Here is a 113,911-nt window from a genome sequence, read left to right as displayed (position 1 = left end):
AGCGCGACGTGCTGAGCGCGGGGCTGGCTGCAGCAGGGTTCGCCGTGACCAGGCCGCAGGCGGGCTACTTCGTGATCGCGGATGCCGCGCCCCTGGGCATCACGGACGCCGCCGCCTTCTGCCGCGCCCTCCCCGCCCTCGCCGGCGTCGTGGCGGTGCCGGTCACCGCGTTCGTGCACCCGGAGCGCGAGGGATACGACACCATGGTGCGGTTCGCGTTCTGCAAGCGCGTGGATGTACTCGAGCGCGCGGCAGCGCAGTTGGCGCAGTTGCGCCTCAACTGACCGCCGCGGCGACCGGAGCGGTCACGAGCGGCAGGCGCATGCTGAAACGGGTGCCGACGCCCTCCTCGCTCTCGACGGCCATCTCGCCCTCGTGAGCGGTGACGATCGCCTTGGTGATCGTCAGCCCGAGGCCCACGCCGGGCACGGCGTTGCGGGTGGCCGTGGTCGCACGGAAGAACCTCGAGAACAGCTGGTCCATGTCGGAGGCGGGGATGCCCATCCCGGTGTCGCTGACGCTGATCACCGCCTGAGCTGATGCCGCCTCAAGCGCCACCGTGACGATGCCACCCCGCGGCGTGAACTTGATCGCGTTGGAGATCAGATTGTCGATCGCCTGGCCGAGTCGCACCGGGTCGCCGTGCACGAGCAGCTCCCCGGCGGGCACGTGGCTGACGAGTTCGACACCGGCGGCATCCGCCATCGGACGACCGCTCTCGATCGAGGCCAGCACGATCGCGGCGAGCGCGGTGTCGCGACTGTCGAGCGGGAACCGACCCGACTCCACCTGGGCGGTGAACAACAGGTCGCCGACCAGCCGCAGCAGACGGTTCGCATTGCGCTCGGCAACGGACAGGTACTGCAGGTGCTCGGCCGACAGTGGATGCTGCTCGTCGTCGCGCATGAGCTCGAGGTATCCGAGAATCGAGCTCAGCGGCGTGCGCAACTCGTGCGAGATCAGCCCGACGAACTCGTCTTTCAGCCGCGCGACCTCGCGCTGCTTCGTCACGTCGGAGGCGACGAACAGGTAGCCCACCGTGCGACCGCCCTCGTCCACGCGCTTGGTCACCGAGACCTCGACCGGCACGGGCGTGCCGTCGACGCGTAGCCACGTCCACTCCCGCACATCGGCCTTGCCGAGCCTGGCGAGCTCGACGAGGGCGGAGAAGCCCGGGTTGAGCACCGTCTCCCCGGGCGGGTAGTTGAGCTCACGCGCCCGATCCTCGAGCTCCTCGGTCAGATGGAAGTCGAAGATGTGCATCTTGTCTTCGGCCTCGTCCTGGCTCGGACCCAGGATCTTCGTCGCACCCGGATTCCAGGCATCGATCAACCCCGTCGAGTCGGTGCCGATCACCGCCTGTTCGGTGACCGCCGCCCACAGCCCGCGGAACAGCCGATCGGCCGAGCGGTACTTCGCCTCGCTCTCCTGCAGCTGCGCCGCGTATTCGACGGTGCGCTGCAGCATCGACTCCTTGTCCTCGGCAAGGCGATTGAGCTTGCCGAGAGCGACCCGGCTCTGCAGCGCCACCTGATTGACGATGGCGGCTGCAACGGTGAACAGCACGGTCGAGAACAGTCCCCGCACGTAGTCGAGGGGGGCGGTCGGCAAGGACAGCGACAACAGGTTGGGGATCGTGAGGGCGATCGCCGCGCCGGCCCCGGCAAGCGCGATGTACCGCCGACCGTTGGCGACGGCGATCCACACCACCGGCAACAGGATGAGCGCGGAGAACGCGGAGGCTCCCCCACCCGTGCCGGCCCGGAACGCGCCGATGCCGATCAGGTCGATCACGGGCACCAGCAGCACGTACCCGGCGAGTCGATCGACCCGCGAGATGATGCCGGCGAGCACGGTCGCGATCGCGACGATGCTGAGGCCCGCGATGGCGAACGTCGCGTTCGTGGGCGCGATCCCGGGCACGACGATCGTGAGCGCGGCCGCCACCACCACGGCGACCGCCGTCGCGGACTGCTTCAGCGCCGGACTGGGATCCTCGATGCCGTGCATGATGGTTGCCCACATCGTGGGTCGCTGGTGGCTCATCGCGGCTCCTTGCCGACGGCGAGCCACGCGACCAGTTGCCTGGGGCTGAACGGCTTGGCGAGGAAGTGATCGGCACCGGCGTCGAAGCCGACCTGCTTCGAGGCGTCGTCGACCGAGGCGGAGAGCAGCAGGATGCGCAGATCCTCGTTCGCGCCATCGGACCGCACCTGCCGGCAGACCTCCAGTCCCGTCAGCTCCGGCATGGTGACGTCGAGGATCGCGAGGTCGGGCCGCTCGCGCCGGATCGCGGCGAGCGCGCTGGCGCCGTCGCCGACGCTGGCGACCACACGCAGTCCCGCGCGCTCGGTGGCGATGCCGACGAGCGCCCGGATGTCCTGATCGTCGTCCGCGACGACCACCGTGAACGTCACGACGCCATCCGTTCGGGCAGCACCGCGGCGAGAGTGCTGCGCACTTGCTCCCCGGTGAAGGGCTTCGGCAGGGTCGCGTGCGCACGCGGGAACTCGCGCACGTCGAGCACCGAGGTGATCACGATGGCGACCTCGGGCCTCTCGATCCGCATGCGACCGGAGAGCTCCCACCCGTCCATGCCCGGCAGCTGCAGGTCGATGACGGCGACATCCGGCGGGCATCGTCGATAGGCCGTCACCGCCTCCTCGCCGGTGCCCACGACCTCGACCGTGCAGCCGGCGCGTTCGAAGTAGCGCGTCAGCAGCCCTGCCTGGTCCTCACTGTCCTCGACCACGAGCACGCGGATGTCGCTGGTCGGTCGCCCCCCGGCCTCCAGCATCAGACGACGACCGCGTCGCGCACGATCTCGAGCGGTTCGTTGTAGGTTCCGGCGCCGAAGCGCGACCAGGCCCGCGCGGTCGCGAGCGTGAAATCCGGTTGCAGGTAGGTGGGCCGCTCCTCGTGATCCCCACCGAAGCAGGCGAGCATCTCGAGCTTGGTGTCGGTGTGACCGTCGATCGAGATGAACCGGGTCGGCCGGAAGTCCACGGTCGCGCCGCTGCCCTGATAGCAGGCGACGGTGCGCACCTTGGATGCCGCGACCAGCGTCGCCTCGTGCACCACCCGGTGGTCGCGGTTGTCGTCGTTCTTGGAGTGCACGTAGACCACGGTGGGCTGCACCTGGTCGATGACCTTGCGGATCGTCTCCGCCGGAGCGTCGAGCGCCTCCTCGAGCACGAGGGTGGCGCCGATCATGTCGGCGGCGGCCGAGCCCTCGTTCCACGCCGTGTGGATGCCGCCGTCGCGCATGCCCTTCGACAGCGTCAGGATCGTCACCGAGTCGCCCGCCGCGCGATGCGCCGAGAGGATGCCGCCGACCCCCACCTCGACATCGTCCGGGTGCGCCCCGATCGCGAGCACCACCTGCGGTTTCGGCGCGGATGCCGCGGCCTCCCGCCCCGCCTCGGCGAGCCGCTTCACGTGCCCGAGCAGCGCCGCCGCCGTCACCGGCTTGGTCAGGAACTCGTCCGCCTGGTTGCGCAAGGCGGACACCGCGTAGTCGACGGAGGCGTGCGCGGTGATGACGATGATGGGCATCGTCGGCCGCACACCGCGCACCTGCGCGATGAGGTCGAGGCCGGACATCCCCGGCAGTTCGATGTCGGTGACGACGACATCGGGCTCGAACTCGGCGACCGAGGTCGCGGCCTCCCGGCCGTCCGCGAGCGTGAGCACGACGCATCCGCCGCGCTCGAGCACGGTCTTCGAGTAGAGCGCGACGTCAGCATCGTCTTCGACGACGATGACGCGATACGGCTCGGCCATGCCAATCCCCCGTTCCCCCAGAACAGGCCCAACTGTACGCAGGCGGCGGTCGGTGCCGCGTTCCCCAGTTAGAGGGGACCCGGTTCGAGGGGGACGACCCCGAAGCGCCGCAGCGCCAGCGCGGGGTTGCGGCCGCGCACCTCGGCGAGCCGTTCACGGCTGAGCTGGGCGACCGCCACCACACCGGCCTCCTCGCCGATGGTCGCGAGTTCGACACCCATCGGGTCGACGATCATGCTGTTGCCCACGCCGATCGGCGGTGCGTGGTCGGCGGCGGCGACGTAGATCGTGTTCTCGATCGCGCGAGCGGTGACGAGCGTGCGCCAGTGGTGCTCCTTCAGCGGTCCGCGCACCCACTCGGCGGGCACGAGCACGAGGTCGGCGCCCGCATCCACGAGTCTGCGGGTGACCTCGGGGAAGCGGATGTCGTAGCAGGTCTGCAACCCGACCGTGAAGCCCTCCCACTCGAAGGTCTGCGGCGTCTCGAGTTCACCGGCTCGCACCCGGTCGGACTCGCGCTGCCCGAACGCGTCGTAGAGGTGCAGCTTGCGGTACGTCGCCACGAGTCGGCCGGCGGGTGAGAGCGCGACGAGCGTGTTGCGCACGTGGGTGGCATCCGCCGTCTCCAGCACGCCGGCGATGAGGTGCGTGCCGAGCTCGGCGGCGAGCTCGCCGAGTGCGGTGACGAACGGCCCGTCGAGCGGTTCGGCCCCGGCGAGGGATGCTTCCCCCAACTCGGCCTCGAAGAACGACGAGTACTCCGGAAACACCACGAGGCTCGCCCCGCGCGCGACCGCGATGGCCGCCAGCCGCCGGATCTCCGCGAGATTCGCCGCGGTGTCGTCACCCGGTGCGAACTGGGCGACGGCGAGGGAACTCACCCACGCCACCAGTCGTCGAACGGGGTCACGGGCACGGTGCGCTTGTGGCGGGTCGCCAGGAACCGCGCCTCGATCGCCTCGGCGACCGCCTCGTCGATCTCGAGACCCTCCAGGTAGTCGTCGATCTGGGTGTAACTGAGTCCCAGGTTCGCCTCATCGGTCTGCCCGGGGGTGTCGTCGAGCAGGTCCGCGGTGGGCGCCTTAAGGTAGAGCCGCTCGGGGGCGCCGAGGTGCTCGAGCAGCGCGCGACCCTGCCGCTTCGTCAGGCCGCTGAGCGGCAGGATGTCGGCCCCGCCATCCCCGTACTTCGTGAAGAAACCGGTGACCGCCTCGGCCGCGTGGTCGGTGCCCACCACCAGCAGCGCGGACTGGCCGGCGATCGCGTACTGCGCCACCATGCGCATGCGCGCCTTCACATTGCCCTTCGTGAAGTCGCTCATCTCGTGCCCGAGGGCGTCGGCGTACTCCGCCTCGACGCCGTCGACGCCGCGCTGGATGTTGAAGGTGATCGAGCGGTCCGGCTGGATGAAGCTCAGCGCGAGCTGGGCATCGTCTTCGTCGCGCTGCACCGCGTAGGGCAGCCGCACGGCGGTGAACTCCACGCCGTCACCGAGCTCCTCGCTCGCCAGCTGGCAGAGGCGACCGGCGAGCGATGAGTCCTGGCCGCCGCTGATGCCGAGCACGAGCCCCTTCGCCCCGGTGGCGGTGACGTAGTCCTTGAGGAAGTCGATGCGTGCGCGCACCTCGGCGGCCGGATCCACCTCCGGGCGTGCACCGAGTTCAGCGATGATCTGAGCCTGGAGAGGTCGCATGCAACGAGGGTACCCGCGATCAGACCAACGCCGGAATGACCTCGCGTTCGAACAGCTCGACACCGCTGAGATCGTACGCGGCCTCCGGAAAATACCCGATCGTGTAGCTGAGGCCGGCGGCGCGGTGCTGCTGCAGGCGCTGCACGATCTGCTCGGGCGTGCCGGTGAGCGCGGTGCCGTCCCGGTAGGTGGCGATGAAGCCCGCGGTGTGTCGGCCGAGGAACGGGGCCACCCGGGCCTCGATCGCGTCGACTCGGGCCGCGACATCCGCCTCGGTCTCACCGATCACCACGTTGAAGTTCTCGCTGCGGGTGATGCGCCCGAAGTCGGTGCCGACCTCGGCGCAGTGCGCCTCGAGCAGCGCGCTCTTGGCGATGAACTCGTCGAGGTCGCCGCCGGCGAAGTTGGTGGCATCCGCGTACTCGGCCGCGATGCGCAGGGTCACCTTCTCACCACCGCCGGCGATCCACATCGGGATGCTCGGCTGCAGCGGCAGGGGACGCACGATGGCGCCGTCCACCTGGTAGTACTCGCCGTCCAGGGTCGCGCTGCCCGTCGACCACGCCTGACGCATGATCTCCACGCCCTCGCGCAGGCGCCCGAGCCGCTCCCCCGCGCGCGGGAAGCCGTAGCCGTAGGCGCGCCACTCGTGTTCGTACCAACCGGCGCCGATGCCCATCTGTGCGCGGCCGCCCGAGATGAGGTCGACGGTGGATGCCAGCTTCGCCAGATACGCGGGGTTGCGATACGAGATGCACGTGCACATCTGCCCGAGCTTCACCCGGCTCGTGGTCGCGGCGAACGCGGCCATCAGGCTCCAGGCCTCGTGCGTGGCCTCCTCGCTCGGGATGGGCACGGTGTGGAAGTGGTCGTACACCCAGATCGAATCCCACGGCCCGGCATCCGCGTGGGCGGCGATCGCGTTCATGGTGGCCCACTGCTGGGCGGGGTCGATGGTCACCAGGTCGTGACGCCATCCTTGGGGTACGAAGAGTCCGAAGCGCATGTTTCGAGCCTAGACGGGCCGTCGTGCCCGGTATGGTGCTTGACGATGAACGAGTCGACGACGTACTGGTGCGGCAGCTACACCCCACCGCAGGGCACCGGTACCGGCCTCGGACTCATCGAGCGCCGCGGCGACGAGCTCTCCTGGCTCGGCACGGCAGCCGCGCTCGACTCGCCGTCGTTCGTCGCCACCCACCCGACCCTCGAGGTGATCTACGCCGTCGAGGAGCACCGCGGCGACCTCGTCGCACTGCGCCGCGACGGGGATGCCTGGGTGCATCACGGCGAGCCTCGCGTTGCCGGGGTGGCCGCCTGCCACGTGCGAGTGGATGACGCGGGCCGCTTCGCAGTGGTCACCTGCTGGGGCGACGGCCGGGTGCTGGTGTACCCGCTCGATGCCGACGGGCGGCCGTTGCAGCCGATCCTCGGCGAGGCGTCGCACGACCCCGATGGGCGCCAAAGCCGCGCGCATGCCTCCGCGCAGCTCGGGCCCGGCACCTTCCTGACCACCGACCTCGGCCACGACCTCGTGCGCGCGTGGCGGTTCGACGGCGAGCGCGTCACCCTCCTCGGCGCCCTCGACGTCGGTCTCGGCAGTGGACCGCGGCACCTGGCCGCCGCCGGCGACGGGCGCTACTTCGTGGTCACCGAGTACAGCAACGAGGTGCTCACGCTGCGCGCCGACGAGCACGGTCTCGCACTGCTCGGCCGCACCCCGGTGCTGAGGGACGGCATGCGCGAGGGAGACACGTGCTCGGAGATCGCGCTCCACGAATCCGGGCGGTGGCTCGTGGTGGGGGTGCGCGGATCCGACCGGATCGCGCTGCTCGCGGTGGGCGAGGATGGCACGGTGACGCCCGTCGACGACGTGGACTGCGGCGGCGGCATCCCACGCCACCTGCTGCTGGACGGCGACCGGATCATCGTCGCCAATCAGCGATCCGGTGGCCTTGCCGTGCTGCACCTCGACCCCGTGGCCGGTGCGCTCTCGCCGGCGGTCTCGACCCTCGCGGTGGGCAGCCCCACCTGTCTGGCGGTCGCGGGCTAGAAGCCGCTCGGCTCCGTCTTCAGCTAACGGCCCGGACTAGTACCCGTTGGCGGCAACGCCGAACTCGGCTTGCTCAGGGCTGAAGCCCTCATAGATCAGCTGCTCGATGAGGCCTTGTCGCGAGAATGACGTGAATTCGAGGTACGACTTTGCGCTCGCAGCGGCCTGCGCGTTCCAGTCGGGGGCAAGGAAGTCCACGGCAAATGTTGCATCTTCTGTCGAGAAGCCCTCGTACTCGAGTTGCTCGATCAGCCCCTCACGCGAAAACGACGTGTAAGCCAGATACGACGTGGCAGAACCGATGGCCTGTTGCTGGCCCATCGTCAACTTGGGCTTCTCCTCAACCACAAAGGTCACCGTGTCACCGAGCTTGAGTTCGGTACCAGCGGCGGGCGACATGGAAAGCACCAAAGCGTCCGGCTCACCCGAGTAGGCAGGCTTCAAGCCCGCACTCGCCAGCGTGCTGGCCGCCTCCGAGGCGGACTGTCCAACGACGTCGGGCACCACGACGGGAGCCTCGGCCGATTCCGCATCTGCCGCATTTGGCGTCGCGTCCGCAACCGGCAGCTTGTCGCTTCGGGGATCACGATTGAGGGCACCGATGATGATCAATAGCAGGACCGCACCGACAACCCCGAGCGTGATCCACAAGCCGCGGCGAGACTGCTTGGAACGCGGTTCTGACGCCAGTGGAAGCCAAACCAACGACCCGTCGACATTCTCGGTGAGGCGATGCCCGTTGACTACGTCTCCGGGCTTATACGTCGAGTCAGCCATGCGAATCTCCTTCGGTTCCCCAGTCACCGAGTCTTGCTCGTCACCGACAGCTGCGGTTCCCCCCAGTACAGGGGCGGACATATCTGCGGCGGCGGCATCCCACGCCACCTGCTGCTGGACGGCGACCGGATCATCGTCGCCAATCAGCGATCCGGTGGCCTTGCCGTGCTGCACCTCGACCCCGTGGCCGGTGCGCTCTCGCCGGCGGTCTCAACCCTCGCGGCGGCCAGCCCCACCTGCCTGGCGGTCGCGGGCTAGAAGCCGCTCGGCTCCGTCTCGAGTTCGGGTTCTCGGGCGCGGGCCTCGGGATGCAGCATCCGCACCGCACGGGTGTGCTCGAACCACAGCAGGGCGTCGTACCGGGCGCCCATCACGGTTGGCACGTAGTTGCCGTGCTCACGCCGCGGATCGTAGACGACGCCGATGGCGCGATGGCCGCGTCGGCACGACAGCCACGGCCCGGCGCGGCTCGGACCGAACAGCAGCACGGCGTTCTCGCCGATCTCGTCGTGCAGCAACGCCTCGTGACTCGGGGATGCCGCGGGCGGCACCTCGAACACGCGCGCCGTCTCGCCCCACCCGGAGGCCGCCACCACCGCCCCGCGGTGGCACGCGAAACCGACCAGCGCGACCCCGTCGGCGCTGTGACGATCGCGCAGCAACTCGCCGACGTTGATCATGCCCGCCGCCGACATGTCGGTAGCGCGCGCATCCCCGATGTGGGTGTTGTGCTCCCACAGGATGCCCTTCGAGCCGGCCCCGTGGTGGCGGGCGATGCGGTCGGCGGTGTCGGCCATGTGCCGGTCGCGCAGGTTCCAGGACTCGCGGTCCCCGCGCACCATCGCGCGGTAGTAGGCCTCGGCGCCCGCCGCGACCTCGGCGTTCTGCAGCGCGTCGAACGCGGCGTCATCTTCCGCCGCGAGTGCGCGCCGACGGACCGCGCTCAGGAGCGCGACGACCTGCGTCTCGCAGGAGGCGGGGACCAGCCGGGTGCTCCAGGCGTACTCGTGCGGGTCCTCCTTGTAGGGCACGAAGCAGCGCCACGCGCTCATCGCCGACGGCAGGTCCTCGGGCGCATTCGCTTGCAACCAGTCGATGATCTCCCGCAGCGAATCCCACAGGGAGTAGACATCGAGTCCGTAGAAGCCCACCCTGTCCCCGACCGGCCGCGTGCGATTGAACGAGCGAAGCCAGTCGAGGAAGTCGGCGACCTCCTCGTTCGCCCACATCCAGGTCGGCCAGCGCTCGAACGAGGCGAGCATGGCGCGTGCATCCAGTTCGGGATGCGCGTCGGCGCGGACCCAGCGATCGATGCGCCAGCAGTCCGGCCAGTCTCCCTCCACGCCGATCCAGCGGAAGTCGTGTTCGGCGATCAGGCGGCTGCTGATGGCCGCCCGCCAGGCGTAGAACTCATGGGTGCCGTGCGAGGCCTCGCCGAGGCCGACGAACCTCCGGTGGGCGAGCATCGTGATCAACGCGTCGAGATCATCCATCGATCGCAGCGGATGCGCGAGCGCACGCACCTCGCCCGCGGTCGGATTGTGCACCGCGTCGTCCATGGCATCTCCTTCGATGCGACCATCCTCCGCTCGGGCGAAGCACGCGCCCAGGGCCGAAAGTCCTGGCTGGGAGGACCTTCGGCCCTGGGCGGGTGCACCGGCGCTTCTTAGCGTGAATGACGAGAGCGGATGCACCTGCTCCGCTCCGAAGAGAACGAGAGGAAGGTGCATGATGGCACGCAACCTGGTGCGGTTCGACCCCTTCGCGGAGTTCGACACCCTGCAGAAGAAGTTCTTCGAAGACGGGTTCTTCGCGCCGCTGCGCGGTCGGCAGTTCCCGACCATGGACGTCTACACCGTCGACGACAAGATGATGACCGTGGAGGCGCACCTGCCGAACTTCGAGGAGAAGGACATCTCCATCGACGTCGACGGCGACGCGCTCGTCATCCAGGCCGAGCGACACGAGAAGGAGGAGGACGCGAAGAAGAAGTACGTCGTGCGCGAGTCGAGCGCGAGCTTCTACCGCCGCATCGCCCTGCCCGACCAGGCCGACCAGCAGAACATCGCGGCCACCTTCGCGCACGGCGTGCTCAAGGTCACGGTGCCGTTCAAGGAACTGCCCCAGCCGAAGAAGATCGCGATCGCGAAGGGGTGAGCAGGGCAGGATTTGACTCCCCACCGCCTCCCCCAGCCGTCGCTGCGCGACGCCCGGAGCCCCTCGGCGGTGTGGGCCCACGAGCAGATTCGCGTCCGAACCCGAGCAACCAATACGAAAAGGCCCGGTCAGAAGACCGGGCCTTTTCGTATTGGTTGCGGGGGCAGGATTTGAACCTACGACCTCTGGGTTATGAGCCCAGCGAGCTACCGAACTGCTCCACCCCGCGCCGTGAACCCCTCAGGGAGTTCCAGGGAACCTCGACGCCGTCAAGGCTCCGTGATTCGCTCGGTATAGCTTAGCGCATGTGCGGGGACATCTCGACCCGATGCCCCCGCACACGGCGCAGTCAACGATCAGCGCACGTCCGCGTTCCGTCGGCGACGGCCCAGAACCACGAGCGCGGTGCCTGCGGCGAGGGCGGCCACGACAGCCACGATCAGCGCCGTCGACAGCTCCGCGCCGGTGAATCCGAGCACGCGCGGCGTGCGCGGCACCGTGGTGGGCGCGCAGGCGGCGAGCGGATCGTCGTCGCACGCGGTGTCGACGACCGGCGGGGAGTACCCGGGCGGGTTCTCGAGGCTCGCACGGTTGATCACGCGATCACGGTCTTGCGTCGCATCCACCGTCGCGATCAGCGTGTAGACCACCTCGGTGTCTCGAGCGAGTTCGGGCACCGCCCATGTGACGGTGCGGTCGCCGGGATCGTAGCTGCCGCCGTGATCCGCGGAGACGAAGGTGACCCCCTCCGGCAGGGTGTCGGTCACGGTCGTCGCCAGGCTCGTGCCGGTGCCGACGTTGGTGACCGTCACCCGGTACGTCAGGGTGTCGCCGGGCTTCGCCGACGCCACGTCGACGGTCTTCGCCAGGCTCAGACGCTCATCCGAGCCGGTGATCCCGACGCGAGGCGACTCGGTGGGCAGCAACGCGATCCCTCCGGTGGTCTGCGCGTACGCCGCCACGGTGTTCCATGCGACGAGGTCCTTGTCGATGCTCGGGATGGTCATCGGGAACGTGAGCTCGAAGCCCTGCCCCGTCTCATAGCTGCCGGTCGCGACCAGACGCACCGCGTTGACCTCGGCGAACCCGCCGAGCGCCAGCGGATCCGTCGTCCAATCGTCAGTACAGGCGCCCTGTCCGACGAAGACCTCGGGACGGCAGGGATCGACGGATGCCGAGTAGGAGACCGTGACCCCGGGTGGGACCACCACCGGCCCGGCGAGCACGGGGCGGAACTGGCTGCCGCGCGACTCATCCGCCTGATCGCCGGATACACCGGTGTCGCCGACGTGCGGGAACACGTCGTACAGCACGACACCGTTCAGGGCCGGGGCGCCGACGTTCTGCCAGCTCACCCCGAAGACCGCCGCGCCATCCTGCAGCTTCACGTGACCCAGGTGCGGGAACACCTGCGGGGCGGTGTCGTAGTCCCCCTGCACGCTCTTGCTGAGCTGGAACTGACCGCTCGTGGAGGTGATGGTGCGGTACTGGGCGGTCGCCTCACACCCAGCGGGCACCGTCGAGTCGTCGCCGCGGAGCCCATCGGGGTCATCGGCGATGTAGCTGCCCGCGAAACACTGCCCGGCGAGGGTGGCGCTGTCGTAGAACACTCTCGCGGCGTTGACGTAGATGCCCGGGGTCTCCGGCTTGTCGACCACGAAGTCGTCGACCACGAGGTCGACCCGGCCCGACTGCGCTGGGATGGCCTCGACCGGCAACGTGAATCGGATGAGCTGCTGCTCGCCCACCGCATCGTCGACGACTTCCACCTCGAGCTCACTGGCCGGGACGTCGATCGGGCTGCCGCCGGCCGAGCGCAACTCGGCACCGATCCCGTCCGGATCGTCGGCGAGAGCGGAGCCGGCCGGAAGCAGGTCGGTGACGATCAGGTCGGCCGCGGGCAGGCCCGGTGTGAAGAGGGTGGCGGTCAGGTCGACACGCGCCTCGGTGCCGGTGGCGCCGCCGACATCCGTCATGCGCTTGGCGATGCCGATCTGCGGAGTGTTGACGACGAAGACGTCGGCGTTCGGCGACTCGTCCTGGGCGACGGGGGTCGTGCCATCCCTGAGGAACCACTCCACGCTCGCCTGGTTCTGCAGCACCGCGCCGTCCGTCAGGGAGCCGTCGGCGTATCCGTCGATGCGGATGTTGTCCGCGGTCCGCCGCTCCTGGCTCGCGTCGCGCGGGATGATCACGGCGGCGACATCCCCGATGAACGCATCCGGAACGGTCCACGCCGCCCAGTTCGCCGTACCGGTCTCGAGCACCATGTCATGTTCGGTGCCAGCGGTGTCGAGGAAGCGCGGCGCGTAGCCCGCGGCGGGCGCCACCCCCGAGTAGTCGATTCGGACGCCCAGCACGTGGAAGGCCGGGTCGGTGCACACACCGGAGTCGACGGGTCGGTACAGCACCCCCGAGACGTTGGTCAGGCAGGGCATGGCGTCGACGATCTCGTACTGGTGCTCCTCGTATTGCACGCGCGGCTGCAAGCGGTAGCCTGCGGGGTTGCCCTCGGCCATCGACGCCGGTCGAGCGCTGTTGTCTCCGTTGGGGAGCCAACGGCCGGGGTAGGTCGCACGGAAGTCGGGGGTGGCATCCGCCGAACGGTTCAACGGCGCAGCGGAGGTCTTGCCCAGTGCGTGCGTGCCGGGGATCGGGTCGCCGCCGTCGGCGAGCGCCACGATCGTGCGGCTCGCCGTCGCGCTACTGGAGTCACCGCCACCGGAGGGGGTCGCGGTGGCGGTGACGGTGTTGGTGACCTGGCCGTACGCGGGGATCGGGTCGCCATCGACCGGCCCCATCGTGGCGAGCACTGTCTGGGTCGCCGACGCGGCGGCGGGCGGGGTCCCGCCGCAGGCCTCGGGCACCGACTCGGGGGTCGGGTAGGTCCAGGTGATCGTACGGTCAACCGGGTTCCACACGCCGCCTCCGGAGGCGGAGTCGAACGTCAGCCCCGCGGGCAGCACATCGACGACCGCGAGGGTGTCGGCGTACACCGAGCCGATCGGCTTGGTCGCGGGGCAGGTGGCGGTGATGGTGTACGCGATCTGCTCCCCCTCGGCGTAGAAGGTGCGGTCGCTGGTCTTCGCGGTCGTCAGCGGCACGGCGGCCGTCGCGGTGCCGACCGCGGCCGTCGGCGCGACACCGCCGGTCGTGTCCGGGTCGTCGGTGACGGCGCTCGGCAGCAGTGACCAGGTGGTGCCGTTGGGGGTCTGCAGGTTCGGCGGGGTCACGCCGAGCAGAATGCTCTGCGACGACCCGGTCGGGATGCTGCCGTTGAGCTCGATGACAAGGTCGTCACCCTGCACGCTCCAGCCCTGCACGAAACCCGCCGGACCGCCGGAGACCTCGAATCCCCAGTCCGTCATGCTCCACGGCCCGCCATCGGCGGTGGCGTCCAGGGGAATCACGATGCTCGTGCCGTTGCAGGAGGGATCGTTCGCTCCCCCGCACGCGATGTTGATCTGGTAGCTGAACTGTGCACCCGAGGGCTGCGTCGTCGCGTTCGTCGCCTGGATGCTCACGGTCATCGACGCGACCGCGTGCGCGGCTCCGGCCGCACCAAGGCTCATGCCCAAGCCGAGGATCACGGCGATGGCGGCACCGGCGATGCGAGTGCGACGTGGGTGCGTGCCAGAGGATCTGACGATGGGCTGCGGCATGGTTGTGCTCTTCCTGTTCCGACGTGGGTGCGACGGCGCGCGTGCGCATGGCTGTGCATCCACGAACTGACACTCGGTTTGACAGCCGCCTATGACGCAAGCTCAGAATGTTCTCGGCCCGAGTGGCCCACTCCGGCAATTTCGGGCATGCCGCGTCATAGTCGTCGGTTGAACCCGGTGTTAATCAAGAGCACGGAAACGGGGAGACCCACCGCGGCGAAATCGGGGGATTGCATGCAAGGGCGGGCCGACGAGGCGGGAGACGCCGAACTCGCCGAGCGCACCCGACGCGGCGATCAGTCCGCGTACGCGGAACTGTGGCAACGGCACGCTCACGCGGGTCTCACCGCGGCCAGGCAGTTCGACTCGATCGCGGACGCCGACGACATTGTGTCCGAGGCGTACCTGCGGATCCTGCGCGCGCTGCAGCGCGGAGGCGGTCCGCACGAGGCATTCCGTCCCTATCTGTACCGCACCATCCGCAACGTCGCGCTGGACTGGAATCTGAAGGCAGCGCCCAGCGCTGGCGAACTCACCGAGGAGATCGAGAGCACGGAGCTCGACCCGGAGAGCACGGTGCTGGAGAACACCGTCACCGTGCATGCGTTCCGCACCCTGCCCGAACGCTGGCAGGCGATCCTGTGGTACACCGAGGTGGAAGGCATGGAGCCCGCCGAGACGGCTCCCCTGCTGGGATTGACCCCGAATGCCGCAGCGGCCCTGAGCTACCGCGCGAGAGAAGGCCTGAAGAAGGCGTGGCTGCAGGCGCACGTCAACGACCGCCGTGTGCCCGCCGAGTGCCGATGGACGACGGAGCGCATGGGCGACTACGTTCGCGACGCGCTCTCGGCAACCGGTCGGCGGCGCTTCGAGGCGCACCTGCGCACCTGCGCACGATGTTCGATCCTCGTCGAAGAGGTCGACGACCTGGGCGGTCGACTCGCCTCGCTGCTGCTTCCGCTCACCATCGGCGGCACCGCGGGAGCGGGTCTGCTCGCCGCGCTCCATGCCGATCCGCCGCCGTCGACCGCCAGCTCCGTCGCCGGTGGTGCTCGGACGGCGCTCCCCCGACCCGTGCTGGCGGTGGCCCTGGGCGCGGTCGCCGCCGTGGTGATCGTCGGTGCCGCGGTCGCGGTGCCTGGTCTGGTCGCATCCGGCCCCGAGATCACGGATGCCGGGGATGAGCAGACGCAACCGTCGCGCCAACCGACGGGGATACCCGAGCCCACGCCCACCCCGTCCGCGACGCCGGAAACACCGCACGAGCCGGATACCCGAACCCGCGAGCCGGACGTCCCGGCACCCGAAGCGCAGGTGCCGGGGCCGCCCTCGCCTCCCCGCGACACCATCGCGCCGACCGCGCCAACGGTGCTCACACCCGCCGACGCCCTGCTCAGCAACGACCCGATGCCTCGGTTCACCGGCCGCGGCGAGCCCGGCGCGCGAGTCGACGTCGCCTTCCCGGGGTCGGCGCCCGTGTCGGCGACCGTGGACCGCGACGGCGCTTGGAGTCTGCAGCCGAACGCGCCGATCCCGGACGGCGCCCACACGCTCGCCTTCACCCAGGTCGACGGCGCGGGAAACCGCTCGGCGGCAGGGCTGCGCACCCTCACGATCGACACCGTTGCTCTCGCACCGGTCGTCGACCCGCTCCCGACGGAAGCGCTCTACCTGCCGACCGTCTCCGGCACTGCGGAACCCGGCGCGGTCGTCGAGCTGCAGGTCGATGGTGCCGCCGTCGCCTCCGCGGTGACGGCCGCGGACGGCTCGTGGTCGTCTCCCCTGCCGGATCCCGCGCGGGACGGCGTCACGCTGACGGCATCGCAGGTCGACCCCGCCGGGAACACCTCGCCGACGTCGACGCCCTCGGGTCCGCTGAGCTTCTCACGCCCGACCTTCGTGATCCCGCACGACGGCGCCGTGATCGAGTCCACGGGCGGTGCCACGGTCGTCACCCTGGAACTCGACGGCATCGAGGGGATGCAGGTGGAGGTGCTGATCGACGGAGTACCGACCGGCAACATCCACACGCTCGCCGCCGCCCCGATCTCGCGGGTGACGCCGCCGCTGGCGGACGGTGCGCACATCGTCGGGGTGCGCTACGTGGACCAGGTCGATGGCCGGGTCGGTTCGCTGCATCAGATCGCCTTCACCATCGCACCGTGACCGCCGGCCCCCAGACGCGATCCGACGCCGCGCCGATAGACTCCGCTGCATGGAGCGCGGCATGAGCATTCACGACGCGCTCGGCCTGCTGGCGGAACTGTTCACCTGGATCGGCCTCGCGGTGGGCGGCGTCTTCGGCATCCTCTGGCTCGTGGCACTGTCGATGCGCACGCTGTGGGTGGAGACCGACGCGGTGGTCGTCGGTGAGGCATCCGAGGCCCGACTGCGCTGGATCGGCGAGGACGGCGCCCTGCGCGAGCGCGCGCTCGAGCCCTGGGAGCTCGACGAGCTCGCCGGCGACGACCACTGCCGGGTGCTGCACCGTGGCGAGCACGCCCGGCTGAAGGGTGCACCGCATCCCGGTCGCGCGCTCGGCGTGCTCGCGATCGTGTTCCTCGGCCTGGGCCTCGCCGCGGTGGTGCTCTCGTTCGTGCTGCTCGCGACGGACGCCTGAACGGCGGGCGCCCGTCGCGAGAGCGCTAGGAGGTCGCGGCGATCGCGCGCTCGATGGCCTGCTGCATGCGCGCATCCGCCTCGGCCGCGGCGACGAGGTCGTTCGCCGCGTAGGCGGCCTGACGGTCGGCGAGTGCGGCCTGGTAGTCCGACAGCGCCTGCTGCAGGGCAGCGTTGTCGGTCGTGCCGGGCTCCGTCGGAGTGCCGGGATCGGTCGGCTCGGTCGGCTCCGTCGGCACGTCGGTGTCGCCGGCGTTCGCACCGGAGTCGCCGCCGAAGAGCTTGTCCAGCGCCTCGTCGAGGGTGTCTTCGAACGCGATCTGGTCGCCGAAGGAGACGAGCACCTTGCGCAGCAGCGGGTACTGGGTCTCACCGGTGGAGGTGACGTACACGGGCTGCACATAGAGCAGTCCGCCACCCACCGGCAGGGTGAGCAGGTTGCCGCTGATGACCTCGGTCTGGCCCTGACGCAGCAGGTTGAGCTGCTGGCCGACCGCGGCATCCGAGTCGAACTGGGCCTGCACCTGGCCAGGGCCGGGCACCGTGGTCTGGCTCGGCAGCGTCAGCAGCGTGAGCTTGCCGTAGTCCTCGCCCGGGTCGGAGTTCGCCGTCAGGTAGCCGGTGAGCACGTTGCGGGCGCTCGCGCCGGTCGCCTTCGGGATGAACGTGGAGTAGAGCGTGAAGGCCGACGCATCCGTGCCGGGCACCTTCATCGTGAGGTAGTACGGCGGCTGATCCGTGGGGTTGGCCGGCGGCGAGATCGGGTCGTTCGGGGTGATCCACGCGTCGTTGCCGGAGTAGAACGTGCCGGGATCGGTGATGTGGTACGTGCCCAGGATCGAGCGCTGCACCTTGAACAGGTCGGCCGGGTAGCGCACGTGAGCCAGCAGGTCTTCGCTCATGTCGGACATCGGCACGACCGTCGACGGGTAGACCTTCTGCCAGGTGGCGAGGATCGGGTCGTTCTCGTCCCACGCGTACAGGGTCACCTCGCCGCTGTAGGCGTCGACGGTGGCCTTGACCGAGTTGCGGATGTAGTTGATGTCGTCGAAGGCGACCTGCGGCTGCGGCTGGTACGTGTCCGCGATCGCGGTGGAGAGCGACTGCACGGTCGAGTACGGGTAGTTCGCCGTGGTGGTGTAGCCGTCGACGATCCACAGGATGCGGCCGTCGACGATCGCCGGATACGGATCGTTGTCGAGGGTCAGGTACGGCGCGACCTTCGCGATGCGATCCTTCGGGCTGCGGTCGTAGAGGATCTGCGACTCGTCGTTGACGTACTCGGAGAGGAAGATCTGCTCCGACTGGAACTTGATCGCGTAGATGAGGCGCTTGAACGCGTTGTCGAGTTTCGGCCCGCCGTCACCGTCGAAGGTGGTCGTCGGGTTCGCGCTCGAGTCCTCGTCGGCACCCGCCGGGTAGTCGAGCTCGACCGGCTCCTTGCCCTCGGGTGCGCCGACGATCGAGTACTCGGGCGAGGTCTCGCCGAAGTAGACGCGCGGTTCGAAGTCGCCGACCGCATCGCCGAGCGCACCGGTGCCGGGGATGCCCGACTCGAGGAACACGGGGCTGCCGTCGGTCGCGCGCTGGTTGCCGTACGCCGCGACGACCCCAAATCCGTGCGTGTAGATCACGGTGTCGTTGTCCCACCCGCGGGAGCTCTGCCCGTCCTGGTTGAGTTCGCGCAGCGCGATCACGGTGTCCTGCGTGGTGCCCTCGATCTGGTACCGGTCCACGTCGAGGTACTCGGGGAACTGGTAGAACTGCCGCACCTGCTCGAACTGCCGGAAGGTGCGCGTCACGAGCGCGGGGTCGATGATGCGGATGCTGGCCGTGGTCTCGGCGTCCTCGCGCAGGGCGCCGGGTTCGGCATCCGTCGTCGCGTTGTAGGGGATCTCCTCGACACCGGAGACGCCGTAGGCGTCGCGGGTCGCCTGGATATTGCGCTCGATGTAGGTGGCCTCGAACGCGCGGGCGTTGGGCTCGACCTGGAAGCGCTGCACGATCCACGGGTAGATGCCGCCGACGACGAGTCCGCTGACCAGCAGCAGCGCAGTGCCGATGATCGGCAGGCGCCAGCGACCGATGATGGCGGTGACGATGAAGAGCACGGCGACGATCGCCGCGATGCCCGCGAGGATCGCGCGCCCCGGGATAGTGGCGTTGACCTCGGTGTAGCCGGCGCCGGTCTCGAGGAAGCCCTGGCTCGTCGAGTAGAGGGCGGTGTACTGGTCGAGCCAGAGGCTCACCGCCTGCAGCGCGAGGTAGATGGCCGCGGTGACGGAGATCTGGATGCGCGCCGACCGCGAGATGCGAACCTCGCGCCCGCTGATGCGGATCGCCCCGTAGAGGTAGCTGGTGGCCAGCACCGCGAGGCCCGCGATGAGCACCACGGCCGAGGCGAAGCCCACGATGCCGTGGTACAGCGGCAGGTCGTAGACGAAGAAGGAGATGTCGAGACCGAACTGGGGGTCGACCTGACCGAACTCGGTCTTGTTGAGCCACTGCAGCACGACCGGCCAGTTCGCGGAGGCCGAGACGCCGGCGAAGATGCCGAGCACCGCCGGGATGCCGAACATCGCGAGCCTGCGCAGCGGCTCGATCACCTGCTGGTAGCGATCCAGTTGCGAGTTGAGCTTCGCGTAGACGGGACGGGAGCGGAACGCGATCTCGATGCTCACCCACACCGGCAGGGCCATCGCCACGAAGCCGATGAGGAACATCACGCCGCCGGCGACCCACTGCGTGGTGAGCACGTTCAGGAATCCGAGCTGATCGAACCACAGCACGTCGGTGTAGAGGTTCGCGACCACGAAGAAGGCGATCACGATCACCGCGATGATCACGGCCGCGATCGTGAGGGTGACCCGCGTGCGGTTCGAGGTGGGCGGTGTGGCTGATGAAGTCGACACTGGCTGTGCTCCTGCGTTCGGGGGGCTCCGCCCATCTTAAGGGGGTGAAGCTGCGAGAGTCCCGGCCTCAGCCCGCCGAGCAGGTCGGCAGCGAGGCGGTGTCGGAGCCGTCGGCGATCGCGGAAAGGGCGGTGAGCGCGTCATCCAGCGTCGCGACGGCGAACACCGTCAGGCCCGATGGAATGTGCCCCACGACCTCGGCGCAGTTCGCCGCGGGCGCCAGGAACCAGTCGGCGCCGGAGCGCGAGGCGCCCCACATCTTCTGCCGGATGCCCCCGATCGCGCCCACCTCCCCGCTGCCGGAGATGGTGCCGGTGCCGGCGACGTTCTCGCCGCCATTGAGTTCGCCGGGCGTGAGCTTGTCGATGATGCCGAGTGCGAACATCATGCCGGCGCTCGGGCCGCCGACGTTCTCGAGCTGGATCTTCACGTCGAAGGGGAACTCGTAGTCGCCGCCCACGTAGACGCCGATGATGGGGGTCTCGCCGTCCTCCGCGAACTGCGGCAGCACGTCGACGGTGAGCTGCTCGCCGTCGCGCTCGATGCCGAAGCTCGCGGGCGCGTCGACGCCGTTGGCGGCGATCTCCGCGCGGAGACCCGTGACATCCTGCACCTCGACGCCGTCGACGGTGTGCACGATGTCACCGGGCAGCAGCACGCCGTCCGCGGGCAGGTCGGGCTGCACCTCGACGACGGTGACGGTGCTCGGGAAGGTGTAGCCGAGCTCGCCGAGCGCGGCCGCCACCGCCTCCTTCTGCGAGTTCGCCATGTCGATGCGACCCTGCTCGTTGGACTGCTCCTGGCTCACGCCCTCCGGATACACCTCGTCGACCGGCACGACCGCCTTGCTCTGGTCGAGGTTCGCGCCGACGATCTCCAGCCAGCTCGGCGGGTTCTCCCGGTTGCCGCTCACCGTCACCGTGAGCATGCTGAGCGCGCCCGAGGTCGGATAGGTGGTCTCGTCGGGGATCTCGATCAACGGCACGTCCTCGTCACCGAAACGCACCTCGCCCAGGGTGTTGTACACCGGGCCGGGCTGCTCGATCACGTAGGGCGCCGGCAGGTTGGCGACGACGACGACCCCTGCGACGCCGAGGGCGATGACGCTCCAGCCGATGACGGCCCCGATCCGTCGCCGGGGCGGGCGCACGTCGTGGTCAGTGAAGAGGGCCAACGGGCTCCTTGGTGTCGGGGGCGTGTTCGCCACGGGCGCACTGCCCGGAGGTCCCAGCGTAGGTCAATTCCCGGTCACCTCGCCGGGGCAGCGGCTAGCGTAGTGAGCATGGCTGAGGATTCCCGGGAGAACCCCGAGGACGAGTTCCGCGACATGCTGCGCGACTTTCTGGCAGGCAACACCGAGATCGACCCGGCGCGGCTCGCGGGCGCGGCGGGGCTGCCCAACGACCCCGAGCTGGTCGCACAGCTCATCGCCCAGCTGCAGAGCGCGCTGGAGTCCAGCGGCGACGGCATCAACTGGTCGCTCGCGCTCGAGCAGGCCAAGGGCATCGCGACCCGCAGCACGGTCGTGAGCCTGCCCGCCGAGCGGTCGGCGCTCGAGCAGGCGCTGCACGTGGCATCCCTGTGGCTCGACGAGGTGACCTCGATCGCGGGGCTCACGACCGAGCCGAAGCTCATGAGCCGGCAGGAGTGGGTCACGGCGACCATGCCGGTGTGGACGCAGCTCGCCGAGCCCGTCGCGACCTCGATCGCGGACTCCCTCACGACGGTGCTGCGCGAGAACGCGCCGGATGACGCCGAGCTCGACGACATGATCCAGGGCGCGTCGAAGATGATGCGCAACGTCGGCGGCACGCTGTTCGCGATGCAGCTCGGGCAGGTCGTCGGCCAACTCTCGAGCGAGGTGGTCTCGGGCGGCGACATCGGCATCCCGCTGCTCGACGCGGAGCAGGCCGCGGTCGTGCCGCAGAACATCGTGGCCTTCGGGGCCGGGCTCGACATCCCCGCCGACCAGGTGCAGCTCTACCTCGCGGTGCGCGAGCTCGCGCACGCCCGGCTGTTCCGGCACGCGAAGTGGCTGCGGCTGCAGCTGCTGTCGGCGATCACCGAGTCGTCGCGCGGCACCGGGGTCGACCTCGAGCGACTCGGCGATCTCGCGACCGATCTCGACCCGTCGAATCCGGAGGCCCTGCGCGAAGCGTTGAAGAACGGCGAGCTCATCGCACCCAAGACCGAGGAGCAGCTCACCGCGCTCGCCCGGCTCGAGACCACGCTCGCCCTGATCGAGGGCTGGGTGGATGTCGTGACCGCGGAGGCGACGAAGCGGCTGCCCTCGAGCGGCGCGATCGCCGAGACCGTGCGGCGACGCCGCGCCTCGGGCGGCCCCGCGGAATCCGCGTTCGCGACGCTCGTGGGCCTCGAGCTGCGACCGCGCCGGCTGCGTGAGGCGGCCGCGATGTGGCAGGCGGTGACGGATGCCGTGGGTGACGCCGCGCGGGACGCGCTGTGGTCGCATCCCGACCTCGTGCCCACCGGGGAGGACATCGACGACCCGGCCGCCCTCGTCGCCCGCCTGCAGGCCGGTGCGCCCGAGCCGGATGACATCGACCAGGCCCTCGAAGACCTGCTCAACGACGACACCTCCGAGCGCCCGACCGAGGAGTAGGCGGCGGCCCCGCCGCCGCTCCGCGCCAAGGCCCGCTCCCGCCGCAGAGCCTGCTTCTCGCCAAAACGGAGGACGCCGCGCCGTGGACCTCGTCGTTGGGGCCCCTGCCGCGGCGTGTCATCCTCCCGAATGGTGTGGGCGGGGATCGCGCGGCCGGGCGGTTGTGGACGGCGTGCGCGGCCGGCGGCGCACCGGCGGCACACTGTGCGGATGGTGCTCCGGCTCGATCCCCGCTTCCCCGTCGTGTGGCGCACACCCTCGAGCGTGCAGTTGGGGGTCGACCCGCCCGTGGCGATCGTCGAGGCGCTCACCGAGACGCAGGAGCGCATGCTCGCCGCGCTCGCCGTCGGCGTGAGCGAGAGCGGACTCGCGATGCTCGCGCGCGGCCACGACGACGAACGCGCCTCGCTCATCGCCGCGATCGCGCCCGCGCTCGAGGCCCCGACCGACGAGCCGCGCGTGCCGACCGTCGCGATCACCGGTCCGCTCGCGGAGGCGATCGTGCCCGTGCTGGCCGCGAGCGGGGTGCAGGTGCTCGTCGGCGCCGATGCCGGCGCCCTGCGCGACGCGCGGCCCGACCTCGCGATCGCGACCGCCCACTACGTGCTGGAACCGGAGCTGCACGCATTCTGGTTGCGGCGCGATGTGCCGCACCTGCCCATCGTGCTCGGCGACACGGGCGCGACGGTCGGTCCCATGATCGAGCCCGGCACCGGGCCGTGTCTGCTGTGCCTCGAACTGCACCGGCGGGACGCCGATCCGGCCTGGCCCGCGATCGCCTCGCAGCTGCTCGGCCGCCGCAGCGGCGCCGAGTCCGCGGTGCTGCTGGCCGAGCTCTCGGGGATGGCGGCGCGTGCGGTGCTCGCCCGGCTCGCCGACGGCCCGGGCCCGGCGCACTCCGTGCGCCTGGATGCCGCCACCGGTGCACGCCGTGCGCGGCGGTGGGCGGTGCATCCCGAATGCGGTTGCCGCGGCCTGGACGCCCTCAGCCCAGGTCGGCCAGAAAGCGGCTCGGCTGGCGACCGCCGCCTCGAGCCTGCGCTGCAGCCCAGCTGAGCGAGAGCCGTTCGCGGGCTCGCGTGACCCCGACATAGAGCAGCCGGCGCTCCTCCTCGATGGCGGTCGCATCCTTGGCGTAGCTGATCGGCACGAGCCCCTCAGAGAGCCCGATGATGTAGACCGAATCCCACTCGAGCCCCTTCGCCGAGTGCAGCGTCGCGAGCGTCACGGCGCTCATCGTGGGCTCGTGCTGCCCGGCCTGCCGCTCGAACAGCTCGTCGACGAACTCGCGCAGCGTGGTGCCTGCCGGCGCCTCTTCCGCGATGCGCATGAGGGCGTTGAGCGACTCCCAGCGGTCGCGCACCGCGCCGCGCGCCTCCGGCGCCTCCTGCGACCAGCCGATCGAGCGCAGCACGTCGCTGACCACCTGGAACAGCGGTTGCGGCGCTGTGTTCACCGCGGCCCCGCGCAGCAGCATGAGCGCCTCCTTCACCTCGCGCTGGTCGAAAAAGCGCGTCGCCCCGCGGATCACGGTCGGCACACCAGCATCCGCGAGCGCGGTCTCGAGCACCTGCGACTGCACGTTCACGCGGTACAGCACCGCGATGTCCTCGGGCGCGCGTCCGCCGGCGATCTCATTGGCGATCGCGGATGCCACGGCCCGAGCCTCCGCGACATCCCCCTCGAATGCGGCCACCCGCGGCGCCGGGCCGACCTTGCCCGAGGCGGACTCGAGCGTGAGCGCACCGGGACGCCCGCGCATGAGCTTGTTCGCTGCTGCGACGATCGTCGGGGTGGAGCGGTAGTTCTCCTCCAGGCGCAGCACGACGGCATCCTCGTGCTCGCTCGCGAAGCCGAGCAGGAAGTCGGGGCTCGCGCCCGCGAAGGTGTAGATGGTCTGGCTGACGTCGCCGACGACGCACACGTCGTCGCGGTCGCCGAGCCAGAGGGCGAGCAGGTCGTGCTGCAGCGGCGACACGTCCTGGTATTCGTCGACGACGAAGAAGCGGTACTGCTCGCGCACCTGTTGCGCCACCCGCGGCTCGGCCTCGATCATGCCGGCCGCGGCCAGCAGCACGTCTTCGAAGTCGAGCTGGCGGCGCTCGTCCTTGATCCGTTCGTAGGCGGCCTGCAGCTCGGCCAGCTGCTCCGGGTCGAGGCTCGCCGGCACCGGGCGGCCTCGGGTGACGTACTCGTCGATGCGCAGGCGCGAGATCTTGCGCCACTCGATCTCGGCCGCGACATCCCGCAGCGTCGCGGTGTCGAGTTTGAGTCGCAGCCCGTCGGCGGCGTGCGCGATGAGGCGGGCCTTGTTGTCGATGAGCCGCGGCATCGACCCGCCGATCACCTGCGGCCAGAAGAAGTTCAACTGCGAGAGCGCCGCGGCGTGGAAGGTGCGCGCCGCCACGCCGCCCGCGCCGAGCGCGCGCAGCCGGCCCCGCAGCTCCCCCGCGGCGCGAGCCGTGAAGGTGAGTGCCATCACCCGGTTGGGCGGGTAGACGCCGGTGGCGACGCCGTAGGCGATGCGGTAGGTGATCGCCCGCGTCTTGCCCGTGCCGGCTCCGGCGAGCAGGCACACCGGCCCCAGCAGTGCCTGCGCCGCGGTGCGCTGCTGCTCGTCGAGGGCCTCCAGCAGCCGCTCGGCCTCGCTCACGCTTGTCCGTCGTCGATCTCGGCGCCGTACCACTCCTCGACGATCGCCCGAGCGATGGAGGCGCGACCCGGCAGCCGGATCTCATCGAGCGAGGCCGCGAGCTCCTCGCGGCTGAACCATCGCAGGTCCATGATCTCGGTGCCGTCCGGAACGGCGTCGCCGGTGAAGGCCGGATCGACGCGGGCCGTGAAACCGACCATGATCGACGCCGGGAACGGCCACGGCTGGCTGCCCAGATACACCGGGTCGACGACCGGGATGCCGGACTCCTCGAGTATCTCCCGCACGATCGCCGCCTCGAACGACTCCCCCGGCTCGACGAACCCGGCGAGCAGGGAGTAGCGGTTGGACTCCCACAGCGCGTTCGAGCCGAGCAGCAGCCGGTCGTCGGCATCGAGGACGCCGACGATGACGGCCGGATCGGTGCGCGGGAAGATCTCGGTGTTCGCCACCGGATCCCGTCGCACCCAGCCGCCCTTCTCGACGATGGTCGGCTCGCCCGTGCGCGGTGAGAAGCGGTGCGAGGCGTGCCAGTTGAAGATCGCGAGCGCCTCCGTGAGCATGCCGGCGTCCCGGTCGTCGAGCGCGGCGCCGATGGTGCGCAGGGAGCCCCACTCCGCCTCGGCGAGCTGCGTGGCATCCTCGATCTCGACGGCGACGATCGGGGTGCCGACCGGCTCGGGACTCGTCGGCGAGATCGAGCGCCCCAGGTAGACGCGCAGGTCCCCGTCCGGGGCAGCCGAGACCGGCAGCAGGGCGAGGGAGGTCGGCGAGGCCAGCAAGGCGGCGCCCTGATAGATCGGCAGGATGCGGGTGGCCGGGTCGGCCCACAGCTCCTCGAACAGCTGCGGACGCTCACGGGCCGCGGCGTCGCGATCGAGCTGGAAGCGCGACAACGGCAGCCTGGCGGCGAATGACGGCTGCATGGGCGACCCCGAAGAAGTGCGTGGCGTACGGCTGAAGCGCTGGATGGGCGACCTACCCTGACGGTATGGCCAGATCCCATCTCACTCTAGCCGCGCTCGCGACCTCGGCCGTGCCCGGTCTCGACGTCGCCGCTGCCGCGAGGTTCGGGGGCACCGGGGGCGACTTCGATGCGAGCCTCGTCACCGGCCGCGACGGTCGCCACTGGATCATCCGCGTGCCGCGCACGCCCCAGGCCGAAGCGGTGCAATCGGCCGATCTCGTCGCCCTGCGCGCCCTCAGCGCCGGCGTGCGCACCCGCCTGCCGTTCGCCGTCTCCGCGTTCGCGGGTCAGGCGCCGATCGACGGCACGCGCGCCATCGTCTACGAGTTCGTCTACGGCACGCGCCTGTCGCAGGCCTCGTACGGAATGGATGCCGCGACATCCATCGGCACCGCAATCGCCGCGATCCACGCCCTGCCCACGAGTTTCATCGCCGACTCCGGCCTGCCCGTGCTCACCGCCGGCGAGTGCCAGCGCGCCTGCGCGACGATCGCCGACCGCGCCGCGGCCACCGGACTGCTGCCCGCCGCACTGATCGGCCGCTGGGAGCAGGCGCTCGAGGACGCGAAGCTGTGGCAGTTCCAGCCGGTCGTGATCAACGGCGCCCTGCACGCCGACTCCTTCCTGTTCGCCGACGATGCCGTGACGGGCGTGCTGGGTTGGCAGGATCTGCGCGTCGGCGATCCCGCACGCGACCTGCACTGGGTGCTCGGCAGCCCGGCGGACGCGGTGATCGAGGGCGTGTTCGATGCCTACACTGCCGTGCGCGGTCAGGGCGACCGTCAGCTGCGCCAGCGCGCGACGTTGTACGCCGAGCTCGAGGTGGCGAAGTGGCTGCTGCACGGCACCGAGGTGCGCAGCACGGAGATCGTCGATGACGCCGTCGCCATGCTCACCGCACTCGTCGACCGCATGCGCGCCGACGTGATGAACCCGCTCGGTGCGCAGACCATGCCCACCGCGACGGTCGACGAGGTCGAGGCGCTGCTGGCGCGTTCGGAACGCGCCGTCTGATCCGCGGCTAGCTGCCGACCTTCGGCACGATCGCGACCCAGGAGCCACGACGCCGGGGGCGCACCTGCAGGCTCAGCCTGCCGCCACGCGCCAGCACCACCGCGATCACGATCGCCGCGGCCGCCGGAACGGCACCCGAGAACACGAGGGCGAGGCGCGGCCCCCAGACCTCGGCGAGCCATCCCATCAACGGGCCGCCGATCGCCTGGCCGCCGACGAGCACCATCACCCAGAACGACATGATCCGCCCCCGGATGGCCATGTTCGACGACAACTGGATCAGCGTCTCCACCGCCGTGCCGAACAGCAGCCGGGTCAGTCCGATCGGAATCAGCAGCGCGAGGAACAGCGGGACGAACGGTGACAGCCCGGCGAGCATCTGCACCACCCCGAAGACCACCGCACCGAGCACGACGGTGCGCACGCGCAGGCTCGATCGGCGGGTCGAGGCCAGGGCCCCGAGCAGCGCACCGACGGCGACCAGGGAGTTGTAGAGCCCATATCCGCTCGCACCGGTGTGGTAGACGTCGGCGGCCATGCCGGCCAGGATCACCGGCGTCGACATGCCGAACGTCGAGACGATCGCGAGCATGACCATCGGCCAGAAGATGGTCGGCTTGCGCAGGATGTAGCGCAGCGCCTCGCGGATCTGCCCGTTGCCCCGCGCCGCGCGCGGTGAGGGCAGCAGGTCGCCCATGCGCAGCCCGAGCAGCAGCGCCACGGCCACCAGACCGCCGAGTGCGTTCGCGGCGATCGCCCAGCCGGAGCCGATCACGACGATGAGCCCTCCGGCGATCGCCGGTCCCAGCAGCGCCCCGAGGTGGAAGATCGACGCATTCACACTGATCGCGTTGCGCAGGTGCCGCGGGCCGACCATCTCCCCGACGAATGCGGAACGAGCGGGACCGTCGAAGGTGCCGAGCACTCCGACACCGAGCACGATCGCGTAGACCGCCCAGAGCTGGGCGGTACCGGTGATCGCGAGCACGGCCAGCACCGCGTTCAGCACCGCGATCGCGGATTGCGCGGTGATCAGCACGGCCCGCTTGGGCAGACGATCGGCGACCACGCCCGCCCATGCCCCGAGCAGCAGGGTCGGAAGGAACTGCAGGGCGATCGTCAGCCCCACGAGCGCCACGCTGCCGGTGATCTCGAGCACGAGCCAGTCGACGGCGATGCGCTGCATCCACCCCGAGGTGTTCACGATGAACTGGCCGATGGCATACAGCCGGTAGTTGTGCAGCCGAAGTGCCTGAAAGGTGTCGCGCCAGCGCGGGCGCTGCATCGCCACCGCGAGCGGAACCGTCGCCGGGGAGCTCTCCTGCGCAGCCCCGGTAGTCATCGCATCCACGCTACGCCCGCGGCACCGATAGCGCCCCGGAATCGCAGCTATAACTCTGATAAGCAAACGCAATAGGCTGGCCGGGATGTTCGATCCACTGCTGCTGCGCACCTTTCTGGCCGTGGCGGAGACCCTGAGCTTCACGCAGGCCGCAGCGCGGCTGTCGTTGAGCCAGCCGGCGGTCAGCCAGCACGTGCGCAGACTCGAGCAGGCGGCCGGCAAGCTGCTGCTGCTGCGTGACACCAGAACCGTCTCCCTCACCGATCACGGCGAGGCCATGCTCGGCTTCGCGCGCTCGATCCTCGCCGCACACGACCAGGCCTCCAACTACTTCACCGGCTCGGCGATGCGGGGTCGGCTGCGGTTTGGCGCGGCGGACGATCTCGCACTCACACAGCTGCCCGGCATGCTGCGCGAGTTCCGCCAGTCGCACCCGCAGATCAACCTCGAGCTCACGGTGAGCCAGAGCCCGCTGCTGCACAAGCGGCTCGAGTCCGGGCAACTCGACCTCGTCTACATCAAGACGAACCCGGGCAGCGGGCAGGGGCGCCTCGTGCGAAGCGATCGCATGACCTGGGTCGGGCATCCGAGCGTGGCACTCGAGGCGCAGTCGCCGATCCCGCTGATCGTCTATCAGACGCCCTCGCTCAGTCGCAGCTACGCGGTCTCCGCTCTCGACGGCGCCGGGCGGGCGTGGCGGGTCACCTGCACCGTGAGAGAGGTCAACGGTCTGCTCGCGGCCGTGCGCGCCGGCATCGGCATCGCGGTGTTCCCGCAGTCGCTCATCCCCGCCGATCTGGCCATGGTCTCCGCGGCGTTCGGGCTGCCCGCGCTCGGTGACGTGGACTTCGCGCTGCTGGACAACCCTCGCGCCACGCGAGAGCCGGTGGAGGCCCTCGCCGCGGCGATCCTCAGCCGGCCGGGTGCCTAGCCGCCCAGCAGCTGCGCGAGGTTCTCGAACGCCTCGGGTGTGATGCTGACGATGCCGGCATAGGGGTGGTCCATGCTCGCGGTGGTGTAGATCACGAGCGAGACGAACACGGCGATGATGCCCGACATGATGAGGTGGATGCGCAGGCTCTTCGCCTCCACGAGCGAGATCATGAGCGCGTTCAACAGCGCGCCGATGGCGAGCACCGCCCAGAGCAGCGGCGGCAGGGCGAGCTTGGTCTCGTCGAGCCGGGCACGGCGGGCGATGAGGAAGTCGTTGAAGGTGTCCACGGTCTGGGTGTGCAGCACCTGCTGCCCGATCGAGCCCGGCTCGAACTCGAACAGCAGCCGACCCATCGACTCGACGTGGTCGTTGCCCTCCGCCGGGATGATGTTCTCCCGCATCAGTGGCCAGTCCGTGGTGATGACGCCCTGCACGTATCGACGCAGCTCCTCGTGCAGCTGCTCGGCGACGTCGGCGGGATAGCCGCCGAAGTCGCGGAACATCGCGCCGATCACGGACGCCTCGTCGAGCACGACGCCGTTGACGCGCTCGAAGTTCTCATAGACCGAGACCGCAATCAGCGCGAGCACCACGCCGAACAGCAGTCCGTAGGACTGCATCGCATAGCCGAGCACCCGATCCCAGTCCGGGTTCTTCTCGGCGGCACGGGTCACCCACGGACGCACGGCGAGCAGGATGCCCAGGGACAGCACGACCGCGAGCAGCACGAACGTGGGCAGTGAGAACCACATCGGCGCGTCGTAGAAGAACCAGTCCACGGCGATCACGATAGCGCGAAGGCCGCCTCCCAGCGCTGGAGCAGTTTCCGCTCGTCGAACAGTCGCTCGGGGCGGATGATCGCGTCATCGGCGACGAAGTAGAACACCGCGTCGATGCGCTCGGGGTCGATGCCCTTGAAGCGCGCGTAGGCGAGCCGGTAGAGCGCGAGCTGCAGCTGGCGCTGCTCGAGATCCTCGGCACCGCTCGGTGCCTTGCCGGTCTTCCAGTCGACGATCTCGAACCGGTCCCCGTCGCGATACACCGCGTCGATCTTGCAGATCACGATGCGGCCGGCGAAGGGGAGGTGGATCTCGCACTCGACGTCCACGGGGCGCCGCGCGGCCCACGGCGAGTGTTCGAAGGTCGCCTTCAGGCTCGCGAGCGCCGCCTCGTCGACGAGGTCGTCGGCATCCGTCTCGGTCGGCAGCGCATCGATCTCGTCGCCGCCCGCGTAGCGCTGCTCCACCCAGGAGTGGAAGAGCGTGCCGAGCTGGGTGGCGCGATACGGGCGCTCGGGCATGGGGCGGCGCAGCGCCGACGCGACCGCCGCGGGATCGGTGACGTAGTCCTTGAACCGGGATGCGGGCACGCGCGCCGGCATCGGCACGAGTCCGCTGGCACCCAGGCGGCGGCGCCGCTCCTCGAGCAGCAGTTCGAGCTCGCGAGCCCACGGGCCGACGATCGCCGGCGCCGCGTCGCGCACCGACTGCGCCGCGGCCTCGACCGCCTCCCGGCGGTTGCCCAGCGGGTCGAAGGGCCACAACACGCGCTCGAGCTGCTCGCCCATCGGGTTCTGCTCGGCCGCGGTCGCGGCCGGTAGCGCCGAAACCACGCCCGCCGACTCCAGCTCGCGCAGGAACCGGCTGGGCTCGCGTGGGCTCACCTGGGTGGCCCAGAACGACCCGGTCAACAGCAGGGCGTGACGGGCGCGGGTGACCGCGACGTAGGCGAGCCGCCGCTCCTCCTCGAGCAGGTGGTCTCGCACCGCGCCGCGGAAGCGCTTCTGCTCGTCGACGAGCTCCTTGCGGCTGGTCGCCGACTCCCAGCCGAACACGGGCAGTTCGGCGGCGTCGCCGCGGAACGCCCAGGGCAACTGTCCGAAGCCGAGCCAGCCCTGGTATCCACCCTCCGCGGGCTTGCCGGGCAGCTCGTCCTCGACCAGGCGCGGCACCACCACGAGGTCCCACTCCAGGCCCTTGGAACCGTGGATGGTGAGCACCTGCACCGTGCCCGGCTCCGGGTCCTCGGGGCGCGGCGAGAGATCCTCGCGCAGTTCCGCCTCCTTGAGCCAGGAGAGGAAGCCGCCGAGTGTGGCGACCTCGGCGAGGGCGAGGTAGCCGCCGACCGCGTCGAAGAAGGCGTCGATGGTCGCGGCGCCGAGCGGCCGGTACTCGTTCGCGGCGACCTCGATGTCCAGGCGCAGCTCCTGCAGCACGAACGCGACGAAGTCGGGCAGGTCGAGCCCGCCGCGCTGCCGCAGTCGCGCGAAGGTGCGCCCGGCATCCCGCAGCCGCTCCAGCCCCGCCTCGGTGAACTCCGCGAGCTGGCTGTGGTCGGGCTTCGCGGTCGCGACGAAGTCGAGGGCGTCGACGATCGAGCCGCCCTCGCCCTCGGCGACCGACGCGCGCAGGCTCTCGCGCACCTCGTCGTCATAGGCGCGCTGCGCGTAGTCGCGGTCGCGCAGCCACGAGGCCACCCGGTTCAGCGTGTGCAGGTCGCGCACGCCCAGCCGCCAGCGCGAGCCCGCCAGCAGGCGCAGCAGCTCGAGTCCCGCGGAGGGATCGTGCACCACCTGCAGCGCGCACACCAGGTCCGCGATCTCCGGCTCCGCGAGCAGCCCACCGATGCCCAGCACGTGGAACGGGATGCCGCGCCTGCGCAACGCGTCCAGGAAGATCCCCTGGGTCTTGCGGGTGCGGAACAGCATCGCCGCGGACGGGGTGCCGCGCGACAGGCGAGCCTGCAGCCACTCGGCCGCGGCATCCGCCTCCTCGCGCACCGTCTCGGGGAAGGCCGCGTCCACGGCCAGTTCGCTCGCGGTCGGTGCCGGTCGCAGCCGATCGACCGCCACCCGGCCGTGCAGCGGTTCGACGAGCGCGTTCGCGGCATCCAGGATGCGACGCCCGTTGCGCCAACTCGTCGACAGCGAGTACCGCGCGCTCGCGCCGAACGCCCGCCCGAACTCGTCGAGGTTGGAGGCGCTGGCCCCCCGCCACCCGTAGATGGACTGGTTGGGGTCGCCGACCGCCATCACCGCGTGCCCGCCGAACAGCGCCGCGAGCAGCCAGGTCTGCACCACCGAGGTGTCCTGGTACTCGTCCAGCAGCACCACGCGGAACCGCTCGCGCTCCCCCGCGGCGACCTCCGGTCGCTTGCGCACGATGCGCAGCGCGAGGGCGACCTGGTCGGAGTACTCGACGAGCCCCCGGGTCGCTTTCGCCCGCTCGTACTCGGCGGCGAGGTCGATGAGCACGTCGAGGCCCCCGACGGTCTCCGCCCAGCGGGCGACCTCCGGGTACTCGCCGCGGCCGCCGGCGGGCAGTGAGGGCAGCGCCGCGAAGCGGGCCGCGTAGGCGCGCACCGCCTCGGGGTCGTCGACCGCGTTCTCCGCGAGGCCGCGTGAGACCCCGAGCACGGCGCGGGTGACGGGATCGAGGGCCTTGCCGAGGTCGGGCAGGCGGGCATCCGTGCTGCGTCGCACCGTCTCGCGAGCCAGCTGCCACGCCGCGGCCTCGCCGAGCACCGCGCCATCGCCCTCACGACCGAGCACGACGGCGTTGTCACGGTAGAGCGCGTTGGCATAGGAGTTGTAGGTCGCCACCGTCGGCGCCTCGAAGGGGTCGTAGGCCTCACCGAGCATGCCCGCCTTCGCGAGCTCGCCGATGCGCTCTCGGATGCGCGCCTGCAGCTCCCCCGCCGCCTTGCGCGTGAAGGTCAGACCCAGCACCTCGCTCGGATTCACCAGTCGGTTCGCGAGCAGCCAGAGCACCCGGGCCGCCATCGTCTCGGTCTTGCCGCTGCCGGCGCCGGCGACGACGAGTGCGGGTTCGAGCGGCGCCTCGATGACGGCGCGCTGCTCCTCGGTGGGTCGCGGACGACCCAGCGCATCGGCGATGTCGAAGGCGCTAATCACTGGACACCGCCCGCACCCGATGCAGTCTCAGCCTGGAGGGGTCGCCGCGACCGAACATCGACAGCTCGAGTTCGCCCTCGAACTCGGCCGCGGCGATGAGCATCGCTGCGGCACGCACCCGCTCGCGGAACGCCTCGAGGCCCTCCTCGTCGAGGGCCGCCTGCACGCCCTCGCGGTACTTGCGCTCGCGCAGCCCCTCCTTGACGAACAGCAGCTTCGCCCCGCCGCCGATGTGCTCGCCGTGCTCGGCGAGCGCTTCGTCGAGGATGCCCTCCGCGTAGGCGAGCTGATACGCCCCGAGCTGCGGGTGCGCGTCGATGTCGGACTGCCGGGTCGTGGGGGTGCCGGTCTTGAGGTCGACGATCACCACCGAGCCGTCCGGAGCCCGTTCGACGCGATCGATCGAACCGCTCAGCACGGCCCGATCGACCTCGAGCTTGAAGCGGCTCTCCGCCCCGACGAGCGACTTGCCGGCCCGCGCGAAGTCGTCGAGGTACTCGGCGAGCGCGTCGGTGAAGCCGCGCGCGATGCGCCGCTGTCGCTCGGCCAACCACGGCGCCTCGAAGAGCAGCTCGCTCCAGCGTTGCTCGACGGCCGCCCACAGGCCCTCGGCACTCTGGTCTGCTGCGGTCTCCATCGCCCAGTGCACGATCGTGCCGACGTTCGCGATCACCCCGGACTCGGAGCCGGCGGTGCGCTCCAGGAACCAGTCGAGCGGGCTGTCGAGCAGCTTCTCGATCGCGGACGGCGAGACGGGCACCGGCTCGTCCTCGTAGAGGGGGGCCGTGGAGGAGATCGGCAGCAGGCCGTGCCAGTCCGCGGGGTCGGCGCCGGGCAGGCCCTCGGCGGCGAGGGCGGCGAGGGATGCCGCGGCCTCCGCACGGCGCGGGCCGCGGGCATCCACGAGCCGCCGCCGCAGCTCCCCCGTCCAGCCGCGCAGGGTCATCGGCACCAGACGCACCGACTCGACGACCGGCGTCCCGGCCGGCAGCAGCTGCAGGAAGACGCTTGCCGGCTCGTCGTCGTTCGCCACGGCGGCGAGCACGACGCGGCTGCGCGCCCGCGAGATCGCGAGGGCGAGCATGCGCAGCTCGTCGCCGAGCACCTGACGCCGCTCGTCGACGACGGATGACTCCACCCCCGTCACCGCGCGCACGAGCTGCTGCGGATGCAGCAGCGAGCCGCGCAGCCGCAGGTTGGGCCACGCGCCGTCCTGCAGCCCGGCCACCACCACGGTGTCGAACTCGAGCCCGACCGCGCCCGACGGCGTGGTGACCAGCACCGCCTCGTCGGCCGCTTGGGGCGAGAGCGTGTCCTCGGCGACCTCGGCGTCGAGCACGTTCGCCAGGAACGCGGTCGGCGGGGTGCCTGGCCAGCGCTCGACGTAGCGCTTGGCGGCGGTGAACAGCGCGAGCACACCGTCGAGGTTGCGGTTGGCGTCGGTCGCGGTCAGGCCACCGCCGATCGCCTGGTCGTACCAGGTGCGGGCGAGTCCGCTGCGATCCCAGGCGAGCCAGAGCAGCTCCTCGATGGAGCCGCCGTTCGCGCCGACGAGGGCCAGCGTCTCGGCCAGGCGCTCTGCGGCCCGGCCGATGCGCGCGTCGATCGTCGCGAACCGTCCCGGCGCGCTCAGCGCCTCGACGATCAGCTCGTCGGCGGGCCGGTTGCCGCCGCCGGCCACCTCCTCGGCGCGCAGCGCGATGCGCAGCCGCCGCAGGCCGAGCCGATCGAGTCCGCCGAACGGCCCGAGCAACAGCTCGGTCGCGATCGCGGGCGTCACGGCGGTGCGACCGATGCCCACGTCGACCACGGTGAGCAGGGCGCGCGCCGCCGGATCCTCGCGCAGGGGTGTTCCTGCGGCACTCGTGCGGGTCGGCACCTCCGCCATCGCCAGCGCGCGCACGATCGCCGGCACCTGCGCGTTGCTGCGCACGACGACGGCGAGGTCGCGCCAGGCCACCCCGTGCTCCAGGTGCCGTTCGCGCAGCAGACGGGCCGCCGCGGCGAGCGCGCGCGCCTGGCTCGGGGCCTCGACGCGGGCCAGCGGCAGGTCCGCGGAGACGCCGCCGGCGACCGCCGCCCGCTGCGTGCCCGCGGCCGCCGCCCCCACCCGCGACGTGACCGATGCGGTGAAGGCTCGCAGTTCGGCGCCCTGCCGGTGCGCGGTGGTGAGCACGTGCGTCGACAGCCCGGGCACGCCGAGCACCGAGGCGAGGCGGCCGAGCGCGTCGGGCTCGCCGCCGCGGAAGGAGTTGGCCGCGACATCCGGATCGCCGAAGACGACCACGGCGATGCCGCGATCGGCGAGGGCGCGCAGCACCGCGATGGTCGACTCGGTCGCCTCCTGCAGGTCGTCGACGACGACCAGTCGCAATCGGGTGATGCGCTCGGGCGCCTCGGCGGATTCGATGGCCGCGACCGCGAACCGGGAGAGCTCCGCCCCGTCGAGCTGGGCGGAACCGGCCAGCGCGCGCACCGCGAGGTACTCGTCGATGAACGCGGCGGCGGCTACCCACTCCCCGTGACCCAGGTCACGACCGAGGCGCGCGAGCTCGTCCGTGCTCACGTCGTACTCGACGGCGCGCATCATCAGCTCGCGGAGTTCGCTGCGGAACCGACCGAGGGCCCGCACCTCCGGTCCGAGCTCGGCCGGCCAGTGCGGGCCGGTGCCGTCGACGAGGTGGCCCTCCAGCAGGTCCGCGATGTCGGCGTCCTGCTCGCCACCGGTGATCAGTCGCGGCGGCGGCGCCCCCGCGACGCGGGCGGCATCGCGCGCGAGCTCGAAGGCGAGCGAGTTCACCGACCGGGCCATCGGACCACTCGTCGGCAGCTGCAGCCGCAGCGCGATCGCATCGCGCAGCCTCGAGGCGGTGGAGCGCGAGGTCGTGAGCGCGAGCACCTGGTCCGTGCCCCAACCGCGGGTGAGCACGCGGTCGGCGATGAGTTCGACAAGGGTCGTGGTCTTGCCGGTGCCGGGCGCGCCGAGCACGGCGGCGGATGCAGCATCCGGCAGCTCGATCACCGCGCGCTGCGAGGGGTCGAGCACGACGCCGCGCGCGATCGGATCCGCGGGCCCGCTCGCCTCGAATCCGGTGATCGCCACGCGCTCAACCGTAGCGGCGTGCGCTGACAGAGAACGGGCGGATTGCCCCGGCCCGCCGTGTCGTACTCTTGCTGCGTGGACATTCGTATCGGTATCACCAACAGCCCCCGCGAACTCAACTTCGAGTCGGAGCAGAGCGCGGCCGCCGTGGAGAAGCTCGTCGCAGACGCCCTCGGCTCCGACGCGAAGTACCTCACGCTCAGCGACGACAAGGGCAAGCTCTACATCGTGCCGATCGCGGCGCTGGCCTACGTCGAGCTCGGTTCCGAGGAGTCGCGCCGCATCGGGTTCGTGGCGTAGGCATCCCATGGAACTGTTGTTCGTGATCGTCATCGCCGCGGCGATCGGGCTGATCATCCGCTACCTCGTGCCGCAGCGCGGCACCTACGGTGTGCTGCTGCTGCCCGCGATCGCCGCCGCGGCCGCGTCGATCGTGTGGGTCGCGCTGCTCTGGGTCGGTATGACCTTCGACGGCACCTGGATCTGGGTCGCGAGCCTGGCCGCGTCGGGGATCGCCGCGCTCGTCGTGGCGCTCGTGCTCCCGCGGCGACGGATCGAATCGGACGCGCGACTGCTGACGCAGCTATCAGGCGGTAAGGCCTAGGACATCCATTCGGCGGGTGTGCGCCGCGATCAGCTCGCTGAAGACGGGCTCGATGCGCGCCTCGTCGGAGAGGTGGTCCGCGCTGTAGACGAGTGCCGAACGGGCCAGCAGCATGGTGTCGCCGACGAGTCGCCGACCCCACATCGCCAGCCGGGAGGCGAGCCGCGGGTGGGCCTCGATCGCGGTCTCGAGTTCCGTCGCGAGCGTGGTCTCGGCGGTCTCCCCGCCGAAGATCGCCGCGATGCGGGCGGCGTCGTGCGGAAGCCCAGCGGCCAGCTTGCCGAGGAAGTCGTCGAGAAAGCCCGTGGTCAGGTAGCAGGTCAGCACGGTCTCGTACCAGTCGCCGCCGTGGGTCTCGCGCTCGAACTCGTCCGCGGGCTTGGTGTAGGGGTTCATCGCCTCGGCGGGGTCGGCACCGGCGGCGGCGAGCTCATCGAGCAGGGTGCGATGCCGGGCCAGCGTCAACTCGGCGCCGCGGCCAAGCGCGGCCTTCGCCGAGACGGTGGGGGCCGTGGAGATGGCCCGCGAGAGGTTCTCGAAGAGGGTGAGTTCGATGTACGCGGCACGCCCGAGGAACTCGATCAGGGGCGGCGTGAACTCGATGAGCTCGACTTTCGTGGTCGCCAGTTCCTCCGACCGGGGACGCACCCTGGGCGAATCGATACGCCTTGGCTTGCGCCGGAACCACGTTGCCACGCCCCCAAGCTTATAGACTGAAGGCAACCCTCCCGTTCTGGCGGAGGTCCTGCGCCCCAGGAGACAAAACGGGCGCATCTCGTAGACCTGACAGGCGTACTCACTCTTTTGACTAATTCAGCAACATTCGCAGATCTCAATATCGATCAGGACATGGTCGACGCTCTCGCCACCAAGGGCATCGTCGCACCGTTCCCCATCCAGCAGCAGACCATTCCCATGGGCCTCGCGGGCCAGGACATCATCGGCCAGGCCAAGACCGGCACGGGCAAGACGCTCGGCTTCGGGCTGCCCCTGCTGCAGTCGCTGGGCACCGATCCCGAGCCCGGCGTGAAGGCGCTCGTCGTGGTGCCCACCCGCGAGCTGTGCGTCCAGGTCGCCGAAGACCTCGTGCTCGCCGCCTCCAACCGCAAGACCAAGATCGCCGCGATCTACGGCGGCAAGGCCTACGAGGGCCAGGTCGAGGAGCTCAAGGCCGGCGCGCAGGTGGTCGTCGGCACTCCGGGCCGTCTGCTCGACCTCGCCTCGCAGCGGCTGCTGTCGCTGAAAGACGTCAAGGTCATGGTGCTCGACGAGGCCGACAAGATGCTCGACCTCGGCTTCCTCGCCGACATCGAGAAGCTGTTCGCGCAGACCAGCCCCACCCGCCACACCATGTTGTTCTCCGCGACCATGCCCGGCCCGATCGTGGCCCTCGCACGGCGCTTCATGAACAAGCCGATCCACATCCGTGCGACCGACCCCGACGAGGGGCTCACGCAGGCGAACATCAAGCACATCGTCTACCGGGCGCACAACCTGGACAAGGACGAGGTGATCGCCCGCATCCTGCAGGCCGAGGGTCGCGGCAAGACCGTCGTGTTCACGCGCACCAAGCGGGCCGCTGCCAAACTCGTCGAGGAGCTCAACGACCGCGGCTTCAACGCCGCCGCCGTGCACGGCGACCTCAACCAGGAGCAGCGCGAGCGCGCCATGGCCGCGTTCAAGGCCGGCAAGAAGGACATCCTGATCGCCACGGATGTCGCGGCCCGCGGCATCGACGTCAACGACGTCACCCACGTGATCAACCACACCATCCCCGACGATCACGACACCTACCTGCACCGTGCCGGCCGCACCGGACGCGCGGGCAAGACCGGCATCGCCGTGACCTTCGTGGACTGGGACGACCTGCACAAGTGGTCGCTCATCAACCGGGCGCTCGACATGGGCATTCCGGAGCCGACCGAGACCTACTCGTCGAGCCCGCACCTGTACACCGACCTCGACATCCCCGAGGGCACGAAGGGCCGCCTGCCCGGCGCACCGCCAGCACGGGCCCGCGAGGCCTCGGCGTCCTCCAGCCGTGACAGCGGTCGCCCGGCGCGATCGGGCTCCGGCTCCTCGCGCGGCGCGTCCGCTTCGCGCCCGCCGCGCGAGCGCACCCACACGACCGACGTGGTGCGCGAGAGCGCCGACGGCGGCGGCACGCATGACGGCGCCGGTCCCGCGCGACGCAAGCGCGTGCGGCGGCGGCGCCCCAGCGGTGGCGCCGGCACCACGCCGCCCGCCGCCTAGCCGGAGCCTCGACAACGGGTCCGCCGGGGAGCACCATAGAGCCATGCGAGCTCTCGTCCCCGCGGCCATCGCCGTTGTGCTGCTCACCGGGTGCTCCGCACCCGGGCCGGATCCCGACGCCACAGACCCGCGACCGCCCGGCCAGACGCGGGACGACGACTGCCTCATCGGCACCTGGACCCTCGACGTTCCCGACTACTCGAGCCAGTCCGAGGCATACCTCACCGGCCTCGGCATTCCCATTGAGGGGTTCGCGATGGAGGGAGCCGGCACGCTCGCCTTCACCCCCGACGGGCTCGTGAGCGTGGACATCGGCCTGCAGACCTCGGGCACGCTCGTGGCCGGGGATCAGAGCATCCCGATCTCCGTGCCCTCGGCCTATTCGGCGACCGGCGACTGGAGTCGCACGGGAGAGCACACGGTGCAGTTCGACAACTGGGCGAAGGTCACCGAGTCCGAGGGCACCACGCCCGAGGTCGAGATCCCCGTGCCCGACTACACGCAGCTCAGCGACGTCGATGCGACCTGCACCGCTGACGAGCTCACGCTCGTCGGTGCGGGCGCCCCGCTCGGCGCGACCTGGCGCCGCTGACTCAGCCGCGGAACGGTGCGGACCCGGTGCCCCGGGCGATGAGCTTGGCGAGCACCTGCGGGCTGGTGGTGTTCTCGGCGAGCCTGTTCGGCTTGCCCGCCCCGTGATAGTCGCTGGATCCCGTCACCTCGAGCCCGTACTTTCCGGCGAGTTCGAGCAGGCGGGCCTTGCCCTCCTCGGAGTTGTCGCGGTGCCCCACCTCGAGGCCGAAAAGGCCCTCGTCGGCGAGTTGCTTGATGACCGTGTCATCCATCGCCCGGTACTTGCCGTGGCTGGCCGGATGGGCGAGCACCGGAACGCCGCCCGCCGCGACGATCATCCGCACGCCCTCGAGCGGCGACGGCGCGTAGTACTTCTCGTAGTAGCCGCCCTGCCAGTGCAGGATCGACTCGAAGGCGGCGCTGCGGTTGGGCACGTGCCCCTTGCGCACGAGCGCGTCCGCGATGTGCGGACGCCCGAGGGTCGTGCCGTCGGATGACTCGGCGAGCACGTCGTCCCAGCTGAGCTCGTAGTCCCGCGCGATGCGCTCGACGATGCGCTCGGCACGGTGCAGGCGACCGTCGCGGATGCGCGCCGTCTCTGCGACGATCTCCGCGTCGAGCGGGTCGAAGAGATAGGCGAGCATGTGCACGCTCGCCGGGCCGTAGTTGGTGCTGAGCTCCATGCCCGGGATGACCGTCAGCCCGGTGCCGTCGGCCGCGGCGAAGGCCTCCGCCCACCCCGCGGTGGAGTCGTGGTCGGTGATCGCGATGGTGCCGAGCCCCGCCTCGACCGCGGAACGGATGAGCTGCGTCGGCGTCTCGGTGCCATCGGACACCGCGCTGTGCGTGTGGAGATCGATCGGGCCGGACACCCTGCAATGCTAGGTGCATGGGACGGATCATCGCGGCACTGCTGCTCGTCGCCGCTGCGGCTGCCCTGCTCGTGGTCGCGTGGCCGCAGGTCTTCGGGCTGGCGACCGCGCCCGTGATCGCCCAACTCGTCTCGTTGCGGGGACTCGCCGTCGCGGTCGGACTGGTGCTCGTGATCGCCCTCACCCTCGTGGCCCTGCTCTCCTCCGGAGTGCGCCGGTTCGCGGCCTCGCTCGCCCTCGTGATGCTCGTGTTCTGCGCCGTGAACGCCGTGGTGCTCGCCACCCGAGGATTCGGCGACGAGGCCTTCGAGACCCGCACCGACAGCGACATCACGGTGCTCGCCTGGAACACCCTCGGGGATGCCCCATCCCCCGAGCTCATCGCCCAGCTCGCGCTCGAATCCGGCGCCGACGTCATCGCGCTGCCCGAGACGACGCGCGAGATCGCGCTCGAGGTGGCTCGGCTGATGACGAGCGCGGGCGAACCCATGGCGCACTTCACCGCAGCCTATGACGAGGTCTCGAAGGCGCGATCCACGTCGCTGTTGATCAGCGTCGAGCTCGGCGAGTACGCCGCGGACGAGACCCTCCGCACAACGGCGACGCTGCCTTCCCTCGTGGCCTCCCCGGTCGACGGCACCGGTCCGGTGATCGTGGCGGTGCACGCCGTCGCACCGATCCCGGGCGAGATGGCGAACTGGCGCGGCGATCTGGAATGGCTCGCCGGCCGGTGCACGGGTGGCAACGTCATCCTCGCCGGCGACTTCAACTCCACCCTCGACCACTACGCCGGGCTCGGCACCGACGGGGGCACCCTCGGCACGTGCGTGGATGCCGCATCCGCAACGGACAACGCCGCCCTCGGTACCTGGCCGAGCCAGCTGCCCGCGATCCTCGGCGCCCCGATCGACCACGTGATGGCCAGTCCCAACTGGCGTGTGAGCGGGATGCGCGTCGTGCAGTCCCACGACGGCTACGGCAGCGACCACCGCCCCGTGATCGCGCAACTGACACCCGCGGGCTGAGCGCCCGCGGCACGCACCGCGCCACGATCCTGCGCGACAATGGAGCATGGCCGAATCAGAAGCCGAAGCGCCCAAGGCGACCACGAATCGCTCCACCCTGCCGCAGTCCGACCGGTTCGCCGACTACATCGGCTCGAACTGGGCCGAGCTCGACGAGCCGCTGCCGCCGATGCGCGAGCACGCCCGCTACGCAGCCGAACGCCGCGCGCGCATCTCGGCGAAGTACCCGGGCAAGCGGCTCATCCTGCCCGCCGGCGACCTCAAGACCCGCTCCAACGACACCGAGTACCCCTACCGCGCGCACTCCGCATTCGCGCACCTCACCGGGTGGGGCAGCGACACCGTGGCGGGCAGCGTGCTCGTCCTGGAGCCCACCGCCACCGGCCACGACGCGGTGCTGTACTTTCGCGAGACCGCGCCGCGCGGCACCTCCGAGTTCTACGCCAACCCCACGATCGGCGAGTTCTGGCAGGGGCGTCGCCCCTCGCTCGACCACGTCGCCGCCGACCTCGGCATCGCGACCCGCAGCCTCGCCGATCTGCCCGAACTGCTCGAGGCCGTGGATGCCACCACCCTGCTGGTGCGCGACGCCGACCGAGACCTCACCGACCAGATCGACGGACGCCGCCTGCTCGTCGCCGACTCCGAGGCGCTCGAGGTGGAGGGCGACGACGAGCTCGCCCGCGACCTCAGCGAGCTGCGCCTGACCAAGGACGCCTTCGAGATCGCCGAGATGCGCGCCGCGATCGCCGCGACGCAGCACGGCTTCGACGATGTGATCGCCGACCTACCGAACGTCATCGCCCACCGCCGCGGCGAGCGCATCGTCGAGGGCACGTTCAACCGCCGCGCCCGTGCGGACGGCAACACGGTCGGCTACGACACGATCGCGGCCTCGGGACCGCACGCGTGCATCCTGCACTGGACCCGCAACGACGGCCCCGTCGTACCCGGCGACCTCATCCTCATCGACGCCGGCGTGGAGGTCGACAGCTACTACACCGCCGACATCACCCGCACCCTGCCCGTGAGCGGCACCTTCAGCGAGGTGCAGCGTCGCGTCTACGAGGCGGTGCGCGAGGCCGCGGATGCCGCGTTCGCCATCGTCAAGCCCGGCATCGTGTTCCGCGAGGTGCACGCCGCCGCCATGAAAGTCATCGCGGCGAAGACCGCGGAGTGGGGCCTGCTGCCGGTGAGCGCCGAGGAGTCGCTCGAGCCCGACGGGCAGTACCACCGCCGGTACATGGTGCACGGCACATCCCACCACCTCGGCATCGACGTGCACGACTGCGGGCAGGCCCGACGCGAGTTCTACGCGGACGGCATCGTGCAGCCCGGCATGGTGTTCACGATCGAGCCGGGACTGTACTTCCAACTCGACGATCTCACCGTTCCCGAGGAGTACCGGGGCATCGGCGTGCGGATCGAAGACGACATCCTCGTCACCGAGACGGGCGCGGAGAACCTGTCGGCAGGCATCCCGCGCACCGCCGACGAGGTCGAGGAGTGGATGGCGCGCGCACGCTAGGTGCGCCGACACGACCTTCTGCGGACGTCGGCGTGCGTCGCTGCACGGATTTCGCCGCCGGCACGCGTGTCGCAGCCGAGTTCGCGGCGTGTCATGCGAAATCCGTGCAGTTGCGTTCTCCCTGCGCGGGCGCGCACCTCATGCACGGGCGTCCTGCCCAAACCCGAGCGGCGCACACAGCGGTCGGCGCGCGCCCCCCGCGCACTCCCGTTGTGAAGGAGATCCTTCACAACGGGAGTCGGCGCGGCCGATGATCGGCGCCGCCGGAGTGGCGCCCGCTACGAGGCTGGCGTCGAGAGCACCGCCTGCGCCTTGGCCGTGAGCTCCGGGTCGATGATGACCTGGTAGTTCGAGGCGATCACCTGGTGCGTCGAGGTGAAGTCGCGGCTGCGGCGGGTGATCGCGTAGCCGACGATGCCGAAGATCGCGCCGAAGCCGGCGCCGATCAGCAGCGCGGAGCCCACGAACCCGAACAGCTGTGGCGACAGCGGCGAGAACAGCGTGAAGACGAGCCCGAAGAACAGGCCGAGCCACGCACCGCTCGCGGCGCCCGCGAGCGCGGCGCGCGGGTAGGTGAGGCGGCCGGTCACGCGCTCGACGGTCTTGAGGTCGTTGCCGACGATCGAGAGGTGGGCCACGTCGAACTCGGCCTTGGAGAGGCGGTCGACGACCGCGGCTGCCTCGAGGTACGTGTCGTAGGTGCCGAGCACGTCCCCCTTGGGAATGGACGGGGTGACTGGGCCTCTGCGGCCGAACGCGGACTGGTTGCTCACCCGGTCATTCTGGCACGCGGGGGTAGGGTTCTACACGTGAGCGTGACGCGGATCTTCGTCGCCCGGCTGGTCGGGTGCTCCGTTTTCGACCCCAACGGCGACCGGGTCGGCAAGGTGCGCGACGTGCTCGTCGTCGGCCGTTCGAAGGGCGGCCCGAAGGTGGTCGGCATGGTCATCGAGGTGCCCGGTAAGCGCAGGGTGTTCCTGTCGATCGGGCGGGTCTCCAGCATCGCCTCCGGTCAGGTCATCGTCACCGGCTTGATCAACCTGCGCCGCTTCGAGCAGCGCGGTGGTGAGACCCGCGTGCTCGCCGAACTGCTCGGCCGCAAGGTGCGGTTGCGCGACGGCTCGGGCGAAGCGCACATCGAGGACGTCGCGATCGAGGAAACCGGTCCCGCCGAGTGGGCGATCACGCAGGTGTTCCTGCGCCGCCCACGCGGCATCGCATCCCCCTTCGCGCGCGGCGCGACCACCTTCGCCACCTGGGACGAGATCGACGACGAGACGCCGAAGGGCGAATCGCAGTCCGCATCCCAGCTCGTGGAGGCCTACGCCGACCTGCAGGCGGCCGACCTCGCCAACGCGATGCTCGACCTGCCCGAGCAGCGCATGCTCGAGGTCGCCGAGGAGCTCAGCGACGACCGTCTCGCCGACGTGCTCGAGGAGATGCCGGAGAGCGAACAGGTCGACATCCTGGGCCACCTCGACGACGACCGTGCCGCCGACGTGCTCGACCAGATGCAGCCGGATGACGCGGCCGACCTGATCGCGCACCTGTCCAACGAGCGCGGCGAGGCCCTCCTCGACCTCATGGAGCCCGAAGAGGCCGAGGACGTGCGCTTCCTGCTCTCCTACGCCCCGGACACCGCCGGCGGCCTCATGACCACCGAGCCGATCATCGTCTCGGCCGACGCCACCGTCGCGGAGGGGCTCGCCCTCATCCGTCGGCACGAACTGGCCCCCGCCCTGGGCGCGGCGATCTGCGTGACCCTGCCACCGTACGAGCCGCCGACCGGTCGGTTCCTCGGCATGGTGCACTTCCAGCGGATGCTGCGCTATCCGCCCAATGAGCGGCTCGGCACGCTCATCGACCCGAGCCTCGAACCGGTGCAGGGGCACACGAGCGCGGCCGAGGTCTCCCGCATCCTCGCGAGCTACAACCTGGTCTCGGTGCCGGTCGTGGACGAGAACCATCGCCTCGTCGGGGTGGTGACCATTGACGATGTCCTCGACTACCTGCTGCCGGACGACTGGCGAAGTACGAGCGACGAGACCCCGAGTCCCGTGAGCACCTCGACCGCAGCAGTAGCCGTCCGCAAGGGAAGGAGGACATCCCATGGCCAGAGCTGATCACCGCTCCACCCGGCAGGGTGCCCGCCTCGACACCCCGCGCGGCATGCGCTCGGCCGGCAGTTTCTCGCTCTTCCAGAGCCGGGATCGCATGGGCCGCTTCTCCGAGGCCTTCGCGCGCGCGATGGGCACGCCCTGGTTCCTCGTCGGCATGACCGTCGTGGTCGTCGTGTGGCTCGTCTACAACTCGACGGCTCCGGAGGAGGCGCAGTTCGACCCGCGCCTGACGAACTTCACGCTGCTGACCCTCATCCTGTCGTTGCAGGCCTCCTACGCGGCGCCGATGATCCTGCTCGCGCAGAACCGACAGGACGACCGCGACCGCGTGCAGATCGAGCAGGACCGGCAACGCGCCGAGCGCAACCTCAACGACACCGAGTACCTCGCCCGCGAGGTGGTCGCGCTGCGCCTGGCGATGCAGGACATGGCGAGCAAGGAGTTCATCCGCGCCGAACTGCGCGCCCTGCTGGAGGAGCTGGAGAAGGGCGACGAGCCAGCGGTCGAACGCGGCCGAGACCAGCGTGGGTAAGGACGTGGATCCCGGCGGACCCGATCGGGACGAGGGGCTCGATCAGCGGGTGCGCGACGCGCTCGAGCGCGTCATCGATCCCGAACTGCGGCGCCCGATCACCGAGCTCGGCATGGTCGGGGCGGTCTCCGTGGATGCGGCGGGCGCGGCATCCGTCGACCTCAAGCTGACGATCGTGGGATGCCCCGCCGCCGACACCATCGAGCGCGACGTGCGGGCCGCCACCGCCGGAACCCCGGGCGTGACCGCGGTGACCGTGAACGTCTCGGTGATGAGCGCCGAGGAGCGCACGGCCCTCACCGAACGACTGCGCGGCGGCCGCCCGAAGGCGCTGCAGTTCGGGCCGGACACCCTCACCCGCGTCGTCGCGGTCACCAGCGGCAAGGGCGGGGTCGGCAAGTCCACCCTCACCGCGAACCTCGCCGTGGCGCTCGCCGCTCGCGGGCTCGCGGTCGGCGTGGTCGACGCCGACGTGTTCGGATTCTCCATCCCGGGGCTCCTGGGGGTGGCAGACGCGAAGCCGACGAAGGTCGGCGAGATGATCCTGCCGCCGATCGCCTTCGACGTGAAGGTCATCTCGATCGGCATGTTCGTCGACCCCGGCACCCCGGTCTCCTGGCGCGGGCCGATGCTGCACCGCACGCTCACGCAGTTCCTCACCGACGTGTACTTCGGCGACCTCGATGTGCTGCTCGTCGACCTGCCGCCGGGCACGGGCGACATCGCGATCTCGCTGGGACAGTTGCTGCCGCACGCCGAGGTGCTCGTGGTCACGACCCCGCAGCCGGCCGCCGCCGAGGTCGCCGAGCGCAGCGGCCTCGTCGCCCGCCAGACCGGGCAGCGCGTGATCGGTGTGGTCGAGAACATGGCCGGCGGCATCTTCGGCGCCGGCGGCGGTGCGGATGCCGCGGCCCGCCTGGGTGCTCCCCTGCTGGCCTCGATCCCCCTCAGCCAGGCCCTGCGCGAGGGCGGGGACGCGGGGCACCCCGTGGTGCTCGCGCAGCCGTCGGATGCCGCGGCCGGCGTCATCCTCGAGCTCGCCGAACGACTCGCCACCCGACCGCGCGGGCTCGCCGGCAAGCCCCTGCCGTTCGGCGTGGGCGGCGCCTAGAACCCGTCGGCGGCCGTCAACGCAAGAACGCCCCGGCGGAGCCGAGGCGTTGCGTGGACCGCGCGAGGCGGCGGCGTCGTCAGACGCGGCGGGTGGAGTTCGAAGGTCATGCCTCTAGTGAACCGGACAGCACCGTTCGGATCGAGTACACGTTGCTAAAGCTATTGTGTAGCCTAACTACATGGATGTTCGGCGCCTGGAGCTGCTTCGCGAGCTCTCCGATCGCGGCAGCGTGACGGCGGTCGCCCGCGCCACGGGTCGCACCGCATCGGCGGTGTCGCAGCAGCTGAAGATCCTCGAACGGGAGGCGGGCATCCCGCTCACGGAGCGCTCGGGGCGCGGCATCCAGCTGACCGCGGCCGGCCGCGCGCTCGTGCGCACCGCGACCGACATCGCCACCGCGATCGAGCGTGCGGAGGCCCTGTGGGCGGACTTTCGCTCGTCGCCGCGCGGCGAGGTCACCATGAACCTCTTCCCGACCGCCGGCGAGATGCTGCTGCCCGGCGTGCTCGCCGCGGTCGACCGGATGCCCGGCCTCACGCTCACGGTGCACGACCTCGACGGCCAGGTGCAGCAGGTGATGGACCTCACCGCGGACTTCGACATCGTGCTCGCGGACTCCCCCAACGTGCTGCCCGCCTGGACCGAGCGCGGCCTGACCGTGGTGCCCCTCATGCGCGAGCCGCTGGATGTGGCGATGCCCGAGGGGCATCCGCTCGGGGCCAAGCGCGAGCTGACGCCCGCCGACCTCATCGACGAGACCTGGATCGGGGTGCCCTCGGGGCTGCCGTTCGACCGCATCCTGCGCGGCGTCGAGGCCGCCAACGGCAGCCCGGCCCGCGTGGCGCAGCGCATCACCGACAACGGCATCGTCGAGTCGCTCGTCGCCGCCGGCCGCGGCATCGCGATCCTCCCGCGCTACACCACTCGCGACCGGGAGAACGGGCTCATCACGAGGCCCCTCAAGGGCGTTCGAGCGAGCCGGCTCATCTCGGCGCTGCTGCGCCCGGATCGCGCCGAGCGACCGTCAGTGCGCGCGGTCGTCGATGCGCTGCGGGAGGTCGCCGAACGGTTCGAGGCGCAGCACGCCTAACGCGGCTCGAACGTGCGCGCGATCAGCTCGGTCAACAGCCGCTCGGTCAACGGCGCAGGGAGCGCTGCGATGAGCGCGAGGAACGGCGCCATGCGCTCCGGCAGTCCCCCATCGCCCGGGGCGAGACCGATGCCGCCGAGGATCGCGAGCGCGGACTCCGAGTCCAGCGGCGGTGCTCCGGGCGTGGTCAGCCCTGCGACGAGTTCCGGCGGCAGCGCACCGAGCACGTCGGCGGGCGAGACCGGCGCCACCCCGCGCACCTCGTCCGCCGCTGTCACGAGCGCTGCCGAGAGCTCCTCGAGCACGGCCTCCGTCACGGGCGTGATCGTCAGGTGGGTGGTCGGTGGCAGCGCGGTGCCGTCCGGTTGCACGAGACCGGGCTGCAGCTGCAGCAGGAATCCGTGGGCGCGCACCTGGTCGGCCCAGTGGTGCGGGTCGATGCGGCGCTCGACGGGGGCCGCGTCATCCGTCGCCACCGCCAGCAGCGGCCCGACCGGCTCGCCGACGACCCGAAGCCCCTCGATCGAGCCGATCAGCTCGACGAGCGCATGCGTGGCGCGCAGGGTGGATGCCGCGAGCTCCGCGAACCCGTCGCGCCCGAGCGCGTGCAGGATCGCCCAGGACGCCGCGAGCGCCCCCGCCGACTTGGACCCGAGCATCGTCGGGTTCACCACGGGATACCCCGGCCAACGCGTCGTGGCGAAGTACTGCAGGCGCTGGCGGTCGCGACCGCGGGTCAGCAGCACCGAGACGCCCTTGGGCGCATAGCCGAACTTGTGCAGGTCGGCGCTGACGCTCGTCACTCCGGGCACTCGGAGGTCCCACGGCGCCAGGCCCGGCCAGAACGGCAGCACCCAACCGCCGATGCACGCGTCCACGTGGCAGGAGATGCCCCGCTCCGAGGCCGCCGCCGCGACCTCGGCGATCGGGTCGAGGGCGGCGTGTGGGTAGCTCGGCGCGGAGACGACGACGAGCGCGACATCCGGCCCCATGCGCGCGATCAGGTCGGCGGCGGCGACCCTACCGTCGGGCTGCACGGGCACCAGATCGAGTTCCAGCCCGAAGTAGTGCGCGGCCTTCTGGAACGCCGCGTGCACCGTCACCGGGGCGAGCAGCCGCGGCACCAGAGCCGGGTCGGCGGATGCCCGCCAGACGTCACGCGCGGTCTTCACCGCCAGCAGGCAACTCTCGGTGCCGCCCGTGGTCACGCTGCCGACCACCGCGTCGTCGCCGTGCAACAGCTCGCGTGCGAAGCCGACCACCTCGCGCTCCATGACGGCGACCGAGGTGAACGTCGTCGGGTCGAGCCCGTTGACGGGCTGCACGAGCCGAATCGCGGATGCCGCCAACTCGTCGAGCTCCGCGACGCCCGAGTCGTAGACGTAGGAGAGCACGTGCCCGCCGTGGGTCGGGGCATCCGCGGCGCGCAGCTCACCCAGCCGCGCGAGGATCCGGGCCGGGTCTTCAGCGAACCGCATCGACATCCGCCTTCCGGAGGGGGTACCGCGCGAAGGCGACAAGCGAGGCCGCGATGATCAGGGCGGGCACCACACTGAATGCCAGCACGATGCCGAGGATCGCCGAGTCGGGCTGCACCACCTGCTGCGCCCCCGTGGACTCCAGGTAGCCGGTGATGGCCAGCACGATGGTCAGCACGGTCGCCCCGAAGGCCATGCCGGTGGTCTCCCCGGCGGTCCAGACGCCGCCGAAGGTGCCCGCATTGCCCGGGCCGCTGGCACGGGCGTCGTGGGAGATCACATCGGGCAGCATCGCCATCGGCAGCGACTGCATGCCCGCATACCCGGCGCCGGCGAGCGCGACCGGCGCGTACACCCACTCCCCCGGCAACCACACGAGCAGCACCATCGAGGCCGCCGCGATGCCGAACAGCAGCGAGGCGAGACCGAAGGCGCGCTCCTTGCCGATGCGCCGCGAGATGATCGCCCAGACCGGCGCGAACAGCACGGCGGGGGCGATCAGGGAGACGAAGAGGATCGTGACCCCGGTGCCGAGCACCCACTGCGCCACGTATTGTGCCCCGGCCAGCATGAGCCCGGTGGCGAGCCCCTGCAGCAGGAAGGTCAGCAGCAGCGCCCGGAATGGCTGGCTGCGGCGCAGCGCCGCGAAGCCGGCGCGGTAGTCCTCCACGACCGAGCGGCGCGGGAGGCTCTGGGTCGGCAGGCCGGTGGGGGCGACGAAGGATGAGACGAGCATCCCGATGCCGATCACCAGCCCCGCGACGATCGCCATCACGAGGTAGCCGAGGTGCTCGTCGGCGCCGAACGCGTCGCGAATCTCGGGCCCGCCCGCGCCGAACAGCAGGATCGCAATGGTGAGCACGACCACGCGCGCCGAGATGAGCTTGGTGCGCTCGTCGTAGCCCTCGGAGAGCTCGGCGGGCAGCGCGATGTAGGGCACCTGGAACAGGCTGAATGCCGTCGCCGTCAGCAGGAACGCGACCATCACCCAGACCCCGGCCACGAGCGGGGAGATCCCCGCCGGCACCGCGAAGGTCAGCACGAAGAACACCGGCAGCGCGATCGCACCGAGCAGCATGAGCGGGCGGCGCGAACCGCGGCGCGCGAGGCTGTGGTCGCTGCCGGCACCGATGACGGGATCGATGATGACGTCCCAGACCTTCGCGAGCGTCACGAGCAGCCCGGCGGCGAGCGCGGCCACCCCGAGGGTGTCCGTCAGGTAGAACACGAGCACGAGGCCCGGCAGTGTGGCGAAGCCGCCGGTGCCGAGCGAGCCGATGGCGTAGGTCGCGATGCTGCGACGACTGAGGGTGGGCAGCGCTGCACTCATGTCGCGAGCATAGTGGCAGGAATTAGGCTGCTCACATGCCAGCAACAGTGTCGTCGCGCGCCGCCGAACTCACCACCGATCTCACCGCGACGAGCGGCGAGACCGCTGCCGTCATCGCCCCATTCACGGGCGAGGTGCTGCACGAGCTGCCGATCAGCAGCGCCCAGGACGTCGCGGATGCCGCAGCCGCCGCCCGCGTCGCCCAGGCCGCCTGGCGCGCCACCAGCCCCGCCCACCGCCGCGCGGTGCTGCTCAAGGCCCACGACCTGCTGCTGGAGCGCCGCGGAGAGCTGCTCGACCTGCTGCAGACCGAGTCGGGCAAGACCCGAGGCCAGGCCTTCGAGGAGGTGTTCCAGGCGGCATCCGTCACCCGGTACAGCGCGCTCTCGGCCGCCCGGGTGCTGCGCACCCACGGGCGGCGCTCCGCCATCCCGCTGGTGCTGCGCGCCAAGGTCAGCTATCGCCCCAAGGGCCTCATCGCGATCGTCACCCCGTGGAACTACCCGATCTCGCTCGCCGCGATGGACGTCGTGCCCGCGCTCGCCACCGGCAACGCCGTGCTGCAGAAGGCCGACAACCAGGGGGCGCTCAGCATCCTCGCCACCCGCCGCGCGTTCATCGACGCCGGGGTTCCCGCCGCGCTCTGGGCGGTCGTCGCCGGTCCCGGGGCGGTCGTGGGCAACGCGGTCGTCGACGCCGGGGACTACGTCGCGTTCACCGGCTCGACCCCGACGGGGCTCGGGGTGGGCGCACGGGCGATCGGCAAGCTGCACGGGGCATCCCTGGAGCTCGGCGGCAAGAACCCGATGATCGTGCTCGACGATGTCGACCCGGTGAAGACCGCCGCGGATGCCGCGTACGCGGCCTTCTCCTCGATGGGGCAGTTGTGCGTCTCGATCGAGCGCATCTACGTCGAGCGCGGTGTCGCGGAGGCGTTCACGACCGCGTTCGCCGAGCGCGTCGCCGGCCTCAAGCAGGGCTCGGCGTTGGACTACAGCACCGATGTCGGCTCCCTGACCTCCGCCGCCCAGCTCGAGCGCGTGCAGGCCCACGTCGACGACGCGGTCGCCAAGGGCGCGACGGTGCTCGCCGGCGGTGTCGCCCGGCCGGAGCTCGGCCCCTTCTTCTACGCCCCCACCGTGCTCTCGGGAGTGACCGAGCAGATGGAGTGCTTCGCCGGGGAGACCTTCGGTCCCGTCGTCTCGATCTACGTCGTCGACAACGAAGACGAGGCGATCGCGGCCGCCAACGACTCCGAGTTCGGGCTCAACGCCTCGGTATTCTCCGGATCGCGTGCCCGCGCCCGCCGGGTCGCCGCGCGACTGGAGGCGGGCAGCGTGAACATCAACGAGGGGTACCGGGCCAGCTTCGGCACCGTCGCCGCCCCGATGGGCGGGCTCAAGATGTCCGGACTCGGCCGCCGCAACGGCCCCGAGGGCATGCTGCGCTACGTCGACTCGACGACGATCGCCGAGGCCACCGGACTCATCGGCCTGCCGCGGGTCGGCCCCGAGTTCGAGCGCCTCTCGGGCGTGCTCGTGACGCTGCTGAAGGCCCTCAAGGCGATCCGCCGCCGCTGAGTTCCCCGCTCAGGTGGCCTCGGCGTCGAACGGCGCCGGGCGCCCCTCCTTGAGCAGCCGCTGCCGCTGCGCGTAGGCGGATTCGATGGGCGGGCGGATCGCGACGGGCGCCTCCTCGTCCTCGAGCAGGGCCTCGCGGATGATGCGGCGCGGGTCGTACTGGCGCGGGTCGAGCTTCTTCCAGTCGATGTCGTCGAAGTCCGGGCCCATCTCCTCGCGCATGCGCTCCTTCGCCCCGTTCGCCATGCCGCGCAGGCGCTTGACGAGCCGGGCGAGCTGGGAGGCGTAGTACGGCAGCCGGTCCGGACCCAGCAGGAACACCGCGATGATCGCGATGATCAGTAGCTTGTCGAAGGTCAGGCCGAAGGACACTCGTTCAGGATAGCTCCCGAGTCCGCGAGGCGACCGTAGAGTGAACTCCGTGAGTGACATGCTGCTGAGCTGGAAGTACGCCGAGGAGTTCGTCGTCGAACGCGACGACATCGCGGCCGTGCGCCAGCACTCCATCGAACTCGGGGTCGAACCCGTCTCGCCCTCGGTCGGCGCCCACCTCGCGATGCTCGCCGCGGCGAGCGCCCCCAGCCAGATCATCGAGATCGGCACGGGCCTCGGCGTCAGCGGTCTGTGGCTCATGACGGGGGCCGGGGATGCCACGCTCACCACGATCGACGCCGAGCTCGACTACCAGCAGCTCGCCCGCAAGGCCTTCCTCGACGCCGAGATCCCCGCGAACCGCGTGCGCCTCATCGGCGGACGCGCGGCCGACGTGCTCCCGCGCATGAACGAGACCAGCTATGACCTCGTGTTCATCGACGCCGACCCGGGTTCGGTGATCGAGTACGTCGAGCACGGCATCCGTCTCGCCCGCAAGGGCGGCACGATCATCGTCGCGCACGCGCTGTGGCGGGGTCGCGTCGCCGACCCGGCACAACGCGACGACACGGTCGCCGGATTCCGGCTGCTCCTGAAGGAGATCGCCGCATCCGACGCCGTGCTCGCGGCCCTCTCCCCGATCGGGGACGGGCTGCTGCAGCTGACGAAGGTCTCCGACTAGACGGCGACGACTCCGGCGAGGGCGTCGTGCAGTTCCTTGGCCTCGGCGTCGTTCACCGACACGACGAGGCGGCCGCCACCTTCGAGGGGTACGCGCACGATGATGAGGCGACCCTCTTTCACAGCCTCCATCGGCCCGTCACCGGTCCTCGGCTTCATGGCTGCCATGAGTGTTCCCCTTTCACACGGATACTCCTCCATTATCGTTCATTCCTCGCCTTCCCGGGAACCATGGGTCACGGCATCGCGTCTGGGTGTGCGCAGATGCACGGATTCGTGCGGTCCCTCCGCGTGTCGCGGGATGCGTGGCGGCGCGGCGCGCGGGATCCGTGCAGTTGGGCCTGCGCGCGACTCAGGGTCACGCACGGGCGGTCATCGCGCGCGGTTGCGCTCGCCCGCGGTGCGCGGTCACGCACGCGCGATCGACCGCAGCTACCCGCACGCGGCGGGACCGATCACGGCGGACTCCAGTCGTAGCCGTTGACCCACCACGCGATGTGCACCCAGGCGACCTGTCCGGCGATGAAGAGCGCCACGATCCCCACCCGGTACCACGGTGAGCGCGGCTGGGCCACGGCGCCGAGCGCGGGGAACAGCGGCATGAGCAGGCGGAACGTGCTCGACTGCGGAAAGAACACTGCGAGCAGGTAGAGCGCGTAGCTGGCGAGCCAGAAGCGGATGTCCGGCCCCAGCCGGCGCACGGCGGGCAGGAACAGGGCGCCGAAGAAGGCCGCGACGCCGAGGGTGAGCAGCACGAGCAGCAGCGGCAGGGGCATCCCGAACCAGGGAGCCCAGAAGCCCGCGGCCTGCACCCACGGCGTGAACGGCAGCAGCTCGCCGTGCCCGACGTAGGCCGAGCGCCAGGCGAGTTCGGTGTCGGTATAGGCCGTGAGCGACCCAGTGACGGCCGCGGCGATCAGGAGCCAGGCGACGCCCATGAACGCGCTGAACAGGCCGACGACGACGGATGCCACGCGCTCGCCCACCGGGAACGGCTCGTGCCCGCGCCGCCACCACCGCCACCCCACGTGCAGCAGCATCGTGAACGCGAACGCGAGGCCGCTGGGCCGGGTGAGCGCCATCACCGCGATGACCGGCAGCATGATCCAGTAGCGCCGCTGCACGAGCAGGTAGAGGGCGAGGGCGAGCAGGAACAGCTGCATCGACTCCGCGTAGGCCACCTGCAGGATCGGCGACAGCGGCGCGAAACAGAACAGCACGACCGCGAACAGCGCCGTGCCGCCGGGCAGCACGAGACGCATGAGCTTGAAGAACATGAGCGCGGCGGCGAGCGCGAACCCGACCGAGACCACCACCGCCAGCACCGAGTAGCTCGCGCCGGTGGCGAACATCAGCAGACGCACGATCGCCGGGAAGGCGGGCATGAAGGCCCAGGCGTTCTCGCCGACGTACCCGTCGTCGGTGACCGGCAGCTCGGTCGGGTATCCCGCCACGGCGATGATGTAGTACCAATGGCCGTCCCACATCTTCGCGAAGTCGAAGTAGTCCGGGTTCGCGCCGGTCCAGGCGTTCGACTCCTGGCGCGCCGCGTAGAACAGCAGGATGCTCGTGGTCACCACCCGAGAGACGGCGAAGACCGCCATCACCTTGAGCCACCACGGCGTCAGCCGGTAGCGCACCCGCACGGCGGTGCTCAACCGGCGCGCGGCGCTCAGCCGCCGGTCAGCCACGCCCGCAGCCCCCGCTCGCAAGCGAGGATCTCCTCGATCGCCACCGCTTCGTCGTCCGCGTGCGCCTTGAGCGGGTCACCAGGGCCGTAGTTGACGGCGGGGATGCCGAGGGCGGAGAAGCGCGCGACATCCGTCCAGCCGTACTTGGGGCTCGCCTGCCCGCCGACCGCGGCGAGGAAGTCCTGAGCCAGCGGCGCGTCGAGTCCAGGGCGGGCGCCCTCGGCGAGATCCGTGATCTCCACGTCGTAGCCGGAGAAGACCTCGCGAAGGTGAGCCTCGGCATCCGCGGCGCTGCGGCTGGGCGCGAAGCGGTAGTTGACGCTGACGACCGCCTCATCCGGGATGACGTTGCCGGCGACCCCGCCGGTGATGCCGACCGCGTTGAGCCCCTCCCGGTACACGAGCCCGTCGACCTCGATCGCGGCGGGCTCGTAGGCGGCGAGGATCGCGAGCACGCCGGCGGCGTCGTGGATGGCGTTGTGGCCGACCCACGATCGCGCGCTGTGGGCGCGCACCCCGTGCAGCCGCACGTCGATGCGGGCCGTGCCGTTGCAGCCGCCCTCGATGGTCGCGCTCGTGGGTTCCCCGAGGATCGCGAAGTCGCCTTCGAGCAGTTCGGGGTGGTTACGCGCGAGGCGGCCGAGGCCGTTGAGCGCGCTGTCGACTTCCTCGTGGTCGTAGAAGATCCACGTGAGGTCCACCGGCGGGGTGTCGAGATCGAGAGCCAAGGCGAGCGCGACGGCCACGCCGCCCTTCATGTCGACGGTGCCGCGGCCGATGAGCATGCCGTCGTGCTCGCGCACCGGCAGATTCGCGTTCACCGGCACCGTGTCGATATGCCCCGCGATGATCACGCGCTTGTCGCGACCGAGGTTCGTGCGCGCCACGATCGCGTCGCCGTCCCGGTGCAGCTCCAGATGGTCGACGGTCGCCAGGCTCGCCCAGATCGCGTCCGCGATCGCGGCCTCGTTACCGGAGACCGACTCGATGTCGCACAGCTGGCGCGTGAGACCCACGACGCCGGCACCGGGATCGAGCACGGGGAGGGTGGGATCGGTCAGCGGCATCCGAACAGTTTAAGGTGGGTGCATGACCACGCGCGCTGCCTGGGGCTACGGCCTGGCCACTGTCTCCGGCGACCGAACCGTGCTCGACACCTGGTTCCCGCACCCTCAGCTCGGCGCCCTGCCCGTCGGCACCGATCCGTACATCGCCCCCGCCGAGTTCGAGGCGCTCACCGGGGCCGACGAGCGCCGCGGCGTCGAGCTCGAGTTCCGCACGGTGCAGATCGACCTGGATGCCGCACCCACCAGCACCCCGGACGCCTACCTGCGCCTGCACCTGTTGAGTCACCTGCTGGTCGCCCCCAACACGATCAACCTCGACGGCATCTTCGCCCACCTGCCGATCGTGGTGTGGACGAATGCCGGGCCGGTGCATCCCGAGGACTTCGAGCGACTGCGCCCGAGCCTGCAACGGGCCGGGATCGCCGCGCACGGCATCGACAAGTTCCCCCGGCTCATCGACTACGTCACGCCGGAGCGGGTGCGCATCGCCGACGCCTCGCGCGTGCGGCTCGGGGCGCACCTGGCCCCCGGCACGACCGTGATGCACGAGGGCTTCGTCAACTACAACGCCGGCACCCTCGGCGCATCGATGGTCGAGGGGCGCATCTCGCAGGGCGTCGTCGTCGGCGACGGGGCGGACATCGGCGGCGGGGCGTCCACGATGGGCACGCTCTCCGGCGGCGGCACCGAGCGGGTCTCGATCGGCGCACGCGCGCTGCTCGGCGCGAATTCCGGCGTCGGCATCGCGATCGGCGACGACAGCGTCGTGGAGGCGGGCCTCTACGTCACCGCCGGCACGAAGGTCACGGTGCTGATCGACGGTGCCGAACGCGTCGTGAAGGCCGCCGAGCTGAGCGGGACCCCGGGGCTACTGTTCCGCCGCAACTCGCAGACGGGCGCCGTGGAGGCGACCTCACGCACCGGTTCGGGCATCACCCTCAACGCCGCCCTGCACGCCTGAGCGCTCAGTCGGCACGCGCCGCCGAGGGCCGTTGCAGCAGTCCGAACGCCACGAGCAGCACGAGAGCCCCGAGCGCCGTCCACCCCACCAGCGCCGGGGTGAGCGGTCGCACGAGCGCGAGCACCAGCACCACCGCGGCGAGCAGCGCGGCCAGCAGCACCATCCGCGCGCGGTGCAACCAGTCGCCGAAGCGACCGGTGCCGATCCCCCGCGCGTCGGCGCGGGAACGCAGGCGTGCCAGCGCGTCGGCGGTGAGCCCGCGCAGCGCGGCGCTGGATCGGAAGGGCGCAGCGAGGTACGCACCGATCGCGACGAGCGAGGCGAGGACGAGCAGCGCGAGCGTCGTCGCCGACAACGACGCCGTGAGTGCGTCGAAGAGCGACCCGGCGGCCCCGGCCGGCAGGTACGGCGCGACCGCTCCCAGGAAGAGCGCCCGCCCGATCGCGATGGCGATGGCCACGAGCCCCAGGGACACCGCGAGCACGATTCCGGTCGCGACGACGGCGCGAAAGCGCGCCCGCGCCATGAGGATGCCCGCGAGCAGCAGCAGTGCTGCGACCCAGGGCAGCCAGAGCCCGAGGGTCGTGGTGAGGTGGTACACGCCGACGGCCTGGGCGAGCCCGTCCGATTGGGCCACCTCGATCGTGCGGTCGATCTCCGGGATGAACTCGGCGAAGGCGATGCCCTGGGTCAGGAGCTGCTGCTTCGCCGCGGCGATGATCGGGCCGACCTGCACGCCAATGCTGCCCTGCTCGGTCAGGGCGAGCACGGCATCCGGCTCGCCGCGCAGTGCGGAGACGAGTTGCTCGTGGGTCAGTCGCAGCGCGCCCTCCCACACGTTGGCGAATGCCGGGGCGCTCACGACGGTGGTCACCGCCTCGCGCACGAGGGAACGCAGCCCGGCCGCCGCAGGGCCGGAGAGCAGCCCGAGCGCCTCGCCCGCGCGTGGCGGAAGGCCGAGCGATGCGATGCCGTCGAAGAGGTCGGCGGTGAGGCCGTCGATATCGACTGCGCCATCGATCGCGGCGACCGACTGCTCGACGATGAGCGCTTGCACATCGGGGTCGGCGGCGAGCGGAGCGAGGGCCCGCACGAAGGTGTCGGTGTCGTCGAGCTGGGTGCTCGCGTAGGAGGCCAGCAGCGCCGCCGGAGTCACGATCACCCCGAGTACGACGAGCAGGCCGGAGAGCACCGCTCGCCACTGTCGGCCGGTCCGTTGTGCGGTGCGCGCGGCATCCAGCTCCGACCGCAACCGCTCGTTCTCGAGGCGAAGGCGCTCAGCGCGCGCCGACACGGACTCTTTCACCACAGCGCACTCCCATCCCGAGTGCCCCCAGTATGCCCGAGCGCCAGGCCGCGCGGCGCGGTTAGCGCGTCGGCCAGTCGCGCGCCGGCGAGCCGATGTAGAGCTGCTGCGGGCGGCCGATCTTGGTCGCCGGGTCGGTGTTCATCTCGCGCCAGTGGGCGATCCAGCCCGGCAGGCGTCCGATGGCGAACAGCACCGTGAACATCCGTGCGGGGAAGCCCATCGCCTTGTAGATCACGCCGGTGTAGAAGTCCACGTTCGGGTAGAGCCTGCGCTCGATGAAGTAGTCGTCGGCGAGCGCGGCCTGCTCGAGCTCCTTGGCGATGTCCAGCAGCGGGTCGCTCACGCCGAGGTCATCGAGCACCTCGTCCGCGCTCTCCTTCACCAGGCGGGCGCGCGGGTCGAAGCTCTTGTAGACGCGGTGCCCGAAGCCCATGAGCTTCACGCCGTCTTCCTTGTTCTTCACCCGCTCGATGAACCGGCCGACGCTCTCGCCGGAATCGCGGATCTCGGCGAGCATCTTGAGCACGGCCTCGTTCGCCCCGCCGTGCAGCGGGCCGTAGAGCGCATTGATGCCTGCGGAGATGGACGCGAACATGTTCGCCTCGGTCGATCCGACCAGGCGAACGGTGGAGGTGGAGGCGTTCTGCTCGTGGTCCTCGTGCAGGATCAGCAGCCGGTCGAGCGCCTTCACGAGCACGGGGTTGACCTCGTAGGGCTCGGCCATGTTGCCGAAGTTCAGGCGCAGGAAGTTCTCGACGAAGCTCAGCGAGTTGTCCGGGTACAGGAACGCCTGGCCGAGCGCCTTCTTGTGCGCGTAGGCAGCGATCACCGGCAGCTTGGCCAGCAGCCGGATCGTCGAGATCTCGACCTGCTCGGGGTCGTGCGGGTTGAGCGAGTCCTCGTAGTACGTCGACAGCGCCGAGACGGCGGAGGAGAGCACCGACATGGGGTGCGCGGTGTGCGGCAGGGCGGAGAAGAACCGCTTGAGGTCCTCATGCAGCAGCGTGTGCCGGCGCACCTTCTCGTCGAACTCGGCGAGTTCGCTCGCCGAGGGCAGCTCGCCGTAGATCAGCAGCCACGCCACCTCGAGGTACGTCGAGTTCTTCGCGACATCCTCGATGGCATAGCCGCGATAGCGCAGGATGCCCTGGTCACCATCGATGAACGTGATCGCGCTCTTCGTCGACGCGGTGTTCACGAACCCCTGATCGAGGGCGGTGTAGCCGGTCTGCCGCGTGAAGGTCGAGATGTCGATCGAGTCATGGCCTGCGGTGCCGCGGATGATCGGAAACTCCGCCGACCCACCCGGATACTGCAGGGTGGCCTTCTCGGGTCCGGGAGCAGCGTCGTTCACGCTTATAGCTTAGAAGGTCCCGAGAGCCACTGTGGTCGTCGTCAACGACCGCGCGAGGGCGTTGGAGGAATCGACAGTCATCGGGACGCGCTCAGGCGGCGCGCCGCATCCGCGATCGCCTCATCGGTGGCCGTGAGTGCGACCCGCACGTGCCGCGCCGGCTCCTCGCCGTAGAAGGAACCGGGTACCACCAGGATGCCGAGCTCGGCCAGCTCGGCCACGGTCGCCCACGCGTCCTGGCCCCGAGTGGCCCACAGATACAGCCCGGCGCCGCTCTCGTCGATGGCGAAGCCCGCATCCCGCAGCCCCGCGGCCAGTACCTCGCGGCGCGCCCGATACCGTTCGCGCTGCTCCGCGACGTGCGCGTCGTCCGCGAGCGCGGCGATCATCGCCTCCTGCACGGGTTCCGGCGGGATCAGACCGGCATGGCGGCGCACCTCGAGCAACTCCCCGACCAGGCCGCTGCAGCCTGCGACGAGGCCCGCCCGGTAGCCGGCGAGGTTCGACTGCTTGCTCAGCGAATACACGGCCAGCACCGAACTGCGGTCACCGGCGATCACGTCGGGATGCAGGATCGACGGCGTGGTGCCGACGCCCTCCCAATTCAGCTCGGCGTAGCACTCGTCGCTGACGATGACGGCGCCGAGCTCCCGGGCCCGCGCGACCGCGGCCCGCAGCTGTTCGACTGACAGCACCCGCCCATCCGGGTTGCCGGGGCTGTTGAGCCAGACGAGCGCCGTGTTCTCGGGCCACTCGGCGGGATCGTCGGATGCCACGGCCCGGGCCCCCACCAGCGCCGCACCGATCGCGTACGTCGGGTAAGCCACACTCGGATGCACGACGACATCGCCGGAGCGCACACCGAGCAGCAGCGGAAGCAGCGCGACGAGCTCCTTGGAGCCGATGGTCGGGATGACGTTGGCGACCGAGAGGTCCGTCACGCCCCGGCGGCGTGCGAACCAGGCGACGATGGCCTCGCGCAGCGCGGGGGTGCCTGCCGTCTGTGGGTAGGCGTGGGCATCCGTCGCCGCCGCGAGCGCCGCGCGGATCGGCTCTGGCGTCGGGTCGACCGGCGAGCCCACCGACAGGTCGATGATGCCGTCCGGATGCTGTCGCGCGCGATCCCCGTACGGCACGAGCGAGTGCCAGGGGAACTCGGGCAGCGCGAGCGGAGTTCGGGGCACTACTCGCCGCCGCCGCCGGCGGGCAGTGCGGCGATCAGGGAGTGATCCGCGTGGATCACGCCGACCTTCGAGGCGCCGCCGGGCGAGCCGATTCCCGTCTCGCTGAAGAACTCCACGTTCGCGGTGTAGTAATCGGCCCACTTCTGCGGCAGATCGTCTTCGTAGTAGATGGCCTCGACGGGGCAGACCGGCTCGCAAGCACCGCAGTCGACGCATTCGTCGGGCTGGATATAGAGCATGCGTTCGCCCTCGTAGATGCAGTCGACGGGACACTCGTCGATGCACGCGCGGTCTTTCAGATCGACACAGGGCTGGGCGATGACGTACGTCACAGGGCGTTCAGGCCTTTCGCGGAAGGGGGTTTCAGTCTATCCCGGGTGACGCTGGGCGTCGGCTCGCCTGCCGTGTTGCGCCGATGGCCACCGACGCACTACAGTCGGAATGCCTATTAGGTAAGCCTTACCAACATTCCAACCCGAGGTCCTGCGTGCTCGCGAACTATCTGATCGGCCTGCGTGAGGGGCTCGAGGCCTCGCTGGTCATCGGCATCCTCGTGGCCTACGTCACCAAGACGGGTCGCCGGCAGCTCGCGCGCCCGATCGCCGTGGGAGCGGGCCTGGCCGTGCTGCTCTCCCTCGTGGTCGGGGCGGTGCTCACCTTCGGCGCCTACGGCCTGAGCTTCGAGGCCCAGGAGATCATCGGCGGCACGCTGTCGATCGTCGCGGTCGGCTTCATCACCTGGATGATCCTGTGGATGCTGCGCACCGCCCGCGGCCTGCGCGCCTCGCTCGAGGGCGGCGTCGAGCGCGCACTCGAGACGGGCACCTGGGCGCTCATCGCCCTCGCCTTCGTCTCGGTCGCGCGCGAAGGCGTCGAGACCGCCCTGTTCATCTGGGCCGCCGCCCGATCCAGCGGCGAGTTCCCGCTCGCGATCGTCGGGGCGGTGCTCGGCATCCTCACCGCGATCGTGCTCGGCTGGTTGATCTACCGCGGCATGATCCGGGTCAACCTCGGTCGATTCTTCACGTGGACCGGCGGCATCCTGATCGTCGTCGCCGGTGGCGTGCTCGCGTACGCGATCCACGACCTGCAAGAGGCGCGGGTGCTGCCCGGCCCGTTCCAGCCCGTGCCCGCCGGCACGCCGTCCGGCCTGGTCTGGATGTGGGAGTACGCGTTCCGCATCGGGCACATCATCCCCGCCGACGGCCCCCTCGCCGCGGTGCTCAAGGGCACCGTCGGCTTCAGCCCCGAGATGACCTGGCTCGAGGTGATCGTGTGGGCGCTGTATGTCGCAGTCATGCTCGTCGTCTTCGTGCGGTTCACTCGCCGCCCCACCGTCGCCCCTGTCGAAACCAAGGAGATCCATGCGTAAGTCCGTGTTGCTCGCCCCCGGCGCCCTGGCCGCCCTGCTGCTCGCCGGCTGCGTGCCGAACGCACCGACCGACGCGGCCACCACGCTGATCGCGGTGGAGAGCACCAACGACGAGTGCATCGTCGAAACCGACACCGTGGCCAGCGGCAACGTCACCTTCACGGTGAGCAACTCCGGCGACCGCGTCACCGAGTTCTACCTGCTCGGTGCCGACGAGCTCAGCATCGTCTCCGAGGTCGAGAACATCGCGCCCGGCGCATCCCGCGACCTCACCGTCGTCGCCCAGCCGGGCGACTACTTCACCGTGTGCAAGCCGGGCATGATCGGCGAGGGCATCGGCAAGGCCGCCTTCACCGTCACCGGGGATGCCGTCGCCGTCGAAGAGGACGAGGCCATGGCCGCCGCGGTCGCAAGCTACACCGCGTACGTGAAGGACCAGACGGCCGAGCTCGTGCCAAACGTGCAGGAGTTCGTCGACGCCTACAAGGCCGGCGACGACGACCGCGCCCGGGCGCTGTTCCCGATCGCCAGGATCAACTACGAGCGCATCGAGCCGACGGCGGGCTCGTTCGGCGACCTCGACCCGAAGATCGACTACCGCAAGCCCGGCGCCGAGGCCGAGGGGCTCGAGTTCACCGGCTTCCACCGCATCGAGATGGACCTGTGGCTGGATGCCGCGATCGCCAACTACCCCGGCGAGACTCTTCTTCCCCTCGACCCGGCCGGCCGCGCGGAGGTCGGCGACCAGCTCGTCACCGACGTGCAGGCGCTCTACGACGCGGTGCACGATCCCGACTTCGCCCTGACGGTCGCCGACATCACCAACGGCGCGATCGGCCTGCTCGACGAGGTCGCCGCCCCGGATGGCAAGCTGCCCGGCGAGGAGAACGAGTTCGCCCACACCGATCTCTACGACTTCTTCGCCAACGTGGAGGGCGCCGAGGTGGCGTACCTCTCCGTGCGCGACATCGCGCTCGGCAAGGGCGCGGACGGCGAGGCGCTCGTCGCCCAGCTCGATGAGCAGTTCGAGGCGATGAAGGAGCTGCTCGGCACCTACGGCGACTACGAGGCCGGCTTCGCGCTCTACGACACCGTCGACCAGGATGCCCGCAACGAGCTCGGCGCCCAACTGAACGCGCTGAGCGAGCCGCTCGCCAAGCTCACGTTCACCGTGCTCGGGGTCGAGCAGGCCGAGTAGGGTGAACGATCGTGAGTGATGAGTCCGGGGCGGACGCTTCCGACCCCGGGCAGGCCCCGTCGAGCGAGGTGAGCCGCCGCGGCCTCTTCGTCGCCGCGGGCGCCGGCGTCGGTGCGGGAGCGCTCGTCGGCGGACTCGGCACGGCCGCGGCGATGAACGCGTCCTCGAGCGGACCGGACGTGCGCTACCCCTTCCACGGGGCGCATCAGGCCGGCATCGCCACGCCCGCCCAGGACCGCCTGCACTTCGCGAGCTTCGATCTCACCGAGCGCGCGACCCGCGAGGACCTCATCGCCCTGCTGCAGGCGTGGACGGATGCCGCGGCACGCCTCACCGAGGGCCGCGAGGTCGGCGAGACCGGCGCGGTCGACGGGCCGGACCTGCTGCCGCCCGAGGACACCGGGGAGGCGCTCGGCCTGCCCCCCAGCGGACTCACGCTCACGTTCGGCTTCGGCCCCGGCGTCTTCGACGATCGCTTCGGGCTCGCCGCGCGCCGCCCGGCGGACCTGAACCCGCTCCCCCTGTTCCCCTTCGACCTGCTCGAGGAGCCCATCAGCGGGGGCGATCTGTGCATCCAGGCGTGCGCGAACGATCCGCAGGTGGCGGTGCACGCCATCCGCAATCTCAGCCGCATCGCGTTCGGCACGGCGCGCATCCGCTGGAGCCAGCTCGGCTTCGGGCGCACGTCGTCGACCTCCACGGCACAGGCCACCCCGCGCAACCTGTTCGGCTACAAGGACGGCACGGCCAACCTCAAGGCCGAGCAACCCGCCGATCTCGACGAGTTCGTCTGGGTCGGCGACGACACCGACCAGTCCTGGATGCGCGGCGGCAGCTATCTGGTGACCCGCAAGATCCTCATGACCATCGAGAACTGGGATCGGGTGAAGCTGCGCGAGCAGAACGAGATCATCGGCCGCGACAAGGGCGAGGGCGCCCCGCTGTCGGGCGGCACCGAGTTCACGGAGCCCGACTTCGCGGTGCGACGCACCGACGGTGCGCCCGCCATCCCGGAGACGGCGCACGTGCGCCTGGCGCATCAGCAAGCGGCAGGAACGAGGATGCTGCGCCGCGGCTACAACTTCGTCGACGGCACCAACGCCCTCGGCCAGCTCGCCGCCGGACTGTTCTTCATCAGCTACCAGCGCTCACCCGAGCAGTTCGTGGCGGTGCAGCGCTCACTGGCGACGGATGCCCTGAACGAGTACATCCGCCACGTCGGCTCGGGCGTCTTCGCCGTGCCGCCCGGCGTGCGACCGGGCGGCTTCATCGGCGACGGGCTCTTCGCCTAGGGCGTCTTCTCGGTGACCGTGTAGTTGGCGACGAAGCCGTTCTCGCCGTCCTTGCTCACGACCACGAGCACGCCGTAGCGGTCGTTCTCGACGATCGCGGTGCCGCCGTCGGCCGTGCTGCCGCCGAAGCCCTCCGCGGCGGTGCTGAAGCCAGCGCCCTCGAGCTGGGCGACGATCTGGTCGATCGCCGCGGCATCCGCGACCTTGATGGTCACGTTCCAGACGTGGCCCTCGTCGTTGCCGAGGCTCGCCCCGAAGAGCACCTCGCCCTGGGCGAGCGGCACCTCCGACGGGAAGCCGTCCGGCACGCTCTTGCCGCCGAGATCCACGTCACCGCCGGTTGCGCCCTCGATGATCTGCTCCACCGGGTTGCCGAAGCAGCCGCTGAGCGCCGGCGTGACCGCCAGGGCGATCAGGATTGCCAGTGGGACGGTGACGCCTTTGCGCGAGATGTTCATGCTGTGCTCCTGTGGGTGCGAGGATCCGAGCGCGCGAAACTCCCTCGGTTTCACGCACGCGCACAGCGTAGCGCCGGCGACGACCGGGCGACAGTGCGGTTTCGAGCGACTCGCCGACTCAGGCGTTCTGCTTCTTGCGACGCGATGCCTCGCGAGCACGCGCGTTCGCGTCGAGCTCGACCTTGCGGATGCGGATCACCTCGGGCGTCACCTCGACGCACTCGTCTTCGCGCGCGAACTCGAGGCACTCCTCGAGCGTCAGCTTGCGCGACGGGGTCATGCGCTCGAACACGTCGGAGGTGGACTGACGCATGTTCGTCAGCTGCTTCTCCTTGGTGATGTTCACGTCCATGTCGTCGGCGCGCGAGTTCTCGCCGACCACCATGCCCTCGTAGACCTCCTGGGTCGGCTCGACGAAGAACGACATGCGCTCCTGCAGGGCCGTCATCGCGAACGGGGTCGCAACGCCGGCGCGATCGGCGACGATCGACCCGTTCGTGCGCGTCTCGATCGCGCCCGCCCACGGCTCGTACCCGTGCGCGATCGCGTTGGCGATGCCCGTGCCGCGGGTGATGGTGAGGAACTCCGTGCGGAACCCGATGAGCCCGCGCGAGGGCACGATGAACTCCATGCGCACCCAGCCGGTGCCGTGGTTGGTCATCGTCTCCATGCGACCCTTGCGGGCGGCCATGAGCTGCGTGATCGCACCGAGGTACTCCTCGGGCGAGTCGATCGTCAGATGCTCGTAGGGCTCGTGCGTCTTGCCGTCGATGATCTTCGTGACCACCTGGGGCTTGCCGACCGTGAGCTCGAATCCTTCGCGGCGCATGGTCTCCACGAGGATCGCGAGCGCGAGTTCGCCACGGCCCTGCACCTCCCACGCGTCCGGGCGTCCGATGTCGACGAGCTTGATGGAGACGTTGCCGATGAGCTCGCGGTCGAGGCGGTCCTTGACCATGCGCGCGGTGAGCTTGTGACCCTTGACCTTGCCGATGAGCGGGCTCGTGTTCGTGCCGATCGTCATCGAGATCGCCGGGTCATCCACCGTGATGGTGGGCAGCGGACGCACGTCGTCCGGGTCGGCGAGGGTCTCGCCGATGGTGATGTCCTCGAAGCCGGCGACCGCGACGATGTCGCCGGGGCCCGCGGACTCCGCCGGGAAGCGGTCGAGGGCCTTCGTCATGAGCAGCTCGGTGACGCGCACGTTGTGCACGCTGCCGTCGTGCTTGACCCAGGCCACCGTCTGGCCCTTCTTGATCGTGCCGTTGAACACGCGCAGCAGTGCGAGGCGGCCGAGGAAGGGGCTGGAGTCGAGGTTGGTCACCCACGCCTGCAGCGGGTGCTCGTCGTCGTAGGTCGGCGCCGGGATGTGCTTGATGATCGCGTCGAACAGCGGCTCGAGGTCGTCGTTGTCTGGCAGCTGGCCGTTCTCGGGCTTGTTCCAGCTCGCGGCACCGTTGCGGCCGGAGGCGTAGACCACGGGAACGTCGAGCACGGCGTCCAGGTCGAGGTCGGGCATGTCGTCGTGCATGTCGCTGGCCAGGCCCAGCAGCAGGTCCTGGCTCTCGGACACGACCTCGTCGATGCGGGCATCCGGCCTGTCGGTCTTGTTCACCAGCAGCACCACGGGCAGCTTGGCCTCGAGGGCCTTGCGCAGCACGAATCGGGTCTGCGGCAGCGGGCCCTCACTCGCGTCGACCAACAGCACGACTCCGTCGACCATGGACAGGCCGCGCTCGACCTCGCCGCCGAAGTCGGCGTGGCCCGGGGTGTCGATCACGTTGATCGTGACCGGACCGTCGGTGGCGTGCTTGCCCTTGTACGAGATCGCCGTGTTCTTGGCGAGGATCGTGATGCCCTTCTCGCGCTCCAGGTCGTTCGAGTCCATCGCCCGCTCCTCGAGGTGGGCGTGCTCGGCGAACGAGTTGGTCTGGCGCAGCATGGCATCGACGAGGGTCGTCTTGCCGTGGTCGACGTGGGCGACGATCGCCACGTTGCGCAGGTCGGAGCGTGTGGCGAGAGCCATGTCTTAGTCCTTGGTTGCTGTGCGGGCCTCTCGCCGCTCACGCTGCGCAATGGGATCTGGCAGGGGCACGGCAGCGATGAGCCGCTGGGTGTAGGGGTCTTTGGGGGAACGCAGGATCTCGTCTCTGGTTCCCTGCTCGACAATCCTACCGCGATGCATCACGGCAATCCTGTGCGCGAGGATATCCACCACCGCGAGGTCGTGGCTCACGAACAGGCAGGCGAACTGCAACCGCTCCTGCAACTCCTGCAGGAGATCGAGGAATCTGGCCTGCACCGAGACGTCGAGCGCGCTCGTCGGCTCGTCGGCGACAAGCAGTTCCGGGGTGAGCGCGAGCGCGCGGGCGATGCCGACACGCTGGCGCTGACCGCCCGAGAGCTCGTGCGGGTACCGGTTGCGATAGCTCGTCGGCAGTTCGACCGAGCTCAGCAGTTCCTGCACGCGCCGGTCGAGGTCCTTGCCCTTCGCCTCGCCCGCCAGCAGCAGGGGCTCGCCGATCGACTGGCCGATCGGCATGCGCGGGTTGAGGCTCGATCCCGGGTCTTGGAAGACGATGCCGGTCTTGCGGCGCAGCGGACGCAGGTCGCGCATGCTGGCGTCCGAGATGTCGTGGCCGACCACGGTGAGCGTGCCCTCCGCGACCGGCAGCAGGCCGACGGATGCCCGGCCGAGCGTCGTCTTGCCCGAACCCGACTCCCCCACCAGGCCGAGGATCTCCCCCGGGAAGATCTCGAGGTCGATGTGCTCGGCGGCCCGGAACGCGGGCACGCGACCGCGCTTGGGGTAGTCGATCGCGACATCCTCGAACTTCAGCACGGGCGCGCGGCGCTCGCGTTCGTTGATCGGCGCCTGTTCGTTCACCTGCACGGATGCCGCTCCCAGGTGCGGCACGGCGGCCAGCAGCGACTTGGTGTAGTCCGCCTTCGGCTTGGTGAACACGTCGATGACGGTGCCGGTCTCGACCGCGAGTCCGTCCTTCATCACCATGATGTGGTCGGCGAGGTCGGCCACCACCCCCATGTCGTGCGTGATGAGGATGATCGCCGAGTCGAGGCGCTTGTGCAGGTTGCGCAGCAGGTCGAGGATCTCGGCCTGCACCGTGACATCCAGCGCCGTCGTCGGCTCGTCGGCGATGAGCAGCACCGGGTCGCACGAGATCGACTGGGCGATCATCGCGCGCTGGCGCTGACCGCCGGAGAGCTGGTGCGGGTACTTGTTGAACGAGATCTCCGGGTTCGGCATCTCGACCTGGTTGAGCAGCTCGATCGCCCGCGCCTTCGCCTGCGCCGGGCTCATGTCGTAGTGCGAGCGCAGCGCCTCCATGATCTGGAACCCGATCGTGTACACCGGGTTCAGGGCCGTCATCGGCTCCTGGAAGATCACCGCGATCTGGTTGCCGCGAACCTGCCGCAGCTCCTTCTCGGGGATGCCCTGCAGCTCGCGCCCGAGCAGCTTGATCGATCCCGACACCCGGGCATTCGCCGGCAGCAGCCCGAGCAGCGCCATGGAGCTCGAGCTCTTGCCGGAGCCGGACTCGCCGACGATCGCGAGCACCTCGCCGCGCTTGACCTCGTAGTCGAGACCGACCGCGGCCGGATAGAACGTGCCGTCGACCCAGAAGTCGACGCCGAGGCCCTTGACTTCGAGCACGGTCTCGGTTTCGGTGGCCGTGCTCATGCACGCCCCCTCTCTGCGAAGCTTGGTTCATGCGATTCGCCCCGACGAGCTTTCGACCGACCTTCGGCCGTGTGCTGAGCATCGTGACCGCGGTCATCGCCGCGCTGGGGCTCGGCGGATTCGTGGTCGCCGGCGATTGGTTGAGTCTGCTGCGCTACGGCTGGGCGCTGCTGCTGCTGATCGCCCTCGCCTTCGCGCTGTTCTGGTTTCCGCGGCTGGACGTCGCCGAGCACGAGGTCACGGTCGTGAACGTGTTCGTGACCGAGCACGTGCCGTGGCCTGCGATCCAGGGCGTGGACACCAAGTACGCGCTCACCCTGCACCTGCCGGGGGGCCGCAAGGTCACGGCCTGGGCGAGCCCGGCCCCCAACCGCTACGGCGCGCAGGTGGGTGCGAGCAGCGAGACCCGCCTGGCGGCACGCGACGGGATGACGAGCGTGCGTCCCGGCGACCTGCCCAGCACTCCGAGCGGTGCGGCGGCGCTCGTGATCCGCAGTCACTGGGAGCAGTTGCGCGACGACGGGCTGCTCGAGCTCGGGGTCGATGCGTCGGCGATCCGCCGTGACATCCACTGGCCGACGATCATCGTGCTGGGCGCGCTCACGCTCGCGACGATCGTGGGCTTCGCGATCTAGATCGCGGCTGCGCTCGATCACCCGGATCACGAGTCGTCCCGCTTCTTGGCCGGGCTCGCGTCCATCAGGTTGGGGTCGATCTTGCCGAGCTTGGCACGGCGCAGCGCACGGTCCGTGGGCATGCGACGCTGACGCGGGTCGAAGGCGTCGCGCAGACCGTCGCCGATGAAGTTGATGCTCAGCGCGATCGCGATGATGAACACACCCGGCCACCAGAACAACCACGGCCTGGTCGCGAACGCGGCCTGGTTCTCGCTGATGATCTTGCCGAGTGAGGTGTCCGGCGCCTGCACCCCGTAGCCGAGGAAGCTCAGACCGGTCTCGATGAGGATCGCCGAGGCCATGAGCAGGGTGGAGTTGACGATGATCACGCCGATGGCGTTCGGCAGGATGTGGCGGAAGATGATGCGCCGATCCCGCGCCCCGGCCACGCGCGCGGCATCCACGAACTCCCGTTCGCGCAACGACAGGAACTCGCCGCGGACGAGGCGCGCGAGCCCGGTCCAGAGCACGAGCCCGAGGATGATCGCGAGCACCTGTGCGCCCTGGATGCCGAATCGACGGCCGAGCACCGCGCCGATGACGATCACCGGAATCGTGATGATGATGTCGGTGAAGCGCATGAGCACCGAGTCGGTCCACCCGCGGTAGTAGCCGGAGATGGCGCCAACGACCGTGCCGATGAAGGTCGCGATCAGACCCGTGATCACCATGATCATGAGCGACTGCTGGGTGCCGCGCATGACGACGGCGAAGATGTCGCGCCCCACCTCGTCCTGCCCGAAGGGGTGGTTGCCGATCGAGAACGGGAACAGGCTCAACGTCGGCCGGCCGCCGTTCTCGATGTCGACCGCGACGTTCCAGGTGTACTGCCACCATCCGCCCGGCTTCCAGCTGCCGAACTGCGGGCCGACGGAGGTGAAGGCCAGCAGGATGATGAAGGCCAGCGCGAACATCGCAACGAGGGCACCGCGGTGCCGGAAGAAGCGGCGGCGCACGATCTGGCCCTGCGAGAGGCCCGCGACCTCCTTGAGCTCGATCGCGTTCTCGTTCTCGGTGACGCCAGGCTCGTGGTGGCCCGGCTCTTCGACGGGTGGGGGGATGTTGCTCATCAGGACACCCGGATCCTCGGGTCGAGACCTGCGTACACGAGGTCGGCGATCAGATTGAAGAGAATGGCCAGTCCGCCCGTGACGAGGAAGAACGCCATCACGGGGTTCGGGTCGACATGGTCGAGGCCGTTTTGGAATAGCGCGCCCATGCCCGTCCAGCCGAACACTCGCTCGGTGATGACGGCACCGCCGATGATGCCGCCGATGTCGAAGGCGACGATCGTGGCGATCGGGATGAGGGCGTTGCGGAACGCGTGCCGCACGACGACGGTGCGCTCGGTGAGGCCCTTCGCCCGCGCGGTGCGGATGTAGTCCTGGTTCATCACCTCGAGCAGGCTCGCGCGCGAGTACCGCGTGTAGCTCGCGAACGAGATGAGGATGAGGGCGACGGTGGGCAGCAACAGGTGCGTGAAGAAGTCGATGCCGTGCACCCACAGCGAGCCCTCGAGGCCCGGCGTCTGGGAGCCGATCGTCGCGATCGGCCGCCCCTTGATGCGCCCGGATGCCGCGTAGTCGTCCCAGACCTGCATGAACCGGTCGAGGGCGATGATGCCGCCGACGAGGAAGCCGACGATCGCCGCGGTGCGGGCCACGGGCATCCGATCGTCCCCGCCCATGAACCAGCCGATACCGAAGCTGATCGCGACGGTGGCGACCGCCAGCAGGATGAACGTCCAGAAGTCGAGGTAGAACGACAGCCAGGCCATGAACGGGAAGTAGATGGCGATGCCGATGCCCGCGACGACCAGGGATGCCCGGAGTGCCTGCTTGCGGCGCAGGCCCGTGGAGATCGCCGTGACACCGAAGGCGATGCCGATCGCGGTGACCGCGACACCCGGCAGACCGATGTGGGGGTACTTGAACCAGTCACTGAGCTCGATGTAGGCGAGCACGCCGCCGGTGGCGAGCGTCGCGATGCCGAACGTGATGGCCTTGCGTCTGAGGCTTCCCGGGATGATCGAGCCCCAGATCAGGCCCGCCAGTATCGCGAGCGCGACGATGACCCACCATTCGATGTGCGGATCTCGGAGGAAGTCGTTGAAGCCGATCGCGAGGTACTGCTTGAGCAGCACCGCGACCCAGAAGATGGGCAACGAGAAGAAGAGGAACGACAGGAACGTGACGCCGTAGTCGTAGCCGGAGTACTGGCGCAGCGCGGTCGTGATGCCGACGATGACGCCGAGGATGATCGCGATGAGGCTCGCGAGGGTGACCAGCTGCAGCGTCGAGCCGGCCGCCTGGGCCAGCAGCACCGTGACGGGCTGGTTCTGCACGGTGACGCCGAGGTCGAAGCCCTTGCCGGTGAGACCGAAGATGCCGCCGAGCCAGATGAAATAGCGCAGGAACACGGGGACGTCGAGGTTCAACAGCCGCGTTCGGGCTTCGATGAGCTCGAGCTTGTTGGGGGCGTTACCGGTTCGCAGGTCTTCGAGGGGGTCGCCCGCGAACGCCGTCAGCACGTACATCAGGTACGTGGCGGCGATGAAGATGAAGATCGAGGCGATCAAGCGCCTCACGACGAATGTGGCCACGAAGGCACCACCTTATTCCACTGGGATGGGCGCCGGGACCTTCGCAGGTCCCGGCGCCCCGGATTGACTGTCCGTACTGCCGGGAGGATTAGCCCTCGGCGGTGACAGGCTCCCAATCCCAGATGTTCCAGAAGATCGTCGGCGCGAGCGTCGACGGGGAGATCCCGCTGATCGCGTTCGGGTCGAACGCGGTCACGGCCGGGAACTGGAAGATGGTGACACCGTAGAAGTCATCCCACAGGAGCTTGTCGATGTCGATCATGATCTGCTTCTGCTCCTCGAGGTCAAACGTCGTGCCGAGAGCGGCCGTCAGCTTGTCCATCTCCGGGTTGGAGTAGAAGTTGAGGTTGTTCACACCACCGGTGGTGTAGTTCGGCGGCGGGCCGTTGGTGACACCGAGGCTCGTCGACTGCCATCCGAAGAGGGACGCGTCGTACGCACCGGGCGTACCCAGGAGGCCACCCCAGTCGGGGCTGGAGCAGTCGGTCACGTTGAAACCGGCCTGCGCGGCGGACTGCTGGATGAGCAGGAACTCGTTGGCACGACGAGGGTTCGTCGAGCTGAAGAGCATGCACACCTCGGGGTTGGTCACGCCGGCCTCGGCCAGCAGCGCCTGGGCGCCCGCGACGTCGACCTCCATGTAGTTCAGCGAGCCGTTGTTCTCGACGGACTCGTCGTAGCCATCGGCACCCGGGAGGAAGACCTGCGAGTTACGAACCTCGGCGTCCTCCTGCAGCGGCTTGATGAGCTTGTCGACGATCTCCTGGCGCGGGATCACCTTCATGAACGCCTCACGGATGAGGGGGTTGTTGAAGTTGCCGCTCTTCGACTGGTCGAACTGCAGGTCGATGTGCTCGTAGGTGCCCTCGTAGCCGCCGATCACGGTGACGTCGAGGTCGGCGAGCGCCGTCGCGACGTCGGCCGTGGCCTGGGGCGAGATGACCTGCACTTCACCGTTCTGCAGAGCCTGGACGGCCGCGAGCGGGTCGGTGATGAAGCGGACGGTGATCTCCTCGACCTTCGGGAGGTGGTCGCCGTTGTACTCCGGGTTCGCCTTGAGGGTCACGTACTGGTCGGCGACGAAGTCGGTGATCACGTACGGGCCGCTCGAGAGCACCAGGTCGGTGTTCTCCGGCATCTCGGTGAAGTTGAATCCACCGTTCCAGAAGCTGGAGATCGGGGCGAGTGCCGCGTCGTCACCGTCGAGGATGGCCTTCAGCACCGCGTCCTTGGCGGCCTGGTTGTCCTCGATGTCGAGCGCGTTCTTGCCGACGACGTGTGCCGGCAGCGGAGAGGTGAGCTGAAGCTCCCAGTCCACGAAGGGCTCGTCGTAGGTCATCGTGACCGACTTCTTGTCGTCCGAGACCTCGGGGGTCTGCGAGACGAGGCCGAGACCGAACGACGGGTCGGCGCCGGAGTCGAAGTAGACGACATCCGTCGGGAAGTCCTCGGTGAACTCGCCCGTGTCGGGGTCGGTGAACTCCGACGCGTCGAAGTCGGGGGTGTCCAGGGCGCGAGAGAGCGCGGCCCACTGCAGCATGATGTCGACCGCGTCGACCGCGGTGCCATCCGACCACTTCACGCCATCGGCGATCGTGTACTTGACGACCAGCGGGTCCTCGCTCACGAGCTCGATCGTGCCGAAGGACTCGTCACGAACCAGCTCCGGCACGTCGTTGTAGTAGTTGAAACCGCCGAGCGTCGCGTACGTGATGTTGTTGTTCGCGGTCGCGTTGCCGAACGAGGTGTTGCCGTTGTACGAGTAGAACGGCTGATTCCACGCCACCGACAGCGATGATCCCTCAACGATCTCGGACTGCGGCGCTGCGCAGCCCGAGAGGATGAGAGCACCGACGGCGACCGTGGCAGCTGCTGCCCCGAGTCGTCTGATTCTCACAATTTCCTCCTGTGCAAAGTTGAACTCGACGCGACAATTCCTAGTGCCGCGCGGCCCTTGATGATTCACACCCTAAACGGGGGGAAACCCCCCGCCAAACCCTAGGTGCAAACGTTACACAGTGGTAACTCCTCGTTGAATTCCTTGCGCCAGGCGGCGGAAACGTGCTCCAAATCCGCGCGGAACGCAAACATCTTGCGGCATTGCCGGGCGTATGCTCCGAACCCGCGTCCCGTGCGGCGTACGATCGTATGGTGACCGGCGCTCGATTTCAGCATTCCTCCAAAGCGCCCCTGCTGGTCTTCGACGGCGACTGCGCGTTCTGCACGAGCACGGTGCACCGGCTGCAGACACTGCTGCCGCGGTTTCCCCGCAGCACGCCGTGGCAGTGGCTCGACCTGGACGAGTACGGGCTGACCCACGACGACGTGGCGCGGTATGTCTGGGTGATCACGCCATCCCACCAGTACGCGGGGCACCTCGCGCTCTCCGCCCTGCTCAGGATGCAGCGGGGCTTCGGCTGGCGCCTGTGCGGCTGGTTGCTGGCCACTCCCCCGTTCTCGTGGGCTGCCGCCCTCGGCTACCGCTGGGTGGCGGCGAACCGGCATCGGCTGCCCGGCGGCACCCCCGCGTGCGCGATGCCGCGCGCATGATCGAGCAACCGCTCAGCCGACGGCGCATCGGCGCCGAGGTGCTCATCGTGCTCGGACTCTCGCTCGGAATGTCCGCGGCGTACTCGGTGGTGTCGTTCCTCAACAAGGCGACACGCGAGACCCCGCTCTCGCAGCAGACGACGGCGCTGAACACCGCGCTCAGCGACCGCGAGATCTTCGACCTGACGTATCAGCTGATGGCCGTGTTCTTCGACCTCGTGCCGGTGGCGCTCGTGGTGTTCCTGCTGTGGCAGAGCGCGCGTCCGAGGCTCGGCCGGCTCGGCATCGACCTCACGCGACCGGCGCGCGACCTGGGGTGGGGGGCGGTGCTCGCGCTCGTGATCGGGGTGCCGGGCATCCTCGTGTATCTCGGCGGCAAGGCGCTCGACCTCACGACCACCGTGAGCGCCGCCAACCTCGGCGAGCACTGGTGGACCGTGCCGGTGCTCGTGCTGCGCGCCCTCGACGCCGGCATCACCGAGGAGGTGATCGTCGTCGGCTACCTGTTCGCGCGGCTGCGTGAGCTCGGCTGGGGGCGCTGGACGATCATCCTGTCCACGGCGGCGCTGCGGGGCACGTACCACCTCTACCAGGGCGTGGGAGCCTTCGTGGGCAACCTGGCCATGGGTGTGCTGTTCGGTTGGCTCTACGCCCGATACGGTCGCCTGCTGCCGCTGGTGATCGCGCACGTGCTGATCGATGCGGCGATCTTCATCGGGTATCCCTGGGCGGCGGCGGCGTTCCCCGGCCTGTTCGCGGCGCCCGCCACCGCGGACTGAGCGGCTACTCGAAGGCCTCCGGCGGCGGGCAGGCGCAGAACAGGTTGCGGTCGCCCCACGCGTTGTCGACCCGGCGCACCGGCGGCCAGTACTTGCCGCGCACGAGGGAGCGCAGCGGGTACACGGCCTGCTCACGGGTGTAGGCGTGCTCCCACTCTCCCGCGATCACCGACTCGGCGGTGTGCGGGGCGTGCACGAGCGGGTTGTCGTCGACCGTCCAGATACCGGCGGCGACGGCATCCGCCTCGGCCTTGATCGCGATCATCGCCTCGATGAACCGGTCGAGCTCGGCGAGGTCCTCGCTCTCGGTCGGCTCGACCATGAGTGTGCCCGGCACCGGGAACGACATCGTCGGCGCGTGGAAGCCGAAGTCGATCAGGCGCTTGGCCACATCGTTGTTGTCGATGCCGGTCGCCTCCTTCAGCGGCCGCAGGTCGAGGATGCACTCGTGCGCGACCAGCCCGTTGTCGCCGGCGTAGAGCACCGGGTAGTGCTCACGCAGCCGCACCGCGATGTAGTTCGCGGCGAGCACCGCGGCACCCGTGGCGGCCTTGAGCCCCTCCGAGCCCATCATGCGCACGTAGGCCCAGGAGATCGGCAGGATGCTCGGGCTGCCGTACTTCGCCGCGCTCACGATGTGCGGGTCGTCGAAGTGGCTCGTGCCGGGCGCTGCGGGCAGGTACGGCGCGAGGTGCGCCTTGGCCGCCACCGGACCCACGCCCGGACCGCCACCGCCGTGCGGGATGCAGAAGGTCTTGTGCAGGTTGAGGTGCGAGACATCCCCGCCGAAGTCGCCGAACCTGGCATAGCCGAGCAGCGCGTTGAGGTTGGCGCCGTCGATGTAGACCTGTCCGCCGGCGGCGTGCACGGCGTCCGTGATCGCCCGCACCTCGTGCTCGTAGACGCCGTGCGTGGAGGGGTAGGTGATCATGAGCGCGGCGAGGTCGTCGCGGTGCGCGTCGATCTTGGCGTGCAGGTCGGTCAGGTCGACGTTGCCGAGCGCATCGGTGTCGACGACCACGACCCGCATGCCCGCGAGCACCGCCGAGGCGGCATTCGTGCCGTGGGCGCTCGACGGGATGAGACACGTCGTGCGCTGCGGATTGCCGTTGGCCAGATGGTAGCCGCGGATCGCGAGCAGGCCCGCGAGCTCGCCCTGGCTGCCCGCGTTCGGCTGCAGCGAGACCGCGTCGTAGCCGGTGACCTCGGCGAGCCACGACTCGAGCTGACCGATGAGCTCGCGGTAGCCGACGCTGTCGGCCTCGGGCGCGAACGGATGCAGCCCCGCGAACTCCGGCCAGGTCACCGCCTCCATCTCGGTGGCGGCGTTGAGTTTCATGGTGCACGAGCCGAGCGGGATCATGCCTCGGTCGAGCGCGTAGTCCTTGTCGGCGAGGTACTTGAGGTAGCGCATCATGCTCGTCTCCGAGCGGTGCGTGTTGAACACGGGATGCTGCAGGTACGCACTCGTGCGGGCGAGCGTCGGCAGGTACTCGTGCTGCGTCTGCGGCGAGAACGCGTACCACCGCCCCTCGGACGGCTGGAACACCCCCTCCCCGGCGGGCGCGGCGCGCTCGACGTCGGCGACGCCGAAGACCTCCAGCAGCTGCGGGAGCACGGCGCCGAGTTCCTCGGCGGCCACCTCGTCGAAGGCGAGCGTCACCGTGGTGGGGCCGGCGGCGTGCAGCAGCACGCCGTGCTCGTGGGCGCGGGCGACGAGGGCCGGGGCATCCCCGACCTCGACCAGCAGGGTGTCGAAGTAGCTCTCGCTGAGCACGGTGACGCCACGGGCGGCGAGCTCTCGCGCGATGACCACGGCGCTCGCGTGCACGCCCTGGGCGATGCGCTTGAGGCCGGCCGGTCCGTGGTAGACCGCGTACATCGACGCCATCACGGCGAGCAGCACCTGGGCGGTGCAGATGTTGCTGGTGGCCTTCTCGCGGCGGATGTGCTGCTCTCGTGCCTGCAGGGCGAGGCGGTAGGCGGTGTTGCCCGCGGCATCCTGGGAGACGCCGACGAGGCGGCCCGGCAGCTGGCGCTCGAGGCCGGCACGAACGGCGAGGTAGCCGGCGTGCGGTCCGCCGAAGCCCATCGGCACGCCGAAGCGCTGCGAGGTGCCGACGGCGACATCGGCGCCGAGGTCGCCGGGCGAGGCGAGGAGCGTCGTCGCGAGCAAGTCCGCGCCGACGACGGTGACCCCGCCTGCGGCCTTGGCGGCGGCGATGACCTCGGTCGGGTTCCACACCCGGCCGGAGGCCCCGGGGTACTGCACGAAGACGCCGAAGCTCTCGGGAAGCTCGGGCTGCGCCGCCAGGTCGAGTTCGACCAGGTCGATGCCGACCGCGTCGGCACGGTTGCGCAGCAGCGCCTTCGTCTGCGGCAGCGTGTCCGCGTCGACCACGAACAGATTGGAGCTCGAGCCGGATGCCCGTCGCGCCAGCAGCATGCCCTCGACCACGGCGGTGCCCTCGTCGAGCATGGAGGCGTTGGCGGTGGCCATGCCGGTGAGCTCGGAGACCATGGTCTGGAAGTTCAGCAGCGCCTCGAGGCGGCCCTGCGAGATCTCCGGCTGATAGGGCGTGTACGCCGTGTACCAGCTCGGGTTCTCGAGCACGTTGCGCTTGATCACCGCGGGCGTGATGGTGTCGTAGTAGCCGAGGCCGATGAGCGAGCGGTTGACGGTGTTGCGGCGGGCGAGGGCGCGCAGCTCGACGATCGTCGCGCGCTCGGATGCCGGCGGCGGGATGATGGAGGCGAGCTCTCCCACCCGGATCCCCCCGGGAACGGCGGCATCGACGAGGGACTCGACCGAGTCGTACCCGACCGCGGCGAGCATGGACTTCTGGGCGGCGGCATCCGTGCCGATGTGGCGGTCGGCGAACGTGTCGGCAACCTCGGCGGCGGGCTCGGTGTTCTGGCTCATACGGTCAGCGCGGTGTACTGCTCGAGGTTCAGCAGCTCGGGCAGCTGAGTGAACTCGACCTTGATGAGCCAGCCCTCGCCGAACGGGTCGGCGTTGACGAGCTCGGGGTTCGCGACGACGGCCTCGTTGGCTTCCACCACGGTGCCCTCGACCGGCGCGAAGAGCTCGCCGACCGACTTCGTCGACTCGATCTCGCCGACGACCTTGCCCGCGGCGATCGTCGAGCCGACCTTGGGCAGGTCGACGTAGACGATGTCGCCGAGCTTCTCCGCGGCGTAGGCGGTGATGCCCACCGTCGCGACCTGGCCCTCGACGAGCACCCACTCGTGCTCGGACGTGTACTTCAGTTCCTCAGGTGCAGCCATCACTTCTCCCTCTCGTAGAACGGCAGCGAGACGACGGATGCCGCCACTCGACTACCCCGAACATCGATCTCCAACGGCGTGGCGACGGCGCTCACCGCGCGGTCCACGTACGCCATCGCGATCGGATGACCCAGCGTCGGGGACAACGCCCCGCTCGTGATCTCGCCGACGAGCTCGTTGCCGGAGTACACGGCATAGCCGGCGCGACCGGCGCGCTTGCCCTCGGAGGCAAGGCCCACGAGCACTCGGGCGTCCTCGCCCGGTCCCGCCTCGACCGCCTGCTTGCCGACGAACTCATCCTTCTTCACGGCGACCACACGGCCGAGGCCGGCCTGCTCCGGGAAGGTGTCGAGGCCGAGCTCATGCCCGTAGAGCGGCATGCCCGCTTCGAGCCGCAGGGTGTCGCGGCTCGCGAGTCCCGCCGGCACGAGGCCGAGCGGCGCACCGGCGGCGGTGAGGGCGTTCCAGAGGGCGACCGCGGCATTCGTGCGGATGTAGAGCTCGAAGCCGTCTTCGCCGGTGTACCCGGTGCGGGCGATGTGCACCGGGATGCCGTCGAAGCTGCCGTCGAGGTGCCGGTAGTAGCCGAGCCCGTCGAGGCCCTCGGCGACCAGGCCCGCGGTGGCCTCGAGCACGGCGCGTGCGGCCGGACCCTGCACCGCGATGAGCGCGATCTCGTCGCTGAGATCGGTGAGCGCGACCGCGAAGTCGCCGAGCCTCGCCCGCAGTGCGGCGAGCGCCGGATCGTGGTTGCCCGCGTTCGCGACGACGAGGAACCGCTCGTCACCCTGGCGGTAGACGATGAGGTCGTCGACGATGCCGCCGCCCTCCGTGAGCAGCAGGGTGTACTTGGCCTGCCCGATGGCGATCGCGCTGAGGCGACCGGCGAGCGCGTGGTCGAGGTAGGCGGCGGCATCCGCGCCCTCGACCAGGAACTCGGCCATGTGCGAGATGTCGAAGATGCCGGCGGCGGTGCGCACGGCGTGGTGCTCGGCCAGGTCGGAGCTGTAGCGCACGGGCATGAGCCAGCCCGCGAAGTCGGTGAAGCTCGCGCCGGCCGCCTCGTGCACGGCATGCAGGGGCGATCGCTTCACATCGGGCGGTGGGGCTTCGGTCACGGAGTTCTCCTGAGCGCTGGGCTGCGGTTGAACTCCCCCTCTGTCATGGGTGCCTGAGAGTTTCGCGTGTTCTGCACGCTTTCACCGACGGCGGCGCTCACGTGGATCGAGCGCGCTTTCCAGAGTGGCCAGTCCGATGCGGTACAGGTACCTGAGAGATTGGCGGGGAGGCTTGCTCCTTCGGTGCCGGCGCCGCCGGCTCTCCCGCATCGTGTTGCGGCCCGATGTTCTGTTGTGCGGCCAGCTTAGCAACGCACGAGGAGCCCGGCGCGTGGTCCGATCACTCTCGGTCGATGTCGGGTATCTGGCCGGCCAGCCAGCCACCGCCTGAGCCGATGCGCGTCCACGGGATGCCGAGCTCGTCGGCCGCCTCGCGGATCGGCAGCGGGTTGTCGGTGCCCGCCTCGAAGAAGTACAGATGCACGCCGACGGCGCTCGGGTCCGCTTCGGTCGCGGCGATGAGGGCGGCGGAGAGCACGTCGGGCGTCAGCGGCACGGCGGGGTAGTCGATCTCCAGCGACCACCCCTGGTCGAAGCCCGACTGGCTGACGCTCGCGAGGATGGTCGTGGCGTCGGGCAGCGCCTCGGCGACCGCCTCGACCACCAGATCCTGCGTGGTCGGGCCCGACTCGGGGCTGCCACCGCCGGAGGGCACGCACGCCGCGCACGCCGCGACGACGAGGGCGAACGCGAACGCGGTCCAGGTGCCTCGGTGTGCTTTCGTCATGTTCCGAGCGTAGCCCGGCGGCGGAACCTACTCGGTCAGGCCCAACCCGTAGAGGATCGTCGCCGCGAGCACGGCGAATGCGAGCAGCACGCCGAGGCCCGCCGCGAGGCATCCGAACAGCCAGGTGCGGGGTCCGCCGCTGCGCAGCGAGATGGTGCCGAAGACGAGGCCGAGAATCCACGGGACGCCGAAGAAGACGAGCACTCCGACGAGGGTCATGTAGCGCGCATCCTCGCCCGAGCCGACGCTGCCGAGCGTCGGCACCAGACCGAACAGCACCCACGCGACGAAGGCGACCCCCGAGACGACGAGTCCCGCGATCGACAGCGGCGACGTGCGCTCCGAGAGCACGGGCACGCTGCGGCGCGCGCCGGCGAGCACGGCGAACACGATGAGCACGACCGCGGCGATGAACATGTCCAACGACAGCAGGAACATGAACAGCATCTCGACCGGCGCGTTGTACGGAAACCCCGTCGCCGCGACGAAGTTGCCGATGCCGAGCACGATGAGCAGGGCGGCCACGCCGCCTCGAATGCCGGCGTGCAGCGAACTCGGCGCGCGCATCGCGATGCCGGTGACGGTCGCGGTCGTCGCGGTCTGGTACGACCCCGACTCCACGTAGCCGTCGAGGATGATGGGCTTGATCGGCTCGTCCGGGGTGCTGCTCATGGGCCGAGAGTACCAGCGTCGTTCGCGCGACACCTGGGCATGGCAGGATACGCGCGTGCAATCACAGCGTGTGCTCGGACTTGCCGGCGCTGTCGTGCTCGGCCTCGGTTCGATGCTCGGGGCAGGCGTGTTCGTGGCCTTCGCCCCCGCCGCCGCTGCCGCGGGAACGGGCCTGCTCATCAGTCTCGTGATCGCCGCGGCCGTCGCCTTCTGCAACGCCCAGTCGTCGGCGCGACTGGCTCGGCTCTATCCCGTGGCGGGCGGCACCTACGCCTACGGTCGCGAGCGACTCGGGCCGTTCTGGGGCTACCTCGCCGGTTGGGCGTTCGTGGTCGGCAAGATCGCCTCGTCCGCCGCGATCGCCCTCACCGTCGGCAGCTACCTGTGGCCGGAGTACGCGCACCCGGTCGCGGTGGGGGCGGTCATCCTGGTGACCGCGCTCGACGTCGCTGGGCTGCGCAAGTCCCTGGCCGTCACCGCCGGCATCGTCGCGGTGGTGGTGGTGACGATCGCAGCCGTGATCGCGGTCGGCTGGTCGTCCGGTGCGACGGATGCCGCGGCGCTGCTGCCCACCGCGGACCTCGACCCGTTCGGGGTGCTCACGGGTGCCGGCCTGCTGTTCTTCGCGTTCGCCGGATATGCCCGCATCGCCACGCTCGGCGGGGAGGTGCGCGAACCCGAACGCACGATCCCCCGCGCCATCCCGATCGCACTCGGCATCGTGCTCGTGCTCTATGCGCTGCTCGCGGTGACCCTGCTCGCCCTGCTCGGCACCTCGCTCGCCGATTCCGCGGCACCCCTCGCCGACGCGGCCCGCGCCGCCGGCGCCGGCTGGCTCGTGCCCGTGGTGAGCGCGGTCGCGGGGCTCGCGGCGCTCGGCTCCCTGCTGGCGCTGCTGCTCGGCATCTCGCGCACCACCATGGCGATGGCGAGCAACGGGGATCTTCCGCGCGGGCTCGCGGCGCAGCATCCGCGCACCGGCGTGCCCCACGTGGCGGCGCTGGCCATCGGGCTCATGGTCGCGGTGCTCGCGGCGTTCGCGGACCTGCGCGGGGCGATCGGGTTCTCCTCCTTCGGGGTGCTCGTCTACTACGCGATCGCGAACGCCTCGGCGCTCACCCTGCGCGAGCGACCGGTGCTGCCGATCGCCGGGCTGCTGGGATGCCTCGTGCTCGCCGTCACCCTGCCCTGGCAGTCGTCCGTGGCCGGTGCCGCCGTGCTCGCGGTCGGGGCGGCGGTCTACGGCGTGCGGACGCTCGTGCGGCGCGACTAGCTCACCCGCGGGGCGCGAGGGCAGCAGCGCGCCTCGGGCGCCGCCGAGGCAATACCGGTCTCCACTATGCTCGTGCCAGCAATCGAGCCGAGAGGATCCTGTGGCCAGCAAGAGCGAGAAGAAGGTCGTACACGTCGAGGCCGAAACGCCCGTCGCTCCCGAAGGTTCGGCGCAGTGGAAGCCGACCAGCGAGGCGAAGGGCAAGGCGACGACGCTGCGGATCATCGCCGCGGTGCTCTGGGCTCTCGCGATCGGCGCCGAGGCGTTCGCCATCTTCTGGCTGCTCAAGCAGGACACGTCCCAGGACTGGTTCCTGTGGGCCGTCATCGGCGCGCTCGTGGTGATCGCGATTCTCGCGATCGTCGGCTCGCTGCTCTGGAAGAAGGCCAACCGCTACGACCCCGCCAAGAAGTCCGACAAGGTCCGGTTCTTCGTGCAGAACCAGCTCGGGCTCATCATCACGGTGATCGCCTTCCTGCCGCTGATCGTGCTGATCTTCCTGAACAAGGACATGGACGGCAAGCAGAAGGGCATTGCCGGCGGCATCGCGATCGGCCTGCTCGTCATCGCGGGCCTCTTCGGTATCTCCTGGAACCCGCCCTCGGTGGAGGAGAACACGGCCGAGATGATCGCCAACGAGGGCCAGGTCGACGAGTACACCGCGATCGTCGGCGACCTCACGGGCGGCGACGAGGTCTTCTGGACCCCCCAGGGCACCGTGTACCACATCTGCTCCGACGTGCCCGAGCTGAAGCAGGAGTCGCAGGACGCGGAGAACAACGTCATCAGGAGCGGCACGGTCGCGGCTGCACACTCGGACGGCAAGGAGGGTCTGACCCTCGAGATCCAGGACGAGCTCGAGGCGTGCGCGCTGCCCGTGCCCGAGAACGTCGACGCGATCGTCGAGGAGGTGCGCACCCTGCGCACCACCGTCGACGAGGACAACGCGCAGTAGCGCCGGACCCGCGCTCGACTAGCCCGGCTAGCGGCGCCGCGGTTTCGCGGGGCGGTAGGCGCTGACGGTGGGGTCGCCCGCGATCCAGAAGCGCCACGGGAAGGCCCCGCCGTCACCGGCGGGACCGCTGACGCCCACCCGCGGACCGGTGGCGATCGGCAGGGTGAGCTGGGCATCCGGGATCAGGAATCCCCAGGGGCCATCGAAGAGATCTGCTCCGTCGTCGGCGAGGGTCGCACCGAAGGCCTGGGCAACGTTGCCGGGGCCGCGCGCGAGGTCGCGGTCGGCGAGGGCGCTCAGGCGGCGGCCGGCGGCGCGGCGATGACGGGCGAGCTCCTCGCCCTCGACGATGCGGCCGGCGCGGATGAGGCAGCCGTACGGATGCCCGGGCTCGCCCGCGACGAGGTTGATGGCATGGTGCATGCCGTAGGTGAAGTAGACGTAGACGTGCCCGGGCGGCCCGAACATCGTCGCGTTGCGGGCCGTCTTACCGCGGTAGGAGTGCGAACCGGGGTCGCGCTCACCTGCATAGGCCTCCACCTCGGTGACGACCATGCCGATTGTGCCGTCGACGGTCGTGCGTTCGAGCAGCCCGCCGAGGAGGTCGGGTGCGACCTCGAGCACCTCGCGCGCGAAGAAGTCGCGGGGCGGGCGGGTGTAGCCGGGCGGCACTGACTCGGTCACCAGGGCGAGGGTCGTTCCTCGTCGCGATCGGCGTCGTCGGGCAGGTGTGGCAGCTCGCCGCCGCCGGCACGGATGCACAGCCAGCGCAGCCCCTCGGCGCTCTCCGGCAGGCAACGCCAGGTGCGCCAGACGCCCTGACCGACGCGGATGACTGTCCCCGGCCCGACATCGACGATGTCGGCGTCGAGCCCCATCTGCCCGCGGCCCTCGAGGAAGACGTAGAGCTCCTCGATCCGCGAGTGCGTATGCCAATACCCGGCCTGCTCCCCCGGCTCGAACGAGTTGGCGGTCATGCCGATGTACTGCATGGCGATGTCATGATCGACGACCCGTCGGCCATCCCTCGACGTCGTCGGGCGGAAGCCTCCGAAGTGGTCGCGCCACTGGCCGAGACCACCCATTTCAAGCACCTGGTAGTCGCTCATGGCATCACCCTAGCGACGCCCACCGTTCGGTTGCCGAAGGTGCTAGAACGGTGGCGGGTCGGCCTCCCTGCGGTATCCGGTGGGGCTGGTCCACACGGCACGCTCCGACCCCGGCGGCCGCTCCACCCGCCAAGCCGTCTGGTGCTTCATGGTGTGGTGCTTGCGGCAGCGATGGCTGAGGTTGTCGGCCGTCGTCGCGCCGCCATCGGCCCAGGCGACGGTGTGGTCGAGGTCGCAATTGGCCGCGCGGCGCCCGCAGCCCGGGAAGTCGCACGTGACCTGCTGGATGGCGAGCCATCGCTTCAGGGCCGCCGAACTGCGGTACTGGTGGGGGTCCATCTGGAGCACCGTGCCGGTGACCGGATCGGTGAGCAGACGCGTGATCGACGGCGCGGTCGCACACAGCCTCCGGGCGGTGTCGAGGTCGATCGGGCCGACGCCCTCGAGCAGCGCGGGCTCGTTCGACTGCCCGAGCAGGCTGAGTACGGGCACCGTCAGCGCAACGGTCACCCCCGGTTTCTGCTCGCCGGTTCCCGTGAGCAGATCGACGAGCGCATCGGCGCGCAATTGTGCCATCGTGCGTTGCTCGTCGGCGGCGGTGAACAGGTCGAAGGCGATCCCGTCCAGATGAGCGCTGACCATCGTGAGGTGCTCGCTCGACAACCGGGCGTGCAGCCAGCCCATGCCGTCGCGATCGACCTCGGTCCACACTCCGCGCTGCAGTTGGGCGGCTGCGTGGCGCTGGGTGAGGGTGTCGGCGTGGAGCTTCTCGCGGACGGCGCGAGCGCGAGTGCGGAAGCGGGCGGGAGCGAGGGTGCGCGCGGCATCCAGGGTCTGGCGCTCGAAGGCGGCCCAGCAATCGGCGGGCAGCTCGATGGCGATCGCCGCGGCCTCGCGGGCGTTCTGCGTTGAGATCTCGCCCTCGGTGAACCACGCCCACAGCTCGGGGAGTCGCTGCCGCAGCGTGCTCGCCACAGTGCCGTGGGCTCGGACCGTGGACTCGGCGAGATTGAGCCGCACCGCAAGGTCGGCCGCGGCGGCGCGCTCGGCGAACTCGACCGCATCCCCGCGCAGCATCGCCGCGTCGACGAAGACCTCGGGATGCGCGGCGGCCTCGCGCAGGGTCGCGTCGATCGCGCGGAACACCTCGGCCGACGCCCGCCACTGCGCGCGCTGGGCGAACTCGGCCTCGGCCATGCCGAACTCCACGCGGATCTCCGCGTTCGCCTGGTCGAGCAGGAGGGGTTCCATGGACACAGTCAAGCAGGGGCCACCGACATTCTTGTGCGGGAAAGTGCTGTTCAGGTGTCAGTTTCTCCACAGGAGATCGTGTGCGGACAGCCTGTGGAGGAGTAGACGCAGGTTCCACTGTCAAGGGGTGTCGTGAGGTCGATCCTGCACCGCAGACATCTGGTCGCGTAGGGAACGCACCTCGGATGCGAGTTCGGTCGCGGGATATGCCTTCGACTTTCGGGGAAGGTACTCACGAACCAGCGCCTCCGTGTCGACGAGCGCAGACGCAAACCAACCTCGCACAGCCGACACGTCCTCCATGCCTTCGGGAAGCCGATGCCACACAATGAAGCGTCTTTGCGTGCGGCCGACTGGCCCCGGGGAGACTCCTATGGGGATCGGATCCGGCCCGAACTGATGACCAGTGACGAACGCGATGTCGACCACATAGTCGGACGGCTCAGTTCGAGGAGAATAGTCACGTATCTCGCGCAGAACGGCACGGTGTGCCGCGCCCGGGGCGCCGTGCTCGGAGAAGATCCCCCCGGTCAAAATCGCCATAACTCCTCCAGCGGCAGCGAGCCCACACTCACACGTTAACCCGAAACTCCGTCATGTCCCCATCGTACGGTCGCCGAATCTTCACCGGACCAAACCATGAGCACTTGCGGCGCCCCGAACTCCACAAAGCGCTCGCGTTCAACCATGCCGAGAGCGCGAAGGAGTTCCAACGAGCGCGTGTTCGCCGCCTGCGTGACCGCGATGATCGGGGTACCATCCGTCACTTCGCGTTGAGCCCAGCGGAGCACCGGCACGCAGGCTTCTCGGGCGAACCCATGTCCCCAGCGCTCGGGAACAAACTCGTACGAGAGCTCGATCTCCTCTCTCGGGAACAGCGACGACCTGCACCTCGTCCTCGTAGACGATGCGACCCGGCCGCGCGGTCACGACGCGCTCCCACTCGACGCTGTGCGCGTCGAGGAGTCGCACGTAGTCGGCAAGCCGCTCGATGAGGGCGTCGGATGCGCCGACCTTGAACCACGACACGGCCCCTGGATTCACGACCCGATCGTAGACACCGGGGTCGACATCGCTCGGGTTCGGGTAGGCGCGGTTGTACCAGTCGTTCGCCTCGCGCAACCACGCCTCATCCTCGACGGCCAAGCGACCGTTTTGGGCGAGTCCGTTGGCGAGGGCGAAGATCCCGACCTTCACGCCCCGGGCGTTCGGGATGCGCGCGCGGTAGCGCACGAACTGCGGCGTCTGGTCGGTCACAACTTCACACGCTAAACCACGACTCCTCGACAGAACGAGGTCGTACCGGGTGCCCTCAGAGCACCTTCTTCACCACACCGGACTTCAGCTGCATCCGACCGAATCCCGGCACCGTCGCGTCAAGGTCGTGATCGCCCACCCCGTCGTCGATGAGACGGATGCCGCGCACCTTGGTACCGACCTTGACGACTCCGCCACCGGCACCCTTGACCTTCAGGTCCTTGACGATCGTGACTGTGTCGCCGTCGGCGAGCACATTGCCGACGGCGTCCGTGATCTGGGTCGAGCGGGACGTGCTCTCCTCCGGAGCCGAGTCGGCGGTCCACTCGTGACCGCACATCGGGCACACCAGCAGCGCACCCTGCTCGTAGGTGAATGCCTCGTGGCACTGCGGGCATGCGGGCAGTGCGTCAGACATTGAACCGGAACTCCACCACGTCCCCGTCCTGCATGACGTAGTCCTTGCCCTCGATGCGCGCCCTGCCCTTCGCGCGGGCCTCGGCGATCGAGCCGGTCTCCACGAGATCCTCGAAACCGATCACCTCGGCCTTGATGAAGCCCTTTTCGAAGTCGGTGTGGATGACGCCCGCGGCTTGCGGCGCCTTCCAGCCCTTGCCGATCGTCCAGGCCCGCGCCTCCTTGGGTCCGGCGGTCAGGTAGGTCTGCAGGCCGAGGGTGTCGAAGCCGATGCGGGCGAGCTGGTCGAGACCCGACTCGGTCTGGCCGGTGGAGGCGAGCAGCTCCGCCGCGTCCTCCGGGTCGAGGTCGATGAGCTCCGACTCGAGCTTGGCGTCGAGGAACACGGCCTTGGCGGGGGCGACGAGGGCGGCGAGCTCGGCCTTCTTCGCGTCATCCGTCAGCACCGCCTCGTCGACGTTGAACACGTAGATGAAGGGCTTCGCGGTCAGCAGGCCGAGTTCGCGGATCGGCTCGAGGTCGAGGCCGGATGCCGACAGCGGCTTCCCGGCATCCAGTGCCTTCTGCGCGGCGAGCGCGGTCTCCAGCACGATCGGCTCCACGCGCTTGGTCTTGACCTCTTTCTCGTACCGCGCGACCGCCTTCTCCAGGGTCTGCAGGTCGGCGAGGATCAGCTCGGTGTTGATGGTCTCCATGTCGGATGCCGCATCCACCTTGCCGTCGACGTGCACGACATCCGGGTCGCTGAAACCGCGCACGACCTGGGCGATCGCGTCGGCCTCCCGGATGTTGGCGAGGAACTTGTTGCCGAGCCCCTCCCCGACGCTCGCGCCCTTGACGATGCCCGCGATGTCGACGAACGACACGGGAGCAGGCAGGATGCGCTCGCTGCCGAAGATGCCCGCGAGCACCTGCAGGCGCGGATCGGGCAGATTCACCACGCCGACGTTCGGCTCGATCGTCGCGAACGGGTAGTTCGCCGCGAGCACGGTGTTGCGGGTGAGCGCGTTGAACAGGGTGGACTTGCCGACATTGGGCAGTCCGACGATCGCAATAGTGAGAGCCACGAGGCTCAAGGGTACCGGCGCATGGCGGGCAACCTCTGCGCGCGGATCGGTCAGGTCAGCCGGCGGGCTCTGCGTCGACCGCCCGCGGCACCGTGTAGTGACTCGGTGGCGGCGGCGCGGTCACGACCACGCGGTTGCGACGACCCCACCACCAGGCGATGCCAGCCCCGGCGAGCACCACCGCGATCGGCAGCAGGATGAACGGACCGCCCGCTCCCGCACTGCGGTCGATGCCCTCGCCGAGCTGACCGGCGAACGCCGCGAGCAGCAGCAGCAGCAGGTTGTTGACGGTGTGGATGAGGATGGGCGCCTCGAGTCCGCCCGTCGCGTGCGCGGCCACCGACATCGCCACCCCGAAGAGCACGTAGTAGGCGATGAGCCACGGGTCGCCCGCGAAGTGCGCGAGGCCGAACACCACGGCGGAGACAGCAGTGGAGACGAAGAATGCCGCACGCGGCGACGGGAACCACGAGCCGACCGAGCGCTGCACGAGGCCGCGCATGCCGACCTCTTCCCCCGCCGCCTGGAGCGGAGTGGTGAGCACGATGACGGCGACGACGGCGATCACGGTGCCGTCCACGGTGAAGCCGCCCTCCGGGGCCAGCGCGAAGCTGCCGGCCACGTAGAGCACCCAGAACGGCACGATCACGAGGGCGAGGCGGCCGAGCCATCCCCACCGCAGCCGGCCGGTGACCGACCAGATCCAGCGCGGACGAACCCCGAAGAACGCCCACTGCAAACCCATCGCGACGGGAATCATCAGGGCGAGACCGACGTTCGTGGCCAGGAGCACGAGCGGGGTCAGCGGCACGATCCCCGAGGCGAGCTGCTCGGGCGTGATCGTGCCGGCCAGCGTCTCGACGATGATGGCGATGCCGCTGAGCACGGTGGAGATGCCGAAGAACAACACCACAAAGCACACGATCGCGAGGGCGCCACGCCACCATCCGGGCGTGATGCCGTGCAGGGCGTGGTCGTAGCGGCGCTGCGGCTCGAGGGCTTCGCTCATGGTTCCAGGGTATGCGGCGTGCCCGACGTCCCGGCGTCGGTACCCCGTGTGAACATCGTCTCGTGCCACTGGATTTCACCGCGATCGACTTCGAGACCGCCAACAACTCGGCGGCGAGCGCGTGCTCGGTGGGCCTCGTCAAGGTGCGCGACGGGCGCGTCGTGGACACGGCATCCTGGCTGATCAAGCCGCCGCTCGGTCACGACGAGTTCCTCGAGTGGAACGTGCGCATCCACGGCATCATGGCGGTGGATGTCGCGGACGCCCTGCTCTGGAGCGAACAGTTGCACGACCTGCAGTCCTTCGCCGAGAACGATCACCTCGTCGCGCACAACGCCGGATTCGACATGGGCGTGATCGCCGCCGCCTGCGCCGCGTCGTACGTTCCCACCCCGAGCTACGACTACCTGTGCAGCCTGCAGGTGGCGCGCAAGACCTACCACCTGGACTCCTACCGACTGCCGTCGGCGGCGATGGCGGCGGGCTTCGAGGACTTCGCACACCACGACGCCCTCGCCGACGCGCAGGCGTGCGCCGCCATCATCGTGCACGCCGCTGGGCGGCACGGCGCCTCGAGCATCGGCGAGCTCTCGGAGCTCACCGGCGCGCGCGTCAAGCGGCTCGGCGCGCCGATGATCGAGCCCGCGCAGCTCTCGGCCTGATCGACTCCCCCGGCTTGCCCAGGGTCGCCTCGGGCTGCCCTCGGCGGGAGAGCCGGGCGCTTGGCGGGAGCAGCCCCCACCCACCCCTCGCCTCTGGCGGGTGAAAACGACGGGTGGCGGGAGTTATACACCCCGCCACCCGTGTGCTTCTCCCGCCGGATCCGTGATTGCCCCCGCCAACGGAAGGCAACCCCCGCCAGGCGAAGGCAACCCCCGCCAGGCGCGCCTCACCGACGGCCCGGGCGGGCTAGCCGTTCTGCGGGAAGCCCAGGTTGATGCCGCCGTGCGAGGGGTCGAGCCAGCGCGAGGTGACCGCCTTCTCCCGCGTGAAGAAGTGCACCGCCTGCGGGCCGTAGGCCTTGGTGTCGCCGAAGAGCGAGTCCTTCCAACCACCGAACGAGAAGTAGCCGACCGGCACCGGGATCGGCACGTTGATGCCGACCATGCCCACCGTGACCTCGCGCTGGAAGCGACGCGCTGCACCGCCGTCGTTGGTGAAGATCGCGGTGCCGTTGCCGTAGCGCGAGGCGTTGATCATGGCGACGCCCTCCTCGTAGGTCTTCACGCGCACCACAGAGAGCACCGGCCCGAAGATCTCGTGCTGGTAGACATCCGATGACGTCGACACCTTGTCGATGAGGGTCGGGCCGAGCCAGAATCCGTCGGCCGCGCCATCCGGCACCACACCGCGACCGTCGACGACGACATCGGCGCCGTCCGCGATCGCGATGTCGATGTAGCCGGCGACCTTGTCACGGTGCTCCCGCGTGATGAGCGGCCCCATGTCGCAGCCGCGCATGCCGTCCCCGACGGTCAGCCCCGACATCCGCTGCGTGATCTTGGCGATCAGGTCGTCGGCGATCGGCTCGACGGCGACGACCACCGAGATGGCCATGCAGCGCTCGCCTGCCGAACCGAAGCCCGCGTTCACCGCGGAGTCCGCGACGAGGTCGAGGTCGGCGTCGGGCAGCACGAGCATGTGGTTCTTGGCCCCGCCGAGCGCCTGCACGCGCTTGCCCGCCTTGGCGGCGTTCTCGTAGATGTACTTCGCGATCGGCGTGGAACCGACGAAGGAGACGGCCTGGATGTCGGGGTGCTCGAGGATCGCGTCCACCGACTCCTTGTCGCCGTTGACGACGTTGAGCACGCCGTCGGGCAGACCTGCCTCCTTGAGCAGGCGCGCGAGCCAGAGCGCCGCGGAGGGATCCTTCTCGCTCGGCTTGAGGATCACGGTGTTGCCCGCCGCGATCGCGGTCGGGAAGAACCACAGCGGTACCATCGCCGGGAAGTTGAAGGGGCTGATGATGCCGACCACGCCGAGCGGCTCATGCACCGAGTACACGTCGACGCCGGTCGAGACGTTCTGCGAGATCTCGCCCTTCATCAGATGCGGAATGGATGTCGCCCACTCGACGACCTCCATGCCGCGAGCGATCTCGCCGAGCGCATCGGAGAACACCTTGCCGTGCTCGTTGGTGAGGATCGCGGCGAGCTCCTCCTTGCGGGCGTTGAGCAGCTCGCGGAAGGTGAACAGCACGGCCTGCCGCTTGGCGAGGGAGGCGTCGGCCCAGGCCGGGAAGGCGGCTTTCGCCGAGGCGACGGCGGCCGCGACATCCTTGGTGCTCGCGAGGGTGACCTCACGCGACACGGTGCCCTCGGCTGGGTTGTAGACGGGAGCGGTGCGGGTGGATTCGCCGGCGAAGTCCGTGCCGTCGACCCAGTGGGTCAGGATCTCAGTCATGCCACCAGTCTGAGCACGAGGTCATCTGCGATCAAGCTCCGTTCGTGCACAGCCGATGTGCAGATCAGCACATCAGGCCGGGACGAGTTCACCCGCCCGCGCCCGCACCTCGTCGGTGAGCGCCGCCCGCACGATCGTGACGGCCTCGACCGGCAGGCTGTCGCGGCGCACCGAGAGCGAGAACTGCAGCCGGAAGTCGACCTCCGCCGGCAGCACCGGGCGCAGGGCGGGGTCGTGCTCGGCCATGAACGCGTGCAACAGTCCGATGCCGACCCCGCGACGGGTGGCCTCGAGCTGCGCGAACACGTTCGTGGAACCGAACGCGACGCGCATGCCGCTGAGCACGGGCGCCAGGTCGAGCTCGCGCACGCTCAGCAGCGCATCCACGTAGAAGACGAGCGGATGCGCGTCCAGGTCCCCCAGGGAACGGATCGGCGCGCGGGCGGCGAGATAGTCCGGCGAGGCGTAGAGGCGCAAGGCGTAGGGCGCGAGCGGTTCGGAGGTCAGCCGCGAGCTCGCCGCCGAACCGATCGTGACCGCGAGGTCGTGGCCCGAGCCGCGCAGACTCAGCGGGCGGGTGGAGGTGACGAGTTCGGTCGTGATGCCCGGGTGCGCGGCGTGCACTCGCGCCAGGGCGGGCACGACGAAGAGCGTGCCGAACGCCTCGGGCGCGACGATGCGCACCGTGCCCCGGATCCCCTCGGACTCAGCGGATGCCGCGCCGACGACCTCCTCGACGACTCGATCCAGGGGCGCGGCACGGTCGGCCACGGCACGACCGATCGTCGTGAGCTCCCAGCCATCGGCGCCGCGGTCGAGCAGCCGAACCCCGAGGGCGGCCTCGAGCCGGTCAATGCGCCGCCGCACCGTCGTGTGATCGACGCCGAGCAGGGTCGCCGCCGACACCAGCCGACCGGCGCGGGCGACCGCGAGCAAGTAGCGCAGGTCGTCCGTGCTCACGTCGAGTGGATGCGGCACCGGCGTCATGCCTTCACCCTACGATGCGCCCGGGCCGCGGTTCGCAGCCGGGGATTGTCCGTCGCCGCTGTCACACTGAAGGCATGGACCCCATCCTCGCTCTCGTTCTCGGCTTCGTGGTCGGTATCGTGCTCGGTGGCGTCGGCGCGTTGCTCTTCGCGCGCGGCCGCCGAACCGGCATCGATCCCGCGGTGCTTGAGGCGCGGCACCAGAACGCGCTCGTCGAGTTGCGCATGCAGGAGCAGGCCGTGCAGTCGCAGCTCATCGCCGAGCGCGCGGCGATCCAGGCCACAGCCGATGGGCTGCGCGAGCAGCTCGTCGCTCTCGAGCGCGCGCAGCGCGAACAAGCCGAACGCGAGCGCGCCGAGTCGAAGGTGCTGCAGGCACTCTCCCCCGTGCAGGAGACGCTGCGCACCATGCAGCAGAAGGTCGCCGACCTCGAGCGGCAGCGCAGTCAGCAGTACGGGGCGATCGCCGAGCAACTCAAGCAGACGCAGCTCTCCGGGGAGCAGATCCGGGTGACCACCGAGTCGCTGGCGTCGGCGCTGCGCAGCAATGCCACCCGCGGCGTGTGGGGCGAGACCCAGTTGCGCAACGTCGTGCAGGCGGCCGGGCTGATCGAACGGGTCGACTTCGACGTGCAGTCGAGCATCACCTCGGATGCCGGCGCCGGCCGCCCCGACATGGTCATCCACCTGCCCGGCGGCAAGAACATCGCCGTCGACGCGAAGGTGCCCTTCGCCGCCTACCTGGAGGCCACCCAGATTCCGGTGACCGCCACGGGCGAGGAGGGCGCGCGCCGCGAGTCGCTCATCAAGCAGCACGTCAAGGTGCTGCGCAGCCACATCGACGCGCTCGCGAGCAAGACCTACTGGGCCGGGCTCGAGGCGTCGCCGGAACTCGTGATCGCCTTCATCCCGAGCGAATCGCTCGTCTCCTCGGCGCTCGAGGCCGACCCGGCGATCATGGACTACGCCTTCGGCAAGCGCGTGGCACTCGCCTCGCCCGTGACGCTCTGGTCGGTGCTGAAGACGGTGGCGTTCTCGTGGCAGCAGGACGTGCTCACCGACGAGGCGAAGACCCTCTTCGACCTGAGCAAGGAGCTGTACGGACGCCTCGCGACCCTCGCCGATCACGCCGACCGCCTGCGCCGCTCGATCGACTCCACCGTCGCGAGCTACAACCAGTTCGCGAACTCCCTCGAGACCCGCGTGCTCGTGACGGCGCGCAAGCTCAACATGCTCGACGAGTCCAAGGTGATCGGCACCGCGGCGACGATCGAGCAGGCGCCGAAGCAGCTCACGGCGGTCGAGATGGAGCTCGCGGCCCTCGACGAGCTCGAGGGCGTGGGTCGCCCCGAACTCGACATCCCCGAGCTGCCCGCGGCGAAGAAGCCGAAGACGGCCTAGCTAAGACGGCCTAGCTGCGGCTCAGTCGAGCCACTTCTGGGCGAGGTGGTCGGCGTTCACGCGACGAATCGTGCCCGAGCGCGAACGCAGCACGATGCTCTCGGTGCGGATGATCGGACCGAGGCGGCGCACGCCGTTGACGAGCGTGCCGTCGGTGACGCCCGTGGCGACGAAGAAGGTGTTGTCGCTGCGCACGAGTTCGTCGGCTTCGTAGACGTAGTCGAACTTGAGCCCCGCAGCGGCGCCCTTGACGCGCTCCTCCTCGGTCTTCGGCGCGAGGCGGCCCTGGATGAACCCGCCGAGCGCCTTGATCGCGCACGCCGTCGCGACGCCCTCCGGGCTGCCGCCGACGCCGACGCAGAGGTCGATGCGCGTGCCGTAGATCGCCGCGTTGATGCCGCCCGCGACATCCCCGTCGAGCATGAGCCGGGTGCCGGCGCCCGCGCTGCGGATCTCGTCGATGAGACCCTCGTGCCGCGGACGGTCGAGCACGGCGACGATGATCTCGGAGACCGGCTTGCCCTTCGCCTTCGCGAACTCGCGGATGTTGTCGCCGATGGGCTGGGTGATGTCGATCACGCCGATGCCCTCGGCACCGGAGACGAGCTTGTCCATGTAGAACACGCTCGAGGCGTCGAGCATCGTGCCGCGGTCGGAGACGGCGATCATCGAGATCGCGTTCTGCCGACCGGCGGCGGTCAGCGAGGTGCCATCGATCGGATCGACGGCGATGTCGCACGACGGGCCGACGCCGAGGCCGACGTGCTCGCCGTTGAAGAGCATGGGCGCGTTGTCCTTTTCGCCCTCGCCGATCACGACGACGCCGTCGAACTCGACGGTGCCGAGGAACTTGCGCATGGCATCGACGGCAGCGCCGTCGGCACCGAGCTTGTCGCCCTTGCCGATGAAGGGCACGGCGCGGATCGCGGCGGCCTCGGTGGCCCGCACGAGTTCCATCGCCAGGTTGCGGTCGGGATGCTGGAACAGCGTTCCGGATTCAGCGGTCGCCACGAGGGTGTCCTGTTCGTTTCACGCGCGGTGGTGGGATCCCCGCTCCGGGATCGACGCGCCAACAGCCTATCGCGACGGCATCGCTAGACTTTCAGGCGCAACCCCGTTCGCGCCGAAGGAGAATCTCCATGCCCGTCGCCACCCCCGACCAGTACGCCGAGATGCTCGACAAGGCCAAGAGCCGCGGCTTCGCCTACCCGGCGATCAACGTCTCGTCCTCGTCCACGATCAATGCCGTGCTCCAGGGCCTCTCCGAGGCCGGCTCCGACGGGATCATCCAGGTCACCACCGGTGGCGCGGACTACTTCGCCGGCCAGAGCGTGAAGGCACGGGCATCCGGCGCCCTCGCCTTCGCGGCGTTCGCGACCGAGGTCGCCAAGAACTACCCCATCACCGTCGCGCTGCACACCGACCACTGCCCGAAGGACGCGCTCGACGGCTTCGTCTACCCGCTGATCGCCGCCTCCGAGGCCGAGGTCAAGGCGGGACGCAACCCGATCTTCCAGTCCCACATGTGGGATGGCTCGGCCGTGCCGCTGGCGGAGAACCTCGCGATCGCGAAGGAGATCCTGCCGCGCATGCGTGCGATCAACGCGATCCTCGAGGTCGAGATCGGCGTCGTCGGCGGCGAGGAGGACGGCGTCAAGCACGAGGGCACGAACGAGGCGCTCTACACGACGCTCGGCGACGTGACCGCGATGGTCGAGGCGATCGGCCTCGGCGAGCAGGGGCGCTACATGGCGGCGCTGACCTTCGGCAACGTGCACGGCGTCTACAAGCCGGGCAACGTCAAGCTCAAGCCCGAGCTGCTCAAGGAGATCCAGGACGGCATCGAGGCCAAGTACGGCACCGGCCCGAAGCCGCTCGACCTGGTCTTCCACGGCGGCTCCGGATCGACCGCCGAGGAGATCGCGACCGCGGTCGCGAACGGCGTCGTGAAGATGAACATCGACACCGACACCCAGTACGCCTTCACCCGCTCCATCGCGGACACCATGTTCAAGAACTACGACGGCGTGCTCAAGGTCGACGGCGAGGTCGGCAACAAGAAGGTCTACGACCCGCGCTCGTGGGGCAAGCTCGCCGAGTCGGCCATGGCACGACGCGTGGTCGAGGCCACGCAGCAGCTGGGCTCGGCCGGGCACTCCGGCCAGTAGCTCAGTCCTCGGCCGGAGGCACCCGGAACGACATGCGCAGGTGCTTCTGGCTGTCGATGGTGAGATCCTCGACCGCGGTGCCCAGGGTGAGGTAGTACGGCGCGAGGTGCATGATCTTGCGTCCCTCGGGCAGCGCGATGTCGAGGCTCACGCCGACGGCGGTCGCGCCATCCGGTGCCGCGCGCAGTTCGATCATGAGCGAGCCGGTATCGGTGCCGGGGGTTTCCATGATCGCGCGAAGCATCGCCCGAAGCGTGGTGCGCTGCGCGTGGTTCATGCTGCGCGCGCGTCGATCGGGATCGACCACCACGAGCCGGGATTGGCTGGCGATCGAATCCAGCCAGCTGAGATTCGACTGCGTGACGAGCTCGTCGCGCATCCGGCGTGCGAGCTGACCCGCGAGGGCGCGATCGGCCGGGGTGATGCGGCCCGCGTCGGCGATGCCGGTGAGAAACGGTGCGGCACGAGCGGTCAGTCGCGCCACCGTCACCCGCTCCATCTGCCGGGCCACCTCGTCGCGCACGTGCTTGCCGACCACCAGCAGCCGGGACGGGCTCTCCAACATCGGCAGCATGGTGCTCACGACGGTGTACGAGAACACGGCGGTCGCCGCCGTCGCGAGCATGGGCGAATAGGCGATCAGCAGAGCCGAGGCCACGGGGCCGAATCCCGGCTGGGCGGGGTAGACGATGAAGAAGGCGGCGATCGTCGCGATGATCGTGGATGAGCAGCCGAGCGCGACGAGCTGACGCACCGGCAGGTACGGGCCGAGACTCGCGATGATCAGGGCCAGCGCGGGCGGTGCCCACCACTGCTCGAGCGAGAACTGGGTGCCGGCACGACCCGCCGCCGAGACGAGCACGGCGACGATGACCACCGCGAGGGCGGCCGACGCGGACCGCCATCCGATGCCTCGGCGCAGCGGACGGGTGGCGAAGTGCATGAACAGCCCCGCCCCGGCGACGAGGGCGATGGCGACCGGCTGCAGCACCGGAGCGGTGCCCACCGGCCACGTGAGCGCCGTCTGGATCGTGCCGTGGATCACGGCGAGCGCGCTGAAGGCGAGCGGAACGAACGGCCCCGTGAACCAGCTCAGCGGATCGACCTGCTGAGCGGACATCGCGAAGCTGCGGGCGTTACGATTCGGCATCCGGCACCCCCTCGTGCTCGGTGACGACCTCGAGCACCGGCACCCGGATCACGACGGAGGTGCCAGCGACCGGTGACGACCAGATGCGCACGGATCCCCCGACGGCGCGGATGCGGCCGCGGATGGACTGGCGCACGCCGAGCCGGTCGTCGGGCACGGCATCCGGATCGAAGCCGTGGCCCTGGTCGCTGACGATGACGGTGATCTCCGTGGCGCTGTAGGCGAGGTCGACCTCCGCGACGGATGCCCCGGAGTGACGCAGCACGTTCTCCAGACTCGCGCGCACGGCGTCGACGAGCGCGTTGGCCACCTCGGGCTCGACGCGGTAGATGCCGCTGCCACTGCCCGTCACCCGCACCGTCAGACCGCGCCACTGCAGGTCGCTCATCATCATGACGATGCGATTGCGCAGTTCGCTGTCCTGGTCGTCGACGACGGTGAGATCGGATGCCTCGTCGAGCCACTCCGCGCTCGTGAGGGTCGCGACATCCGCACGCAGGCGCTTCACCGCACGCTCATCGAGCTCGTCCGGCGCGTTCATCACGATCGAGAGATCGTTGAGCAGGGTGTCGTGGACGACCGCGGTGACCCGGTCGCGCAGGTGCTCCTCGAGGGAGAGTCTGCGGGTCTCCCGCTCGAGTTCCTCGAAGTTGGGCACGAGTCGCCGCTGCCGCGCCTGGATCGCCCCGAGCACCGCATAGGCGGTGACGTAGAGCAGGAGCATGAGCAGCGGCCCCCACCCGGTGGTCAGCGGCATGCCGGTGACGCCCGCCACGACGAAACTGACCCCGGAGGAGATGAGGAACCCCACCAGGATCCAGGAGACGCCGACGAGGGTGCTCGCCGACTGCACTCCGACCAGCACGAGTGACACCGCGGGACGGTTGAGCACGAACAGCGCCTGCTCGGTGATCGCGGGATCGGCCTGGATGAGCCACACCTGGTACAGCACGGCACCCGCCGCCCCGACGAGCAGGAACGCCGCCACGATCTGCGGTCTGGGCAGGAACGCCGCGACGATCACGAACGCGAGCAGCACGATCAGGATCGCGAGAGGACCGGGCAGGTCGGCACCGAGTCCGCGCACGAGCATGTGCTCGACCAGCAGCGGAATCGTCAGGCTGAGACTGACCGCGTTGACCGCCCAGGCGCCGCGCGCGATGCCATTCGTGATCACGCGGGCCGCGACCTCGCGCGGTAGCACCGCGACGCGCACGCCTGGTCTCCCCTCGGTGAGCCGCCCTCTGCGCGGCTGCAACGATTCTCGCATCCGCGATCGCGCGTGGGGCGGACCGCCACGGCACTAGCGCGCGGTCTGCTCCACCACGTACTGGGCGAATCCGGGATCGGCCAGGAAGATCACCATGACGCAGATCACGACGAGCAGCGCCGCGACCGCGCCGGCGGTGAGCGGCACCCAGAAGGCGATGCGGTTGCGGGCCAGACGCAGCAGCGTCGCGACGATCGCGAGCACCAGCAGCGCCACCCGCGCGATGTTGAGCCAGCCGCCGATCTGATCGGCGTACTCGACCGAGCTGAAGCCCTCGATGCCCTGCTGCTCGGATGCCGCGCGCAGCGCCACGCCCAGGTTGCCGAACACGGCGAGTCCCGTGACCACGTCGAAGACGCCCCACAGCAGCAGCACCGTGGAGAGCACGACGTCCCAGGTGCGCCGCCGCACGACCGGGACCGCCGCGGGTTCCGGAGCCGGCTCCGGCGCGGGCGGCAGGGATGGGGTCGGAACGGGAGGCACGTCGGCGTATTCGCCGTAGCGCGGCCTCGGGCGTTCGTCGGTCATGCCTGCCAGTCCAGTCGCTTGGTGCGGCCACCGAGTCCGCGCTCGTCGGGGTTGCCCTGGGCGTCGACCCGCAGTTCCTTCGGCAGCGAGAACATCAGGTCCTCTTCGGCCGTGACGACCGTCTCGACCTCGCCGTACCCGGCATCGGCGAGGTCGGCGAGCACCTCCTGCACGAGCACCTCCGGCACGGAGGCGCCGCTGGTCACACCGACGGTCGCGACGCCGTCGAGCCACTCCTGCTGGATCTCGCTGGCGTAGTCCACCCGGTGCGCGGCCCTCGCGCCGTACTCGAGTGCGACATCCACCAGTCGAACGGTGTTGGAGCTGTTGGCGCTGCCGACCACGATCACGAGGTCGGCGTGCTCGGCGACCTTCTTGATCGCCACCTGGCGGTTCTGCGTCGCGTAGCAGATGTCGTCGCTCGGGGGGTCCTGCAGGTTCGGAAAGCGCTCGCGAAGCCGCCGCACGGTCTCCATGGTCTCGTCGACGCTGAGCGTGGTCTGCGAGAGCCAGACCAGGTTGTCGGGATCGTCGACCTCGAGCCCGTCGACCTCGTCCGGACTCCCCACGAGCGTGGTCTGCTCGGGGGCATGGCCCATGGTGCCCTCGACCTCCTCGTGGCCGGCATGTCCGATCAGCAGGATGTGACGGCCGGCCTTCGAGAAGCGCGTCGCTTCGCGGTGCACCTTGGTCACGAGCGGGCAGGTGGCGTCGATGGCCTGCAGGTCGCGGTCCGCCGCGCCCTGCACCACGGCCGGGGAGACGCCGTGGGCGCTGAACACGATGTGCGAGCCGGGCGGCACCTCGCCGACGTCGTCGACGAAGATCGCGCCTCGGCGTTCGAGCGTGGAGACCACGTGGATGTTGTGCACGATCTGCTTGCGCACATAGACCGGGGCGCCGAAGTTCTCGAGCGCCTTCTCAACGGCGACGACCGCGCGATCGACGCCCGCGCAGTAACCGCGGGGCGCGGCGAGCAGCACTCGCTTGCCTCCCGCGACCGGTCGGTTCTCGAGGCGCCCGCGCGCGGCCGGAACCCGAGGCGTCTCGAGTGCGGTCGCGGCTCCGTTCGAGATGGTGCTCACGTCGGCGATTCTACGTGGCCCGACCGGTCGGCCGCTGGGAGCTCATGTGACGTCGCGACGCCAGCTCGTCAACGAGCCGACCGCGAGCAGCACCGCCGCGAAGCCGGCGAGCACGAGCCCGCCCTGCCACCAGTCCAGCAGCGTCGTCGCGCTGGGCATCGACGGGTCGAGCGCGCCGAGGGACGCGTAGAGTCCCCCGCCGACGAGCGCGTCGGTCGCCGCACCCGGCAGGAAGCGCGCGAACTGAGCGGTGCCCTCCCACAGTCCGCCGACGAGCCGCAGGATCGGCTCCACGAACTGGGTGAAGGCGAGCACGATCACGATCACGATCACCTGGTTGCCGACCACGCTGCCGAGCCCGACGCCGATCACGGCCCAGAGCGTCATCGCGAGCACGATTCGCGCGAGCACCGAGATCACGTTCGGGTCGTCGAGGGCCGGGTCGCCGCCGGTCGCCGCGATCACGGCCGCGCCGGTGCCGACCGACGCGGCGAGCCCGACGAGCCCGTAGAGCGCGCCCACGAGCGCGAGTGCGACCGCCTTGCCCGCCAGCACGATGCCGCGGCGGGGTTCGGCGAGCAGCGTCGGGGTGATGGTGCGGTGACGCAGTTCCGTCGTGGCCGCGAGCGCGCCGATGAGCACCGGGAACAGGTACCCGATCGAGGTGACCGTCGTGTAGACGAGCAGGGCGGATGCCTCGGGCTCCAGTGAGATGGCCCCGCCGCCCATGAGCGCGCCGAGGTCGCTGACGAACAGGGCGAGGATGGCCGCGGTGAACGCCACGTAGCCGAAGAGCACGAGTGCGAGCAGCCACCACGAGCGCACGCTGAAGGTGCGGGCGAGTTCCGCCCGCGTCGCACGAACGATGGCGATCATGAGGCCACCGCCGCGGTGTCGTCGCCGACCAGCCCGAGGAAGACCGTCTCGAGCCCCTCGTTCACGGTCGCCAGCTGGCTCAACTCAATGCCCTGCGAGAACGCGAGGTGGCCGAGTTCGGCGGCGGTGACGCCGGTCACCAGCAAGCCCCGCGCGTCGGCATGCACGCTCGCGCGCCCGTCGAGCGCCGCCCGGAGGCGTTCGCGATCCGGGGAGTCAACCAGCACCTGCGCACCGCCGCCGAGCGACTCGAGCGGCCCCTGGTGCACCAGACGACCGTGCGCGATGACCACCACGTCGGTGACGGTCTGCTGCACCTCCGAGAGCAGGTGCGACGAGACGAGCACCGTGCGCCCCTCGGCGGCGAGCTCACCGAGCAGCCCGCGAATCCAGCGGATGCCCTCCGGGTCCAGTCCGTTGACCGGTTCGTCGAGCACGAGGGCACCCGGGTCGCCGAGCAGTGCGCTCGCGAGACCGAGACGTTGGCGCATGCCGAGGGAGTATCCGCCGACACGGCGGCGCGCGGCATCCGCGAGTCCGACGCGTTCGAGCACGGCGTCGACCCGGTCGCGCGCGATGCCGCCGGCGATCGCCTGCACGAGCAGGTGGTCGCGGCCGCTGCGCCCCGGGTGGAAGACGGTCGGTTCCAGGGATGCCCCGACCATCGCGAGCGGACGCTCGAGCTCGCGATACCGCCGCCCGTCGATCAGCGCGCTGCCCGCGCTCGGCGCCACGAGCCCCAGAAGGGTGCGCAGTGTCGTGGTCTTGCCGGCGCCGTTCGGGCCGAGGAAGCCCGTGACGCGGCCGGGTTCGACGGTGAAGCTCAGGTCGGAGACGGCGAGCACCTCCCCGAAGCTCTTCGTGAGGTGTTCGATCGTGATCGTGGGTCCGTGCATGGCGCAAGTCTAGTTGTTCTAGTTGGAGTAGATCAATAGTCGGCCGTCTGGACAGGCCCGGCGCCAGGGTCCGCAGCATCCCGTACCCTGACGGGGTGACCATCGAGACCCCGCCGCCGACCGTCGATGCGCCCTGGGGCGTCGCGCTGTTCGCGGGCAAGATCAAGGGTTGGATCGAACGACTGGGCACCGCCTGGGTCGAGGGCGAGATCACCCAGTGGGGCGTCTCGGGCGGCAACGTCTACGGCAAGCTCAAAGACCTCGACGACGACGTGACGATCTCGTTCACCATCTGGTCGTCGGTCAAGGCCAAGCTGCCCGACGACCTCAAGCAGGGCGACCGGGTGATCGCGCTCGTCAAGCCGAACTACTGGCTCAAGGGCGGCACGCTCACCATGCAGGTGTTCGAGATGCGCCACGTGGGCCTCGGCGACCTGCTCGAGAAGCTCGAACGGCTGCGCCAGAAGCTCAAGGCGGAGGGGCTCTTCGACCGCAAGCGCCCCCTGCCGTTCCTGCCGGGCTGCATCGGGCTCATCACCGGCAAGGATTCGGATGCCGAGAAAGACGTGCTGCGCAACGCGCAGCTGCGCTGGCCCGCCGTGAAGTTCCGGGTCGTGCACACCGCCGTGCAGGGCGACCGCGCCGCGGGCGAGGTGACTCGCGCGATCACGATCCTCGACGCCGACCCGGAGGTCGACGTCATCATCGTCGCGCGCGGCGGCGGCGACTTCCAGAACCTGCTCGTCTTCAGCGACGAGGCGCTCGTGCGCGCCGCCGCCGCGTGCACCACCCCCCTCGTGTCGGCGATCGGCCACGAGGCCGACCGACCATTGCTCGACGAGGTCGCCGACCTGCGTGCCTCCACCCCCACCGACGCGGCGAAGCGCGTGGTGCCGGATGTCGCCGAGGAGCTCGCGCGCGTGCAGCAGGCGCGCGCCGGCATCCGTTCGCGCGTCACGCAGCGCATCGCGGTGGAGGTGGACCGCATCGAGGCGCTGCGCACCCGCCCGGTGCTCGCCAACCCGCACTGGCTGATCGACACCCGCGCCGACGAGCTCGGTCGCTGGGTGGCGCGCAGTCGCGAGCTCGTCGATCGCACGCTCGAACGCGCGCACACGTCGATCGCCGAGCTCACCGGCCAGTTGCGCGCGCTCTCACCCCAGCGCACCCTGGAACGCGGCTACGCGATCGCCCAACTGCCCGACGGCTCGGCGGTGCGCGACGCCGCCCAGGCTCCGGCCGGCACTCGGTTGAAGCTCACGGTCGCGGTGGGGACGCTCGCGGCGACCGTCGACGACGCTTAGGTAGGATCGAGCCGTGTCCACCGATGTGAGCGAACTGAGCTACGAAGCGGCCAGGGACGAATTGATCAAGGTCGTCGCCGAGCTGGAGCAGGGCTCATCGAGCCTGGAGCAGTCACTGGCGCTCTGGGAGCGCGGCGAAGCCCTCGCCCAGCGCTGCGAGGAATGGCTCGTCGGCGCTCGCGCCCGACTCGAGGCGGCGCGCGCCGCCGCAGACCCCGAGTGATGGCCCCGCGCGAACCCGCGGTCGTCGCCGAACTGGGCCGGCCCGAGACCCCCGAGGAGACGGCGCGACGCAAGGCCGAGGCCTCGGCTCGTCGCCGATCCAACCAGACCGTCTTCAACCTCATCGTCGCGACCGCCGCCTCGCTGCTGATCGTGCTGTTCCTGGTCGTCGTCGTCGTGCGCCCCTCCGCTCCCCCGCGCCCACCGGTGGACTACCGGGGCATCGCCGTCGAGGCGGGCGTCGACGCGATCGCCCCGCGACTGCCGGACACCTGGACCGCGAACGCCGCGGAGCTCGAGACCGTCGGCGGTGTGCGCACCTGGTCGATCGGCTTCCTGACGCCGGAAGGCCAGTTCATCGCCCTCGAGCAGGGCCTGGACGCGAACCCGACCTGGCTCGCCCAGGCCGTCGACGGCGTCGCCGCGACCGGATCGACTCGCCTCGGCGGGCTGGAGTGGACCGTCTACGACGACCGCGACGCCCAGGATCCCGGCAACTACGCCTTCTCGATGTCGACGCAGACCGATCGCGGCATCGTGGTACTGCACGGCACGGCATCCGACGCGGAGTTCGCGCTGCTCGCGGAGGCCATCGCCGCCGAAGTGGAGGTCGGCTGATGTCCGAGAGACGCACCCCGGCGAAGGCCTGGCAGGAGATGCTGCGCGGCAACGAGCGATTCGTGGCCGGGGAGCCGCTGCATCCCCGCCAAGACGTTGATCGGCGCACGGAGGTCGCGCCGAGGCAGACCCCGAGTGCTGCGCTCTTCGGCTGCAGCGACTCCCGGCTCGCCGCCGAGATCATCTTCGACAAGGGCCTCGGCGACCTCTTCGTCGTGCGCAACGCCGGTCAGATCATCTCGGATTCCGTGATCGGCTCGCTCGAGTACGCCGTCGGAGTGCTCGAGGTGCCGCTGATCGTGGTGCTCGGACACGACGAGTGCGGCGCGGTGCTCGCCGCAATCGACTCGGTCGGCCCGGATGCACCGGTGCTGCCGCCGCACATCGCCCACCTGATCACCAAGATCGTGCCGGCCGTGCGCCGTGTGGAGACGGCCGATGGTGAGGTCGACGCCCAGGACGTCGGCCGCGAGCATCTGCGCGACACGATCGCCGAGCTGCTGGAGTCGTCGGAGCTGATCAGCGACGCCGTCGCCGCGGGTACGCTGGCTGTTGTGGGCGCGAACTATCGCCTGCTCGAGGGCCGCGCAGTACCCGACGTGATCGTGGGCGCGGTCTGAACTCCACCACTGACTCCTTACGGCCGCCAGAACAGAAGGACCACGACGCAGTGAGCACCGAGACCGAATACCGCATCGAGCACGACACCATGGGCGAGGTGCGCGTGCCAGCGAGCGCCCTCTACGCCGCGCAGACCCAGCGCGCGGTGGAGAACTTCCCGATCTCCGGCGCCGGGCTCGAGCCCGCGCAGATCGTGGCCCTCGCCCGCATCAAGCGCGCGGCCGCCAAGGTGAACGCGGAGATGGGCATCCTCGACAAGGACATCGCCAAGGCGATCGTCGGGGCGGCGGACCGCATCATCGCCGGCGAGCACCACGACCAGTTCCCGGTCGACACCTACCAGACCGGCTCCGGCACCTCCTCGAACATGAACATGAACGAGGTGCTCGCCACCCTCGCCACGAGTGCGCTCGGCTCGACCGTGCACCCCAACGACCACGTCAACGCCTCGCAGTCCTCCAACGACGTGTTCCCCACCTCCGTGCACGTCGCGGTCACCGCGGCCCTGCTGCACGACCTGATCCCGGCCCTCGAGCACCTCGCGGTCGCCCTCGAGGCGAAGGCCGAGCTGTGGAAGAACGCGGTGAAGGCCGGTCGCACCCACCTGATGGATGCGACTCCGGTCACGCTCGGCCAGGAGTTCGCCGGCTACGCCCGCCAGGTGCGGCTCGGCATCGAGCGCATCCAGTCCGCGATCCCCCGCGTCGCGGAGGTGCCGCTCGGCGGCACCGCGACCGGCACCGGCATCAACACCCCGCTCGGTTTTCCGCAGAAGGTGATCGCCGAGCTCGCCAAGGACTCCGGCCTGCCCGTGACCGAGGCGTTGGACCACTTCGAGGCGCAGGGCGCGCGCGATGGGCTGGTCGAGGCATCCGGTGCACTGCGTGTGATCGCCGTGAGCCTCACGAAGATCTGCAACGACCTGCGCTGGATGGGCTCGGGCCCGAACGCCGGCCTCGGCGAGCTGCACATCCCCGACCTGCAGCCCGGGTCGTCGATCATGCCCGGCAAGGTCAACCCGGTGATCCCCGAGGCCGTGCTCATGGTGTGCGCCAAGGTCATCGGCAACGACGCCACCATCGCCTGGGCCGGCGCCTCGGGCAGCTTCGAGTTGAACGTTGCGATCCCGGTGATGGGCACCGCGCTGCTGGAGTCGATCCGGCTGCTCGCCAACTCCTCGGTGGCGCTCGCCGACAAGACCATCGACGGGCTGCAGGCCAACCTGGTGCGCGCGCTCGCGCTCGCGGAGTCGTCCCCGTCGATCGTCACTCCGCTGAACAAGTTCATCGGCTACGAGAACGCGGCCAAGATCGCCAAGCACTCGGTGGCGAAGTCGATGACCGTGCGGGATGCCGCGATCGACCTCGGCTTCGTCGAGCGCGGCGAATTGACGCTCGAGCAGCTCGACACGGCGCTCGACGTCATGTCGATGACGCACCCGGGCTGAGTCGGTCCGGCCGGATCAACCCGGCGCGTGAACGTAGTCGATGGGCTCGGCCGCGAGGTTCTGCACCTCGCGGTCGCCCACCGGCCCGGTGAGTTGCACGGGAATCAGCAGTGATCCCGTGAGCGGATCGTCGACGCGGCAGGATGCCGCATGGTCGACCGGTGCCCCCGCTGGGTCGTCCGGCGCACCGTAGTACACCCCGATCTGCACCGTGGTCTCGGTCTCGATGACCACGATCTCCCGGGGGATGCACAGGATCGGCCCGCGGACGTGCACGAGGAGGTTCGAGGCGCCGAGCGCCGAGGTGCCCTCCTCCGGTTCGGCGCCCTCGAGGCCGAGTGGCTCCGGATCGCCGAGCAGGGTGTAGCCGCGCAACTCGAGCAGGTAGCTCGGGATGCCGTCGTCGAAGTCCTGGTAGCCCAGCGCCGGAATCTCGACGAGGCCCTCGGGCGGCGCGCCCAGGTTGAGGGACACGCGGTCGAGCAGGTGCGGTGCGGGCGAGCCCCACATGAGCTGCAGCGGCGTGCGCGGCGGCGGCGGCTTGGGCATGTTCGAGACCACCGAGGTCGCGCCGACGATCCCCACGACGGCCAGCCCGACCACCCCGATGCCCGCGCTCAGGCGCAACCAGCCGAAGACCGCGCCGCCCGGCTCGTCCCGGTGCGGATCCGCGACGCTCCACGCGCGAAGGATCCGCCACTGCCCGCGCGGCGCCACGAGCCCCCAGAGCAGGAGCACCCCGAGTGTCGCGGCGATAGTCCCGAACACCCACGCCATGAGTAGACCTTACGTTCTATTCACGAGGTTCGGCGACCGCACTCGCGGGAGGACCGGGAACGAGCGCCAAGAGCACGGCGGGAATCCCGGCCGCGACCGCGATGACGATGAGCGCCCGACCGGTGCCGGCGGTGTCCCCGCCGCTCGTGGCGAAGGCGTCGGCGAGCGACATGCCCATCGAGAATCCCGCCACCCAGACCGAGAACCCCGCGCCGGCCACCGCCGCCAGACCGATGCCGATGACGCGCCGGGTGCTGAAGGCGTCGCGGAACCGTCGCCCGGGCATCACCGTCGCGACGAGCAGCGCGACGCCGGAGGCGACCACGGTGATCGCCCACATCACGGGCATCACCGGGGACGCGGACTCGCCTGCGGCGGCGAGGCCCGCATAGATCTCGTCGAGGCTCAGGTGCGGCAGCTTGGCGAGCGGGTTCCAAACGAAGATGTGCAGCAGGCCGACCGCCGCCATCCCGATCAGGACGACCGCGAAGCCGAGCGCCACGGGCACGATGCCGCGCCGATCCCCCGGGTGCGGGCGCATGTTCGCGAGGACGGCCGCACCGATCACCCCGGCCCCCGCGGCCAGGAACACGATCAGCACCGCGGCGGAGAGCAGCGCGACGCCGGTGGCCGCGACGACGAGGGGACCGAGCACCAGCGCCACGAGCGCCGTGACCGGTGCCGGCCACGACACGGCTCCCGCGGCGGCGCGCACCAGCATGAGCGCGCCCAGCACGAGGGGCGCGAAGGCGAGCCAGGGCAGCGCGCCCCCGAAGACGCCGGCGAGCCACAGTCCCGCGAGCAGCACCGCCCCCACCCCGAACACCGCGAGGCCCCAACGGGCGCGTCGCGCCGCCAGGGCGCCGACGCTCAGCCCGGTCACAACCGGATCGTCGCGATCGATCGTCGTCGCCGTCGCGACCGCCCCGAGCACGACGTGCGACGGACGCACGCCGGCCTCGGCGGCATACCCCAGGTCGGCCAGCCACTCCTCGCGGTACCGCGCCCGCACGAGCGGCGGCAGGGTCGCTGCGACGGCGACCACGATCCGTTCGGCGGCGCTCACGGCTGCACCGTTCGTGCGTGGGCACGCGGCGCCGGGCGGCGGGCCGCCACGAGCTGTCGCGCCTGCGCGGCGCCATCGGTGGTCACCCGATAGAGGCGCCGGCGGGGGCCGCTACGCGCGGCATCCTCGTCCCACGCGGACTCGACCCACCCGGCGCGCTCGAGCCGCTCCAGGATCGGGTACACGCTGCCCGCGGGCCGGCCGGTGGCCTTGACCAGGCGCAGGCCCCACACGGGGTCCGCGCTGTCGATCAGGGCCTCGAGCACGTCGAGGGTGGCGTCGGTGACGCGACTGAGAGGGAGCATCCCCCAACTCTAGCTATATAGAGATGGGGGATGCCACCGCTCAACTCAACTCGTTCGACTCCAGCATCTCGGTCACGAGCGCGGCGATCGCGGAACGCTCCGACCGCTGCAGCGTGATGTGCCCGAACAGCGCGTGACCCTTGAGCGTCTCGATCACGCTCGCCACGCCGTCGTGCCGGCCGACGCGCAGGTTGTCGCGCTGCGCCACGTCGTGGGTGAGCACGACCCGCGAGTTCTGCCCGATGCGGCTCAGCACCGTCAGCAGCACGTTGCGTTCCAGGGACTGCGCCTCGTCGACGATCACGAAGGCGTCGTGCAGGGACCGCCCGCGGATGTGCGTCAGCGGCAGCACCTCGAGCATGCCGCGTTCGATCACCTCGTCGAGCACGTTCTGCGAGACCACCGAGCCGAGCGTGTCGAACACCGCCTGCGCCCACGGGTTCATCTTCTCCGCGGCGTCACCCGGCAGGAAGCCGAGCTCCTGCCCGCCGACCGCGTACAGCGGACGGAACACCATGATCTTGCGGTGCTGCTGCTTCTCGAGCACCGCCTCCAGGCCCGCACACAGGGCGAGCGCCGACTTGCCGGTGCCCGCACGGCCGCCGAGCGAGACGATGCCGACCTCGGGATCGAGCAGCAGGTCGATCGCGAGCCGCTGCTCGGCCGAGCGGCCGTGCAGCCCGAAGATGTCACGGTCACCGCGCACCAGGCGCAGCTGGCCCCGACCGGTCACGCGGCCGAGCGCCGAGCCCCGATCGGAGTGGATGACGAGACCCGTGTTGACCGGGAGGTCCTCCACGAGGCGGGTGTGCAGCACCTCCTCGTCGTAGAGCTTGGACATCTGCTCCGAGCCGAGGTCGAGCTCGGCCTGGCCGGTGAAGCCGGAGTCCACGGCGAGCTCGGCCCGGTACTCCTCCGCGGCCAGGCCGATCGAGGCGGCCTTGACGCGCAGCGGGAGGTCTTTGGAGACGACCGTGACATCCAGCCCGTCGTTGGCGAGGTTGAGCGCGACGGCGAGGATGCGCGAGTCGTTGTCGCCGAGCTGCAGGCCCGAGGGCAGCACCGACATGTTCGAGTGGTTGAGTTCGACCCGCAGCGAACCGCCGTCGCCGACGGCGATCGGGAAGTCGAGACGCTCGTGCTTGATGCGCAGCTCGTCGAGATTGCGCAGGGCCTGACGGGCGAAGTACCCGATCTCGGGATCGTTGCGCTTGGCCTCGAGCTCGGTGATGACCACGACCGGCAGCACGACGTGGTGCTCGGCGAATCGCAGCACAGCCTTCGGATCGGAGAGCAGCACCGAGGTATCGAGCACGAAGGTGCGTTCGAGCTGGCCCGTGCGCCCTCCATTCGACTCGTGCTTGGTCGGCTGGGAGTTGGCGAGCTCGGTCACGTGTGCCCCATCCCCGGGAGCATGCGTTCCCGGATCCTGTTGCGAAACGGCCGCGTTGTGATCGCGAGGACGAACTTACGTGGCCGTCCCGGCCGGGCGCCATGCCCGACGATTCGACGCTAGGCGTTTCGTGAGTCGAGCTTATGACCGACACACCGCGTTGTGTGTCGCGGAGGTTAAACGTTGATCGCGGTCGCGAACGACACGAAGGCCGCCCGCAGCATCGAGAAGGTCTCCTCCTCGGTCGTCACGTGCGGGCTGATGCGCACCGATCCCCCACGCGAGGTGACGGTGAGGCCGTGATTGTGCAGCGATGCCGTCAGCACCGTGAGCTGGTCCGGCTCCGGCGTGATGACCACGATCCCCGCGCGCTCCGCCTCGTCCCGAGAGGATGTCACGGCGATGCCGAACTCGTCCGCGAGATCGATCACCCGGCTCGTGCGGTGCGCGAGATGCTCGGCGATCACGGGCACCCCCACCGCCGCGATCTCCTCGAGCGCCGCGGCGAACCTCGCCTGCGCGATGGGATCCGGGTTGGAGACGACGAAGGCTCCGACGCCGTGCGTCGGCGGCGGCACCTCGTCGAGCGGCATGCCTTCGGCGTCCGTGCCGGGGAAGCCGGAGAGCACCGGCCGGATACGCTCGATCGCTCGATCGCTCATCGCCAGGAACCCGGTGCTCCAACCGGCGCGCACCCACTTCTGACCTCCGGAGACGACGACGTCCGCGAACTCGTAGGGCGCGTCGACGGTGGTGAAGCCCTGGGTGGCATCGACGATCAGCAACCGGTCGCCGATCACCTGCCGGATGCCCTCCAGATCGGCCAGGGCGCCCGTGCGGAAGTCGACGAGGCTCACCACCACGGCGCTGGTCTTCTTCGTGAGCTGCCGCCGCACCGTGCCCGGAGTGACGCGACCGTGATCGGTCTCGAGCCACTTCGGACGCACCGCGGCCAGCGCCTCGTGCGCTCGCACCACTGCCACCGTGTTGCTCGGAAACTCACCGGGCGACAGCGCGACCTCCCCGTCGAGCCCGAAGATCACCTGCATCAGACCCGAACTCGTGTTGGGCTGGAAGACGATGCGGTCGGCCGGAAAGTCGATGATCGCGGAGACCGCCGCGCGCACGCGCGAGTCCTGATCGGCGAGGTTGCCGAACGAGCCGAAGCGGGATCGGGCCTGAAGCGCGAACATCGCGCTGGACTCCTCGAGCACCGTGGTGCCGACCGGACCGTGATGGGCGAAGTCCAGGAACCCCGGCTCCTCCTCGAACCGTGCGATGAACTCGTCGATGCTCGTCACTGTCCGAACCTCCGTTGACGTCGTGAGAAGGCCCGCAGCGCGCGCAGGAAGTCCACCTCGCGCAGGTCCGGGCCGAGCGCCTCCATGAAGTAGAACTCGCTGTGCGCGCTCTGCCACAGCATGAAGTCGCTGATGCGCTGCTCCCCGGAAGTGCGGATGATGAGGTCCGGGTCCGGCTGCCCGCCGGTATACAGGTGGTCGGCGATGAGCTCGGGCGTGAGTACGTCGGCCAGGTCGTCGAGCGTGCCGCCCTGGATGCCGTGACTGCGCACGATGCTGCGCATGGCATCCGCGATCTCCCGACGACCGCCGTAGCCGATGGCGAGGTTCACGTGCAGACCGGTGTTGTGCTTGGTGCGTTCCTCGGCTCGATCGAGCTTGTCCACGAGCGCGGCGGGCAGCCCGTCGTTGGAGCCGACGTGCTGGATGCGCCAGTCGCGGAAGTGCGAGAGGTCTTCGGCCAGGTCGCCGATGATCTCGAAGAGCTGCGCGAGCTCCTCGGCGGAACGGCCGGTGAGATTGTCGGTCGACAGCAGGTAGAGCGTGGCGACACCGATGCCGAGATCGTCACACCACTCCAGGAACTCGCGGTACTTCGCGGCACCGGCGCGATGACCGTGTGCAGCCGTCTCGAGTTCGCGCAGCCTCGCCCAGCGGCGGTTGCCGTCGATGATCATCGCGACGTGATGGGGTCTGGGCTGCCCGACCAGCTGTCGGCGCAACCGCTGCTGGTAGATGTCGTAGAGCAACCCACGCCCCAGGTGCACTCGACGCCCGCTCACAGGCCTACGTTAGTCCAAGCGGGCGTACAGGTATGGGCCGACGCTGGGCCGTAGGCTTGCGGCATGACGCCGGCGACCGACCCCGAAACGGAAGCCGCGGTGGAGACCGAGCCCGCGGCAGACCTCCCGAATCTTCCCCTGCTCGACGACGAGATCACCTACGCCGCCGACCAGAAGCCCTCCTGGCGCGGCTGGATCCATGCGGCGACCTTCCCGCTCGCGATCGCGCTCGGTATCGTGCTGGTCGTCATGGCCGACGGGACCGCCGCCAAGGTGAGCTCCGCGATCTTCTTCGCGAGTTCGTTGCTGCTGTTCGGCACGAGCGCGCTGTACCACCGCATCGACTGGAGCCCGCGGGTCAAGGCGGTCTTCAAGCGCATCGACCACGCCAACATCTTCCTGCTGATCGCCGGTTCGTACACCCCGATCTCCGTGCTCGCCCTGCCGCCCGAGAAGGCCACGCTGCTGCTCTGGCTGGTGTGGAGCGGTGCCGCGCTCGGCATCGGGTTCCGGGTGTTCTGGGTGGGAGCGCCGCGCTGGCTGTACGTGCCGCTCTATGTGCTGCTCGGATGGGCGGCGATGATGTTCATCGTCGACTTCTTCCAGAACGCGCCGGTCACGATGATCCTGATCATCGCCGGCGGCCTGCTCTACACCGTCGGGGCGGTGTTCTACGGCCTCAAGCGACCCAACCCGTTCCCCGGCAAGTTCGGCTTCCACGAGCTCTTCCACACCTGCACCCTGCTGGCGTTTCTGTGCCACTGGACCGGCATCTTCCTCGTGGCGGTCAATCCTCCGGTGCTGTAGCCCGCTCGGCCTCGATCTCGGCACGCACCTGCTCGCGATAACGCACCCGACGGATGCGACGCACCATGTCGATCACGAGCGCGATGGTCGCGACGGCGATCAGCAGGGTCACCGCGAAGCCGATCGCTCCCGGGGTGACGAGGTTCTCGTCGATCTCCGGCGCCGGAGTGGGTTCCGTGGCGAGCCACAGGATGGCCGCGGTGAGCTGGTGCATCGGTCCTCAGGGTTCGTGTCGATAGCCTTGAGTCAAGACTACGGGAGCACGCAGTGAACCAGCAGAACAGGCTCGACGACCGCTACGGGCGCACTCCCGGGGCCGCGCGCCGCACCCGCTGGATCGCGCTCGGCGCGGCCGTGGCCTTCGTCGCGGTGTTCGCGGCCTGGCTCGTCTGGGCGGGCCTCGGCGGCACGGGGGCGCAGTTCGAGGCGAAGGACACCGGCTACGAGGTGATCGACGATCGCGCCGTCACGGTGCACTGGAGCTTCACCATCCAGCCCGGCACGCCTGCCAGATGCGCCGTGCAGGCGCTCAACTCGTCGTTCGGCATCGTGGGCTGGAAGGTCGTCGAGGTGCCGGCATCCGATCGCATCACGCGCAGCATCACCGAGACCGTGCTCACGACGGAACTCGCGGTAACCGGGTTGATCTACCGCTGCTGGCTCGCCTAAGCTTGGGGATTCACTTGAGAAACCGGCCCACGACGGCCGGTTTCGCTGCTGTTAGGAGTATCCCGTGGCCAACGACAACGCGGTCACCTGGCTGACCCAGGAGGCCTTCGACCGACGCACCGCCGAGCTCGAGCACCTC

The 113,911-nt window shown here is 69.9% G+C and carries 106 protein-coding genes, 1 tRNA gene, 1 pseudogene and 2 riboswitches (2 of these 110 cut by a window edge); of the genes and pseudogenes, 42 read left to right on the top strand and 66 right to left on the bottom strand.

Annotated elements, in window-relative coordinates:
- Positions 1–284, top strand: partial view of an aminotransferase class I/II-fold pyridoxal phosphate-dependent enzyme gene (locus PYV02_RS10775; RefSeq protein WP_275759015.1) — the final stretch only. The gene continues 913 nt to the left of window position 1, outside the view; the window shows 284 of its 1,197 coding nt (coding positions 914–1,197); its start codon lies beyond the left edge, outside the window; its stop codon occupies positions 282–284.
- Here the strand turns inward: PYV02_RS10775 and PYV02_RS10770 are convergent.
- From PYV02_RS10770 to PYV02_RS10740, 7 genes are all read right to left on the bottom strand, one after another.
- Positions 277–2,046: a sensor histidine kinase gene (locus PYV02_RS10770; RefSeq protein WP_275759013.1), complete on the bottom strand. Its 1,770-nt coding sequence runs from the start codon at positions 2,044–2,046 to the stop codon at positions 277–279. The genes PYV02_RS10775 and PYV02_RS10770 overlap by 8 nt on opposite strands.
- Positions 2,043–2,417, bottom strand: a complete 375-nt coding sequence (locus PYV02_RS10765) for a response regulator transcription factor (RefSeq protein ID WP_275759011.1) — start codon at positions 2,415–2,417, stop codon at positions 2,043–2,045. Before PYV02_RS10765 ends, PYV02_RS10770 begins: the two co-directional genes overlap by 4 nt.
- Positions 2,414–2,797 carry a response regulator gene (locus PYV02_RS10760; RefSeq protein ID WP_275759009.1) on the bottom strand — a complete coding sequence of 128 codons (384 nt, stop codon included), beginning with the start codon at positions 2,795–2,797 and terminating at the stop codon, positions 2,414–2,416. Before PYV02_RS10760 ends, PYV02_RS10765 begins: the two co-directional genes overlap by 4 nt.
- Positions 2,797–3,783: a response regulator gene (locus PYV02_RS10755; RefSeq protein WP_275759007.1), complete on the bottom strand. Its 987-nt coding sequence runs from the start codon at positions 3,781–3,783 to the stop codon at positions 2,797–2,799. The genes PYV02_RS10760 and PYV02_RS10755 overlap by 1 nt, the downstream gene beginning before the upstream one ends.
- 68 nt (positions 3,784–3,851) lie before the next feature.
- Positions 3,852–4,664 (bottom strand): carbon-nitrogen hydrolase family protein, encoded by an 813-nt coding sequence (locus PYV02_RS10750; protein ID WP_420833620.1) that lies wholly within the window; start codon positions 4,662–4,664, stop codon positions 3,852–3,854.
- Positions 4,661–5,476 (bottom strand): ammonia-dependent NAD(+) synthetase, encoded by an 816-nt coding sequence (gene nadE / locus PYV02_RS10745; RefSeq protein WP_275759002.1) that lies wholly within the window; start codon positions 5,474–5,476, stop codon positions 4,661–4,663. The genes PYV02_RS10750 and nadE overlap by 4 nt, the downstream gene beginning before the upstream one ends.
- A 19-nt stretch (positions 5,477–5,495) precedes the next feature.
- On the bottom strand, positions 5,496–6,482 hold the full coding sequence (locus tag PYV02_RS10740) for an LLM class F420-dependent oxidoreductase (protein WP_275759000.1): 987 nt from the start codon (positions 6,480–6,482) through the stop codon (positions 5,496–5,498).
- 45 nt (positions 6,483–6,527) lie between these two features.
- Here PYV02_RS10740 and PYV02_RS10735 point away from each other — a divergent pair, with 45 nt between their 5' ends.
- The gene (locus PYV02_RS10735) at positions 6,528–7,529 is read left to right on the top strand and encodes a lactonase family protein (protein ID WP_275758997.1); all 1,002 of its coding nucleotides are present in this window, start codon (positions 6,528–6,530) and stop codon (positions 7,527–7,529) included.
- Positions 7,530–7,565: 36 nt separating this feature from the next.
- Here PYV02_RS10735 and PYV02_RS10730 read toward each other — a convergent pair whose 3' ends face one another.
- Positions 7,566–8,480, bottom strand: a complete 915-nt coding sequence (locus PYV02_RS10730) for an Ltp family lipoprotein (protein WP_275758995.1) — start codon at positions 8,478–8,480, stop codon at positions 7,566–7,568.
- Between PYV02_RS10730 and PYV02_RS15405 the strand changes: the two genes are divergently transcribed.
- Positions 8,403–8,564, top strand: a complete 162-nt coding sequence (locus PYV02_RS15405) for a beta-propeller fold lactonase family protein (protein ID WP_420833629.1) — start codon at positions 8,403–8,405, stop codon at positions 8,562–8,564. The genes PYV02_RS10730 and PYV02_RS15405 overlap by 78 nt on opposite strands.
- Here PYV02_RS15405 and PYV02_RS10725 read toward each other — a convergent pair.
- Positions 8,561–9,865, bottom strand: coding sequence for an erythromycin esterase family protein (locus PYV02_RS10725; protein ID WP_275758993.1), 1,305 nt, complete (start codon positions 9,863–9,865; stop codon positions 8,561–8,563). The genes PYV02_RS15405 and PYV02_RS10725 overlap by 4 nt on opposite strands.
- Before the next feature lie 169 nt (positions 9,866–10,034).
- On the opposite strand from PYV02_RS10725, the gene PYV02_RS10720 reads away from it, so the two are divergent.
- On the top strand, positions 10,035–10,463 hold the full coding sequence (locus PYV02_RS10720) for an Hsp20/alpha crystallin family protein (RefSeq protein ID WP_275758991.1): 429 nt from the start codon (positions 10,035–10,037) through the stop codon (positions 10,461–10,463).
- A 152-nt stretch (positions 10,464–10,615) separates the two neighbouring features.
- Here the strand turns inward: PYV02_RS10720 and PYV02_RS10715 are convergent.
- Both PYV02_RS10715 and PYV02_RS10710 read right to left on the bottom strand, forming a co-directional pair.
- Positions 10,616–10,692: transfer RNA gene (locus PYV02_RS10715), tRNA-Met, on the bottom strand.
- A gap of 127 nt (positions 10,693–10,819) precedes the next feature.
- Positions 10,820–14,125, bottom strand: a complete 3,306-nt coding sequence (locus PYV02_RS10710; RefSeq protein WP_275758989.1) for a DUF11 domain-containing protein — start codon at positions 14,123–14,125, stop codon at positions 10,820–10,822.
- 234 nt (positions 14,126–14,359) lie between these two features.
- Between PYV02_RS10710 and PYV02_RS10705 the strand changes: the two genes are divergently transcribed.
- Together PYV02_RS10705 and PYV02_RS10700 are read left to right on the top strand one after the other, a co-directional pair.
- Positions 14,360–16,291 carry a sigma-70 family RNA polymerase sigma factor gene (locus PYV02_RS10705; RefSeq protein ID WP_275758987.1) on the top strand — a complete coding sequence of 644 codons (1,932 nt, stop codon included), beginning with the start codon at positions 14,360–14,362 and terminating at the stop codon, positions 16,289–16,291.
- Between the two features lie 61 nt (positions 16,292–16,352).
- Positions 16,353–16,745: a hypothetical protein gene (locus tag PYV02_RS10700; RefSeq protein ID WP_275758985.1), complete on the top strand. Its 393-nt coding sequence runs from the start codon at positions 16,353–16,355 to the stop codon at positions 16,743–16,745.
- Between the two features lie 25 nt (positions 16,746–16,770).
- On the opposite strand, the gene PYV02_RS10695 is transcribed toward PYV02_RS10700, so the two are convergent.
- Entirely contained in the window at positions 16,771–19,656 is a 2,886-nt protein-coding gene (locus tag PYV02_RS10695) for a UPF0182 family membrane protein (protein WP_275758983.1), read from the bottom strand.
- 67 nt (positions 19,657–19,723) lie between these two features.
- The gene (locus PYV02_RS10690) at positions 19,724–20,830 is read right to left on the bottom strand and encodes a YlbL family protein (RefSeq protein ID WP_275758981.1); all 1,107 of its coding nucleotides are present in this window, start codon (positions 20,828–20,830) and stop codon (positions 19,724–19,726) included.
- A 108-nt stretch (positions 20,831–20,938) separates the two neighbouring features.
- Here PYV02_RS10690 and PYV02_RS10685 point away from each other — a divergent pair, with 108 nt between their 5' ends.
- Positions 20,939–22,279, top strand: coding sequence for a zinc-dependent metalloprotease (locus PYV02_RS10685; RefSeq protein WP_275758979.1), 1,341 nt, complete (start codon positions 20,939–20,941; stop codon positions 22,277–22,279).
- 210 nt (positions 22,280–22,489) lie between these two features.
- Positions 22,490–23,335, top strand: coding sequence for a hypothetical protein (locus tag PYV02_RS10680; protein WP_275758977.1), 846 nt, complete (start codon positions 22,490–22,492; stop codon positions 23,333–23,335).
- Here PYV02_RS10680 and PYV02_RS10675 read toward each other — a convergent pair.
- A complete protein-coding gene (locus PYV02_RS10675; protein WP_420833619.1) occupies positions 23,265–24,965 on the bottom strand; it encodes an ATP-dependent helicase in 1,701 nt (566 codons plus the stop codon). The genes PYV02_RS10680 and PYV02_RS10675 overlap by 71 nt on opposite strands.
- Positions 24,929–25,858, bottom strand: a complete 930-nt coding sequence (gene nudC, locus PYV02_RS10670; RefSeq protein ID WP_275758974.1) for an NAD(+) diphosphatase — start codon at positions 25,856–25,858, stop codon at positions 24,929–24,931. The genes PYV02_RS10675 and nudC overlap by 37 nt, the downstream gene beginning before the upstream one ends.
- Before the next feature lie 65 nt (positions 25,859–25,923).
- On the opposite strand from nudC, the gene PYV02_RS10665 reads away from it, so the two are divergent.
- Positions 25,924–26,913 carry a phosphotransferase gene (locus PYV02_RS10665; protein ID WP_275758971.1) on the top strand — a complete coding sequence of 330 codons (990 nt, stop codon included), beginning with the start codon at positions 25,924–25,926 and terminating at the stop codon, positions 26,911–26,913.
- Between the two features lie 7 nt (positions 26,914–26,920).
- Here the strand turns inward: PYV02_RS10665 and PYV02_RS10660 are convergent, their stop codons facing one another.
- Positions 26,921–28,255: an MFS transporter gene (locus tag PYV02_RS10660; RefSeq protein WP_275758970.1), complete on the bottom strand. Its 1,335-nt coding sequence runs from the start codon at positions 28,253–28,255 to the stop codon at positions 26,921–26,923.
- Positions 28,256–28,340: 85 nt separating this feature from the next.
- Here PYV02_RS10660 and PYV02_RS10655 point away from each other — a divergent pair, with 85 nt between their 5' ends.
- A complete protein-coding gene (locus PYV02_RS10655) occupies positions 28,341–29,186 on the top strand; it encodes a LysR substrate-binding domain-containing protein (RefSeq protein WP_275758967.1) in 846 nt (281 codons plus the stop codon).
- Here the strand turns inward: PYV02_RS10655 and PYV02_RS10650 are convergent.
- From PYV02_RS10650 to PYV02_RS10640, 3 genes are read right to left on the bottom strand one after another with little or no spacing between them, the layout of a single operon-like run.
- The gene (locus PYV02_RS10650; protein WP_275758965.1) at positions 29,183–29,968 is read right to left on the bottom strand and encodes a bestrophin-like domain; all 786 of its coding nucleotides are present in this window, start codon (positions 29,966–29,968) and stop codon (positions 29,183–29,185) included. The genes PYV02_RS10655 and PYV02_RS10650 overlap by 4 nt on opposite strands.
- Before the next feature lie 5 nt (positions 29,969–29,973).
- The gene (locus tag PYV02_RS10645; protein WP_275758964.1) at positions 29,974–33,102 is read right to left on the bottom strand and encodes an ATP-dependent DNA helicase; all 3,129 of its coding nucleotides are present in this window, start codon (positions 33,100–33,102) and stop codon (positions 29,974–29,976) included.
- Positions 33,095–36,205 (bottom strand): ATP-dependent DNA helicase, encoded by a 3,111-nt coding sequence (locus PYV02_RS10640; protein WP_275758962.1) that lies wholly within the window; start codon positions 36,203–36,205, stop codon positions 33,095–33,097. Before PYV02_RS10640 ends, PYV02_RS10645 begins: the two co-directional genes overlap by 8 nt.
- A gap of 75 nt (positions 36,206–36,280) precedes the next feature.
- On the opposite strand from PYV02_RS10640, the gene PYV02_RS10635 reads away from it, so the two are divergent.
- Positions 36,281–36,505 (top strand): DUF3107 domain-containing protein, encoded by a 225-nt coding sequence (locus tag PYV02_RS10635; protein ID WP_275758960.1) that lies wholly within the window; start codon positions 36,281–36,283, stop codon positions 36,503–36,505.
- Between the two features lie 7 nt (positions 36,506–36,512).
- Positions 36,513–36,809 (top strand): hypothetical protein, encoded by a 297-nt coding sequence (locus PYV02_RS10630; protein ID WP_275758958.1) that lies wholly within the window; start codon positions 36,513–36,515, stop codon positions 36,807–36,809.
- Here the strand turns inward: PYV02_RS10630 and PYV02_RS10625 are convergent.
- Positions 36,792–37,505, bottom strand: a complete 714-nt coding sequence (locus PYV02_RS10625; protein ID WP_275758956.1) for a ferritin-like fold-containing protein — start codon at positions 37,503–37,505, stop codon at positions 36,792–36,794. The two genes, PYV02_RS10630 and PYV02_RS10625, sit on opposite strands and share 18 nt — an antisense overlap.
- A gap of 153 nt (positions 37,506–37,658) precedes the next feature.
- On the opposite strand from PYV02_RS10625, the gene PYV02_RS10620 reads away from it, so the two are divergent.
- Entirely contained in the window at positions 37,659–39,062 is a 1,404-nt protein-coding gene (locus tag PYV02_RS10620; protein ID WP_275758954.1) for a DEAD/DEAH box helicase, read from the top strand.
- Between the two features lie 43 nt (positions 39,063–39,105).
- Positions 39,106–39,654, top strand: a complete 549-nt coding sequence (locus PYV02_RS10615) for a hypothetical protein (protein ID WP_275758952.1) — start codon at positions 39,106–39,108, stop codon at positions 39,652–39,654.
- 1 nt (position 39,655) lies between these two features.
- On the opposite strand, the gene PYV02_RS10610 is transcribed toward PYV02_RS10615, so the two are convergent.
- On the bottom strand, positions 39,656–40,507 hold the full coding sequence (locus PYV02_RS10610) for a PHP domain-containing protein (protein WP_275758950.1): 852 nt from the start codon (positions 40,505–40,507) through the stop codon (positions 39,656–39,658).
- Positions 40,508–40,524: 17 nt separating this feature from the next.
- Between PYV02_RS10610 and PYV02_RS10605 the strand changes: the two genes are divergently transcribed.
- Positions 40,525–41,532 (top strand): endonuclease/exonuclease/phosphatase family protein, encoded by a 1,008-nt coding sequence (locus PYV02_RS10605; RefSeq protein WP_275758948.1) that lies wholly within the window; start codon positions 40,525–40,527, stop codon positions 41,530–41,532.
- 46 nt (positions 41,533–41,578) lie between these two features.
- Positions 41,579–43,060 carry an aminopeptidase P family protein gene (locus PYV02_RS10600; protein ID WP_275758946.1) on the top strand — a complete coding sequence of 494 codons (1,482 nt, stop codon included), beginning with the start codon at positions 41,579–41,581 and terminating at the stop codon, positions 43,058–43,060.
- A gap of 278 nt (positions 43,061–43,338) precedes the next feature.
- Here the strand turns inward: PYV02_RS10600 and PYV02_RS10595 are convergent, their stop codons facing one another.
- Positions 43,339–43,833, bottom strand: coding sequence for a YflT domain-containing protein (locus tag PYV02_RS10595; protein WP_275758944.1), 495 nt, complete (start codon positions 43,831–43,833; stop codon positions 43,339–43,341).
- A gap of 36 nt (positions 43,834–43,869) precedes the next feature.
- On the opposite strand from PYV02_RS10595, the gene PYV02_RS10590 reads away from it, so the two are divergent.
- The 4 genes from PYV02_RS10590 to PYV02_RS10575 all read left to right on the top strand — a co-directional run bounded on the left by PYV02_RS10590 (position 43,870) and on the right by PYV02_RS10575 (position 47,916).
- On the top strand, positions 43,870–45,183 hold the full coding sequence (locus tag PYV02_RS10590; RefSeq protein WP_275758942.1) for a magnesium transporter MgtE N-terminal domain-containing protein: 1,314 nt from the start codon (positions 43,870–43,872) through the stop codon (positions 45,181–45,183).
- Entirely contained in the window at positions 45,170–45,712 is a 543-nt protein-coding gene (locus tag PYV02_RS10585; RefSeq protein ID WP_420833618.1) for a DUF1003 domain-containing protein, read from the top strand. The genes PYV02_RS10590 and PYV02_RS10585 overlap by 14 nt, the downstream gene beginning before the upstream one ends.
- On the top strand, positions 45,705–46,823 hold the full coding sequence (locus PYV02_RS10580; RefSeq protein WP_275758940.1) for an Mrp/NBP35 family ATP-binding protein: 1,119 nt from the start codon (positions 45,705–45,707) through the stop codon (positions 46,821–46,823). Before PYV02_RS10585 ends, PYV02_RS10580 begins: the two co-directional genes overlap by 8 nt.
- Positions 46,824–47,004: 181 nt before the next feature.
- Complete coding sequence (locus tag PYV02_RS10575) at positions 47,005–47,916, top strand: LysR family transcriptional regulator (RefSeq protein ID WP_275758938.1); 912 nt, start codon at positions 47,005–47,007, stop codon at positions 47,914–47,916.
- Here the strand turns inward: PYV02_RS10575 and PYV02_RS10570 are convergent.
- Positions 47,913–49,394, bottom strand: coding sequence for a pyridoxal phosphate-dependent decarboxylase family protein (locus PYV02_RS10570; RefSeq protein ID WP_275758936.1), 1,482 nt, complete (start codon positions 49,392–49,394; stop codon positions 47,913–47,915). The genes PYV02_RS10575 and PYV02_RS10570 overlap by 4 nt on opposite strands.
- Positions 49,381–50,724: an MFS transporter gene (locus PYV02_RS10565; protein WP_275758934.1), complete on the bottom strand. Its 1,344-nt coding sequence runs from the start codon at positions 50,722–50,724 to the stop codon at positions 49,381–49,383. The genes PYV02_RS10570 and PYV02_RS10565 overlap by 14 nt, the downstream gene beginning before the upstream one ends.
- A gap of 35 nt (positions 50,725–50,759) precedes the next feature.
- On the opposite strand from PYV02_RS10565, the gene PYV02_RS10560 reads away from it, so the two are divergent.
- Complete coding sequence (locus PYV02_RS10560) at positions 50,760–52,304, top strand: succinic semialdehyde dehydrogenase (protein ID WP_275758932.1); 1,545 nt, start codon at positions 50,760–50,762, stop codon at positions 52,302–52,304.
- A gap of 9 nt (positions 52,305–52,313) precedes the next feature.
- Here the strand turns inward: PYV02_RS10560 and PYV02_RS10555 are convergent, their stop codons facing one another.
- Entirely contained in the window at positions 52,314–52,676 is a 363-nt protein-coding gene (locus PYV02_RS10555) for a sec-independent translocase (protein WP_275758930.1), read from the bottom strand.
- 49 nt (positions 52,677–52,725) lie between these two features.
- Between PYV02_RS10555 and PYV02_RS10550 the strand changes: the two genes are divergently transcribed.
- The gene (locus PYV02_RS10550; protein WP_275758928.1) at positions 52,726–53,358 is read left to right on the top strand and encodes an O-methyltransferase; all 633 of its coding nucleotides are present in this window, start codon (positions 52,726–52,728) and stop codon (positions 53,356–53,358) included.
- Here the strand turns inward: PYV02_RS10550 and PYV02_RS10545 are convergent.
- From PYV02_RS10545 to dapE, 3 genes are all read right to left on the bottom strand, one after another.
- Complete coding sequence (locus PYV02_RS10545; RefSeq protein WP_275758926.1) at positions 53,355–53,525, bottom strand: DUF3117 domain-containing protein; 171 nt, start codon at positions 53,523–53,525, stop codon at positions 53,355–53,357. The genes PYV02_RS10550 and PYV02_RS10545 overlap by 4 nt on opposite strands.
- A 287-nt stretch (positions 53,526–53,812) precedes the next feature.
- A complete protein-coding gene (locus tag PYV02_RS10540) occupies positions 53,813–55,048 on the bottom strand; it encodes a mannosyltransferase family protein (RefSeq protein WP_275758915.1) in 1,236 nt (411 codons plus the stop codon).
- Entirely contained in the window at positions 55,030–56,115 is a 1,086-nt protein-coding gene (gene dapE / locus PYV02_RS10535) for a succinyl-diaminopimelate desuccinylase (protein ID WP_275758913.1), read from the bottom strand. Before dapE ends, PYV02_RS10540 begins: the two co-directional genes overlap by 19 nt.
- Before the next feature lie 22 nt (positions 56,116–56,137).
- Here dapE and dapD point away from each other — a divergent pair, with 22 nt between their 5' ends.
- Positions 56,138–57,076 carry a 2,3,4,5-tetrahydropyridine-2,6-dicarboxylate N-succinyltransferase gene (gene dapD / locus PYV02_RS10530; RefSeq protein WP_275758911.1) on the top strand — a complete coding sequence of 313 codons (939 nt, stop codon included), beginning with the start codon at positions 56,138–56,140 and terminating at the stop codon, positions 57,074–57,076.
- 4 nt (positions 57,077–57,080) lie between these two features.
- On the opposite strand, the gene PYV02_RS10525 is transcribed toward dapD, so the two are convergent.
- The 4 genes from PYV02_RS10525 to fdxA all read right to left on the bottom strand — a co-directional run bounded on the left by PYV02_RS10525 (position 57,081) and on the right by fdxA (position 61,255).
- Positions 57,081–58,385 (bottom strand): hypothetical protein, encoded by a 1,305-nt coding sequence (locus tag PYV02_RS10525; protein ID WP_275758909.1) that lies wholly within the window; start codon positions 58,383–58,385, stop codon positions 57,081–57,083.
- Between the two features lie 58 nt (positions 58,386–58,443).
- Positions 58,444–59,739: a citrate synthase gene (locus PYV02_RS10520; protein ID WP_275758907.1), complete on the bottom strand. Its 1,296-nt coding sequence runs from the start codon at positions 59,737–59,739 to the stop codon at positions 58,444–58,446.
- A gap of 77 nt (positions 59,740–59,816) precedes the next feature.
- Entirely contained in the window at positions 59,817–60,923 is a 1,107-nt protein-coding gene (gene dapC / locus PYV02_RS10515) for a succinyldiaminopimelate transaminase (protein ID WP_275758905.1), read from the bottom strand.
- Complete coding sequence (fdxA, locus tag PYV02_RS10510; RefSeq protein WP_275758903.1) at positions 60,923–61,255, bottom strand: ferredoxin; 333 nt, start codon at positions 61,253–61,255, stop codon at positions 60,923–60,925. Before fdxA ends, dapC begins: the two co-directional genes overlap by 1 nt.
- Positions 61,256–61,410: 155 nt before the next feature.
- Between fdxA and efeU the strand changes: the two genes are divergently transcribed.
- From efeU to efeB, 3 genes are read left to right on the top strand one after another with little or no spacing between them, the layout of a single operon-like run.
- On the top strand, positions 61,411–62,295 hold the full coding sequence (gene efeU / locus PYV02_RS10505) for an iron uptake transporter permease EfeU (RefSeq protein WP_275758901.1): 885 nt from the start codon (positions 61,411–61,413) through the stop codon (positions 62,293–62,295).
- Complete coding sequence (gene efeO, locus PYV02_RS10500; RefSeq protein WP_275758899.1) at positions 62,288–63,493, top strand: iron uptake system protein EfeO; 1,206 nt, start codon at positions 62,288–62,290, stop codon at positions 63,491–63,493. The genes efeU and efeO overlap by 8 nt, the downstream gene beginning before the upstream one ends.
- A gap of 8 nt (positions 63,494–63,501) precedes the next feature.
- Positions 63,502–64,785 carry an iron uptake transporter deferrochelatase/peroxidase subunit gene (efeB, locus tag PYV02_RS10495; protein WP_420833628.1) on the top strand — a complete coding sequence of 428 codons (1,284 nt, stop codon included), beginning with the start codon at positions 63,502–63,504 and terminating at the stop codon, positions 64,783–64,785.
- On the opposite strand, the gene PYV02_RS10490 is transcribed toward efeB, so the two are convergent.
- The 3 genes from PYV02_RS10490 to PYV02_RS10480 all read right to left on the bottom strand — a co-directional run bounded on the left by PYV02_RS10490 (position 64,782) and on the right by PYV02_RS10480 (position 68,946).
- Complete coding sequence (locus tag PYV02_RS10490) at positions 64,782–65,243, bottom strand: hypothetical protein (RefSeq protein ID WP_275758895.1); 462 nt, start codon at positions 65,241–65,243, stop codon at positions 64,782–64,784. The two genes, efeB and PYV02_RS10490, sit on opposite strands and share 4 nt — an antisense overlap.
- A gap of 118 nt (positions 65,244–65,361) precedes the next feature.
- Positions 65,362–67,269, bottom strand: coding sequence for a translational GTPase TypA (typA, locus tag PYV02_RS10485; protein ID WP_275758893.1), 1,908 nt, complete (start codon positions 67,267–67,269; stop codon positions 65,362–65,364).
- Positions 67,270–67,272: 3 nt separating this feature from the next.
- Positions 67,273–68,946 (bottom strand): dipeptide ABC transporter ATP-binding protein, encoded by a 1,674-nt coding sequence (locus tag PYV02_RS10480; RefSeq protein WP_275758891.1) that lies wholly within the window; start codon positions 68,944–68,946, stop codon positions 67,273–67,275.
- Positions 68,947–68,975: 29 nt separating this feature from the next.
- Here PYV02_RS10480 and PYV02_RS10475 point away from each other — a divergent pair, with 29 nt between their 5' ends.
- The gene (locus PYV02_RS10475) at positions 68,976–69,581 is read left to right on the top strand and encodes a PH domain-containing protein (protein WP_275758889.1); all 606 of its coding nucleotides are present in this window, start codon (positions 68,976–68,978) and stop codon (positions 69,579–69,581) included.
- Positions 69,582–69,607: 26 nt separating this feature from the next.
- Here the strand turns inward: PYV02_RS10475 and PYV02_RS10470 are convergent, their stop codons facing one another.
- The 3 genes from PYV02_RS10470 to PYV02_RS10460 form a co-directional block, all read right to left on the bottom strand.
- Positions 69,608–70,693: an ABC transporter permease gene (locus tag PYV02_RS10470; protein WP_275758887.1), complete on the bottom strand. Its 1,086-nt coding sequence runs from the start codon at positions 70,691–70,693 to the stop codon at positions 69,608–69,610.
- Positions 70,693–72,225, bottom strand: a complete 1,533-nt coding sequence (locus tag PYV02_RS10465; protein ID WP_275758885.1) for an ABC transporter permease — start codon at positions 72,223–72,225, stop codon at positions 70,693–70,695. Before PYV02_RS10465 ends, PYV02_RS10470 begins: the two co-directional genes overlap by 1 nt.
- Positions 72,226–72,313: 88 nt before the next feature.
- On the bottom strand, positions 72,314–74,122 hold the full coding sequence (locus PYV02_RS10460; protein WP_275758883.1) for an ABC transporter family substrate-binding protein: 1,809 nt from the start codon (positions 74,120–74,122) through the stop codon (positions 72,314–72,316).
- Between the two features lie 254 nt (positions 74,123–74,376).
- On the opposite strand from PYV02_RS10460, the gene PYV02_RS10455 reads away from it, so the two are divergent.
- Both PYV02_RS10455 and PYV02_RS10450 read left to right on the top strand, forming a co-directional pair.
- Positions 74,377–74,775, top strand: a complete 399-nt coding sequence (locus PYV02_RS10455) for a thiol-disulfide oxidoreductase DCC family protein (protein WP_275758881.1) — start codon at positions 74,377–74,379, stop codon at positions 74,773–74,775.
- Entirely contained in the window at positions 74,772–75,554 is a 783-nt protein-coding gene (locus PYV02_RS10450; RefSeq protein WP_275758879.1) for a CPBP family intramembrane glutamic endopeptidase, read from the top strand. Before PYV02_RS10455 ends, PYV02_RS10450 begins: the two co-directional genes overlap by 4 nt.
- A 4-nt stretch (positions 75,555–75,558) precedes the next feature.
- On the opposite strand, the gene gcvP is transcribed toward PYV02_RS10450, so the two are convergent.
- The 5 genes from gcvP to PYV02_RS10425 form a co-directional block, all read right to left on the bottom strand.
- Positions 75,559–78,477, bottom strand: a complete 2,919-nt coding sequence (gene gcvP / locus PYV02_RS10445; RefSeq protein WP_275758877.1) for an aminomethyl-transferring glycine dehydrogenase — start codon at positions 78,475–78,477, stop codon at positions 75,559–75,561.
- Entirely contained in the window at positions 78,474–78,842 is a 369-nt protein-coding gene (gene gcvH, locus PYV02_RS10440; RefSeq protein ID WP_275758875.1) for a glycine cleavage system protein GcvH, read from the bottom strand. The genes gcvP and gcvH overlap by 4 nt, the downstream gene beginning before the upstream one ends.
- Complete coding sequence (gcvT, locus tag PYV02_RS10435) at positions 78,842–79,960, bottom strand: glycine cleavage system aminomethyltransferase GcvT (protein WP_275758873.1); 1,119 nt, start codon at positions 79,958–79,960, stop codon at positions 78,842–78,844. Before gcvT ends, gcvH begins: the two co-directional genes overlap by 1 nt.
- 33 nt (positions 79,961–79,993) lie before the next feature.
- A riboswitch (glycine riboswitch) is annotated at positions 79,994–80,088 on the bottom strand.
- A gap of 1 nt (position 80,089) precedes the next feature.
- Positions 80,090–80,177, bottom strand: a riboswitch (glycine riboswitch).
- A gap of 63 nt (positions 80,178–80,240) precedes the next feature.
- Positions 80,241–80,687, bottom strand: coding sequence for a hypothetical protein (locus PYV02_RS10430; protein ID WP_275758871.1), 447 nt, complete (start codon positions 80,685–80,687; stop codon positions 80,241–80,243).
- Positions 80,688–80,714: 27 nt separating this feature from the next.
- Entirely contained in the window at positions 80,715–81,359 is a 645-nt protein-coding gene (locus tag PYV02_RS10425) for a hypothetical protein (RefSeq protein WP_275758869.1), read from the bottom strand.
- Between the two features lie 55 nt (positions 81,360–81,414).
- On the opposite strand from PYV02_RS10425, the gene PYV02_RS10420 reads away from it, so the two are divergent.
- A complete protein-coding gene (locus PYV02_RS10420; protein WP_275758867.1) occupies positions 81,415–82,632 on the top strand; it encodes an APC family permease in 1,218 nt (405 codons plus the stop codon).
- A 100-nt stretch (positions 82,633–82,732) separates the two neighbouring features.
- Complete coding sequence (locus tag PYV02_RS10415; protein ID WP_275758865.1) at positions 82,733–83,587, top strand: cytochrome b family protein; 855 nt, start codon at positions 82,733–82,735, stop codon at positions 83,585–83,587.
- Positions 83,588–83,614: 27 nt separating this feature from the next.
- On the opposite strand, the gene PYV02_RS10410 is transcribed toward PYV02_RS10415, so the two are convergent.
- The 7 genes from PYV02_RS10410 to PYV02_RS10380 form a co-directional block, all read right to left on the bottom strand.
- Positions 83,615–84,271 (bottom strand): DNA-3-methyladenine glycosylase, encoded by a 657-nt coding sequence (locus tag PYV02_RS10410; RefSeq protein WP_275758863.1) that lies wholly within the window; start codon positions 84,269–84,271, stop codon positions 83,615–83,617.
- Positions 84,268–84,696 carry a cupin domain-containing protein gene (locus tag PYV02_RS10405; RefSeq protein WP_275758861.1) on the bottom strand — a complete coding sequence of 143 codons (429 nt, stop codon included), beginning with the start codon at positions 84,694–84,696 and terminating at the stop codon, positions 84,268–84,270. Before PYV02_RS10405 ends, PYV02_RS10410 begins: the two co-directional genes overlap by 4 nt.
- A gap of 42 nt (positions 84,697–84,738) precedes the next feature.
- Positions 84,739–85,947, bottom strand: a complete 1,209-nt coding sequence (locus tag PYV02_RS10400) for an HNH endonuclease signature motif containing protein (protein WP_275758859.1) — start codon at positions 85,945–85,947, stop codon at positions 84,739–84,741.
- Between the two features lie 578 nt (positions 85,948–86,525).
- Positions 86,526–86,807, bottom strand: coding sequence for a GNAT family N-acetyltransferase (locus PYV02_RS15400; protein ID WP_420833627.1), 282 nt, complete (start codon positions 86,805–86,807; stop codon positions 86,526–86,528).
- A 452-nt stretch (positions 86,808–87,259) separates the two neighbouring features.
- Positions 87,260–87,622, bottom strand: coding sequence for a zinc ribbon domain-containing protein YjdM (locus PYV02_RS10390; protein WP_275758855.1), 363 nt, complete (start codon positions 87,620–87,622; stop codon positions 87,260–87,262).
- Positions 87,615–88,688 carry a redox-regulated ATPase YchF gene (gene ychF, locus PYV02_RS10385; protein ID WP_275758853.1) on the bottom strand — a complete coding sequence of 358 codons (1,074 nt, stop codon included), beginning with the start codon at positions 88,686–88,688 and terminating at the stop codon, positions 87,615–87,617. Before ychF ends, PYV02_RS10390 begins: the two co-directional genes overlap by 8 nt.
- A 55-nt stretch (positions 88,689–88,743) precedes the next feature.
- Positions 88,744–89,697, bottom strand: a complete 954-nt coding sequence (locus PYV02_RS10380; protein ID WP_275758851.1) for a CPBP family intramembrane glutamic endopeptidase — start codon at positions 89,695–89,697, stop codon at positions 88,744–88,746.
- Between the two features lie 62 nt (positions 89,698–89,759).
- On the opposite strand from PYV02_RS10380, the gene PYV02_RS10375 reads away from it, so the two are divergent.
- Positions 89,760–90,359, top strand: coding sequence for an exonuclease domain-containing protein (locus tag PYV02_RS10375; protein WP_275758849.1), 600 nt, complete (start codon positions 89,760–89,762; stop codon positions 90,357–90,359).
- Between the two features lie 247 nt (positions 90,360–90,606).
- Here PYV02_RS10375 and PYV02_RS10370 read toward each other — a convergent pair whose 3' ends face one another.
- Both PYV02_RS10370 and PYV02_RS10365 read right to left on the bottom strand, forming a co-directional pair.
- Positions 90,607–92,100: a CoA-acylating methylmalonate-semialdehyde dehydrogenase gene (locus tag PYV02_RS10370; protein ID WP_275758847.1), complete on the bottom strand. Its 1,494-nt coding sequence runs from the start codon at positions 92,098–92,100 to the stop codon at positions 90,607–90,609.
- Positions 92,101–92,172: 72 nt separating this feature from the next.
- Positions 92,173–93,087: a LysR family transcriptional regulator gene (locus PYV02_RS10365; RefSeq protein ID WP_275758846.1), complete on the bottom strand. Its 915-nt coding sequence runs from the start codon at positions 93,085–93,087 to the stop codon at positions 92,173–92,175.
- A 74-nt stretch (positions 93,088–93,161) separates the two neighbouring features.
- Between PYV02_RS10365 and PYV02_RS10360 the strand changes: the two genes are divergently transcribed.
- On the top strand, positions 93,162–94,487 hold the full coding sequence (locus PYV02_RS10360) for a DNA recombination protein RmuC (RefSeq protein ID WP_275758844.1): 1,326 nt from the start codon (positions 93,162–93,164) through the stop codon (positions 94,485–94,487).
- Positions 94,488–94,508: 21 nt separating this feature from the next.
- On the opposite strand, the gene glpX is transcribed toward PYV02_RS10360, so the two are convergent.
- Positions 94,509–95,444 carry a class II fructose-bisphosphatase gene (glpX, locus tag PYV02_RS10355; RefSeq protein ID WP_275759172.1) on the bottom strand — a complete coding sequence of 312 codons (936 nt, stop codon included), beginning with the start codon at positions 95,442–95,444 and terminating at the stop codon, positions 94,509–94,511.
- Between the two features lie 182 nt (positions 95,445–95,626).
- Between glpX and fbaA the strand changes: the two genes are divergently transcribed.
- Complete coding sequence (gene fbaA, locus PYV02_RS10350; RefSeq protein ID WP_275758842.1) at positions 95,627–96,655, top strand: class II fructose-bisphosphate aldolase; 1,029 nt, start codon at positions 95,627–95,629, stop codon at positions 96,653–96,655.
- Position 96,656: 1 nt separating this feature from the next.
- Here the strand turns inward: fbaA and PYV02_RS10345 are convergent, their stop codons facing one another.
- From PYV02_RS10345 to PYV02_RS10320, 6 genes and pseudogenes are all read right to left on the bottom strand, one after another.
- Positions 96,657–97,805: a hypothetical protein gene (locus PYV02_RS10345; RefSeq protein WP_275758840.1), complete on the bottom strand. Its 1,149-nt coding sequence runs from the start codon at positions 97,803–97,805 to the stop codon at positions 96,657–96,659.
- Positions 97,792–99,021, bottom strand: a complete 1,230-nt coding sequence (locus PYV02_RS10340; protein WP_275758838.1) for a sensor histidine kinase — start codon at positions 99,019–99,021, stop codon at positions 97,792–97,794. Before PYV02_RS10340 ends, PYV02_RS10345 begins: the two co-directional genes overlap by 14 nt.
- Before the next feature lie 87 nt (positions 99,022–99,108).
- Positions 99,109–99,630, bottom strand: a pseudogene (locus PYV02_RS10335) (DUF6264 family protein); the annotation flags it as partial.
- Positions 99,600–100,688: a 4-hydroxy-3-methylbut-2-enyl diphosphate reductase gene (locus PYV02_RS10330; RefSeq protein WP_420833617.1), complete on the bottom strand. Its 1,089-nt coding sequence runs from the start codon at positions 100,686–100,688 to the stop codon at positions 99,600–99,602. The pseudogene PYV02_RS10335 and the gene PYV02_RS10330, both read right to left, overlap by 31 nt.
- Positions 100,689–100,730: 42 nt before the next feature.
- Positions 100,731–101,564, bottom strand: a complete 834-nt coding sequence (locus tag PYV02_RS10325) for an ABC transporter permease (RefSeq protein ID WP_275758836.1) — start codon at positions 101,562–101,564, stop codon at positions 100,731–100,733.
- Positions 101,561–102,460, bottom strand: coding sequence for an ATP-binding cassette domain-containing protein (locus tag PYV02_RS10320; protein ID WP_275758835.1), 900 nt, complete (start codon positions 102,458–102,460; stop codon positions 101,561–101,563). Before PYV02_RS10320 ends, PYV02_RS10325 begins: the two co-directional genes overlap by 4 nt.
- Before the next feature lie 95 nt (positions 102,461–102,555).
- On the opposite strand from PYV02_RS10320, the gene xseA reads away from it, so the two are divergent.
- The 5 genes from xseA to PYV02_RS10295 are packed head-to-tail and all read left to right on the top strand — an operon-like array spanning position 102,556 to position 106,672.
- Positions 102,556–103,764 carry an exodeoxyribonuclease VII large subunit gene (xseA, locus tag PYV02_RS10315; RefSeq protein WP_275758833.1) on the top strand — a complete coding sequence of 403 codons (1,209 nt, stop codon included), beginning with the start codon at positions 102,556–102,558 and terminating at the stop codon, positions 103,762–103,764.
- 13 nt (positions 103,765–103,777) lie between these two features.
- Entirely contained in the window at positions 103,778–103,987 is a 210-nt protein-coding gene (locus tag PYV02_RS10310) for an exodeoxyribonuclease VII small subunit (RefSeq protein ID WP_275758831.1), read from the top strand.
- Positions 103,987–104,604: a DUF4245 domain-containing protein gene (locus PYV02_RS10305; RefSeq protein WP_275758829.1), complete on the top strand. Its 618-nt coding sequence runs from the start codon at positions 103,987–103,989 to the stop codon at positions 104,602–104,604. Before PYV02_RS10310 ends, PYV02_RS10305 begins: the two co-directional genes overlap by 1 nt.
- The gene (locus PYV02_RS10300) at positions 104,604–105,224 is read left to right on the top strand and encodes a carbonic anhydrase (RefSeq protein ID WP_275758827.1); all 621 of its coding nucleotides are present in this window, start codon (positions 104,604–104,606) and stop codon (positions 105,222–105,224) included. Before PYV02_RS10305 ends, PYV02_RS10300 begins: the two co-directional genes overlap by 1 nt.
- A 50-nt stretch (positions 105,225–105,274) precedes the next feature.
- Positions 105,275–106,672, top strand: coding sequence for a class II fumarate hydratase (locus PYV02_RS10295; RefSeq protein WP_420833616.1), 1,398 nt, complete (start codon positions 105,275–105,277; stop codon positions 106,670–106,672).
- 15 nt (positions 106,673–106,687) lie between these two features.
- Here PYV02_RS10295 and PYV02_RS10290 read toward each other — a convergent pair whose 3' ends face one another.
- From PYV02_RS10290 to PYV02_RS10265, 6 genes are all read right to left on the bottom strand, one after another.
- Complete coding sequence (locus PYV02_RS10290; RefSeq protein WP_275758825.1) at positions 106,688–107,449, bottom strand: hypothetical protein; 762 nt, start codon at positions 107,447–107,449, stop codon at positions 106,688–106,690.
- 16 nt (positions 107,450–107,465) lie between these two features.
- Positions 107,466–108,515, bottom strand: a complete 1,050-nt coding sequence (locus PYV02_RS10285; protein WP_275758823.1) for a hypothetical protein — start codon at positions 108,513–108,515, stop codon at positions 107,466–107,468.
- Positions 108,512–108,820 carry a PadR family transcriptional regulator gene (locus PYV02_RS10280; protein WP_275758821.1) on the bottom strand — a complete coding sequence of 103 codons (309 nt, stop codon included), beginning with the start codon at positions 108,818–108,820 and terminating at the stop codon, positions 108,512–108,514. Before PYV02_RS10280 ends, PYV02_RS10285 begins: the two co-directional genes overlap by 4 nt.
- A gap of 40 nt (positions 108,821–108,860) precedes the next feature.
- Positions 108,861–110,213, bottom strand: a complete 1,353-nt coding sequence (locus PYV02_RS10275; RefSeq protein WP_420833615.1) for a PhoH family protein — start codon at positions 110,211–110,213, stop codon at positions 108,861–108,863.
- Between the two features lie 176 nt (positions 110,214–110,389).
- On the bottom strand, positions 110,390–111,514 hold the full coding sequence (locus PYV02_RS10270) for an aminotransferase class V-fold PLP-dependent enzyme (RefSeq protein ID WP_275758819.1): 1,125 nt from the start codon (positions 111,512–111,514) through the stop codon (positions 110,390–110,392).
- A complete protein-coding gene (locus tag PYV02_RS10265; RefSeq protein WP_275758817.1) occupies positions 111,511–112,296 on the bottom strand; it encodes an isoprenyl transferase in 786 nt (261 codons plus the stop codon). The genes PYV02_RS10270 and PYV02_RS10265 overlap by 4 nt, the downstream gene beginning before the upstream one ends.
- Positions 112,297–112,359: 63 nt before the next feature.
- Here PYV02_RS10265 and trhA point away from each other — a divergent pair, with 63 nt between their 5' ends.
- Positions 112,360–113,103: a PAQR family membrane homeostasis protein TrhA gene (gene trhA / locus PYV02_RS10260; protein WP_275758815.1), complete on the top strand. Its 744-nt coding sequence runs from the start codon at positions 112,360–112,362 to the stop codon at positions 113,101–113,103.
- On the opposite strand, the gene PYV02_RS10255 is transcribed toward trhA, so the two are convergent.
- Positions 113,084–113,317 (bottom strand): hypothetical protein, encoded by a 234-nt coding sequence (locus tag PYV02_RS10255; protein ID WP_275758813.1) that lies wholly within the window; start codon positions 113,315–113,317, stop codon positions 113,084–113,086. The genes trhA and PYV02_RS10255 overlap by 20 nt on opposite strands.
- A gap of 53 nt (positions 113,318–113,370) precedes the next feature.
- On the opposite strand from PYV02_RS10255, the gene PYV02_RS10250 reads away from it, so the two are divergent.
- Both PYV02_RS10250 and greA read left to right on the top strand, forming a co-directional pair.
- Positions 113,371–113,772 carry a DUF4307 domain-containing protein gene (locus PYV02_RS10250; protein WP_275758811.1) on the top strand — a complete coding sequence of 134 codons (402 nt, stop codon included), beginning with the start codon at positions 113,371–113,373 and terminating at the stop codon, positions 113,770–113,772.
- 64 nt (positions 113,773–113,836) lie between these two features.
- Positions 113,837–113,911, top strand: partial view of a transcription elongation factor GreA gene (gene greA / locus PYV02_RS10245; protein ID WP_275758809.1) — the 5' end (the start) only. Its footprint extends 414 nt past the window's final position; the window shows 75 of its 489 coding nt (coding positions 1–75); the start codon lies at positions 113,837–113,839; the stop codon falls past the right edge of the window.

It is taken from the genome of Antiquaquibacter metalliresistens (assembly GCF_029211225.1).
GTDB classification, from domain to species: domain Bacteria; phylum Actinomycetota; class Actinomycetes; order Actinomycetales; family Microbacteriaceae; genus Rhodoglobus; species Rhodoglobus metalliresistens.
This window is presented reverse-complemented; position numbering and strand designations above follow the sequence as displayed.

Bases quoted from the DNA above. Each gene is read 5' to 3' on its own strand.
- PYV02_RS10345 (WP_275758840.1), bottom strand. From the start codon at position 97,805: ATGCCGAATCGTAACGCCCGCAGCTTCGCGATGTCCGCTCAGCAGGTC.
- PYV02_RS10685 (WP_275758979.1), top strand. From the start codon at position 20,939: ATGGCTGAGGATTCCCGGGAGAACCCCGAGGACGAGTTCCGCGACATG.
- PYV02_RS10290 (WP_275758825.1), bottom strand. From the start codon at position 107,449: ATGGCGTGGGTGTTCGGGACTATCGCCGCGACACTCGGGGTGCTCCTG.
- PYV02_RS10565 (WP_275758934.1), bottom strand. From the start codon at position 50,724: ATGAGTGCAGCGCTGCCCACCCTCAGTCGTCGCAGCATCGCGACCTAC.
- PYV02_RS10425 (WP_275758869.1), bottom strand. From the start codon at position 81,359: ATGAGCAGCACCCCGGACGAGCCGATCAAGCCCATCATCCTCGACGGC.
- PYV02_RS10390 (WP_275758855.1), bottom strand. From the start codon at position 87,622: ATGTCTGACGCACTGCCCGCATGCCCGCAGTGCCACGAGGCATTCACC.
- nadE (WP_275759002.1), bottom strand. From the start codon at position 5,476: ATGCGACCTCTCCAGGCTCAGATCATCGCTGAACTCGGTGCACGCCCG.
- PYV02_RS10430 (WP_275758871.1), bottom strand. From the start codon at position 80,687: ATGACGAAAGCACACCGAGGCACCTGGACCGCGTTCGCGTTCGCCCTC.
- nudC (WP_275758974.1), bottom strand. From the start codon at position 25,858: ATGCAGCCGTCATTCGCCGCCAGGCTGCCGTTGTCGCGCTTCCAGCTC.
- PYV02_RS10600 (WP_275758946.1), top strand. From the start codon at position 41,579: ATGGCCGAATCAGAAGCCGAAGCGCCCAAGGCGACCACGAATCGCTCC.
- PYV02_RS10760 (WP_275759009.1), bottom strand. From the start codon at position 2,797: ATGCTGGAGGCCGGGGGGCGACCGACCAGCGACATCCGCGTGCTCGTG.
- PYV02_RS10405 (WP_275758861.1), bottom strand. From the start codon at position 84,696: ATGAGCGACTACCAGGTGCTTGAAATGGGTGGTCTCGGCCAGTGGCGC.
- typA (WP_275758893.1), bottom strand. From the start codon at position 67,269: ATGGCTCTCGCCACACGCTCCGACCTGCGCAACGTGGCGATCGTCGCC.
- PYV02_RS10255 (WP_275758813.1), bottom strand. From the start codon at position 113,317: ATGCACCAGCTCACCGCGGCCATCCTGTGGCTCGCCACGGAACCCACT.
- PYV02_RS10365 (WP_275758846.1), bottom strand. From the start codon at position 93,087: ATGACGCCGGTGCCGCATCCACTCGACGTGAGCACGGACGACCTGCGC.
- PYV02_RS10450 (WP_275758879.1), top strand. From the start codon at position 74,772: ATGATCGAGCAACCGCTCAGCCGACGGCGCATCGGCGCCGAGGTGCTC.
- PYV02_RS10725 (WP_275758993.1), bottom strand. From the start codon at position 9,865: ATGGACGACGCGGTGCACAATCCGACCGCGGGCGAGGTGCGTGCGCTC.
- PYV02_RS10280 (WP_275758821.1), bottom strand. From the start codon at position 108,820: ATGCTCCCTCTCAGTCGCGTCACCGACGCCACCCTCGACGTGCTCGAG.
- PYV02_RS10770 (WP_275759013.1), bottom strand. From the start codon at position 2,046: ATGAGCCACCAGCGACCCACGATGTGGGCAACCATCATGCACGGCATC.
- PYV02_RS10490 (WP_275758895.1), bottom strand. From the start codon at position 65,243: ATGAACATCTCGCGCAAAGGCGTCACCGTCCCACTGGCAATCCTGATC.
- dapE (WP_275758913.1), bottom strand. From the start codon at position 56,115: ATGCCGCTGACCGATCCCACCCTCCCCGTGCTCGATCCCGGTGCCGGC.
- PYV02_RS10755 (WP_275759007.1), bottom strand. From the start codon at position 3,783: ATGGCCGAGCCGTATCGCGTCATCGTCGTCGAAGACGATGCTGACGTC.
- PYV02_RS10605 (WP_275758948.1), top strand. From the start codon at position 40,525: ATGGGACGGATCATCGCGGCACTGCTGCTCGTCGCCGCTGCGGCTGCC.
- PYV02_RS10655 (WP_275758967.1), top strand. From the start codon at position 28,341: ATGTTCGATCCACTGCTGCTGCGCACCTTTCTGGCCGTGGCGGAGACC.
- glpX (WP_275759172.1), bottom strand. From the start codon at position 95,444: ATGGAACTCGTGCGGGCCACCGAGGCCGCCGCGATCCGCGCCGTGCCC.
- PYV02_RS10575 (WP_275758938.1), top strand. From the start codon at position 47,005: ATGGATGTTCGGCGCCTGGAGCTGCTTCGCGAGCTCTCCGATCGCGGC.
- PYV02_RS10360 (WP_275758844.1), top strand. From the start codon at position 93,162: ATGGACCCCATCCTCGCTCTCGTTCTCGGCTTCGTGGTCGGTATCGTG.
- trhA (WP_275758815.1), top strand. From the start codon at position 112,360: ATGACGCCGGCGACCGACCCCGAAACGGAAGCCGCGGTGGAGACCGAG.
- efeO (WP_275758899.1), top strand. From the start codon at position 62,288: ATGCGTAAGTCCGTGTTGCTCGCCCCCGGCGCCCTGGCCGCCCTGCTG.
- PYV02_RS10305 (WP_275758829.1), top strand. From the start codon at position 103,987: ATGGCCCCGCGCGAACCCGCGGTCGTCGCCGAACTGGGCCGGCCCGAG.
- PYV02_RS10665 (WP_275758971.1), top strand. From the start codon at position 25,924: ATGGCCAGATCCCATCTCACTCTAGCCGCGCTCGCGACCTCGGCCGTG.
- PYV02_RS10680 (WP_275758977.1), top strand. From the start codon at position 22,490: ATGGTGCTCCGGCTCGATCCCCGCTTCCCCGTCGTGTGGCGCACACCC.
- PYV02_RS10325 (WP_275758836.1), bottom strand. From the start codon at position 101,564: ATGATCGCCATCGTTCGTGCGACGCGGGCGGAACTCGCCCGCACCTTC.
- PYV02_RS10570 (WP_275758936.1), bottom strand. From the start codon at position 49,394: ATGCGGTTCGCTGAAGACCCGGCCCGGATCCTCGCGCGGCTGGGTGAG.
- gcvH (WP_275758875.1), bottom strand. From the start codon at position 78,842: ATGGCTGCACCTGAGGAACTGAAGTACACGTCCGAGCACGAGTGGGTG.
- PYV02_RS10380 (WP_275758851.1), bottom strand. From the start codon at position 89,697: ATGAGCGAAGCCCTCGAGCCGCAGCGCCGCTACGACCACGCCCTGCAC.
- PYV02_RS10615 (WP_275758952.1), top strand. From the start codon at position 39,106: ATGCGAGCTCTCGTCCCCGCGGCCATCGCCGTTGTGCTGCTCACCGGG.
- PYV02_RS10660 (WP_275758970.1), bottom strand. From the start codon at position 28,255: ATGACTACCGGGGCTGCGCAGGAGAGCTCCCCGGCGACGGTTCCGCTC.
- PYV02_RS10710 (WP_275758989.1), bottom strand. From the start codon at position 14,125: ATGCCGCAGCCCATCGTCAGATCCTCTGGCACGCACCCACGTCGCACT.
- PYV02_RS10720 (WP_275758991.1), top strand. From the start codon at position 10,035: ATGATGGCACGCAACCTGGTGCGGTTCGACCCCTTCGCGGAGTTCGAC.
- PYV02_RS10400 (WP_275758859.1), bottom strand. From the start codon at position 85,947: ATGGAACCCCTCCTGCTCGACCAGGCGAACGCGGAGATCCGCGTGGAG.
- PYV02_RS10700 (WP_275758985.1), top strand. From the start codon at position 16,353: ATGAGCATTCACGACGCGCTCGGCCTGCTGGCGGAACTGTTCACCTGG.
- gcvP (WP_275758877.1), bottom strand. From the start codon at position 78,477: ATGAGCCAGAACACCGAGCCCGCCGCCGAGGTTGCCGACACGTTCGCC.
- PYV02_RS10630 (WP_275758958.1), top strand. From the start codon at position 36,513: ATGGAACTGTTGTTCGTGATCGTCATCGCCGCGGCGATCGGGCTGATC.
- PYV02_RS10545 (WP_275758926.1), bottom strand. From the start codon at position 53,525: ATGGCAGCCATGAAGCCGAGGACCGGTGACGGGCCGATGGAGGCTGTG.
- fbaA (WP_275758842.1), top strand. From the start codon at position 95,627: ATGCCCGTCGCCACCCCCGACCAGTACGCCGAGATGCTCGACAAGGCC.
- PYV02_RS10470 (WP_275758887.1), bottom strand. From the start codon at position 70,693: ATGAGCAACATCCCCCCACCCGTCGAAGAGCCGGGCCACCACGAGCCT.
- PYV02_RS10735 (WP_275758997.1), top strand. From the start codon at position 6,528: ATGAACGAGTCGACGACGTACTGGTGCGGCAGCTACACCCCACCGCAG.
- PYV02_RS10585 (WP_420833618.1), top strand. From the start codon at position 45,170: ATGGCCAGAGCTGATCACCGCTCCACCCGGCAGGGTGCCCGCCTCGAC.
- PYV02_RS10300 (WP_275758827.1), top strand. From the start codon at position 104,604: ATGTCCGAGAGACGCACCCCGGCGAAGGCCTGGCAGGAGATGCTGCGC.
- PYV02_RS10370 (WP_275758847.1), bottom strand. From the start codon at position 92,100: ATGACTGAGATCCTGACCCACTGGGTCGACGGCACGGACTTCGCCGGC.
- PYV02_RS10560 (WP_275758932.1), top strand. From the start codon at position 50,760: ATGCCAGCAACAGTGTCGTCGCGCGCCGCCGAACTCACCACCGATCTC.
- dapD (WP_275758911.1), top strand. From the start codon at position 56,138: ATGACCACGCGCGCTGCCTGGGGCTACGGCCTGGCCACTGTCTCCGGC.
- PYV02_RS10475 (WP_275758889.1), top strand. From the start codon at position 68,976: ATGCGATTCGCCCCGACGAGCTTTCGACCGACCTTCGGCCGTGTGCTG.
- PYV02_RS10705 (WP_275758987.1), top strand. From the start codon at position 14,360: ATGCAAGGGCGGGCCGACGAGGCGGGAGACGCCGAACTCGCCGAGCGC.
- PYV02_RS10320 (WP_275758835.1), bottom strand. From the start codon at position 102,460: ATGCACGGACCCACGATCACGATCGAACACCTCACGAAGAGCTTCGGG.
- PYV02_RS10620 (WP_275758954.1), top strand. From the start codon at position 37,659: ATGGTCGACGCTCTCGCCACCAAGGGCATCGTCGCACCGTTCCCCATC.
- PYV02_RS10480 (WP_275758891.1), bottom strand. From the start codon at position 68,946: ATGAGCACGGCCACCGAAACCGAGACCGTGCTCGAAGTCAAGGGCCTC.
- PYV02_RS10740 (WP_275759000.1), bottom strand. From the start codon at position 6,482: ATGCGCTTCGGACTCTTCGTACCCCAAGGATGGCGTCACGACCTGGTG.